The sequence below is a fragment of the Enterobacter cloacae complex sp. SYL003 genome, assembly GCF_049236925.1.
Lineage (GTDB): Bacteria > Pseudomonadota > Gammaproteobacteria > Enterobacterales > Enterobacteriaceae > Enterobacter > Enterobacter intestinihominis.
Genome location: NZ_JBMKJK010000007.1, coordinates 171407 through 262213, shown reverse-complemented (window position 1 = coordinate 262213; position 90807 = coordinate 171407). Strand labels below are relative to the sequence as shown.

Sequence of the window (90807 nt, the reverse complement as noted above, 5' to 3'; positions counted from 1 at the left end):
GGGCATCGCTGACAGCCCTCAGTCATTTAGAAAGCAACTTTATTGCTTCTGCATAAAAAAATTACTGGGGATCCCTCAGCCCCATGGGAGAAGGTCGGGGTGAGGGAAATTAGCGCACACGGATCCCTTCGATAATCATCCGCTGCACGTTTTCCAGGGTGCTCTGGAAAAACGCCTCGTCCTGGAGCGTTTTACCGGTTACCGCCTCGACCTGGGCCGCGAAGTCAGCGTAGTGCTGGGTTGAGGCCCAAATCATAAAGATCAGGTGATGCGGATCGACCGGGGCCAGTTTTCCGCTGGCGATCCATCCGGCAATAATCGCCGATTTTTCGTCCACCAGCTGCTTTAGATCTCCCGTCAGCTCCGCCTGCAACAGCGGCGCGCCCTGTAACATCTCCAGACAAAACAGCCTCGATGCCTGGGGATAATCACGCGATACCTCCAGCTTCAGGCGTATGTACTCCTCTATCGCAACCAGCGGGGCCAGCTCTTCGCGAAATGCTTTAAGCGGTGCGAGCCAGATATCCAGGATCTGCTGCATCACCGCCACATATAGCGCCTCTTTCGACGGGTAGTAGTAGAGCAGATTGGTCTTGGACACCCCGGCCTGCTCCGCCACCTGCTCAAGGCGTGTACCGTGAATACCAAACTGCGAAAATGTCTCCAGCGCGGCGCTGAGGATCGCCTGTTTCTTGGCGCTCACCGCCTGCGAACGTTTACCGGGTGTTTTCACTGCGCCTTGTGTCATTTTCGCTCTCCATTTTCTGTCCTGCGCTCAGCATAGCAAAACCCCCGTCTCGCCACGACCTTCTGCACCCTCAGCGCGCATGAGTGCCTGTTTTCTGTGCAATGATTTTGACCACTTAGTCCACATTTTCGCTGTTAAATTTAACAGCCACCAGTTAACACCCTAATAACAAAGTATTTTTCAAAACTGGCACTCCCTTTGCAAAAACGTCGTGACACCTGCGACGTAATGAAGAGAGGTTCGTGATGAAAATTGGCGTATTTGTACCGATCGGCAACAACGGCTGGCTTATCTCGACCACGGCCCCGCAATACATGCCGACCTTTGAGCTGAATAAAGCCATCGTGCAGAAAGCGGAGCATTACCACTTCGACTTTGCGCTCTCGATGATCAAGCTGCGCGGTTTCGGCGGTAAGACCGAATTCTGGGACCACAACCTGGAGTCCTTTACCCTGATGGCGGGCCTGGCGGCGGTAACCTCGCGCATCCAGATTTACGCCACCGCCGCTACCCTTACCCTTCCCCCGGCAATCGTGGCGCGGATGGCCTCCACCATCGACTCCATCTCCGGCGGGCGCTTTGGCGTCAACCTTGTCACCGGCTGGCAAAAGCCGGAGTACGAGCAGATGGGGATCTGGCCGGGTGACGATTACTTCTCCCGTCGCTACGACTACCTGACTGAATACGTGCAGGTGCTGCGCGATCTGTGGGGCACCGGCAAAAGCGATTTCAAAGGCGACTTCTTCACCATGAACGACTGCCGTGTCAGCCCCCAGCCGTCGGTGCCGATGAAGGTGATTTGCGCCGGGCAGAGCGACGCGGGGATGGAATTCTCCGCCAAATACGCCGACTTCAACTTCTGCTTCGGCAAAGGCGTTAACACCCCTGCTGCCTTCGCGCCCACCGCGGCACGCATGAAAGCGGCCGCCGACAAAATCGGGCGCGACGTGGGCTCCTACGTGCTGTTTATGGTGATTGCCGACGAAACCGACGACGCCGCGCGCGCCAAATGGGAACGATACAAGGACGGCGCCGACGAGGAAGCCCTGAGCTGGCTGACCGAGCAGAGCCAGAAGGATACCCGCTCCGGCGCGGACACCAACGTTCGCCAGATGGCCGACCCGACGTCTGCCGTCAATATCAACATGGGCACCCTGGTTGGCTCGTATGCCAGCGTCGCCAGAATGCTCGACGAAGTGGCTGCCGTGCCCGGCGCCGAAGGCGTGCTGCTGACCTTCGATGATTTTCTCACCGGCGTGGAAACCTTCGGCGAGCGTATTCAGCCGCTGATGCAGTGCCGTGCCCACATCCCTGCCGTGACGAAGGAGGTGGCGTAATGACGACCCTCAACGCTCGCCCGGAGGCCATCACCTTTGACGCGCAGCAGAGCGCGCTGATCGTGGTGGATATGCAAAACGCCTATGCCAGTAAAGGCGGGTATCTGGATCTGGCCGGGTTCGACGTCTCGGCCACGCAGCCGGTGATTGAGAATATCAAAACCGCCGTGAGCGCCGCGCGTGCTGCGGGCATGCTGATCGTCTGGTTCCAGAACGGCTGGGACGACCAGTACGTCGAAGCTGGCGGTCCCGGCTCACCCAACTTTCACAAATCCAACGCCCTGAAAACCATGCGCCAACGGCCTGAACTCCAGGGCACGCTGCTGGCGAAAGGCGGCTGGGATTATCAGCTGGTGGATGAGCTGGTACCGGAAGCTGGCGATATCGTACTGCCGAAACCGCGCTACAGCGGCTTTTTCAATACCCCGCTCGACAGCCTGCTGCGCAGCCGGGGCATTCGTCATCTGGTCTTTACGGGCATTGCCACCAACGTCTGCGTGGAGTCCACCCTGCGCGACGGCTTCTTCCTCGAGTATTTTGGCGTGGTGCTGGAAGACGCTACCCATCAGGCCGGGCCGGATTTCGCCCAGAAAGCCGCCCTGTTCAATATCGAAACCTTTTTTGGCTGGGTCAGTAACGTCAATGATTTCTGCGACGCGCTGGATCCCCCGCTCGCCCGCATCGCCTGAGGAGAACCGCTATGCCGAAATCCGTGATTATTCCGCCGGGCACCAGCACCCCTATAGCCCCGTTTGTCCCCGGTACCCTCGCCGACGGCGTGGTGTATGTCTCAGGCACGCTGCCGTTTGATAAAGACAACAATGTAGTGTTTATCGATGACCCAAAGGCGCAAACCCGCCACGTGCTGGAGACGATCAAAACCGTGATCGAAACGGCGGGTGGCACGATGGAGGACGTGACCTTCAACAGCATCTTTATCACCGACTGGAAAAACTACGCCGCGATTAACGAGATCTACGCGGAGTTTTTCCCCGGCGATAAACCGGCGCGATTTTGCATCCAGTGCGGGCTGGTAAAGCCTGAAGCGCTGGTTGAAATTGCCACCGTTGCGCACATCGCGAAGTGAGGCCGCCATGAAACTGTCCATTTCCCCGCCCCCCTTTGCGGGCGCGCCCGTGGTGGTGCTGATTGCCGGGCTCGGAGGCAGCGGGAGCTACTGGCTGCCTCAGCTCGCCGTGCTGGGGCAGGAGTATCAGGTGGTGTGCTACGACCAGCGGGGCACGGGGAATAACCCGGATACCCTGCCGGAAGACTACACCCTCGCACACATGGCCGACGAGCTCGCGCTGGCGTTAGCCGGGGCCGGGATCGCCCGTTACTGCGTGGTCGGCCACGCGCTGGGGGCGCTGGTCGGCCTGCGGCTGGCTATCGATAAGCCTGACGCACTCACCGCGCTGGTTTGTGTCAACGGCTGGCTGACCCTCAATGCCCATACCCGACGCTGTTTTGACGTTCGCGAACGTCTGCTGCATGCGGGCGGGGCTCAGGCGTGGGTAGAGGCACAGCCGCTGTTTCTTTACCCGGCAGACTGGATGGCTGCCCGCGCTCCGCGGCTGGAGGCCGAGGAAGCGCTGGCGCTGGCCCATTTCCAGGGCAAAGCCAATCTGCTGCGCAGGCTGCATGCGCTGAAACAGGCCGATTTCAGCCGCCACGCTGCACGCGTTCGCTGCCCCGTGCAGATTATTTGTTCCACCGACGATCTGCTGGTGCCGTCCGTCTGCTCCGCGGAACTGCACGCCGCCCTCCCGCACGCCCGCAAAACGGTCATGCGCCAGGGCGGGCATGCCTGCAACGTGACCGCGCCGGACATCTTTAACACGCTGCTGCTGAACGGGCTTGCCAGCCTGCTGCACAGCCCTGAACCCGCTTTGTAAGGAGCCTGAATGAGCGAAGCCATCACGCCCGCCGCGCTGGAAACGCTGTTTACCGGCGCACGTACCCATAACGGCTGGCTGGATATACCGGTCAGTGACGAGACGCTGCGCGAGATTTATGACCTGATGAAATGGGGGCCGACGTCCGCCAACTGCTCCCCGGCGCGCATTGTCTTTGTGCGAAGCCCGGAAGGAAAAGAGAAGCTGCGCCCGGCGCTCTCCAGCGGCAACCTTGAGAAAACGCTCACCGCCCCGGTCACGGCAATTGTCGCCTGGGACAGCGAGTTTTATGAGCGCCTGCCTGTACTGTTCCCGCACGGCGATGCCAGAAGCTGGTTTACCTCCAGCCCCGCACTGGCGGAAGAGACCGCCTTTCGCAACAGCTCGATGGAGGCCGCGTACCTGATCTTCGCCTGCCGCGCGCTCGGGCTCGACACCGGGCCGATGTCCGGCTTTGACCGGGAAAAAGTGGACGCGGCCTTTTTCACGGGCACGCTGCTTAAAAGCAATCTGCTGATTAACATCGGTTATGGCGATATGAGCAAAGTCTATGGGCGCTTACCGCGTCTGACCTTCGAAGACGCCTGCGGGCTGGCGTAAGGAGCCATCATGACGACACCCGATCAACAAACCTTCCGTGATGCCATGGCCTGCGTCGGTGCGGCGGTCAATATCATCACCACCGACGGCCCTGCGGGAATGGCGGGCTTTACCGCCAGCGCGGTATGCAGCGTGACCGATTCCCCGCCCACTCTGCTGGTTTGCCTCAACCGTGGCGCGTCCGTCTGGCCGATTTTCAGCGAGAACCGCACCCTGTGCGTTAACACGCTGAGTGCCGGACAGGAGCCATTATCCAACCTGTTTGGCGGTAAAACGCCGATGGCGGAACGCTTTGCCGCTGCCCGCTGGCAGACAGGCGACACGGGCTGTCCACGTCTGGAAAATGCCCTGGCCTCGTTCGACTGCCGCATCAGCCAGGTGGTTAGCGTCGGCACCCACGACATTCTGTTTTGCGACATCGTATCCATCGTTCGCCACCCGGCACCGCAAGGGCTGGTGTGGTTCGACCGCGGCTATCACGCACTTATGCGACCCGCCTGTTAATCCGCATTCAGGAGACAGAACATGTTCGGACTTCCCCACTGGCAGTTGAAATCGACCTCCACAGAAGCAGGCGTGGTCGCGCCGGATGAAAGGCTCCCGCTCGGGCAGACAATGGTGATGGGCGTGCAGCATGCGGTCGCGATGTTTGGTGCGACGGTGCTAATGCCCATGCTGATGGGGCTGGATCCTAACCTCGCCATTTTGATGTCGGGTATGGGTACCCTGCTGTTCTTTTTTGTCACCGGCGGGCGCGTGCCCAGCTATCTGGGCTCCAGCGCCGCCTTTGTGGGAGTCGTTATTGCAGCGACCGGGTTTAACGGTCAGGGCATTAACCCCAACCTGAGCGTGGCCCTCGGCGGCATTATCGCCTGTGGGCTGGTCTACACCCTGACCGGTCTGGTGGTGATGAAAGTCGGCACGCGCTGGATCGAGCGGATGATGCCCCCCGTCGTCACCGGGGCGGTGGTGATGGCGATAGGCCTGAACCTCGCGCCGATTGCGGTGAAGAGCGTATCCGGCTCGCCGTTTGAAAGCTGGATGGCGGTGATTACGGTGCTGTGCATCGGCGTGGTGGCGGTCTTTACGCGCGGGATGATCCAGCGGCTGCTGATCCTGGTCGGGCTGATTGCGGCCTGTCTGATCTACGCGCTGCTGGCGAACGTGTTTGGTCTCGGCAAGCCGGTTGATTTCACACTGATTCACCAGGCCGCCTGGTTCGGCATGCCGCAGGTGACCTCACCCACCTTTAACGCTCAGGCGATGATGCTCATCGCGCCTGTCGCGGTGATTCTGGTGGCTGAAAACCTGGGCCACCTGAAAGCCGTAGCGGGAATGACCGGGCGCAATATGGACCCGTATATGGGGCGGGCATTTGTGGGAGACGGTCTGGCGACCATGCTCTCCGGCTCGGTCGGCGGCAGCGGCGTGACGACCTACGCGGAAAACATCGGCGTGATGGCAGTGACCAAAGTCTACTCGACGCTGGTCTTCGTGGCGGCGGCGGTGATGGCGATACTGCTCGGCTTTTCCCCAAAATTCGGCGCATTGATCCACACCATCCCGGCACCCGTGATTGGCGGCGCCTCGATTGTTGTATTTGGTCTGATTGCCGTCGCGGGGGCACGCATCTGGGTGCAGAATCATGTTGATCTGAGCCAGAACGGTAACCTGATCATGGTGGCGGTCACGTTGGTGCTGGGCGCAGGCGACTTCGCCCTGACGCTGGGCGGGTTTACGGTGGGCGGGATTGGCACGGCGACCTTCGGCGCGATCCTGCTCAACGCCCTGCTTAGCCGCCGCAAAGGGGATGAAGCGCAAGCGGAAGCCATCACCCCCTGAACCTGAAATAGCCGGGTGACGCTACGCTTACCCGGCCTACATGCCAATTGTAGGCCCGTGCAAGCGAAGCGCCGCCGGGCAAAACGGGCAGCGTGCGCGTTGTTAGCTATCTGCCCCTTGTTCAGTGCCGAACCCGGCAGTCGCCTTACGTCGTTTTTTTAACTTTAACTCGCTCACCAGCACCCCGGCGACAATAAACGCCGCGCCCACCAGCGCCAGCAGCGGCAGACGCTCCCCGGCGAGTCGCCCGAAAATACCCGCCCACACCGGTTCACCGGTATAGATGACCGTCGCCCGTGTCGGAGATACGCTGCGCTGCGCCCAGTTCATGGTGACCTGAATAATAGCGCTAAAAATGCCCAGCCCCAGCGCCACGACGATAAGCCCGGTAGACATCGGCGGGAGGGACTCCCCTGCCGGCACCATCGTCGCGAACGCCACCAGCGACGCGGTGGCAAGCTGCACGACCGTCACCCGCTTGACGTCCACTTTTCCTGCCCAGGCGCTAATCAAAATAATTTCTGCCGCAATGGCAACGGCCCCCACCAGCGTGATGATCTCTCCCGGCCCCAGCGCCAGCAGATTATTTCCCGGCCCGGCTAATAAAATGAGGCCGATGAACGCCAGCATGATACCAATGCACGACATCAGGCCCGGTATTCTGCCCAGGCACAGCCACTGCAACAGCGGCACCAGCGGTACGTACATGGCGGTGATGAAGGCGGATTTACTGCTGGAGATAGACTGGAGCCCCCACGTCTGCAGGCTATAGCCCATGGCAATCGCCACGCCAATAGCGACACCCGCTTTAAGCTCTCTCAGGGTCAACCCGCGCAGGGTTTTCAGCGAAATAAGCGCCACGGCAACCGCCGCGGTTGCAAAACGCAGCGCTACAAAGAAAAACGGATCGCTCATCGTGACCGCGTACTGAACGGCAAGAAAGGTTCCGCCCCAGAACATGGTGATCAAAATCAGGATGGCTTCCTGAGGCTTAATGGAGAAAGTAAAACGGGAAACGGACATGGGACACCAGCACGAAGAATCAATCCTGTAGTGTGCGATGCCTTTGATTACAGTTCAATGTAGCAGACATAAAAAAACCGCCGGGAAACCCGGCGGCAGAGAGTTAACCCGGCGTACTACTTGTTGCTGCCGTGGCTATTTTTACCCCCTTTTTTGCCAGCCTCTGATGCGCGCTGAGGGTCGTTTTTAAAATTGCCCCCGCTAGACTGGCCACCTTTACGACCTGCTTCTGATGCTCTTTCACGGTCTTCAGCGAAATTACCTGAACCACCACGATGGTTTGCCATCTCTAACCTCCAGAGTGTGAAACATTAGACATCATATTGCATTCAGTAAAAGAGGATTCTTTCACCTCGCGGCTCAAGGACAGTGCCTTTATCTGTGCCGCGTGAAACTAAGCTTAGTGTAATGCGGCTATCCGGCAAGCGAGAGGTAATATTCTGCAACATGATCTCAGCCTTTCGTATGAAATATTGAGGAGGTTATCCATAAGCCATTCTTATATTTTGAAAAAACAGCGCTGCTAAAGTTGTTTCATTTTGCTACAAAGCACGTAACGAAAAGATATTGTTATATATCAAATAAATGCCGTTCATTTTTGCAGTCTGGCCGTGATGTCATATCTTTAAAGTAACGCAGCGATCCGCTGTAAGAAAAACCAACGAGGAGTGATGCAAAATGGCAAAAGTTCTGGTGCTCTATTATTCCATGTATGGACACATTGAAACCATGGCTCACGCAGTTGCAGAAGGCGCAAACAGAGTAGACGGCGTTGAGGTTGTGGTTAAACGCGTACCGGAAACCATGCAGGCGGAAGCCTTCGCCAAAGCCGGGGGAAAAACACAAAACGCCCAGGTCGCCACCCCGCAGGAGCTCGCGGACTATGATGCCATTATCTTCGGCACCCCGACCCGCTTCGGCAATATGTCCGGCCAGATGCGCACCTTCCTCGACCAGACGGGCGGGCTCTGGGCCTCCGGCGCGTTATACGGCAAGCTGGCCAGCGTGTTCAGCTCTACCGGCACAGGCGGCGGCCAGGAGCAGACGATCACCTCAACCTGGACTACCCTTGCACATCATGGGATGGTGATTGTGCCGATTGGCTACGGCGCGCAGGAACTGTTCGATGTTTCCCAGGTTCGTGGCGGGACACCGTATGGCGCGACAACCATTGCCGGTGGGGATGGTTCACGTCAGCCAAGCAATGAAGAACTTTCGATCGCCCGCTATCAGGGTGAATACGTCGCGGGTCTTGCCAAAAAACTGAACGGCTAACCCAACAGGAGGACAAGTATGCCAACTCAAGAATCCAAAGCTCACCACGTGGGCGAATGGGCAAGTTTACGCAATACCTCTCCGGAGATTGCAGAAGCCATCTTTGAAGTCGCCAGGTATGACGAAAAGCTGGCTGAGCAGATTTGGGAAGAAGGCAACGATGAAGTGCTGGTTCGCGCCTTCGAAAAAACCGACAAAGACTCGCTGTTCTGGGGCGAGCAAACCATCGAACGTAAAAACGTCTGAATGTTCCCCCCGCCCGCGCGGGGGGTTTTCTTCTATTTCGCCGCGTTGTTCATCACCGCATTGAATTTATCGATCGGACAGAAGCCGTTGCCATCTACCGGACAGCCCTTCAGCTCCAGCGTCACGCGCTGCGCAGGAGATTGCAGCGACAGCACGCTGGCATTACGCAACTGCTCAGAACTCTGGTAGACATACTCAATTTTCATCAGCTCCTGGTTAGTGTTTTTGTCATGCCAGCGCTGGAAGACAATTTTACCGCCAATCGGGGTTCGTTCCTGCTGGTCGTGCAGCTGATACGGCCTGAAATCCAGCGCGGTCAGCAGCGAGGCAATGTTGGAGTCGTGCCCCACCAGCAGGGTAATTTTTGGCGCTTTGGCCTGTTCGGTCACCAGTGCTTTATCAATGTACTTCACCAACGGTTTAGCCACGTTCTGCGCCACGTCCGTCGAGGTAAACAGCGAGTCCTGGTAGCCGTTTTTCAGCTTCGACAGCACGCGCCACTGCTGATTGGTTTTGATTTCCCCCCATGCCACCTGGTCTGCCGGGAATCCTTCGTAATACTGTAGGGTGAACGCATCCACCAGCGAGTTACCCACTTTCAGCGGCCCGGAGACGCCCGGCTCTTTTTCATAATCGGCGCTGAACGTATCTTTCGCCTCCGTCAGGGAACAGACTTTTTTCTCCTTGCAGGACGGCGAGTCGCTATAGTTTGTCAGCTGCTCCAGCAGTTTGTAGCTTTCATCCAGCTGCATTTTCTGCCGTTCTGTCTCCATCGCTTTCAGCGCTTTCTCACGAAACTCAGGGGAATTATCGGTAATGACCGGATTGAAGGTGGGGTCCATGGTGCCCATTTTTTCCTGATGATGCACAGGCACATCGCACCCCGGGAACGCGCCGGTGATAAAGAACTGCGCGGTCGCCACGGTGCGCTGGAGGCTGTTGGCGTAGGCATAGACGGTATCCGCTTGGGGGCATTCACCCGTCTTCACCATCCCCTGCTCTGCCAGCCACTCGCGTATATAGTGACCCATATACACTTCCAGTACGCCCCCTTTGGTGGTGAGCTGTCCACCCGGGACGTCCCACTCCGGCCACTGCTTCGGCGTGGACTGCTCCAGCACGCTGCCGTTATTGGCGAGCGGTGCACGCAGGTTGTGGCGGCTCATGATGAGTACCTGTTTCAGCTGATAGCCGTCCGGTGTGTCCTGCGCCTGTGCGCCAAAGGTCACGGCAAGGGTACCTGCCACGGCAACTGCGAGTAGTGCTTTTCTCATCCCTAATTCCTCACACGTTTTTTTAATGTCGCATTGAGTGTGACAGATTCGTGACAGGTTTTTCGGGAAGCATTTCTCAAACTGATGAATACGTGACTCGCTGATTCAGAGGCTGATGCCGGTGACGATGCCGACATACAGCGCCGCCCATGCGCAGGCTGAAAGCAGGCTGATGGCGTAAACCTTTATCGCGCTCAGCCTGAGCATGCCCGCCGCCAGCGGCACGATATAGCGCAGTACCGCCAGGAAACGCGAGGTGAACAACACCAGCAGGCCATTTTTATGCAGCTGGTGCTGTACCCGCAAAAACTTCCCGGCATGTTTTGCCGTGAAGCGTGACACTCGCCGGGTATGCCCCATCAGCTGGCCGATATGGTAATTCAGTACCGATCCTGCCGTAGCGCCCATCACCACCGCCAGCCACGTCAGCGCCGGATGCATACTCGACTGGCTGACGGCAATCCCCGCCAGCAGCATGACCGATGCGGGCGGGAGCACGGAAGAGATCAGTACCGTTGATTTACTCAGTGCCATAACAACGAGCAACGCGAAGAGATGCGTTGGATAATGCGCAAAATGATCCAGCAGCGTGTCCAGCCATGCCATTTTACTCTCCCCGGTAACATCAGAATTCCCCATTAGAAGTGAAAATAGTTAAATAAAACGTCAACATTCATTCAATAATATTCATTTAAACCATACTTAAACATTATTTAAATTCCTCAGCGGCCATTTTAAATAAGCGTATTATCCCTCACGTTTTACAACGATCTCGTTATGGCGAGGCTCCTGTACAAATACACGTTATCGCTCTGGTGGGTTCGAGAGAACCGGCACAGGGTAAAACAGGCACTGTCGAATCAAGGCTTTGCCAGTATAACTTCCCTTACGGGATACGGTGTACAGTGCTGAACCCAGGACGTGGGGATCTCCTTTCCGACATGCCCTGTCTTGCTCGCCCCTGAGAGATTTTATTATTCAAAGGGAAGTTACAATGTCTTACGCTATTCACAACCAAAATCTGGCTTTTAACGACAGCGCCATCGCGCAATATATGAATACCGATTTTATCGTTATTGATATTTCATTATGCGTGGCTCTGGCACGCGAGCAGTTCTTTGAAAAATTAAAAGATGATGATATTCCGTCACATATTTTTATCGAAGACAACGGTCGCCTCGCGGGTTTGATTGCCGTACGTAAATTATTGCAGGCCACGGATACCGTACAGCCCGTCAAAGGTATGATGATATCGGATTTTATCCAGCTTAAACCGGAAGATGAGCGGGCTGATGTCGCCGGGTTGCTGGCGCACGCAGGTGCGGATGTCGTACCGGTGGTGACCCACGGCAAGCTGGTGGGCTGCCTTACCGAGCGTGAAATCGCCCATCTGCTGGAAGATGACGTTACTGAAGATGCCCAGCTTCAGGGGGCAACGCTGCCGCTGGAGAAGCCCTATCTGGAAACCAGCGCCTTTAGCCTGTGGAAGAAACGCTCCGTCTGGCTGCTGCTGCTGTTTGTCGCGGAAGCGTATACCAGCTCGGTGATCCAGCATTTTGAAGAGGCGCTGGAATCCGCCATTGCGCTGGCGTTCTTTATTCCGCTGCTGATTGGCACCGGCGGAAACAGCGGGACGCAGATTACCTCGACGCTGGTGCGCGCCATGGCGCTGGGTGAAGTCCACCTTCGCGACGTGGGTCGCGTGCTGCGCAAAGAGATGAGCACCTCGTTAATGATTGCCGCCACGCTAGGCCTGGCGGGCTGCGTTCGTGCCTGGATGATGGGCATTGGGATGGAAATCACGCTTATCGTCAGCCTGACGCTGGTCTGCATTACGCTGTGGAGCGCCATTGTCTCATCGGTGATCCCGATGGTATTGAAACGCTGCAAAATCGACCCGGCGGTCGTTTCCGCGCCGTTTATCGCCACGCTGATCGACGGTACCGGGCTCATTATCTACTTCAAAATCGCACAGTATACGCTTGGGCTGGAATAACGAAAAAACCCTGCGATATTGCTATCGCAGGGTTTTCGAATTTGGCGGAAGCGTAGAGATTCGAACTCTAGAACCCTTTCGGGTCGCCGGTTTTCAAGACCGGTGCCTTCAACCGCTCGGCCACGCTTCCAAAGTGAGGCGCACTATAAACATCTCTGAGCATGATGTAAAGCAGGAAATTGCATTACGTTGAGCTTCTTGCGTCATTCCCTTCCGCTCCGATCACTTCTTCGTCATCGGCTGGCTAAAATGTAAACATTTATTTTTACATCACATAAACTTATTAGAATGAAAGTTTGTGATCTAGACTCTTTTTCATACACCGCAGCTTATCCGTGCAACATTGCCACCTCAATATGCCCTTGTAAGACCCTATTCACGCAGGTCACTGCGATAAGAGATTTTCCATGAAATTATTCGATACCGATAACTACAGACTTATTCTCTGGCGTAAATTTCTGCCGTGGCTGATCCAGAACGGTGCGCAAAAAAACAACCCGCATGACTATTTTCTGGTGTACTTAAAAGATGCCGACAATACGCGTTATATTCTGAAGAAGCACGAAAGCAGCAACGTTGTGCTCTGCCCGATGCATAAAAGCGAAGATGTCAGTATGAGCGTGGAAGATATCAGCGAAATGCAGGCTGAAATCATTCACTATAAGCGCAATGGGTTTCAGGCTTACAAAGGCATTATCCCGTTTGCCTTTGACCATTATACGAAAATCATCACCTTAAAAACGGCCCTTGCTCGTCTAAAAGGGCGCTGTATTTCTGGCCTGAAATCTGATTCAGAAACCATCAGCCGGGACCGTTACAACTTGCTCAGGCTGCTGGTGACCGACTACGTCAACCAGCGCCCTTCGCGCGTTTCGTCTGGTTTCACCCAGCGGGAAGTGATCGCCATGCTTTACGGCACACTTTGGTATAAACATATCAAAAATGAGTCGTTTAGCAGAAAAATCGCGCTCTTACTTGAGTCGCTCGTGATCACGGGCGATCTCAGCGAAGAGGGTAAGGTGTACTACGTGCAGGGCCAGGCTATTACCACCATGGTCGAGTATGAAAAAGAGGACCAGCGGGTAACCCATCAGCAAAAAATGCAGAAAAAAATTACGCGTTTTATGTTTGCGATAACGCTATCTACGCTGCTGATTATTCTGGTTCTGCTGTCGATGGCCGGGGTCGTCGACCTCGCCGCTGTCTGGCAGAAAATACTACAGATTAAGCCTCTCAGATTTTTAATGAATTTTATCTAATACCCTGCCCATTAATTATGAATTTTATTTTTATCAGCGATAACTATTACCTTTGCCACGGTGTCTCAAGCTCACTGACATCTACCCATTTGATTCGCGATGAGGAGGATATTCACCATCTTTATGGGGTCGATCCTGAGCTGGATTTTATCATTGCGATTGAACAGGATAAGTTACGCAATAAAACCATTCAGCAGGTCAAAAAAGTCAAGCGTGATTACATTGTCCTGATGCATGAGATAGAAGCCAACAGCGCGGTGAGAATTGATAATATTATCTATTCGTCGATGCATTTTACTGCTCACCCTTTTCAGCAGCTGATGCGTTTTTATCGGGCGCTCAGGACACACTCCTTTACCCGACGCGAATATGACGTGCTAAAGCTTTTCCATATGGAAAATCATGAAATCGCGAAAAAGCTGCAACTGTCACAAAAAACGACCAGCACCTACCGCGTGAGGATCCTCGAGAAATTGAATATGCGTTCAAAAAACATTCTGGCGATGACCCGTATAAAATCGGCGATTGTCGATCAGAAACTGTGATCTTTTGGCTTACCTTGGGAAAACCGGGGCCTCAGGTTTCGCCCTGAGGGGGTTTGGCGGGCGCGGTATACCAGTTCTCTTTGGCAACCATTACGCTGCCCTCTGGCTGCATAACAAAATTCGGAGACATGATCTGCACGTTAAATTCGTTAAACACATCCTGTATCTGGCTATGCAGTTCATTGCGGGCAACCGCGAGGGACTGGTCGGGCAGCAGACGAACCTGCAACTCGTAGGCGATATACCAGTCCATTAACCCTAACTGGCGCACCAGCGGCGGCTCAGAAAGATCAATCCCTTTTGCCCGTTTCGCGGCCAGCTCCAGCATGGCATGCACCTGACGCCATGGGGTGTCATAACCAATAGTGACGCTGACCGTCAGATTGAGGCTGCCATCGGGCTGTAGCGCGCTAAGGTTGGTGATCTTACCGCTCACCACCACCGCATTGGGCACGGTAACGACGTAATTTTCCCGGGTAATAATTTTGGTCGCCAGCATGCCTATTTCACTGACCTTACCTTCGTTATCCGCCACCCGAATGACATCGCCTTTACGCAGTGCGCGGGAGTAAATCAGGACCAGACCGCTCATGGCATGGTTCATCACCCCTGCCGAACCCAGCGTTAACATCAGGCCGAAGAAGACGCTAATACCTTTAAACGCCAGTGAGTTTGCGCCGGGCAGAAACGGCCAGGCAGCGGAGAGAGCAAATAGCCAGACGGCGACGGAAATGAGCTTACGGGTAGCCCCCACGGTTTCCGGATGTACGCCGGGAAGTTGCAGACGACCAGCCTCCACCTGATTCAGCACCATCCTCAGAAGCTTCAGAATAAAAGCGGTAATGAGGAAAATGATCAGAACAATCGTCAGCCCCGGCAAAGCCGAGACAATCGCCAGGGCAATTTGCTGCACCACGCGAAGCGACCAGTCTCCCAGCGACGTGCCCCACACCCGCGTCCACGGAAACAGACTGAATGCCCAGCTCAGCCAGACGTAAAAGCCAATCAAACCCAGCAGGAACATCAGCAAGGCGTAAAGCCGAATCTCAATGGCGCCAATGTACCGCCGCCAGCTTTGCGGCACCCGGCTGCGATTCTCCACAATACGCAGACGGTAGACGCGTCGAAACCAGCGCCAGGATCGCCAGGCGCCATAGCAGAGCAGCAAAAGCGCCAGCAGGCCAGCGGCAGCTTTTACCGTCGACAGCGCCAGCCAACCGGTATCGTATTGATCGCGCAGGGCCATTCTCTGCGCTTCCATGCGCGCCAGCACGCGCTGCGCGGCCTGATCGAGGGTGAGATCGTCCCCTTCGTCCAAATCCCCTTCCGTCAGCAGCATCACGGGCTTACCGTTCATCACGATCAGCCGCCCCTGCTGGTTATAGCGGGTCACGGGGACGATAGTGAGCGGCTCACGCACGTCCGCCTCGGTAAAATTGCGCAGGGTGTTGCGGATGCGTAAAACGCGCTCCTCCGGCGTGGTCAGGCCAAATTTCGCCTGAAGCATGACGATCGGCTGATGAAAAATATAGACCGTCCGGGCGCGCTCCTGCTCAGAAGGCGCCTGGCGGGGCTCAGCGGCATACGATGAGAAGGCGCTCAGGGAGGCAAAACAGAACGCAAACGCGAGCAGGATCTTTTTCATCCTCACTACCCCAGATCAGAAATCTTGTTGTTTTTCAGGCAACCCGCGAATGCCAGGTGGGTATGTTGAGAATAGTCCAGCCTTTCGTTTCTGCAACAAGCGACGGTGAGCGTGTTGCTCTCAATCACAATATATGTATTATGTTATAACATAACAATTTGGGATTATGTTCTATGTTACTTAAAAAAGGGTTATTTCTGGCTTTATTGCTCTCCACGGCGCCTGCCGCTTTCTCAGCAACCTCATGGCCCCTCACGATTGAAAATTGCGGCGTAAAGCAGACCTTTGCGCAGGCTCCTCAGCGCGTCGTGACCGTGGGACAGCATGAAACAGAATTACTGCTCGCACTGGGGCTGGAGAAAAAGATCGCCGCAACGTCGGTCTGGTTCGGCAAGCTCCCGGATCCGCTGGCAGATGCCGGGAAAAATATCCCCCGGCTTGCAGATAATTCCCCCTCATTTGAAGCCGTGGTGGGACAGAAACCTGAGCTCGTTCTCGCGCAGTATCACTGGCACATTGGTCCGCAGGGAGAAGTGGGCACCCGTGAGCAGTTTGCCTCGATGGGGATTAATACGTGGATCTCTCCTGCCGACTGCACGGATAAAGCGGTGACGGAAAAGTCAAACGCAGACGGAGCACGTAGCGCGCCGTTTTCGCTGGCCGAAATCACACGGGAAGTGACAGATCTGGCGACGATATTTGATGTTTCCGCGCGAGGTGAGCAGCTTAATCATACGCTGACGGAACGTATCAAAAAGGCCCAGGGGCGCGTCTCAGCGAAACCGCTTCGCGTCGTATTCTGGTTCTCAAGTAGCCGTCTGAATGGCGATCCCTGGGTGGCGGGGAATTACGGCGCGCCTGGCTGGATCAGCCGCACGCTGGGGTTGAAGAACATTATTGACTCTCATGACGAATGGCCGGCTGTAACCTGGGAACATATTGCCCAGTCGCAGCCGGACGTGATTGTTATCGCCGGGATGTCCCGCAGGCTCTACCCTGCCGATGACGTTGAGGTAAAAAAAGCATTCTTGCGTAATGACCCGGTGACGAAGAACATGCCTGCGGTCAGGAACAACCACATTATTGTGGTGCCGGCGATGTCGTTAAACCCTTCATTACGTAACGTCGATGCGGTTGAGCTTATCAGCGATCGGCTGGCTTCTTTCCAGGATGAACAATGAGTCATTTCGCTTTTGACCGCCGCCAGCAAGGTTTACTGGCAGCAGGCGTCATGGCGCTGCCGCTAATACTGGTTTTTGCCGCCAGTATCGGTGATATGCCGGTGTCGTATGCCAGTACCGGGAAAGCGATCCTCAACGGACTGGGTTTGACCTCTTATGCGTTGCCACAAACGGAGGAGGGTATCGTCTGGCAATATCGCATGAGCCGGGCAGTGATGGCCGCGTGCAGCGGCGGTGGCCTGGCGCTGTGCGGGCTGGTGTTACAGTCGATCCTGCGTAACCCTCTGGCTGAGCCTTATCTGCTGGGGATTTCCGCGGGCGCCTCGCAGGGGGCCGTCTGCGTGATGCTTCTCGGCATGGGGGGAAGCGTGATTGGCGTGAGCAGCGGTGCGTTTGTCGGCTCCTGCGCCGCCTTTGCGCTCATCATGGTGATTACAAACGGGATGAGTGAAAGCCCGTCGCGCATTTTGCTGGCCGGTATTGCGGGCACCCAGCTCTTCAACGCCATGACCGCGTACGTCGTCAGCACGTCCGCCAATGCCGAGCAGTCCCGTAGCGTCATGTTCTGGCTGATGGGGAGTCTGAGCGGCGTGCGCTGGCCTGACGCACTGCTGGCGCTGGCCGTTACGCTTGCGGGTTTACTGGTGGTATTGCTCTTTTCCCGGGCGCTGGACACCTTCACCTTCGGGGATGAGGTCTCCACCACGCTGGGGATCCCGGTTACCGCCGTGCGTATTGTCTTATTGCTGACCTGTGCCGTTGTCACCGCCACGTTGGTGAGCGCCACAGGCGCAGTGGGGTTTGTCGGGCTGGTCATTCCCCATGTGACGCGCATGCTATGCGGGCCGGGCCATCGCCGCTCGATCCCGCTGACGTTTCTCATCGGCGCCCACTTTATGATCCTTGCCGATATCGTCTCACGCACGCTGATCGTGCACCAGGTTCTGCCCATCGGGGTGGTGACTGCGCTGGTGGGCGCCCCCGTCTTTGTGGCGTTGCTTTATCAAAACCGAAAGGAGCATCCATGAATATAACAGTGGCCGGGTTAACCGTAACCCGACAGGCGCAGACGGTGCTTAAGGATATCGATCTCGACCTGCCATCCGGGCAGATTGTCGGCCTGTTAGGGCCAAACGGCTCAGGCAAGTCGACGCTGCTGCGCTGCCTCGCCGGGCTGTTTCCAAGACACAGCGAACGTGTTGCGCTTAATGGCACAACGCTTGGCTTGATGCCGCTGAAAATACGGGCGCAGCACATGGCGTTTGTCCCGCAACATGCTGAGGTCGACGGGGAACTGACCGTTGAGGATATGGTCAGGCTGGGGCGTACGCCCTACCGGAAAACATTCCAGAGAACCACGCGCGACGATGAGGCTGCGGTTGAACAGGCGATTGGCCTGATGCAGTTATGCAGCTTACGCCAGCGGCGATGGCACTCTTTGTCAGGCGGAGAACGACAGCGAAGTCAGATAGCCCGCGCGCTGGCCCAGCAGCCGCAGGTGCTGTTGCTCGATGAACCGACAAACCACCTGGACATTCAGCACCAGCTGGAGCTGATGCGGCTCGTTTCACAGCTGCCGCTTACGGTGGTGGTTGCACTGCACGATCTCAATCTTGCGGCCAATTATTGCCAGCGTCTGATCCTCCTGAAGGCCGGGCAGATCGCAGCCACGGGTGCGCCCGAAGCGGTGCTGACGCCCTCGAACATCGCGGATACCTGGTGCGTAAAAGCTCAGGTCTGTAAGGCCGACGCCGGGATCACGATAAGCTATAACATGGGTGACATGGCGGAGAGCCAGAACAAAAGCAAAAACCCCTGCGATATTGCTATCGCAGGGGTTTCGAATTTGGCGGAAGCGTAGAGATTCGAACTCTAGAACCCTTTCGGGTCGCCGGTTTTCAAGACCGGTGCCTTCAACCGCTCGGCCACGCTTCCTAAGTGAGGCGAACTATAAACACCTCACCGCGCGCTGTAAAGGGTGCGCGCATTCGTTCGCTTTAAAAATAGCCAAAATGCGTTTAATCGGTTGAATAGACAACAGATTGGCCGTTTTACCAGCATAATATCCACCGCGGATCGTTAGTGCTTTTTGATGTACATATCTTTGGTGTAGTAGTAGCCAAGCTTATCCGGCGTGAAGCCCCCTACCCACGGTTTCACCAGGTGCGTGCGCACGTAGTGATAGACAGGGATCGCCGGCACATCGCGCCCCAGCAGATCTTCTGCCTGCTGGTAGAACTTACCGCGCTCCTCCGCCGTTTTCGCCTTCGCCGCATTCACCAGAGCCAGATCGTATTCCGGATTGCTGTACTGAGTGGTGTTTTGGCTGTCACCGGTACGGAAGTTATTCAGGAAGGTTGCGGCGTCATCGTAATCAGCAATCCAGGCGTAGCGCACCGCGTCAAAGTTATGGGTGTGCATGGTATCAAGCATGGTTTTCCACTCCTGGTTTTGCAGCTTCGCCTCTACGCCGAGGTTCTTCTTCCACATCGAGCTGGCGGCAATCGCAATACGCTGGTGCGATTCCGAGGTGTTATAGAGGAGATTAAAGCTGAGCGGATGGCTGTCGTTAAATCCGGCTTCGGCCAGCAGTTTTTTCGCCTCGGCAATGCGTTTATCCATCGGCCAGCTGGCGTAATCAGTGTTCTGTAACTTGACGCCGCCAATATCCGGCTGGCTGATGAGCCATGCCGGGCGTTGCCCCTGCCCTAAAACTTTCCCGGCGATAATATCTTTATCCAGCGCCAGATTCAGCGCCTTACGCACGCGGGCGTCGCTGAACGGCGGCCTGGTGGTGTTGAATTCGTAATAATAGGTGGCAAGCTGCGGCGATACATCCAGCTCGCTCCCCAGCGTTTTCTTCAGCTGAGCAAACTGGTTGATCGGCACCGTGTAGGCGATGTCGATTTCCCCCGCTTTGTAGCGGTTGACATCAGCGGCTTCAGAGGAAATGGGCAGATAGGTCACCTTGTTGATGACGGTATGTGCGTTATCCCAGTATTTCGGGTTTCGCACCGCCACAATGCGTTCGTTCACCACCCACTGTGACAGTTTATAGGCCCCGCTGCTGACGAAGTGCTCCGGTTTGGTCCACTTATCACCGAAACGACCTACCAGGACTTTATCTATCGGCACCAGAGACGGGTGAGCCAGCATCGCCAGGAAAGCAGCATTTGGCTGGGTGAGCGTCACTTCCAGCGTGGTGTCATTGATGGCTTTCACGCCCAGCGACTCGGGTGCTTTTTTGCCTTCTGCGATATCAGTGCCGTTGACGATACGCATACTGCCGGGATAGCTGGCATACGGAGAGACGGTTTTCGGGTCGACCAGTCGCTGCCAGCTCCAGACAATATCTTCCGCGGTGATGGGGGTGCCATCGCTCCAGGTTATGCCCGGGCGCAGATGGAAAGTCCAGACGGTGTCATCTTTATTTTCCCATTTCTCCGCCAGGCGCGGCTGGATTTCACCTGCCGGAGAGACGCTGACCAGCCCGTCGAATAAATCGCTGATAATATTGAATTCGACATCGCTTTCGACTTTATGCGGGTCGAGCGAGGCGGGTTCACTGCCGTTGTTCCTGACCAGTTCCTGCTTATCTGCCAGCTGGGTTCCTGCTGGCACGTTAGCCGCCCAGGTTGCCGTGCTGGCGCACAGGACCCCTGCGGTTAACAAAGAGAGCGTAAAGTGCATGCGTGTTTGTGGTTTCATTTCCTTCGCCTTATTGTCTGTTTTTATGACGATCCGGAAATAACTCTTAGCGGCCTTAGGGAAATAACGCAATATTTTTCAGTGACCTATAAGAGGTTGATCTGAATACGCCTTGCATACCGCACTTCATTCTGAGTACAAAGGCTTTACCAGAATAAAAAACCAGCATAATCCCAAGGGGCTGAGTAAAGATGGGTAAAACCACTTTGCGTCTGCCGCGCCGTTTCCTATTCTTTGCGCTAATTACATCTGTCATAAGAGAGTGACTCATGGATCGTATAATTACTTCTTCACGCGACCGCACATCGCTACTCAGCACCCATAAGGTGCTGCGCAATACCTATTTCATGCTCAGCCTGACGCTGGCGTTTTCGGCGATCACCGCGACGGCCAGCACCGTACTGATGCTGCCTTCTCCGGGCCTGATCCTGACGCTGGTGGGTATGTATGGTCTGATGTTCCTGACCTATAAAACCGCGGATAAACCGGTGGGTATTCTCTCCGCTTTCGCCTTCACCGGCTTCCTGGGCTACATCCTGGGGCCAATCCTGAACGCCTATCTGTCTGCCGGAATGGGCGACGTGATTGGTATGGCGCTGGGCGGTACCGCGCTGGTGTTCTTCTGCTGCTCGGCCTACGTGCTGACCACCCGTAAGGACATGTCCTTCCTCGGCGGTATGCTGATGGCGGGTATCGTGATTGTGCTGGTCGGTATGCTGGCGAACATCTTCCTGCAATTGCCTGCTCTGCATCTGGCAATCAGCGCGGTGTTTATCCTGATTTCATCCGGCGCAATCCTGTATGAAACCAGCAACATCATTCACGGCGGTGAGACGAACTATATCCGCGCCACCGTGAGCCTGTATGTGTCGCTGTACAATATTTTTGTCAGCCTGCTGAGTATCCTGGGCTTCGCCAGCCGCGATTAACTCACCGTGCTGTGAACAAAGCCCCGCTTATGCGGGGCTTTGTTTTTTTGGTAGACTGAGGCGGTTTTTGACTAACGCGTGAATGAATATGTTGAGTTTTGAAGGCAAAGAGATCGAAACCGATAACGACGGTTATCTGAAAGAGAGCAGCCAGTGGAGCGAAGCGCTGGCGGAGAAAATTGCGGAAAACGAAGGAATTACCCTCTCCCCGGAACACTGGGAAGTGGTGCGCTTTGTGCGCGAATTCTACCTCGAATTCAACACCTCTCCGGCTATCCGCATGCTGGTCAAAGCCATGGCGAATAAATTTGGCGAAGAGAAAGGCAACAGCCGTTATCTGTATCGCCTGTTTCCGAAAGGCCCGGCTAAACAGGCGACAAAAATTGCCGGCCTGCCAAAGCCGGTAAAATGCATTTAATAGCGAATACTGAAGTCAGCGTATTCCCGGCCGGGTTGATGCGGTTCCGTTAGCACCTTATCAACCCGCGCGCTGCGCGGTCCGCCCGCTTTCAGCCACGCCACCAGCTTCTCTACCCGATCCGCCTCACCGCAGGCCACAACCTCCACGCTGCCATCATCCATGTTACGCGCATACCCCGTCAGTCCGAGCTGAAGGGCTTCGCGCTGGGTGCTGTAGCGGAATCCGACGCCCTGTACAAGGCCATGGACCCAGGCAATGGTGCATACATTTGACATCATCCTTCTCCTTATCCGACTGGCGCGTTGCATTTCCTCGCTGAAGTCGGGAAAATGGCGGCCATTTCATTGGAATCGACAGAATAGCAAATTATGAGTGTACGTTTAGTGTTAGCCAAAGGGCGCGAGAAGTCATTACTGCGCCGCCATCCCTGGGTCTTTTCCGGCGCGGTTGCCCGCATGGAAGGTAAAGCCAGCCTCGGTGAAACCATCGATATTGTTGACCATCAGGGGAAATGGTTAGCACGCGGCGCATACTCGCCTGCATCTCAGATCCGCGCGCGCGTCTGGACGTTCGATAAAGAAGAAGCCATCGATATCGACTTCTTTGTCCGTCGTCTGCAACAGGCGCAGCAGTGGCGCGAGTGGCTGGCAAAGCGTGACGGGCTGGACAGCTATCGTCTGATTGCCGGTGAATCCGACGGGCTGCCGGGCGTGACCATTGACCGCTTCGGCAATTTCCTGGTGTTGCAGCTGCTGAGCGCCGGGGCGGAATACCAGCGTGCCGCGCTAATTAGCGCCCTGCAAACCCTGTTCCCGGAATGTGCCATTTACGACCGCAGCGACGTGGCGGTACGTAAAAAAGAGGGCATGGAGCTGACGCAGGGCCCGGTCACCGGCGAACTGCCGCCTGCCCTGCTGCCTATCGAGGAGCACGGCATGAAGCTGCTGGTGGACATCCAGGGCGGCCATAAGACCGGTTATTATCTCGACCAGCGTGACAGCCGTCTGGCAACGCGCCAGTACGTTGCCGATAAGCGCGTGCTGAACTGCTTCTCCTATACCGGCGGCTTTGCGGTCTCTGCCCTGATGGGCGGCTGTGCCCAGGTTGTGAGCGTCGACACCTCACAGGAAGCGCTGGATGTGGCGAAACAGAACGTTGAGCTGAACAAGCTGGATCTGAGCAAAGCGGAGTTTGTGCGCGACGACGTGTTCAAACTGCTGCGTAAATACCGCGACCAGGGCGAGAAATTTGACGTTATCGTGATGGACCCGCCGAAGTTTGTAGAAAATAAAAGCCAGCTGATGGGCGCCTGCCGTGGCTATAAAGACATCAACATGCTGGCGATCCAGCTGCTGAACCCGGGTGGCGTTCTGCTGACGTTCTCCTGCTCTGGCCTGATGACGACAGATTTATTCCAAAAAATCATCGCCGATGCCGCAATAGATGCGGGTCGTGATGTACAATTTATAGAGCAGTTCCGTCAGGCCGCCGATCACCCGGTGATCGCTACCTACCCGGAAGGGCTGTATCTGAAAGGGTTTGCCTGTCGCGTCATGTAACTTGAAAAGAGAAATATTGCCCGCACATAGTGTGTATGTAATGTTTCCCGGGAGGTGACTATGATTGCCAGCAAATTCGGTATCGGCCAGCAGGTCCGCCACACCTTGCTTGGATATTTGGGTGTGGTCGTGGATATCGACCCGGAGTATTCCCTTGATGAACCGTCAGCAGACGATCTGGCCGTTGACGCAGAGCTTCGCGCCGCGCCCTGGTATCATGTGGTTATGGAGGGCGACGATGGTCAGCCTGTCCATACCTATCTTGCCGAAGCGCAGCTGAGTGGTGAACTACAGGATGAGCATCCGGAACAACCCACTATGGACGAGCTTGCTCAGACCATCCGCAAACAGTTACAGGCGCCAAGACTGCGTAACTAAAGGTGTAAAAAAGCCCGTCAAGCGGGCTTTTTTTATTTTGCCAGCCCCAGACGGGGAATATCGATTGCCGGACAGCGATCCATCACCACCTTCAGCCCGGCATCACGCGCCAGCACGGCCGCCTGCTCATTAATCACGCCCAGCTGCATCCACAGCGTTTTCGCGCCGATGGCAATCGCCTCCTGCGCCACGCCCCAGGCTGCCTCTGAATTACGAAAAACGTCCACCATATCCACCTTTTCCGGCACGTCCGCGAGCGTCGCATAGCCCTGCTGACCCAGCAGTGTTTTCCCCGCCACCTTCGGCGAGACCGGGATCACGTGATATCCCTGGTCCAGAAGGTATTTCATGACCCGATAGCTTGGGCGATCCGGTTTATCGCTCGCGCCGACCAGCGCGATAGTGCGCGTGGACGTCAGAATCTCGACAATGTCGTTCTCTTTCATGCTGTTCCTCCTGGTTTTTTTCAAAGTGTACGTCAAAGCAGACATCTCAACCACGCATCCCATACAGAAGTATGAGGGCAAAACGGCAGAATATGTCTATATGTTAGTAAACGTGTTTATCGAAAAATTTTGATACATTCTTACCAGGTAGTTTGTCTACAGGAGTCAGCTATGAAAACCGGCATTGCCTGGGCTGTGGTTGCGTTAATCATGCCGGTTTGTGTTTTCGCAACCACCCTCAGACTCTCAACCGACATTGACCTGCTGGTGCTGGACGGGAAAAAAGTCTCCAGCTCCCTGCTGCGGGGCGCAGACAGCATCGAGCTGGATAATGGCCCGCATCAGGTGGTTTTTCGGGTTGAAAAGACGATTCGCCTCGCCTACAACGAACAGCAGGTGTACATTTCGCCTCCGCTGGTGGTCAGCTTTAATACCCAACGCATCAGCCAGGTCAATTTTCGTCTCCCGCACCTTGAAACAGAAAAAGAGTCACTGGCATTTGATGCCTCACCGCGCATTGAGCTGGTGGACGGGGATTCTATGCCCATCCCGGTAAAGCTGGATATCCTGGCGCTGACAAAAAGGCCAAAAGGAACAGATTACGAAGCGGACACGGAGATCTATAACAGAGCCAGCAGGCGCGCCTCCCTGCCCCAGTTCGCCACCATGATGGCGGATGACAGTACCCTGCTTTCGGGCGTATCGGAGCTGGATGTACTCCCTCCTCAGTCGCAGACCCTTACTGAGCAACGCCTCAAATTCTGGTTCCAGAATGCCGATCCGGACACGCGCGCCCGTTTTCTGCAATGGGCGAAACGACAACCTTCGTCGTAAGCCACATTTTTTCGTCCTTTCTCTTGCAGCATCAGTCAGTTCCCGTCATCGTGTAGCGAGGTAACCTCACGGATAAGATTATGGAACTGACAACACGCACACTTCCGGCGCGCAAGCACATTGCTCTGGTTGCGCACGATCACTGTAAACAAATGCTGCTTAACTGGGTTCGTCGCCATCAGCCTCTTTTACAGCATCATGCCCTTTCTGCCACGGGAACAACCGGCAACCTGATCCACCGCGAAACCGGTCTGGAAGTGAATGCCATGCTGAGCGGCCCGATGGGAGGTGACCAGCAGGTCGGCGCTCAGATTTCGGAAGGTAAAATTGACGTTCTGATATTCTTCTGGGATCCGCTGAACGCGGTTCCGCATGATCCGGACGTTAAAGCGCTGCTGCGTCTGGCGACGGTATGGAACATTCCGGTAGCCACCAATCTTTCAACGGCAGATTTCATCATTGAATCGCCGCAGTTTAACGATCCGGTGGAGATTTTGATCCCGGATTATCAGCGTTATCTTGCGGAGAGACTGAAGTAGTTTTTTGCCCGGTGGCGCTGCGCTTACCGGGCCTACAGAATTTGCCCGGCGCGTTACGGCTTTCTCGCCACCGGCACGTCAATACTTTTCAAAATATCGACAAACACCGACGGCTCCTCTTTGTTGAACAAGAGCCACACGCGATGGCGCGCGCGGGTTATCGCCACGTACAGTAAGCGCCGCTCCTCTGCATCCGGGAAATCTTCCGGAACAGGCAATAACGCCTCTTCCATCACGGATTCCCGCGCCGGTGCCGGGAAACCGTCGCTCCCCTCTTTCAGCCCCACCACAATTACGTAGTCGGCCTGCTGCCCTTTACTGGCGTGAATGGTCATAAAATCGAGCTGTAGTTTTGGCCAGCGCGTTGCCGCTTTTTCCAGCGCCGTCGGCTTGAGGTGGTGATAACGCGCCAGGACCAGAATCCGTTCATCCGGTTTCGCATAGCCGCTCAGTTTATCCAGCAGCGGTTCCAGCTGATCGTCCGCCAGCAGCGTGACGGCCTTTTTATCCCCCGACGTCAGGCTGTTAAGCGGCTTCGACAGCTGATGTGGGTTCTGCTGAATAAAACGGTTGGCAATTTCACCAATCCGCGAGTTGAAGCGGTAGGTGGTGTCCAGATCGCTGCGATCGCCTTCCCCAAAATAGTGATGGAAGGCCGTCGTGAGGGAAAGTTGCGCCCCGCTGAAGCGGTAGATAGCCTGCCAGTCATCGCCCACGGCAAACAGCGACGTGTGTTTATTCTGCGCCCGCAGCGCCGAAAGCAGCGCAGCGCGCTGCGGCGAAATATCCTGAAACTCATCCACCAGAATGTGTTTCCACGGGCTGACGAAGCTCCCTTTCTCCAGAATGATAATGGCCTGATGGATTAGCCCGGAAAAATCGACCGCGTTTTCGTCTTTCAGCGCGGTTTTCCACGCTTTCAGCATCGGCGCCATCAGTTTAACCCGCTTAGAAAACACGGCGCGGATCGACTCCGGTGCGCTTTCTATCATCTCCGCCTGAGAGCCGCCGTGCATGCGCATCAGGCTTACCCACCGGTCGAGACGAGAGCCCAGCCGGCGCGCCAGCTTTTCATCCTGCCAGAAACTGCCCTCCGGCACCTCCCAGTTGAGTTCCTCTTCAAGCCACTGACGCCAACCTTTCGCCTGCGCCTTTTTTTCACTGCACTGCTGACGCCATGCCTTGATAAACAGCGCCTGGCGAGCCTGAGCATCATTCTCCAGCTTGCTGACAACAGGGACTTTTTTGCTGCCCTGTTGAATGATGTGTAAAGCGAGGGAGTGGAACGTGCGCGCCGAGATATCCTGGGTATGCAAACGCGCCTGAATGCGCTCATCCATCTCCTGCGCCGCCTTGCGACCAAAAGCCAGCAGCAAAATCTGGTCGGCAACTGCCTCGCCCGTTGTCAGAAGCCAGCCCGCGCGCGCCACCAGCACCGACGTTTTGCCGCTCCCTGCGCCTGCCAGCACCAGTAAAGAGTGCTCGCCATTCACCACTGCGCGCGCCTGAGCAGGATTGAGAGGCGATGATTCCACCGTACTGAAGAAATCGGCATATTGCGTAAGCATCGCCTCAGTCCAGGCCTGGTTATGCGCCAGACGGCTTTTCTCGATATCGCTAAGCCAGGCCTGACACTTCCGCCACGCATCGCGACAGTTATCAAATTCCTCAAGCCGCGCCACCGGTAAAGGCAATGCCGTCAGCGCCTGGGTGATTTTTTGCTGAAGCCCGGCGGTTTGCTGGCGCGTCAGCCACTTCTGCTGCGTATTGCTTAGCGCGATATCGTCCAGCACCTGATGCAGCACCTGTGCGGCAATCACGCTCATCTCCTGGCTCCACTGGTGCCAGCGCATGTTCAGATGATGGTGGAAGCGTTGGGTTTCCGCCCACTCGGTCCCGTGGAGTCGCACCACTTTCTCTGCCGGTAAAACGAACTCCAGCTCCCCCCATACCAGCCCTCGTTTACAGTGAATGGCCAGTAGCTGATTAAACGGAATAAGGTATTCGTGGCGTTCACCGGAGACTTTCACTCCCGCATTAAGAAGCACAACCTTGTCGTAAGGGTGCTGCGCCAGGCGTTTGCCCATTGAAGTTGCTTTCAGTTCCATATCCTGCCGGATCCACGAGGTCATAATTTGTCAGACAGTTTAACTGCCAGTTTTAAGGTGCTCCAGCCCAAAAAAACGTTACAATCACCGGGCGTTAATCATATCGAAGGAAATGAGGGTTTATGCGTACCGTTCTGAATGTGTTGAATTTTGTCCTTGGCGGTTTTGCCACCACCCTTTCCTGGCTTTTTGCCACCCTGGTGAGCATCGTGCTTATCTTCACCCTTCCGCTGACGCGCTCCTGCTGGGAAATCACCAAACTGTCCCTCGTTCCTTATGGAAATGAAGCGATACACGTGGATGAACTGGAGCCGGAAAGAAAAAATGCCCTGATGAATACCGGCGGCACGCTGCTGAATATTTTATGGCTAATCTTCTTTGGCTGGTGGCTGTGTCTGATGCATATCTTCGCCGGTATCGCCCAGTGCATTACGATTATTGGCATTCCGGTTGGCCTCGCTAATTTCAAAATTGCCACCATCGCCCTGTGGCCGGTAGGACGCCGAGTTGTTCCGGTCGAAGTCGCGCAAGCCGCGCGTGAAGCCAATGCCCGTCGTCGTTTTCAGTAATAAGGACTGGCCGCTCTCATGCTAAGCCCCCTGCTTCGTCGCTATACATGGAACAGTAACTGGCTGTATAACGTCAGGATATTTATCGCCCTCTGCGGCACCGTCGCTCTGCCGTGGTGGCTGAATGATGTGAAGCTCACCATCCCCCTCACGCTTGGGGTGGTGGCCGGCGCGCTGGCGGATCTCGACGACCGCCTGGCCGGTCGTTTGCGTAATCTGGTCATCACGCTGGTCTGCTTCTTTATTGCTTCCGCCTCCGTTGAGCTGCTTTTCCCGTGGCCCTGGCTGTTTGCCTTAGGGCTGACGGTGTCCACCAGCGGCTTCATTTTGCTCGGCGGCCTCGGGCAACGCTACGCCACTATCGCGTTTGGCGCCCTGCTGATTGCCATTTACACCATGCTGGGCGTCTCTCTTTACGATCAGTGGTATCAGCAACCGGTCCTGCTGCTATTGGGCGCTATCTGGTATAACCTGCTGACCTTAACCGGGCATCTTATTTTTCCGGTTCGTGCCTTACAGGACAACATTGCCCGCAGTTACGAACGGCTGGCCCACTATCTTGAGCTGAAATCCCGGCTGTTTGATCCGGATATCGAAGAGGACAGCCAGGCGCCCCTGTACGATCTGGCGCTGGCAAATGGCCAACTGGTCGCCACGCTGAATCAGACCAAAGCGTCTCTGCTCACCCGTCTGCGCGGCGATCGCGGTCAGCGCGGTACCCGGCGCACCCTGCACTACTACTTTGTTGCCCAGGATATTCACGAGCGCGCCAGCTCCTCGCATGTGCAATACGCTGACCTGCGCGAGAAATTCCGCTACAGCGACGTGATGTTCCGTTTCCAGCGTCTGCTGTCGATGCAGTCTCAGGCCTGCCAGCAACTTGCACGCTCAATACTGCTGCGCACGCCCTATCAGCACGATCCTCGCTTTGAACGTGCATTCAGCCACCTGGATGCGGCGCTCGATCGCGTTCAGGCCAGTGGAACTTCGCCGGAACAGTTCAAAGCCCTGGGATTCCTGCTCAACAACCTGAGAGCCATCGATGCTCAGCTCGCCACCATTGAGTCTGAACAGGCGATGGCGATGCCGGGCAATGACGCTGACAACCAGCTTGCCGACGACAGTCTCAACGGTTTCAGCGATATATGGCTGCGCCTGAGCCGTCATTTTACGCCGGAATCCGCCCTCTTTCGCCATGCGGTAAGGATGTCGTTGGTACTGTGCGTCGGCTACGCGTTTATCCAGATAACAGGATTGCACCACGGCTACTGGATCCTGCTGACCAGCCTGTTCGTCTGCCAGCCGAACTATAACGCTACCCGCCATCGACTCGCGCTGCGTATTGTCGGGACGTTAGTCGGGGTCGCCATCGGGCTGCCGGTGCTCTATTTTGTGCCTTCAGTAGAAGGGCAACTGATCCTGATTGTGATTACCGGGGTACTGTTCTTCGCCTTCCGCAATGTGCAGTATGCCCACGCCACGATGTTCATCACGCTGCTGGTTCTGCTCTGCTTCAATCTGCTGGGTGAAGGCTTTGAAGTGGCCCTCCCCCGCGTGATCGACACGCTTATCGGCTGCGCCATCGCCTGGGCGGCGGTGAGCTTTATCTGGCCGGACTGGCGTTTCCGAAATTTACCGCGCGTGTCCGACAGAGCAATGAACGCCAACTGCCGCTATCTGGACGCCATACTTGAGCAATACCATCAGGGTCGCGATAACCGTCTGGCCTATCGGATTGCCCGTCGCGATGCGCATAACACTGACGCAGAGCTGGCTTCCGTTGTCTCGAATATGTCAACTGAGCCGCGCGCCACGGCAGAAATCCGGGAGATAGCCTTCCGCCTGCTGTGTCTGAACCACACGTTCACCAGCTATATCTCTACCCTTGGCGCCCACCGAGAGAAACTGACGAATCCGAGCATCCTGGCACTGCTGGACGATGCCGTTTGCTACGTTGATGATGCGCTTCATCATCAACCTGCGGACGAGCCACGGGTTCACCAGGCACTGGATGAACTGGTGCAACGTATCGCACACCTTGATCCAGGCACCGACAACAAAGCTCCGCTGGTCCTTCAGCAAATTGGCCTGCTTATCGCTTTGCTGCCGGAAATTTGTCGGCTGCGACAGCAGATCGCTACCTGGCGGAATGATGGCCCTGCGACTCAGGCAGCGCATTAAACCACTCCGTAAGCTCCCGGCGAATATCCGCCGGGAGTGCCGCTTCATGTAACCCTTCAATCGCGCCTTCAAGCGCGAACAATACCCGGATACTCAGCGCTTTATTCTTAGAGCGCATTTTCAGCCAGCTCGTCTTCGCCCCCAACTGTCGTAGCGTCTCTTCATTGGTAATGCCCGCCTCCATAAGCAGGACCTCAATCTGAAAGGTCAGGTTCGGCAGATCTTTAAGCCGGTTACGCTGATGGCGCTGGTAGCGCTCTTTCCTGGCGGCATCGAGCGCAAACGAGGAGAGCTGAAGCAGTTTTTCCCTGTTTTGCCACAGACCTTCATCCACACGGTAGTAATTAAGCAGCACAGGACGTCCTCGTTTCATCAGGGTCAGAAAAGAGGACGCGTTTTTTACACAGTATTTTGCACTTTGCTCACAGGCGCGAAGGTAAAGCTCACCGTCAGACACCATCGCGAACACCGCTTCATCCACGGCCAGGGTATAACCGCCAAACAGGGCGCGATGATGAATTTCGCCCAGCGGAGAGAGGTATTCTTGAGATTGATAAATCCGATCATAAGATATCTTTTTCATGATAATTCCATTAAAAATCATACAGTAACCACGATATTTCTTACTAACGGATCCGTTAGCAGGAAAATAGGCAACTTATTGCCGTTGGGCAAGATGATTTTTTCAGGTTCACCAGGAATGGATGAAATTTGCGAGTCGCTTTCCGAAAATGAGGTTGATCTTTATGCATACAGGGGTTACTGTATATCCATACAGTAACTACAGGGCTGGAATGAATATGTACACTTCAGGCTATGCAAATCACTTAACACCTTCTACTTCTGCCGCAGGCAATGCTGCGCAGAATTCTATCGGGCGTGAATCGACAGGGCTTATCAGTGAAGTGGTTTACCGTGAAGACCAGCCGCTGTTGACACAACTCTTACTCCTGCCGCTTTTGCAGCAGCTCGGGCAACAGTCTCGCTGGCAGCTCTGGCTGACGCCACAGCAAAAATTAAGTCGCGAATGGGTTCAGTCGGCTGGCCTGCCGTTAGCGAAGGTGATGCAGATTAATCAACTCTCCCCTTGCGATACGGTCGAGTCGATGGTCCGGGCATTACGTACCGGGAACTATAGCGTCGTGATTGGGTGGTTGCCTGAGGATCTGTCGCAAGAGGAACATTTGCGTCTGACTGAAGCGGCTGAAGAAGGTAACGCGATGGGTTTCATCATGCGGCCAGTTCGTGGAGATTCCTATCGCAGAGGACAACATCCCGGGCTAAAAATTCACTCAAATGTGTACCATTGAGTCATTTTAAGAGTTTTCCTGGAATTTTTTTCGACCGCAGTATGCAAAAAAAGTTCAACGCGCCAAAACTGCGGCAAGGCTTGTCTGACGCGGTTCTCGTTAATTTTACTGCACAAAATTCGTTCAAAAATTGTTAAATATTAGGTATACGGAACTTTTTTTTTCATATGCCTGACGGACTTCACACTTGTAAGTTTTCAGCTACGTTGTAGACTTTACATCGCCAGGGGTGCTCGGCCTAAGCCGAAGATATCGGTAGGTTTATATTTGACCACGCCCCCCGGTGAAGGATTTAACCGTGATTCCTCCGATGGAGATATTCATGGCAAATTTTGGATGATAACGAGGCGCAAAAAATGAAAAAGACAGCTATCGCGATTGCAGTGGCACTGGCTGGCTTCGCTACCGTAGCGCAGGCCGCTCCGAAAGATAATACCTGGTATGCAGGTGGTAAACTGGGCTGGTCTCAGTTCCATGACACCGGTTGGTACAACAGCAGCCTGAACAACGATGGCCCTACTCACGAGAGCCAGCTGGGTGCAGGTGCGTTCGGTGGCTATCAGGTTAACCCGTATGTTGGCTTTGAAATGGGTTACGACTGGTTAGGTCGTATGCCTTACAAAGGCGACAACGTAAATGGCGCTTTCAAAGCTCAAGGCGTACAGCTGACCGCTAAACTGGGTTACCCAGTAACTGACGATCTGGACGTGTACACCCGTCTGGGCGGCATGGTATGGCGTGCAGACTCCAGCAACAGCATCGCTGGTGACGACCACGACACTGGTGTTTCCCCAGTATTCGCTGGTGGCGTTGAGTGGGCAATGACCCGTGACATCGCTACCCGTCTGGAATACCAGTGGGTTAACAACATCGGTGACGGTGCTACCGTTGGTGTTCGTCCAGACAACGGCATGCTGAGCGTTGGTGTTTCTTACCGTTTCGGTCAGCAGGAAGATGCGCCAGTCGTAGCTCCAGCTCCGGCTCCAGCGCCAGAAGTACAGACCAAGCACTTCACTCTGAAGTCTGACGTTCTGTTCAACTTCAACAAAGCTACCCTGAAACCAGAAGGTCAGCAGGCACTGGATCAGCTGTACACCCAGCTGAGCAACCTGGATCCTAAAGACGGTTCTGTAGTGGTTCTGGGCTTCACCGACCGTATCGGTTCTGACGCTTACAACCAGGGTCTGTCTGAGAAACGTGCTCAGTCTGTAGTTGATTACCTGGTATCTAAAGGTATCCCAGCTAACAAGATCTCCCCACGTGGTATGGGCGAATCTAACCCAGTTACCGGTTCTACCTGTGACAACGTGAAACCACGCGCTGTACTGATCGACTGCCTGGCACCAGATCGTCGCGTAGAGATCGAAGTTAAAGGTATCAAAGACGTTGTAACTCAGCCTGCGGCATAAGTTATCGTCTTATAAAAAAACCCCGCCATGCGGGGTTTTTTATTATCTGAAGAAAAGTAAAAAGCTTATTTTTTACCTAACAGTGCCTGTAGATCGTTTTTCAACGTCGACATCTGGCTGGCATACTTCTCTTTGTGCTCGGCATCTTCAATCAGCTGCACCACCGTTTCCGACAGGGTTTTCCCGCGCCGTTGCGCAAGCCCGGCCAGACGCTGCCAGACCATGAATTCCAGGTCGATGGATTTCTTACGGGTGTGCTGATGCTCGGCATTGAAATGCCGTTTACGACGAGCACGGATAGTTTGCTTCATCCGGTTTAACAAGGCCGGATTAATGTGTTTCTCAATCCAGCCGTTGACCTGTACCGGTTCGTTTTCGAGGGTCAGCAACATATCCACAGCTTCTTGTGCCGCGCTGGCTTCGATGTAGCAGGTGATCAGCTCCCCTTCACGGTGCTTTTTGACCAGGTACTTCCATTTCCAGCCGCTTTCGAGGTTTTCCAGTTGTTGATATTTCATTGCGATCTCAGTGTTACCGTGTAACTCTGTTCAGAATATCAGTTTTTTGGCAATCTGCTGAAAAGAAATCATATCCTGTGAAACGTCGCAGGCGATCCGCATGACGAAAACCCGAATCCTGATTGGGCAGAGTGCGCCGCTTACGGTATACTCCACGGTTTTACTTCTGACTAAAAAACATCAACTTTGACCATTACGAAACTTGCATGGCGTGACCTGGTTCCGGATACCGAGAGCTATCAGGAGCTGTTTGCACAGCCAGACCTCACAAAAGAACACAAATTCATACTTAGCGAGACACAACCGCGTTTGCATTACGCGCTGGAGCAGATGTCATCCCCATGGGCTACATCTCCTTTCATGCTGCTCAAAGCCCCGGAAGAAGCCGAGTATCTGACGCTTCTCGGTGATGCCATGCGCCAGTTGCAGCCAAAAACGAATGCCGTTTTTGGTGGTCAGTATCATATTGCCGGTCGCGACGTGACATTCGAACCTGCCACGCAGGCAGATGGATTGTTCGCTGCAAAAGGCGAGGTGATCACCGCCAACTGGGTGGAAGCAGAACAGTTGTTCGGCTGCCTTCGTCAGTTCAATGGCGATGTTTCACTGCAACCCGGGCTGGTACACCGCGCGAATGGCGGCGTATTGCTCATCTCCCTTCGCACACTGCTTGCGCAGCCGCTGCTGTGGATGCGCCTGAAAACGGTGGTGACGCAGCAACGTTTTGACTGGGTAGGCTTCGACGATTCACGTCCTCTGCCTGTTTCCATTCCGTCTATGCCGCTGTCGCTGACCGTCGTGCTGACGGGTGACCGTGAATCACTGGCTGACTTCCAGGAAATGGAGCCAGAACTCGCGGAGCAGGCGGTTTACAGCGAATTTGAAGACAATATTCAGATTGCAGATGCCGATGACATGGCGCAGTGGTGTCAGTGGGTTATGGCCGTGGCGGAACGTTCCGCGCTGCCCTCACCTGCCGAGGATGCGTGGCCGGGCTTAATCCGAGAGGCCGTACGCTACACCGGCGATCAGGAAACCCTGCCGCTCTGTCCGCTCTGGATCGGCAAACAGCTGCGTGAAGTGGGCGTTATCAGCGGCAATGGTACGTTCAACGGTGAGCAACTGAGCCAGATGCTGGCCCAGCGTGAATGGCGCGAAGGCTATCTTGCTGACCGTATGCAGGATGAAATTCTGCTTGAACAGATTCTGGTGGAGACCGAAGGCGAACGTATCGGGCAAATCAATGCCTTGTCCGTCATCGAGTTCCCCGGGCACCCACGCGCCTTTGGTGAGCCTTCCCGTATCAGCTGTGTCGTACACATTGGTGACGGCGAATTTACCGATATCGAACGCAAGGCCGAACTGGGCGGAAACATTCATGCCAAAGGCATGATGATCATGCAGGCATTCCTGATGTCTGAACTTCAGCTCGAGCAGCAGATCCCCTTCTCTGCCTCGTTGACCTTTGAGCAGTCCTACAGTGAAGTCGACGGCGACAGCGCCTCAATGGCGGAGCTGTGCGCCGTGATCAGCGCGCTTGCAGACGTGCCGATTAACCAGAATATTGCGATTACCGGGTCCGTGGATCAGTTTGGCCGTGCCCAACCGGTGGGCGGACTGAATGAGAAAATCGAAGGCTTCTTCGCAATCTGCCAGCAGCGCGGTTTAAACGGCAAACAGGGCGTGATAATTCCGGCACCTAACGCTCGCCATTTGAGCCTGAGCCAGGCGATTCTGGATGCGGTAGAGCAGGAACAATTCACCGTCTGGGCCATCGAAGGGGTTGAGGATGCACTACCCTTACTGACAAACCTGGTCTGGGACGGCGAAGGCCAGACAACCCTGATGCAGACCATTCAGGAACGTATAGCTCAGGCGACACAACAGGATGCTCGTCATCGTTATCCGTGGCCGTTACGCTGGTTAAGTTGGTTTAGTGCGAACTGATCGGACTTGTTCAGCGTACACGTGTTAGCTATCCTGCGTCCTTCACTAAAATAAGGCTTACTGAGAACATGGTAGATAAACGCGAATCCTATACTAAAGAAGACCTTCTTGCCTCTGGTCGCGGTGAACTGTTTGGCGCGAAAGGCCCGCAGTTACCAGCCCCAAATATGCTGATGATGGACCGTGTCGTGAAAATGACCGAAACCGGCGGCAACTTTGATAAGGGTTACGTAGAAGCAGAACTCGATATCAACCCGGACCTGTGGTTCTTCGGTTGCCACTTTATTGGCGATCCGGTAATGCCTGGCTGCCTGGGCCTCGATGCCATGTGGCAGTTGGTTGGCTTCTATCTGGGCTGGCTTGGCGGTGAAGGCAAAGGCCGTGCGCTGGGCGTAGGCGAAGTGAAATTCACCGGTCAGGTTCTGCCTACCGCGAAGAAAGTCACCTACCGTATCCATTTCAAACGCATCGTTAACCGCCGTCTGATTATGGGCCTGGCGGACGGTGAAGTGTTGGTTGATGGTCGTCTGATCTATACCGCGAACGACCTGAAAGTGGGTCTGTTCCAGGATACCTCCGCTTTCTGATAACGGCTTTTAGCCCCTTCCAGAAAGGCGAAACCTCCGCATTGCGGAGGTTTCTTTTTAAAGAGACGGTATCAAGCAAGTACTGCCCTGTCTCCGATGGCTTCTCGCCAGCCCCCTAGCCATTGGGACCTTTGATTCAGGGCCTGATAGGGACACATTTCTTTAGAACGTCCGGCGATGCCAGCCTGATAACCACGTTGATGAGCCCTTTCCAGGCGATCTCGTTTCTGTCTCTTCATGCCTCGTTTCCCTCATTCTTTTGTCTGGTGGAAAGAAAACAGTGGTTGCAATATGTGCAAGCACAGTTAACGAATACCCCGAATCTGCGTCAGCGTCAACGTTCAAAATTCATACGGGTGTCATATTTGTGAGCTACATGGAAGATCGTTTGTACAAAAAGTGTGATGCGGGACAAGTAACAACCTGAACGTAAAACGAAAAAAAAGCCGCAATCAGCAAGAAGCTGAGTGCGGCTTTCGTCGATGAATTTTACTTATGGCAGGCGGGAAATCTCTCTTGCTATAGTAGCCGACTCCTGTGCCCATCCCTGCGCAAGTACTTTCACCATTTCGTCATAGCCATCTTTCTGCTGCTTGAGTTCCAGATGGAAAGGACGCTTAATCAGCTGACCCTGGTGATTCAGCAGCCACTCCCCGCTGATAACAACGGCACCATCATAGCGGCCATGGAATCCTGTCACGTTAACATTCAGAGTGTCCTGATCGCTTCCCAGAGGCTGCGAGGCAACGACCCAACCGGGGAGCTGGCTGCTCAGATTCGCCACCAGCGTATTGCGTAGCTGCTGATCCAGCGGGCTGGCCCACAGGTTGTTGTTGGCGATTACATACTGCACATCGCTGGTCTGGTAGACCACCCCGTTGCCCGCCAGGTAATCTGGCACGGCAACCTGCTCAACCCACAGCAGACGGCTGCCCTGCGAGGCACTGCTCTGCGCCCCCGACTGCGCGCTTAACGGCAGCTGGTAGTAGCTTTTGTTATCGCTTCCAGAGCTACAGGCCGTTAATACCAGTGCGCCTGCGATGATTAGCCATTTTTTCATTGTTTCGCCCTCTTAGGCTCAGGATCCTTTTTATCTTTCGCTTCAAACACCAGCGCGTTGCTCTTTTCATTGAGCGTTTTCAGAACGGGCTGTAGCTCGCGTAAAACCTGATCAAGACGTTGCATATCCGCCACCATCTTGTTGTAGGCCGCTGAGCCCGGCTGGAAGCCCTGCATACTGCGATTCAGTTCACGCAACGTTTTCTGCATATCCTGCGGCAGTTGCTGCATGGACTGGTTGGCCGTGATCTTGTTGATATTATCCAGGGTAGTTTGTAGACGTTGCATCGTCGCCTGGCTCTGATGCAGTGATCCCGTCGCAGCCTCAAGCATTGGATTCAGCGGCAGATTGTTGATCTTATCCAGCGTTTCCATCAGACGCTGTTGGATCTGCGCCAGGCCACTGCTAACCGTAGGAATGATTTTGTAGCCGCCAAATCCACGGACTCCCGTCATAGGTGGCGCTTTTGGATAGAAGTCCATATCGACATACAACGCCCCTGTCACCAGGTTGCCGGTTTTCAGCGAGCCACGCAGACCGCGATTCATCAGGTCGCTGATATGCTCCCCAATATCCTGATCCTCACCAATCTGGTTAATTAAACGCTCAGGCTCAATGCGTATCAGCACCGGAATACGATAATCATCATCAAGCATTTGCTTGAGTCCCGGAACAAAGTAAGGCACTTGCCCTACTGTACCCAGACGGATACCGCGGAACTCAACTGGCGCTCCTGGCTGCAAGCCGCGTACAGAGTCCTTAAAGAACATCAGATAATCGATGTGATCGGTATAGAGCGCATCCTGAATGCTTTTTTGATCGTCAAACAATCTGAAGGCGGTTTTTTCCGCCACCGGTTGTCCCAGATCTATACCTTCCGGCACGTCAAAACTGACGCCCCCACCAAACAGCGTGGTGAGTGAACCCATCTCAACGCGCATCCCCGCAGAGGTGAGATCCACAGCGATCCCACTGTCTTTCCAGAAACGAACGTTACTGGTCACCAGTCGGTCATTAGGCGCATTGATAAATAGCTGATAGCTGATGGTCCGTTTTTGCGGATCGAAGGTGCTCGTTTCAACCGAACCGACACGATACCCACGGAACAGCACCGGATCGCCCGGCGAGAGCTGGCCCGCTTTTTTGCTGTCCAGAATGACGCGGATCCCTTTTGCATCCGGTGGCGCAAGCGGCGGTGAATCCAGCAACTGATAGTTTGCTGGCTGGGCGCCTTTATTGCCGGGCTGGAGTTCAATGTAAGCCCCTGACAATAGCGTCCCTAAGCCGCTGATCCCTTCTCTTCCGACCTGCGGTTTCACCACCCAAAAAACGGAATCTTCATGGAGCAGTTTTTCCATGCCAGCATTCAGGCGGGCCTTAATTTCAACATGGGTTAAATCATCCGTCAGGGTCGCGCTTTCCACGACACCCACATCCACGCTGCGGCTCTTGATGGTGGTTTTTCCGCCCTCAATTCCCTCTGCATTGGTGGTAATTAGCGTGACTTCCGGTCCCTGATGGCTGTAATGATAAAACAGGATCCATGCACCGATCAGCGCGGTCACGATGGGGAAAATCCACACCGGCGACCAGTTTCTGACCTTCTGCACTTTAGCCTCTCCACTCTTATTTTCCATGCTCTTACTCTTCCTCATGGCTTGAATCGGGCTCACGATCCCACGATAAACGAGGGTCGAAGGTCATGGCCGCAAACATGGTCATAATGACGACCAAAGCAAACATCAGCGCTCCCATAGCGGGATAAATACTCATCAGCCCACCCATACGCACCAGCGCTGAGAGAACCGCAATCACGAACACGTCAATCATCGACCAACGGCCAACAAATTCCACGACCTCATAAATCAGATGCATGCGCTCACTGTCACGCTTACCGTGCCCTTTTGCATCCCAGCAAAGCCAGGCAATGGCAATCATCTTTAAGGTCGGAACCATAATGCTGGCGATAAATATGACGCCTGCAACAGGGTATGACCCTTCGCTCCACAGCAAAATCACCCCGGCAAGGATGGTCGAGGGCATTCTGTCGCCGAGCAGATCGGTGATCATGATCGGCAAAATATTGGCGGGCAGATAAAGCATGACAGAGGTCACCAGCAGCGCCATGGTCCATTGCAGGCTATTTTTGCGTCGGACGTGACCTTTTGTTTCACAGCGGGGACACACCTCGACATCCGCGGGCAGCACGGCGGTGCAGCAGGAGCAGGAGCGCAGCCCCTGACGGATACCCGGTACGCCCACCTTTACCGTCTGCGAGAGCGTCGGTGCCGGGGCAATATCGTCCCAGGTCCAGCGTCGGTCCACGCACTGGAAAGCGCGCAGTTGCAGCACGCAATACAGACACCACGGAATAAAGCTACTGCCAATCCCCACATCGCCGTAGGCCATCAGCTTCACGAAGCTGACCAGGATACCCGCCAGAAAAATTTCCGCCATCCCCCAGCTTTTCAGCTGGAACAGGATCCGCGCGAGTTTGATTTTAAGGGCGGTGGGCATCCTGACGCGATTGACCAGTAGCAGAATGACGACCAGGCAAAAAGCCGGGACTATCTGCACGAACAGAAGAAAGAAGGTGCCAAGGCTGGCGTAATCTTCCGAGAACATCACGCCTGGAATTTCCAGTAACTCCACCTGGCTTACCATCCCACCCACTTTCATAGAGATGAAAGGGAAGAGATTGGAGAGCAGTAACATGAACAGGGCTGCCAGTGCGTAAGCCGTAGGACGCTGCCTTGGCGCGTCCCACTCGGTCGTCAGCGTAGCTCCGCAGCGCGGGCAGGCAGCCTTATGTCCGTGACCAAGCTCTGGCAACGCCACGAGCATATCGCATTGCGAGCATAAAATATGCCGATCGGCATGGTGCTGGTCACACATAGATTATCCCTGTTTATGCGCCGTTTTTCAGAGACTCAAGGTACTCCCAGCGCTCAAATGCCTCATCCAGCGCCTGCTCGGCCTGGGAGAGTTCAGCCAATACTTTCTGAGTATAGTCGTGAGGCTGCGTAAAGAATGACGCATCAGCGACCTGAATTTGCAGTGCTTCCAGTGCCGCTTCCAGCTCTTCCAGACGCTGCGGCAGCCCTTCCAGCTCGCGCTGCAAGTTATAGCTCATTTTAGCAGGAGACTTTTTGACAGTTTCTGCTTTCACAACAACAGGTTCAGCGACATTTTTGGTCTTCGCCTGTTTTTGCGCCAGCGACTGCGATTGCTGTCCACGCGCGTCATGATAGCCGCCCACATATTGACCGATGCGTCCTTCGCCTTCGAAGATCCAGCACTCGGTCACGGTGTTATCGACAAATTGACGATCGTGGCTGACCAGCATCACGGTTCCCTGATAGCCATCAATCAACTCTTCCAGCAGTTCCAGCGTTTCGACATCCAGATCGTTCGTCGGTTCATCGAGAATCAGTAAGTTACTGGGTTTCAGGAACAGGCGCGCCAGTAAAAGACGGTTACGCTCACCGCCGGACAGCGCGCGCACAGGCGTCAGGGCGCGTTTTGGGTGGAACAGGAAGTCCTGAAGGTAGCCCAGCACGTGACGCGGCTTGCCGTTAACCATTACCTCCTGTTTGCCCTCAGCGAGGTTGTCCATCACCGTACGGTCCGGATCCAGCTCTGCGCGATGCTGGTCAAAGTACGCTACTTCCAGCTTGGTACCACAGTGAATACGACCGCTGTCGGCCTGCAACTGGCCCAGCATCAGTTTCAACAGCGTGGTTTTGCCGCAGCCGTTTGGACCAATAAGCGCAATTTTGTCGCCGCGCTGAACCTGTGCGGAGAAATCGTTCACCAGCACTTTGCCGTCAACCGAATAACTCACGTTCTCCATTTCGAAGACAATTTTGCCCGAGCGGGACGCCTCTTCCACCTGCATTTTGGCGCTACCCAAGACTTCGCGGCGTTCGCTACGTTCGCGGCGCATCGCCTTCAGGGCGCGAACGCGGCCTTCATTACGGGTACGACGCGCCTTGATGCCCTGACGGATCCATACCTCTTCCTGCGCCAGCTTGCGGTCGAACTCGGCGTTTTGCAGCTCTTCCACGCGCAGGTTCTCTTCTTTCTCCAGCAGATAGGTATCGTAATCGCCCGGATAGGTCACCAGCTTGCCGCGGTCGAGGTCGACAATGCGCGTGGCCATGTTGCGGATGAACGAACGGTCGTGGGAGATGAAGATAATGGTGCCATTGAAAGTTTTCAGGAACCCTTCCAGCCAGTCAATCGCTTCGATATCCAGGTGGTTCGTTGGTTCGTCCAGCAGCAGTACCCTGGGCCCGCTCACCAGGGCACGGCCCAGCGCGGCTTTACGCAGCCAGCCGCCGGAGAGCGCCGACAGCTCCATATCCGCTTCCAGGCCAAGCTGAGCCAGCACTTCGTTAATGCGGTTTTCCAGCTGCCACAGGCCGTGGTGATCGAGCATCTCCTGCACTTTTGCCAGCTCGTTGAGATTTTTGTCGCTCGGGTCGGTCATGACCAGATGCGAAATCTCGTGGTAGCGCTTGAGGTATTCCGCCTGCTCTGAAATTCCTTCGGCAACAAAATCGTACACGCTGCCGGTAACGTTACGCGGCGGATCCTGTTGCAGACGAGAGACGACCAGATCCTGCTCGTAAACAATACGGCCGTCGTCCAGCCCCTGCTCACGGTTGAGGATTTTCATCAGCGTCGATTTACCTGCGCCGTTACGGCCGACCAGACAGACGCGCTCGTTATCTTCGATATGCAGCTCTGCATTATCGAGAAGCGGTGAGTCGCTGAAAGAGAGCCACGCGCCGTGCATACTAATTAAAGACATTTATTTTTCCTTTCAGACCGCGGAGATCAGCCAGCAGTTGTGGATTTGACGGTTACGGGCAAAGTCCTGAGACAGCGTTTTTTGGCTGATTTCTTGTGCTTTCAGTCCCAGTTCGGCCAGGCCGTCGTGATCCATGCGGAATCCGCGCTTGTTATTCGAGAACATAATGGTGCCGCCTTTACGCAGCAGACGCTTCAGGTCGGTCATCAGGCGCAGGTGATCGCGTTGAACGTCAAAGCTATCCTCCATACGCTTGGAGTTAGAGAAGGTCGGCGGATCGATAAAGATCAGATCAAACTGCTCGTCGGTATCGCGCAGCCAGCCCAGCACGTCGGCCTGTAACAGGCGATGCTGACGACCGGTTAAGCCGTTAAGACGCAGGTTGCGCTCTGCCCACTCCAGATAAGTACGGGACATATCGACCGTGGTGGTACTACGCGCCCCACCAAGCCCTGCATGAACGCTGGCGCTGCCGGTATAGGAGAACAGGTTCAGGAAGTCTTTGCCCTTGCTCATCTGTCCCAGCATGCGGCGGGCGATGCGGTGATCGAGGAACAGGCCGGTATCAAGGTAATCGGTCAGGTTAACCCACAGGCGCGCATTATATTCGCCCACTTCGATGAAGTCGCCCTTCTCGCCCATCTTCTGATACTGGTTTTTGCCTTTCTGACGCTCACGGGTTTTCAGCACCAGCTTGTTTGGCGAAATGCCGAGTACGGCGATGGTGGCCGCAATCACATCCAGCATACGCTGACGCGCTTTTTGCGCATCAATGGTTTTCGGCGGGGCGTATTCCTGAACCACCACCCAGTCTGCATAGCGGTCAACCGCCACGTTGTATTCCGGCAGGTCAGCGTCGTAAAGGCGATAACATTCGATGCCTTCCTGCTTCGCCCACTTCTCAAATTTCTTCAGGTTTTTGCGCAGACGGTTGGCATAATCTTCCGCCACGCCAGACGGTTTGCTGTCCGCTGCTATCTCTGCCAGATGGTAGTTTTTCTGCACGCAGTCCAGCGGGCCGTTTTTCGCCTTGAACTGGCGATCGGCACGTAATTGCAGGCAGCTCAGCAGCTCCGGCGAGGCGCTAAACAGGGAGAGGTTCCAGCCGCCGAAATGCGCTTTCATGTTGCGGCCCAGCAGGCTGTGTAGCGCAATCAGCGCTGGCTCGCTGCCAAGACGCTCACCATACGGCGGGTTGCTGATCACCGTACCGTACGGGCCTTTTGGCAGCGGATTGGTCAGGTTCGCCACATCTTTGACGTCGAAGGTCACCAGCTCACCGATACCGGCTCGACGGGCGTTGCTGCGCGCGCGTTCAATCACCCGTGGGTCGTTGTCCGAACCGTAAAAGTGAGAGGTGTACTCCGCCAGCCCTTTACGGGCACGGGTCTGCGCGTCGTCTTTGACCTCTTTCCAGAGGTCTTCATCGTGCTGCGCCCAGCCTTTGAAGCCCCACTGTCCACGATGCAGCCCTGGCGCGCGGTCGGTGGCCAGCATCGCGGCTTCAATCAGCAGCGTACCGGAACCGCACATTGGATCGAGCAGCGGCGTACCCGGCTGCCAGCCGGAGCGCATCACGATAGCGGCGGCCAGTGTCTCTTTGATTGGGGCCATGCCGGTGCGATCGCGATAGCCGCGCAGATGCAGGCCTGCGCCGCTCAGATCCAGGGAAATACTGGCAGTGTCGCCGTTCAGCCAGACGTTGATACGCAGATCCGGGTTTTCACGATCTACGTTCGGACGTTCTCTATTACGACGCGTGAAGCAGTCCACAATGGCGTCTTTGACGCGCAGGGCGCCGTACTGGCTGTTGCGGATCTCATCGTTGACACCGTTGAAATGCACCGCAAAGGTGGCGTCCGGGGTGAAGATCTCTGTCCAGTCGATCATCTGTACACCGGTGTAGAGATCAAGATCGCTGTAGACCTTGCACTCTTTCATCGGCAGCATGATGCGCGACGCCAGACGGCTCCACATCAGGCTCTGGTAAATAAGCCGCGTGTCGCCCTCAAAATGGACACCACCCTGAACCACCTGGCACTCTTTCGCGCCCAGGGTTTCCAGTTCAGTTTTTAACAGCTCTTCCAGCCCACGGGCCGTACTGGCAAACAGAGAATTCATATCGTCACTTTTACTCATAGAAAATTGTCGCGCATTATAGCTAATATGGCGTGTATGTCATAAAGTTGAAGGCTTATTTTATTTAGCGGGAGTGTGCAGTGGCGACGTTATCCAGGCTTTTTATTCATCCGGTGAAATCCATGCGTGGTATCGGCGTGACGCACGCGCTGGCCGATATGAGCGGATTCGCCTTCGATCGTATTTTTATGATCACCGAGCCTGACGGTACGTTCATCACCGCACGTCAGTTCCCGCAGATGGTTCGCTTTACGCCTTCCCCGCTTCATGACGGATTGCATTTGACCGCGCCAGACGGTTCAAGCGTCGTGATCCGCTTTGCTGATTTTGCGCCGGTTGAAGCGCCAACGGAAGTGTGGGGCAATCATTTTACCGCGCGTATCGCGCCGGATAACATTAACCAGTGGCTGAGCGGCTTTTTCTCACGTGACGTTCAGCTGCGCTGGGTTGGGCCTACGCTGACTCGTCGCGTGAAACGCCACGACGCGGTTCCCCTCTCCTTTGCGGATGGTTTTCCCTTCCTGCTGACCAGCGAGGCCTCGCTGCGTGATTTACAAACCCGTTGCAAAGCCAGCGTGCAGATGGAGCAGTTTCGCCCGAATCTGGTGGTGACCGGAGCGGATGCCTGGGATGAAGATACCTGGAAAGTGATCCGCATCGGCAGCGTAATCTTTGATGTCGTGAAGCCGTGCAGCCGCTGTATTTTTACCACCGTCAGCCCGGAGAAAGGCCAGAAACACCCTTCCGGCGAACCGCTGAAAACCTTGCAGTCATTTCGTACCGCGCAGGATAACGGTGATGTCGACTTCGGCCAGAACCTGATCCCCCGCTCCAGCGGCGTAATCCGCGTGGGCGACGAGGTCGAAATTCTTACCCGCGGGCCTGCAAGAGTGTACGGCGCAGGCCAGGAAGAAGAAATGGTTGACGTTGTCACCAACGTCGCTTCCGCGGTGGATATTCACTGGGAAGGCAAAGTTATTCGTGGTAACAATCAGCAGGTGCTACTGGAACAGCTGGAGCAGGCGGGTATCCGCGTACCTTATTCCTGTCGCGCGGGGATTTGCGGATGCTGTCGCATTAAACTGGTCGATGGTGAAGTGAGTGCCCTGAAGAAATCTGCGATTGGCAGTGACGGCACGATCCTGTGCTGTAGCTGTGTACCGAAAACATCCGTACAGCTGGAAGCTTAAACCGCCTGTTCGAGGCTGAAGGAATCGACGCGCAGCTGAGGCTTCAGCCTGTCATTCATCACTTTGATGGCATCACCTAACTGCATGACTCGCCCGGCAATGGTCACGCCGGGTTGGGCCAGCAAACAGAGCGCAGCGTTTTCACCGGGTTCAACCACCAGCAAATTCACCTCTTCTTCGGTATCGCTCAGATTGACGCTGGCCGCATCGCCGATAGCCGGGGTCCAGCTCATACCGTGCGCGAGGAAATGCCAGCTTTTCGGCATTTGTGGTTTCAGGAAACGGATCGCCACCAGCGCATTTAGTACCAGTTCAGCGCGCTGTTCTTTGGAGAGATTGAAGTCGCGGCATTTTTCTTCAAAAGAGAAATAGAGTGCAGCGTCGTCAACGCAAAAGCCTGAGGGAGCAAACGCGTCTGGCGTTAACATTCGGCGCGCAAAACGAGAGCGAAACAACATGCCATTGGCTAAGTCGAGCATCATACGGTCATGCTCGTCACAAAAATACCAGCACCAGTTATCGTCAGGTTTAATTCGCATGTTTCTCTCCCGTCCCCAAAACGTCCTGTACTAAAAATGTCCTGTTTGCCGCTTCGCTTATAACACTAGTAATAAAAGACTATAATGTCTAAATAAGCAACAATGACGGAATATAAAACAACCAGGGCTGGAAATAAAGCCCTGGTTGTCTGATTAAGAGAAAAGATTAGATATGCGTGACAATTTCTTTAATCAATGGCGGCCCTTTAAAAATAAAGCCGGAATAAATTTGCACCAGTGAAGCCCCTGCCGCCATCTTCTCACGTGCAGCGATGACGGAATCAATGCCACCCACGCCAATAATCGGCAGCTGGCCTTTTAATTCCGCGGAGAGTGCGCGAATAATTTCGGTGCTTTTTAATTGTACCGGACGGCCACTTAATCCACCCGCTTCGTCACAGTTTTTCATTCCCTGGACGAGGGAGCGATCGAGCGTTGTATTGGTCGCAATCACACCATCAATATTATGGCGAACTAAACTGTCGGCAACCTGGATCAATTCCTCTGCCGAAAGATCCGGGGCGATCTTAACCGCGACCGGAACATATTTATGGTGGATCGCCTGTAGTGCCGTTTGTTTATTTTTAATGGCGCTAAGAAGATCGTCAAGCGCTTCGCCATATTGTAATGAACGCAGCCCTGGGGTGTTAGGCGAGGATATATTCACCGCGATATAACCGGCATAGGCATAGACTTTTTCCATACAAATCAGATAGTCATCTTTACCCTGCTCGACTGGCGTGTCTTTATTTTTGCCAATATTAATACCCAGCACACCATCAAAATGGGCTTTCTTAACGTTCTCAACCAGATGATCGACGCCAAGGTTATTAAAGCCCATGCGGTTGATCAGCCCCTCGGCTTCAACCAGGCGGAACAGACGTGGCTTGTCATTTCCCGGCTGCGGACGCGGCGTCACCGTCCCGATTTCGATCGAGCCAAAGCCCATCGCGCCGAGTGCATCAATGCATTCGCCATTTTTGTCCAGACCGGCCGCAAGGCCCAGTGGATTTTTGAACGTCAGGCCCATGCATTGGACGGGTTTTTCCGGCACGTTTTGACGCACCAGCGCGGCCAGAGGCGTTCCTGTAATACGACGTAACTGCTGAAATGTAAATTCATGAGCGCGCTCAGGATCGAGCTGGAAAAGGGCTTTACGAACGAAGGGGTAGTACATGAACTCTCCTGGATTCCCGGTGTGCAAACCGGGAGGGGATTATGTGCGATCCCGCCCGGAAAGGGAATTGACCTGTGGCAAAAAAAGCCATGTAAAACGCAATCGTTTACTTATCGGTTCGCTTCTTATGCTTTTTTCTGCATTCATCCTGAGGATAAATCATTTAGTGGAATAACCACGCAATGTCACACTCCTGAAAATTGTTATGAATGTTAGATAAAAGCAAACAATTAGTTATAAGGAGCAACCATGCGCGTCATTACCCTGGCCGGAAGCCCCCGCTTCCCCTCTCGATCCAGCGCACTGCTGGAATACGCTCGCGAAAAGCTTAATGCTCTGGATGTCGAAGTGTGTCACTGGAATTTGCACAATTTCGCGCCTGAAGATCTGCTCTACGCACGTTTCGACAGCCCGGCGCTGAAAACCCTGATCGAACAACTTAAGCGTGCTGACGGGCTGGTCGTCGCGACACCAATTTATAAAGCCTCTTTTTCCGGTGCACTGAAAACGCTGCTCGATCTGCTGCCCGAACGCGCGCTGGACGGTAAGGTCGTCCTGCCGCTGGCCACAGGCGGTACGGTAGCCCATTTACTGGCGGTGGATTATGCCCTCAAGCCAGTTCTGAACGCGCTGAAAGCGCAGGAGATCCTGCATGGCGTCTTCGCTGACGACTCACAGGTAATCGACTACCAGCATAAACCGCATTTCACGCCGAATCTGCAAACCCGCCTCGACAGCGCGCTTGAAACCTTCTGGCACGCCCTTAATCGCCGGGATCGCCACGCGGCGGCATTTCATCAATCACAAGGAGTGGCGCATGTTTAAAACAGTTACCCGTATCGGGCTGGCAGGTCTGCTGGCAGTGGCATCGCTGGCTCAGGCGGCGGAGAAAACGCCGGAGAGCCTGCGTATCGGTTATCAGAAAGGCAGCGTCAGCATGGTGCTGGCGAAAAGCCATGCGTTGCTGGAGAAACGTTTCCCGCAGACCAAATTCTCATGGGTCGAGTTCCCTGCCGGACCGCAGATGCTGGAGGCGCTGAACGTCGGGAGTATTGATTTAGGCAGCACCGGCGATATCCCGCCGATCTTTGCCCAGGCGGCCGGGGCGGATCTGGTTTACGTTGGCGTTGAACCCGCCAAGCCGAAGGCAGAGGTTATTTTGGTGCCGGAAAACAGCGAGATCAAAAGCGTCGCCGATCTCAAAGGTCATAAGGTTGCTTTCCAGAAAGGTTCCAGCTCGCATAACCTGCTGCTGCGCGCGTTGCAGGAGGCCAGCCTTAAATTCACCGATATCCAGCCCGTTTACCTGACGCCTGCCGATGCGCGCGCGGCGTTTCAGCAAAAAAATGTTGATGCCTGGGCTATCTGGGATCCGTACTACTCCGCCGCACTGTTGCAAGGCGGTGTGCGGGTGCTGAAAGACGGCACCACCCTGAAACAAACCGGTTCGTTCTACCTGGCGGCACGTCCTTACGCTGAAAAAAATGGCGCATTTATTCAGCAGGTGCTGGATACCTTCTCTCAGGCCGATGCGCTGACCCAAAGCCAGCGTCAGCAGAGCATCACGCTGCTGGCAAAAACCATGGGCCTGCCTGAACCGGTGATCGCCACCTATCTTGACCACCGTCCTCCCACCACCATAGCGCCGGTTGACGCCCACGTTGCCGCCCTCCAGCAGCAAACGGCAGACCTCTTTTATCAAAACCGCCTGGTTCCAAAGCAGGTGAATATTCGCGAACGCATCTGGCAACCCGCTGGCATTGAAGGAAAAAAATCATGAGTCTGAATCTTTTCTGGTTTTTACCCACCCACGGTGATGGACACTATCTTGGCACAGAAGAAGGCGCCCGCCCGGTCGATCACGGCTATCTACAGCAGATCGCCCAGGCGGCAGACCGCATCGGTTTTACCGGGGTGCTGATCCCGACGGGCCGTTCATGTGAGGATGCGTGGCTGGTTGCCGCGTCGATGATCCCCGTCACCCAGCGCCTGAAATTCCTGGTAGCCTTGCGCCCGAGCGTGGTGTCGCCCACCGTCGCGGCACGCCAGGCGGCAACGCTGGACAGGCTCTCCAACGGCCGCGCGCTGTTCAATCTGGTGACGGGCAGCGATCCGCAGGAGCTGGCGGGCGATGGCGTTTTTCTCGATCATACCGAGCGCTATGAAGCCTCCGCAGAGTTCACCCGCGTCTGGCGACGTCTGCTGGAAGGGGAAACCGTCACCTTCGAAGGAAAACATATCCACGTTCGCGATGCGCAACTCTACTTCCCGCCGGTACAACAGCCGCGCCCTCCCCTTTATTTCGGCGGATCGTCGGACGTGGCGCAGGAGCTGGCGGCTGAGCAGGTCGATCTCTATCTGACCTGGGGCGAGCCACCGGAGCTGGTTAAAGAGAAAATTGCTCAGGTACGCGCCAAAGCCGCAGAACATGGCCGTACGGTGCGCTTCGGCATTCGCCTGCACGTGATCGTACGCGAAACCAACGACGAGGCCTGGCAAGCTGCCGACCGTCTGATCGCTCATCTGGACGACGACACTATCGCCAAAGCACAGGCGGCGTTTGCCAAAACCGACTCAGTGGGCCAACACCGAATGGCCTCCCTGCACAACGGCAAGCGTGAAAATCTTGAGATCAGCCCGAACCTGTGGGCCGGGGTGGGTCTGGTGCGTGGCGGCGCCGGTACGGCGCTGGTCGGCGACGGTCCAACCGTAGCGGCACGCATTAATGAATACGCGGCGCTGGGGATCGACAGCTTTATCCTGTCTGGCTACCCGCATCTGGAGGAGGCCTACAAGGTGGGTGAACTGCTCTTCCCGCACCTGGATGTCGCTATCCCGGAGATTCCGCAGCCACGTCAGCTTCAGTTGCAGGGCGAAGCCGTGGCGAATGCGTTTATCCCGAGAAAAGTCGCGCAAAGTTAAGGAGCCACCATGTCTTCAACCGCACAAAAATGGCTGCTGCGCGCCGCACCGTGGTTTCTGCCCGTCGGCATTGTCCTCGTCTGGCAACTGGCGTCTTCAACTGGCTGGCTGTCGAGCCGTATTTTGCCCTCTCCGGAGGGCGTTGTGGAAGCGTTCTGGTCGCTAAGCGCCAGCGGTGAGCTGTGGCAACATCTTGCCATCAGCTCCTGGCGCGCGGTAATCGGCTTTTCGATTGGCGGGAGCATCGGCCTGACGCTGGGGCTGATCAGCGGCCTGTCCCGCTGGGGTGAGCGGCTGCTGGATACCTCCGTTCAAATGCTGCGTAACGTGCCGCATCTGGCGCTTATTCCGCTGGTTATCCTGTGGTTCGGCATTGATGAGAGCGCCAAAATTTTCCTCGTGGCGCTGGGAACATTATTCCCGATTTATATCAATACCTGGCATGGGATCCGCAATATCGATCGCGGTCTGGTTGAGATGGCCCGCAGCTATGGCCTGTCAGGTTTTGCCCTGTTTACCCATGTGATCCTGCCGGGCGCCCTGCCCTCCATTATGGTTGGGGTGCGTTTTGCGCTCGGCCTGATGTGGCTAACCCTGATCGTGGCGGAAACCATTTCGGCCAACTCCGGCATTGGTTATCTGGCGATGAACGCCCGCGAGTTCCTGCAAACGGACGTGGTGGTGGTTGCCATTATCCTTTATGCCCTGCTTGGCAAACTTGCGGACGTCAGCGCCCAGTGGCTGGAACGTAGCTGGCTGCGCTGGAACCCGGCCTACACCGCTCAGGAGGCGAAAGCATGAATACTGCACGACTGAACCAGGGAACACCGTTACTGCTGAACGGCGTGACCAAACGCTACGGCGACAACACCATTCTGAATGCACTGGATCTGCATATTCCTGCCGGACAGTTTGTGGCCGTTGTTGGCCGCAGCGGTGGCGGCAAGAGTACCCTGCTGCGTCTTTTAGCCGGGCTGGAGGCGCCAAACAGTGGTGACATTCTGGCGGGCACGACGCCGCTGTCCACGATTCAGGATGATACGCGCATGATGTTTCAGGACGCGCGTCTGCTGCCGTGGAAAACGGTGATGGATAACGTCGGGCTGGGCCTGAAGGGCAGCTGGCGGGAGGACGCCCGGCAGGCACTCGCCGCGGTAGGGCTGGAGAATCGCGCGGGAGAGTGGCCTGCGGCCCTGTCGGGTGGACAAAAGCAGCGCGTGGCCCTGGCACGCGCGCTGATTCATCGTCCCGGCCTGCTGCTGCTTGATGAACCGCTCGGCGCGCTTGATGCCCTGACGCGGATCGAGATGCAGGATCTGATTGAAACCCTCTGGCAGACGCACGGCTTTACGGTGCTGCTGGTGACGCATGACGTAAGCGAAGCTGTGGCAATGGCAGACAGGGTGCTGTTAATAGAAGAGGGTAAAATTGGTCTGGATCTGACGGTGGATATTCCACGTCCTCGCCGGGTGGGATCGGCCAGACTGGCGGAGCTGGAGGCGGAAGTGCTGGATAGAGTGATGAAACGTGGAGAAGCGGAGATTCAGCGGATAAAGGCTAATGCCTGATGCCCTCACCCCGGCCCTCTTCAACAGGGAGCACGGCGCAAGGGCAAATCGTAGGCCCGGTAAGCGAAGCGCCACCGGGCTTTTTTACATCAGGCCAGCGCCTTTGTAATCTTCTCGTACAGATCGCCAGACAAATTTTCCAGCCCTTTCAGCTGCTCAAGTGCGGCACGCATTTTCGCCTGACGCTGCGCATCGTAGCGTTTCAGGCGGATCAGTGGCTCAATCAGACGAGACGCCACCTGCGGGTTACGGCTGTTCAGCTCGGTCAGCATTTCAACCATGAACTGATATCCGCTGCCGTCTTCAGCATGGAACGCGGCCGGGTTGCTGCTGGCAAACGCGCCAATCAGGGAGCGGACGCGGTTCGGGTTGCTCATGGTGAACGAACGGTGCTTCAGCAGGCTGCGGACCTTGCTGAGTACATCGACTGCCGGGCTGGTGGCCTGAAGAATGAACCACTTGTCCATCACCAGACCATCCTGATGCCACCTGTCGTCGTACTCCTGCATAAGCGCATCGCGGCACGGCAGTTCGGCGGCAACGCTTGCGGCCAGCGCGGCCAGCGCATCCGTCATGTTATCGGCTTCGTGGTACTGCTTGCTGACCAGCGTGTTCGCCAGCTCTGCCTCACCAAATGCCAGATAGCGCAGGCAGGTATTGCGCAGGGAACGTTTACCGATATCCGCATGTTCCACCCGATACGCGTCCAGCTTGTTGGCGTTGTAAATTGCGAGGAACTCATCTGCCAGTTCGGTCGCCAGCGTGCGGGTCAGCGCTTCACGCACGGCGACGATCGCAATGGGGTCTATGATGTCAAACAGCTCGGCGATTTCAGTCGCAGACGGCAGCGTTAAAATTTCAGCCGCCAGCGCCGGATCAATATTCTCATCCAGCAGGATGGCACGGAACGCGTCTGCCACATGAACCGGCAGCGTCAGCGGCTGGCCCTGCTGGTAACGGTTCACGTTCAGCTTGATGTAGGTCGCCAGCAGGCTTTGTGCCGCATCCCAGCGCGAGAAATCGTTGCGCGCGTGACGCATCAGGAACGTCAGCTGCTGATCGCTCCACTTGTATTCGAGTTTCACCGGCGCGGAGAACTCGCACAGCAGGGCAGGAACGGGCTGGAAATAGACGTTATCGAAGATAAAGGTCTGCTCTGCCTGGGTCACGTTCAGCACATGATGCACCGGGTGGCCGCCCTTCTGTAACGGGATCACGTTGCCTTCGTTGTCGTACAGCTCAACGCTGAACGGAATGTGCAGCGGATGTTTCTCTTCCTGCTCCGCCGTTGGCGGCGTGCGCTGGCTGATGGTCAGCGTGTACTGCTCGGTTTCCGGGTTGTAGTCGTCTTTGACCGTCACAATCGGCGTACCGGCCTGGCTGTACCAGCGGCGGAAATGAGACAGATCGACGTTAGAGGCGTCTTCCATCGCCTGAACAAAATCGTCGCAGGTGGCCGCACTGCCGTCGTGACGCTCAAAGTAAAGCTGCATCCCTTTCTGGAAATTCTCTTCGCCCAGCAGGGTGTGGATCATGCGGATAATTTCAGCGCCTTTTTCATACACCGTCAGGGTGTAGAAGTTATTCATCTCAATGACTTTATCCGGGCGGATCGGGTGCGCCATTGGGCTGGCATCTTCTGCAAATTGCAGACCACGCATGGTGCGCACGTTGCTGATGCGGTTTACCGCCCGCGATCCCAGATCGGAGCTGAACTCCTGATCGCGGAAGACGGTTAAGCCCTCTTTCAGGCTCAACTGGAACCAGTCGCGGCAGGTGACGCGGTTCCCGGTCCAGTTATGGAAATATTCGTGGCCGATAACGCGTTCGATATCGAGGTAATCTTTATCCGTTGCGGTATCGGTACGCGCCAGCACGTATTTAGAGTTAAAGATGTTAAGACCTTTATTCTCCATCGCGCCCATATTGAAGAAATCGACAGCAACGATCATATAGATGTCGAGGTCATATTCGAGGCCAAAGCGCGTTTCATCCCACTTCATGGAGTTGATGAGGGAAGTCATGGCCCACGGGGCGCGGTCAAGGTTACCACGGTCCACGAACAGCTCCAGCGCGACTTCACGGCCAGAGCGCGTTTTAAAGGTGTCGCGCAGAACATCGAAATCGCCCGCCACCAGCGCAAACAGGTAGCAGGGTTTCGGGAACGGATCCTGCCACTGTACCCAGTGACGGCCATTCTCCAGTTCCCCTTCACCAATCCGGTTGCCGTTGGAAAGCAGGTACGGGTACAGCGTTTTGTCGGCAATAATTTTGGTGGTAAAGCGCGCCAGGACGTCCGGGCGATCCAGATACCAGGTAATGTGGCGGAACCCTTCGGCTTCACATTGGGTGCACAGGGCTACGCCTGACTGGTAAAGCCCTTCCAGCGCGGTATTGGCGGCAGGGCTGATTTCATTCACGATGCGCAGGGTAAAGCGTTCCGGCAGGTTGTCGATGACCAGCTGGTTGCCTTCTTCTTTATAGTCTGACCAGGCTTCATCATTAATATGCAGGGAAACCAGCGTCAGGTCTTCACCATCCAGACGCAGCGGCACGGCTGTCGCGCTCTGGCGCGTCACCTGGCTTACCGCCGTCACGACGGTTTTTGTGGCATCCAGGTCGAAGGTCAGATCGATATCGCTTATCAGGTAATCCGGCGCACGGTAGTCGTGGCGGTATTTAGCTTGTGGCTGTTGTGTCATAGAAAACCTTATGCATCGTTTGTCGAGTAACGATTCAATATATTCCGGTTGTGTAAAACGCGCTATGCAGAATGTTCATCTTTTCAGGCACAACGCCGTTTTTGCTACATTTTTATAACACGGGGCACGAAATGCGCTCGACCATAAAGTGTGCTTATGTTGTGATCGGGGTTCAATAAATCACTAAACAGGGTATACTCCGGAGTTGTTTATTGTACTAAACGCTCCCGTGAGAGGATGCTACAGCGCACCTATGACTCAATTCGCTTCTCCGGTTCTGCATACGTTGCTGGATACCGACGCGTACAAGCTGCATATGCAGCAAGCCGTGTTTCACCACTATCATGATGTTCATGTTGCGGCGGAATTTCGCTGCCGGGGTGACGACTTGCTGGGTATCTACGCAGATTCCATTCGTGAACAGGTCGATGCCATGCAGCATCTGGCGCTCACCGATGACGAATATCAGTGGCTTTCAGGCCTGCCTTTCTTTAAAGCGGACTATCTGAACTGGCTGCGTGAGTTCCGCTATAAGCCGGAACAGGTCACCGTCACCAATGATAACGGCAAGCTGGACATTCGTCTGACCGGCCCGTGGCGCGAAGTGATCATGTGGGAAGTGCCGCTTCTGGCCGTGATCAGCGAGCTGGCCCACCGTTATCGCTCCCCTGAAACTGGTGTAACGCAGGCGGTTGCCGCTCTGGAGAATAAACTCGTTGAGTTTTCCAGACTGACAGAAGGGCTGGATATGTCCCGCTTCCGTCTGATGGACTTTGGCACGCGCCGCCGCTTCTCTCGCGAGGTTCAGGAAGCCATTGTCAGACGTCTGCAACAGGAGCCGTGGTTCGTTGGCACCAGTAACTACGATCTGGCGCGTCGCCTTGATTTAACGCCGATGGGTACCCAGGCGCACGAATGGTTCCAGGCGCACCAGCAGATCAGCCCTGACCTTGCCAACAGCCAGCGCGCCGCCCTCGCCGCGTGGCTTGAGGAATACCCGGATCGGCTGGGTATTGCCCTTACCGACTGCATTACCATGGACGCGTTCCTGCGCGACTTTGGCCCTGAGTTTGCCGAACGCTACCAGGGTTTGCGCCATGATTCCGGGGACCCGGTTGAATGGGGTGAGAAAGCCATCGCCCATTACGAAAAACTGGGTATCGATCCCATGAGTAAGGTGCTGGTCTTCTCCGATAACCTTGACCTGGCGAAAGCCGTCGACCTTTATCGCCACTTCTCATCGCGGGTGAACCTGAGTTTCGGAATTGGTACGCGCTTAACCTGTGATATCCCCCAGGTGAAACCGCTGAACATCGTCATAAAGCTAGTGGAATGTAACGGTAAGCCGGTCGCGAAGCTCTCCGACAGCCCGGGCAAAACCATCTGCCATGACAAAGCGTTTGTCCGCGCATTACGTAAAGCCTTCGATCTGCCTCAGGTTAAAAAAGCCAGTTAACGGCTTCGGGGGAGCCTTCATGGCTCCCCTTCTCTTATTAATTTCTTATTTCTTCTCTTAAGACGGTGAAATTTACTTGTCTGATAGCGGATGGCAGGTAACATAGATATCCCCCCTATCAGGGCGGACAAGTGTTTATTTTTTCCGACTATTAACAGAGAGAATATTATGAGCGTTGTGCCTGTAGCCGACGTACTCCAGGGCCGTGTCGCCGTTGACCAGGAGGTCACCGTGCGCGGATGGGTGCGTACTCGCCGAGATTCTAAAGCTGGCATCTCCTTCCTCGCCGTCTATGACGGTTCCTGCTTTGATCCTGTACAGGCCGTCATTAATAATTCTCTGCCCAATTACAATGATGACGTTCTGCACCTGACAACCGGCTGTTCCGTGATCGTCACCGGTGTTGTGGTGGCCTCTCCGGGCCAGGGTCAGAGCTACGAAATTCAGGCGACCTCGGTGGAAGTGACCGGCTGGGTTGAAGATCCGGACACCTATCCGATGGCTGCAAAGCGTCACAGCATCGAATATCTGCGTGAAGTTGCGCACCTGCGTCCGCGCACCAACCTTATTGGTGCAGTGGCGCGCGTGCGTCATACGCTGGCGCAGGCGCTGCATCGATTCTTTGACGAGCAGGGTTACTTCTGGGTGTCTACTCCGCTGATCACGGCATCCGATACCGAAGGCGCAGGTGAAATGTTCCGCGTTTCAACGCTGGATATGGAAAACCTGCCACGTACGCCGGAAGGAAAAGTCGATTACGACAAAGACTTCTTTGGTAAAGAAGCCTTCCTGACGGTTTCCGGCCAGCTCAACGGCGAAACCTACGCCTGTGCGCTGTCTAAGATCTACACCTTCGGCCCAACCTTCCGTGCGGAAAACTCTAACACCAGCCGTCACCTGGCGGAATTCTGGATGCTGGAGCCGGAAGTCGCCTTTGCCGATCTGAATGACGTGGCTGGCCTGGCAGAAGCGATGCTGAAATACGTGTTCAAAGCCGTTCTCGAAGAACGCGCAGACGACATGAAATTCTTCGCTGAGCGTGTCGATAACGACGCCATCGCCCGTCTTGAACGCTTCGTCTCCGCAGACTTCGCGCAGGTGGATTACACCGACGCGGTCGCTATCCTGGAAAAATGCGGTGAGAAATTCGAAAACCCGGTTTACTGGGGCGTGGATCTCTCCTCCGAGCATGAACGTTATCTGGCAGAGAAGCACTTCAAAGCACCGGTTGTGGTGAAAAACTATCCGAAAGACATTAAGGCGTTCTATATGCGCCTTAACGAAGATGGTAAAACCGTTGCCGCGATGGATGTTCTGGCGCCGGGCATCGGTGAGATCATCGGTGGCTCCCAGCGTGAAGAGCGCCTGGATGTGCTGGACGCGCGTATGCAGGAGATGGGCCTGAACCCGGCGGACTACAGCTGGTATCGCGATCTCCGTCGTTACGGCACCGTTCCGCACTCTGGCTTTGGCCTGGGCTTCGAACGTCTGATTGCTTACGTAACAGGTGTTCAGAACGTACGTGATGTGATTCCGTTCCCACGTACACCGCGTAACGCAAGTTTCTAACCGACCAAATCATTAATGGCCAGCAAATGCTGGCCATTATTTTATCCTGCAATGTCAGTTTTCGTCAGTCAAAAGTAAGCGTCTATAAACCACAACCCCGCAATTCCCTCTACCTGTTACGTTTTGTTTCCACGAAATATCCTTAGACAAAAAAATAACCCTATTCTTATTGCGCTTAATACAATCCTTACGTAATAGCACAAAAAACAACCACTTTCACAGCCATCTGGATGGCTTTTGTCGATTATAAGAAAAAATGAGCCGTTTAACTTCTGTTTATACGAAAGGCCTTTAGCTAAATTAAACATAAGGAAATCATATATATAAGAATAAAGTGGAGGTTTAATTCACCAGAACGCGCTGAAGTTTGAGGTGCTTCACAAAGTTCCCAAAAATACATATTTAGTTACACATATTTTCTTTTGGTAACTGAATCTTGAAGATTGTAGCACTTTCAATGTAGCGAAACGGTTCTATGAATGGAAAGATGCCTGTCAGACACATAAAGACACCTAACTCTCATCAATAGTTCCGGAAATATTTATTGACAGAATTTATTGACGGCAGTGGCGAGTGTCATAAAAAAACCAATGAGGGTAATAAATAATGATGAAGCGCAATATCCTGGCAGTGGTAGTCCCTGCCCTGCTGGTAGCCGGTGCAGCAAACGCTGCTGAAATCTATAACAAAGACGGCAACAAATTAGATCTTTACGGGAAAGCAGTTGGCCTGCATTACTTCTCTGATTACGCGGGCAACGATGGCGACAACACTTACGCGCGTCTGGGCTTCAAAGGTGAAACTCAGATCAACGATCAGCTGACTGGCTACGGTCAGTGGGAATACAACTTCCAGGGTAACAACTCTGAAGGCGGCGATGCGCAGAACGGCAACAAAACCCGTCTGGCATTCGCAGGTCTGAAATTCGGTGACGCAGGCTCCTTCGACTACGGTCGTAACTACGGTCTGGTCTATGACGCAATCGGCATCACCGATATGCTGCCTGAGTTTGGCGGCGACACCGGCGCGAGCGATAACTTCTTCGCAGGCCGTACGGGTGGTCTGGCGACTTACCGTAACAGCAACTTCTTCGGCCTGGTTGACGGTCTGAACTTTGGTGTTCAGTACCTGGGCAAAAATGAACGTGATGACGCGGTACGTTCCAACGGCGACGGCTGGGCGACCTCTCTGAGCTATGACTACGAAGGCTTCGGCATTGTCGGTGCTTATGGCGCCGCTGACCGTACCAACAACCAGCAGACTCTGGAATGGGGTGAAGGCGACAAAGCTGAACAGTGGGCAACCGGCCTGAAATACGACGCGAACAACATCTACCTGGCAGCCATTTATGGCGAAATGCGTAACGCAGCGCGCCTGGGCAGCCGTGGTTTCGCTAACAAGTCTCAGGACTTCTCTGTTGTCGCTCAGTACCAGTTCGATTTCGGCCTGCGTCCATCCATCGCTTACTACAAATCTAAAGCGAAAGACGTAGAAGGTATCGGTGACGAAGACTACATCAACTACGTTGATATCGGTGCGACCTACTACTTCAACAAAAACATGTCTACCTATGTTGACTATCAGATCAACCAGCTGAAAGACGACAACAAGCTGGGCATCAACAACGACGACATCGTGGCTCTGGGTCTGGTTTACCAGTTCTAATCAGCACACCTCGTTGCTATATGCTTAATGAACAGGGCTTCGGCCCTGTTTTTTTATTCCCGAGAGAAAATAATAGCGACTTTTGAAAAGCCGCACGCTTTTCGTCGCAAACGGTTGGCATTTTGTAAATCTACCGTTAACCTGATAGCGGATTTCACTTCTGTAATCACAATGGAACTTCGTCATGTTTGAGAACATTACTGCCGCTCCTGCCGACCCAATTCTGGGCCTGGCCGATCTGTTTCGTGCCGACGACCGCCCTGGCAAAATCAACCTGGGTATTGGTGTATATAAAGATGAAACCGGCAAAACTCCGGTACTGACCAGCGTCAAAAAAGCTGAGCAGTATCTGCTGGAAAACGAAACCACCAAAAACTACCTCGGTATTGATGGTATCCCTGAATTTGGTCGCTGCACCCAGGAGCTGCTGTTCGGCAAAGGCAGCACCATTGTGAGCGAAAAACGCGCCCGCACGGCGCAGACCCCAGGCGGTACCGGCGCACTGCGCGTGGCGGCAGATTTCCTGGCGAAAAACACCTCTGTGAAGCGTGTCTGGGTAAGCAATCCAAGCTGGCCGAACCACAAGAGCGTGTTTAATTCTGCGGGTCTGGAAGTCCGTGAATACGCCTACTATGACGCGGCAAACCATGCGCTGGACTTCGATGGTTTGCTGGCCAGCCTGAGCGAAGCCCAGGCGGGCGATGTGGTGCTGTTCCATGGCTGCTGCCATAACCCAACTGGTATCGATCCTACGCTTGAACAGTGGGAACAGCTGGCTAAGCTGTCCGTTGAAAAAGGCTGGCTGCCGCTGTTCGACTTCGCTTACCAGGGCTTTGCCCGTGGTCTGGAAGAAGATGCTGAAGGTCTGCGCGCATTCGCCGCCGTCCATCAGGAGCTGATTGTCGCAAGCTCCTATTCCAAGAACTTTGGTCTGTATAACGAGCGTGTCGGCGCCTGTACGCTGGTGGCCGCTGACGATCAAACTGTCGATCGCGCATTCAGCCAGATGAAGTCCGTGATCCGCGCTAACTACTCCAACCCACCGGCACACGGTGCGTCTGTAGTTGCGACGATCCTGAGCAACGATGCGCTGCGCGCAATCTGGGAACAAGAGCTGAACGATATGCGTCAGCGCATTCAACGCATGCGTCTGCTGTTTGTGAACACGCTGGCTGAGAAAGGCGCCGACCGTGACTTCAGCTTCATCATCAAGCAGAACGGCATGTTCTCCTTCAGCGGCCTGACCAAAGAGCAGGTGCTGCGCCTGCGTGAAGAGTTTGGCGTCTATGCCGTTGCCTCTGGCCGCGTGAACGTTGCAGGTATGACGCCTGACAACATGGCACCACTGTGCGAAGCCATTGTCGCGGTGCTGTAACCTGCACCCATAAAAAAAGCCTGCATCGCGCAGGCTTTTTTATTGAAAGGGTTTACCAGACAGGCATTTCATCCTGAAGGAACGGGTTATGCAACCGCTCATCGCTCAGCGTTGACATTGGTCCGTGTCCAGGGATAAACGTCACATCATCACCTAACGGTAATAACTTCTGCTTAATCGACTGAATCAGCTGACCGTGATCGCCGCGTGGGAAATCGCTGCGTCCTACGCCCCCTTTGAAAATCACGTCACCGGAAATCAGCAGACGCGACGCGTCATCAAAGAAGACAATATGGCCAGGCGTATGCCCGGGGCAATGCAACACCTGTAAAGTTACATTCCCTACGTTAACGCGATCGCCTTCGTTCAGCCAGCGGTCCGGTGTCAGTGGCTGACAGTCATCCAGACCAAACATGCGGCTTTGGGCAGGCAGCCCCTGAAGCCAGAACTCATCTTCTTTTTCCGGGCCGATAATCGGCACACCGTAGTGTTCAGCCAGTTCAGCCGCTGCACCCACATGGTCAAGATGGCCATGGGTCAGTAAAATCTGCATCAGCGTTACACCGCTGGCAGCAACTTCCTGCTTGATTGTCTCAGCGTCGCCACCGGGATCAACAAGCGCGGCCAGTTTAGTTTGTTCACACCAGATCAATGAACAGTTCTGTGAGAACGCGGTAACCGGAATAATACGATAGTTCATACTGCTCCTGTGTTTCGTTATTACCAGTGCCGAACCGGCCCGGTATCAATATGCACAAAGTTGCTACGTGGGTAGTATCCTACACCACCTGCGCGCATAGATAACGCCGCTTTGCGAATATTGGCTAACGAAACGCCTTCAATATGGAAATCCATCGCCTGCCCTTTGGTGTGATAGCTTTTTTTCGCTACCCCACGGCTGTGGGCGCGCAGTTCATTGTTGGTATCCAGAGAGCGATAGCCAGAAATGAGTTGCACCGGCCTTTTGGTCCCCAGCAGTCCCTGCAAGCGGTAAAGCTGATCGAATAATCCAGGGTCGATGGCTTTGATTTTGTTCGCGCGGAAATCACGGAAAAAATGGTTGAGTCGTGCTAATTCATCCTGAATATAGCCTCTGCCATCGAAAAATTCCGCTTTAAGTGTCTCACCAGTATGCAGATTGTTGAGCGTTAAAATACGCGGACGAGGTGTCGAGAGGGTGGCAAATGCTGGCGTCGGAAGGATGGCTGCTGCGCCCAGCGCAACGCCACCTAACGCCAGCAATTTGCGGCGATTAGCGTCAAATTTGTCCATGATAATCAGGTCTACAGGTAAAAGAAATTGTCAATATGCTTAGCGCACGAAGGGCACCATAACTGGCAAAGCCTGCTACGTCAAGGCGCCCAACCCCAGTGAATACGCGGCTTGCAACCAGATCGCCTCATATTCACCATAACTTACGACAATCATTTTTACCGAACTACTTCATTTACCTGATTAATTGTTCCGCTTTTGGCAAGATTTGTGCGCCGGATCGCGCTGTCAGATCATAATTGTAAATATCTGTACGATACTGGGTACGTCCGTCCGCGCCCACAAACGCCGTCAGATAGTAAAGATTGACCGGAATATTGTGGCGGATATTGACGTAACGCGTATCCCCCTGCTTCAGGGCATCTGATATCCGCGTATCGTTCCAGCCTGCATCCTGCAACAGCATATTCGCCAGTTCGGAGGCCTTATTCACGCGAACGCAGCCAGAACTAAGCGCGCGTGCGTCTTTCTGGAACAGATTATGGTTCGGGGTATCATGCAGATAGATTGCGTCCGAACTTGGCATATTGAATTTGTAACGTCCGAGCGAGTTATGCGCACCCGGTGCCTGCTGGAAACGGAACGGCAGGTTCGAAGGCGTAATCGTTGACCAGTCGACCATCCAGGGGTCAATCGCTTCTTTGCTGTTCCAGCCACGCATCACCGTATAGTTATGTCGCTCCAGATAGCCCGGGTCATTCCAGACCTTAGGCAGGATATCTTTGCGCGCCAGCGTCGGCGGCACGTTCCACGGCGGGTTAACCACCACGTTATTCAGCGCGCTGCTCATCATCGGCGTTTTGCGGTCAGGTCGACCCACAATCACGCGGGACGCCAGCACTTCGCTACCGTCCTGATAGTAGACCAGAGAGTACGCCGGAATGTTGACCATAATGCCGGTGGATAACGTGCCCGGCAGCAAGCGCAAGCGCTGGATATTCAACGCCAGCACCCCTGCCCGCTGGGCCGGAGAGACGTTCAGCCAGTCGCGAGTCGATGGACCAATCACGCCGTCGGCGCCCAGCCCCTGCGCGGCCTGGAACTGCTTCACTGCCGCGACCAGCTCGCGATCGTAAGCGGCGGGCTTATTGCTCAGCGCAACGGCAGTTTTCTCTTTTACCGGCGCCGACGGGCTGACGACTGCGTTTTGCGTCTCGTCGCCGGGCAGCGCAATTTTAGGGCCGCTGTCAAGCATGCCGGACCGTTTCATAATTTCGCGAATCGCAGGCACATCGCTGCTCCATTGTCCCGGACGCAGCGTTGCTGTTCCACGCAACTGAGGCCACGGGCGGGAATCCGCGACCAGCTCAAGAAGCGACTGATGCATCGTGGCATACTGCGGGTGGGCGGGCGCAAGGCTTGCGATAAAGCGCGGCAGTTCACCGTTGTCCAGCGACAGCTGCCACTGATTAATGACGGACAGCGCGGGCGTCGCCAGCTTGTACGGTTTACTGCTGTATAACCAGCGGTTGCCGTTCACCGAAATCCCCGCCACAAACTGCAAGTAGCCCATCATGGCATCAGACAGCACCACGTCACGCGCCTGTCCGGTTACGGCAGGGTCGGTCAGGAGTTCAACCCAGGTCGTGAACTGTGGCTGAAAACCTGCAATCGCCACTTCAGCCAGCTGCTGCTGGAAAGCACGTACCGCCTCGCGATTTTCCCACATCGGTTTCATATCGCGCGCAGCGTAAAGCAGCGTGAGCTGGTTAATATAAGCGGGGGTATAGCCCGAGGGCAGCCCGGTCATAAGCTGCTGGCGTAATGATTCAGTATCGATGCCTTCCGGCAGCGGTTTAATGCCGGCCATGATGGCCGTCGCCGGAGACTGATCCAGCGGTTGTGACAGCGACGTCGGCTGCGCGCCCATCGTCGCGGAGCTGTCAGTCGGTACAATTTCAGGCTCATCGGCCTGAGCGGTAAACAGTGGAGCAAACATCACTGTCAGGCACAAACTCAGCGCAGACAGCTGACGACCACGATCTTTCTTAAGCAACATCCCTTGCCCCCTGTTTTTCACGACATGCCCAGTATTCTGGAGCTTTCCTTCAGTATAGAAAGGCATACACGCTGCTGCCTTGCCTTATGTAAAGAAGTTTAAAGATAACGCAGCCCTGAACACAAGTTAAGTGAATAAAAAAAGCGACGCCTGAGCGCCGCCTTTTATCATACCCCGGGTTAAGAGGCGTCAGCCGTGCCCGGTAAAGACTCCGGAGGCTGCGGCGCAAAGCCACGCAGACCTACGACGTGTACATGTTCACTGTTCTGGAACACTTTACGCACCAGCTTATAGGTTGTCCCTTTTTCCGGACTGATGTTTTCCGGCGCCGCGATGATGAGCTGCATATCGAGTCGCTCGCAAAGCTCAAACAGCGTGGCGATGGAGCGGGCGTCGAGACGCGCGGCTTCATCGAGGAACAGCAGACGGCATGGAGAGATGTCCTTGCCACGCAGACGACGCGCTTCATCTTCCCAGCTCTGCACCACCATCACCAGAATCGACATACCGGTACCGATGGCTTCACCGGTAGAGAGCGCACCGGATTCCGCGCGCAGCCAGCCGTCTGAGCCACGGTTAACCTCAACTTCCATTTCCAGATAGTTGCGGTAGTCCAGCAACTCCTCGCCGATGGTTTGCGGCGTACGCTGGCCCATGTCAATCTGCGGATTCAGACGCTGATACAGCTTCGCCAGCGCTTCGGAGAAGGTCAGGCGGTTACTGTTGAACAGATCCTGATGCTGCTCATGCTGTTCAGACAACACGTCAAGCAGCGTGGAGTGCGCCTCACGCACGTTCACGTTCAGCCGCACGCTGTTGACCTGGCCAAACGACACGCTTTGCAGGCCCTGGTTCAGCTGACGGATACGGTTCTGCTCGCGCTGAATGGTTTTACGAATAATATTCGCCACGCTGCGGGAGCTGATTGCCAGCTTCTGCTCGCGGGAGGTCAGCTCCTCCGTCAGACGGCCCAGCTCGATCTCCATCTGTTCGATCGCTTCAACCGGATCGTCGGTACGGATGATGTCCTGACGAATACGCTCGCGTAAGTGCTGATAAACCGCCACGAAGAACTGAATTTTGCGCTCAGGACGCTTCGGATCTTCGGACATGCGCAGCACGTCGCGCAGGTGTTCATTGTCCGCCACGGCCAGACGCAGCGCACCCAGCGCCTTATCCGACATAGAGCGCAGTTCATCGGCTGACAGGTACGCCAGCTCGCGACGGTGCAGACGACGCTCCACGTTGTTGTCCTTCACCATGCGCATCACCGCGCACCAGCCCGCCTTCGCAGTTACAACCTGTTCACGCATCTCAAAATAGTCGCGCTCCAGCTTGCGCAGACGACGCGTCAGGTTGTCCATCTCCGCTTCACAGAAGGTCAGCGCTTTTTCGAGCTGATTACGACGCGCACGGTTGTTGCTGAGCTGAGCATGCAGCTCATCGCGGCGAATACGCGCCCGCTCTTCTGCGCCGCTGTCGGCGCGCACGCCAATGTCCTGCAACTCTTTATGCAGGTCATTTAACAGCTCTTTCTTGGTGTCAAAGGAGCTTTTCAGCGACGCCATGACCTGGCTGTACTGGCTCAGCTGTGCAGCGTGAGTACGCATCGCTTCACGGGCGCGCGTTCGTTCCGCTTCGGCCTGCTCAAGACGCTGGCGCAGCTTTTCATTCAGATCGCTGTTCCCGCTCAGCATTTCTGCTGAATCGGAGTAGCCGAAGTGTGCGCGACGTTGCACCACTTCCGTGAGGGCAAACGCCTGCTGACGCGCTTCGCGCTGCACCTGCTGTGACCAGGCGTAATCTTCTTTTAACTGCTCAAACTGTTCCGGGTCGCTCTGGAGAACGGAAACCATCGGCTCCAGTTTTGCCAGCTGATTGCCGTGTTGCTGCACAAAGCGCGCCGCTTCCTGCGCTTCGTCCAGACGCTCCTGAATCTCATCCACGCGGTCGGCGAGCGTATCGTCCGCCAGCAGGTTCAGGCGCGGCAGGATGCGGTTAAGGGCCGCAACGCCTTCTTTCGCCTGCTCAAACTGCACGCGGCTTTGCTGGTTGTCATTTTCATGGCTGGCAAGCGCACGCTCCAGCTCACCGCGGCGGGTGTTGAGCTTACGAATTTCGGCTTCCGGATCGGGCTGGAAGGCAACGCCCAGATGGCTGCCGATAAAGCGGCTGAACGCCTGATGCAGACGCTGGGTTTTCTGCACGTCAAACGACAGGGTCGCAAAACGCTCTGAAAGCGTTTCACGCTCGGCGTGCAGGCTTTCAATACGGTTTTCACGCGCGGCGCGGCCAAACAGCGGCAGTTCCGGGAAGCGCGAATAGCGCCACTGGCGATCGGCGATTTTAACCACCACCGCTTTTTCCAGCTCGTCGACGCTGAATACGCTGTCATCAAACGACTGCGGATCCCCTTCGATGAGGTAGAGATCTTCCGGGCAGTCTTCCAGCCCTGCAAGCTGGTCAGAAATCAGCGACAGATCCGGCACTACAATCGCGTTACGGGACGGACCGTACAGCGCGGAGAAGTACGGCGCATCGTCCAGGCCGACGTCGTCGTAAATTTCAGACAGCAGCACGCCGCCGAAACGCTCGGCTAACGCATTCAGGCGCGGATCTTCTGAGCCGCCAGGCTGGCTTAAACGCTCGATTTCTTCATCGACGTCACGCTTGCGCGCGCCCACTTCGTCACGCTCAACAATCGCTTCGCGTTCGCGCTCCAGCAGCTGTTGCATGTATTCGGTGACGTCCTGGCTGGAGGCAAACTCCTGACCACACTGCTCGCTGAGCTGGTTCAGGCTGCTTTGTGCGGCCAGCCAGATCGGCGCACGCTGTAAGAGCGTCTTCGAACGGGACTGAAGCTGTTCCAGCTCCTGACGCAGCGTCATGCGCTGTTCGCTGGCGTTCGATACGGTATCGGACAGGGCCGCAATACGCGCTTCCAGCTCCTGATGCAGAGCCTCAAGCTCGTCGAAATCGTAATTTTTACCCTGACGTTTGCAGAATTCCGCCAGCAGACGCTCAGCTTCCTGCTGTTCACGCAGACGCTGTTCCAGCTCGTTCAGGCGCATGCGCAGCGGCTGCACCTGCTCGGCCAGATGGCGTTGATTGACGCCGTCGCGCAGTAGCTCACGGGCAACGTCCCATGCTTCGTTACGCGCCAGCGGACCGTTGATCGCCACCACCAGCTGGTACGCCTGCTCAAACTGGCTGTGTGCCGTTTGCGCCACGCTCATTTTCTGATCGAGAGAAAGCAGTTTCTCAGTGGCTTCCTGCTCTTTGGCCTGGAAGGTATCCAGCCATTCGTCAGCGCTTTCAGGGGTCAGGTCCGGCAGGTGGCACAGCTCTTTGGCACGCTGCAACGCCTGCAGCGCCTGGTTGTATTGGATCGCGCGGGTCTGCTGCACGTCCAGCGCCTGCTGGTAGTCTGCGAGCTGGCTTTTCAGCTCATCCACTTCCAGCTCGGCGGCTTCCGCGCGGGCTTCGTTCTCTTCCTGCAAATCGGCGGCTTCTGCCACCACTTCATTTTGCTCTTCAAGACGAATTTGCAGCTCATCGAGATCGGCTTCATAGCGCTCGATTTTTTCCTGCTGACGCAGCGCGGTTTGCACCAGGTTCAGATGATCGCTGGCCGCCTGGTAATCGGCTTCCAGATCCCCTTCGGCACCGTTGTGCTCGCCCAGTTCGCGCGCCATTTCGACATGCTTATACTGCTCGGCGACCAGCTGTTTGCGGGAGGTAAACAGCTCGCGGCGGTATTCCAGCGCCTGATCGAGATGAATACGGCGCTCGTTGGCGTGACGCATATAGTCTGCCGCCACGTAGTTGGTGGCTTCGCTGATCAGGTGCTTAAACAGATCGCGGTCAGATTGCGTAACGCGAATCGCTTCCAGCGTCATGCGGTTTTCACGCAGCGCGGCTTCCATATCCTGGAAGGCCTTACGCACGCCGCTGTTTTCCGGCAGCAGGTAGTCGCGCAGGGAGCGGGTAATGGCGCTTGAGATACCGCCGTACAGGGAGGCTTCAATCAGACGGTAGTATTTACTACGATCTGACGCGCTGCGCAGACGACGGGCCACCACGCCGAGATCGAACATCAGAGAGTGGTAGTCGGTAATGGAGTTAAACTGCTTAAACTGCACGCCTTCGATGGCTTCCAGCTTGTCCTTCAGCTCCTGGAGCGTCAGAACGCGCGCCTGACGTTCATTCAGGGTTTCCGTCAGCAGCGCGGTCGGCTGCACGGAGGTTGGCAACCCCTGGATCGCAAACGGTTTGATATCTACTTTACGGTCGCGGCCGGCAACCTGCTGCAGGCGCACGCCTACAACCACGCGCTGATGACGGGAGTTGATCACGTCCAGCACCGAATAACAGACGCCCGCTTTCAGCTTACCGTGCAGCCCTTTATCTCGGGAGCCGCTCGTTGCACCCGCTTCAGTGGTGTTACGGAAGTGCAGCAGGGTCAGGTCAGGGATCAGCGCCGTCACGAAGGCCGCCATGGTGGTGGATTTACCTGCCCCGTTACCGCCGGAGAGCGTTGTCACCAGCTCATCCAGATCGAAGGTTCGGGCAAAGAAGCCGTTCCAGTTAATCAGCGTTAGTGAGCGAAATTTACCGCGTTCAATCATTACTCTTCCTCCCCGCTATCCGGCTGATTCTCTTCGTGCTCGTCATTGAGCTGCAAATGGTTTTCCACCGGCATCGCTTCACCGTCACGGATCATGCGCAGCTGTGCTTCACGCGCATCGTCACCCGCACGCACGTCGGCACCAAAGCGGAAGACCGATTCGGTAATGCGGAACTTGCTGCTGTCGTGACCCATGAACCAGACCATTCCCAGACGGCGCAGACGGTTCAGGGAAGAGCGAACTTTTTCCTGTAATTTCTGACGGTCCAGATCGGACCCCGTCGAGCGGTTATTTACCAGCTTGAGCAGCTTGCTTTCATCCGCCAGCGACAGCAGCTCATCGTAAAGCTCCTGCTGGGTGAAGATCCCTTCATTCGCCAGACGTTCCGGGCTGAGGTAGAGGTAGCAGAGAATTTTGCCGACCATCATATCCAGTTCGGAAAGCACCGAGCGCGGAATAAGCGTAGTAGAGCGCGGACGCAGGTAGAAAAACCCTTCCGGCGCGCGGATCAGCTCAACGTTATAGCGAGCGTAAAACTCTTCCAGATACTCCTGAAAGTCCATCAAAAAGGCGTGATTATCCAGCTCGTCAAGGCCAATGTGACGACCGGCACGCAGCTGGCTGTCCAGCGCCGGAAACAACGGATTCGCCAGCGCCTGTGCCAGCTTAACTGGCATCACTTGTTCAATATTTGTCAATGACATGCGCCTGTACCTTGGCTCCGTAATCGTTAATCGGCTGCCACTTCGGCGGCAGTCCGGTGAAATCGGCTTGTGCGATGCCCAGGCGCACCGCCTGGTCTACAACAATGCGGGCAACATCGAAGTGGCGCGCGCGCGGATACTGCGCCAGATAGTCGCGTACCACGAGGCCAAGATCCAGCGGTGCTTGTCTGGCTTTATAGACAGCGAGCTGTTCTTCGATCATCGCCGCAAGCTGCTCGCGAATTTCGTTAAATTCTTCGTATTCCAGATCCGGCGGCAGTTCACCGGTGACCTCTTCATCACGCAGCGCCATCTCTTCGTCGCGCATATCCAGAAGACGATCGGCGTTGGCGTAGGTCAGCGCCCACGGCGCATCAAAGTAGGTCTGTACCGACTGGCGCAGACGCTGAGCAAAGACGCGGTTCTTATCCATATCGATGGCGGTACGGATAAATTTATGCACGTGGCGGTCGTAACCGATCCACAGGTCGATCGACTGCTGGCCCCAGCTGATAATGCGGTCAAGCTTACTCTGCAAATCAAACACCAGACGGTCGATAAAATGCAGATCGTCGTGCGCCATCGTCGCGTCCTGGATGCGCAGCAGGTTGGCCTGTAGCTTATCCCCAGCCGCCTCCAGCGTATCCTGCAACTCACGTAGCGTACCGGACGTTTCTGACAGTAAAAGTTCACAGCTGGAGATGGCCGCACGCCAGTCTTTATTCAGCAGTTGAGCGATATCGTCTTTGACCTGCTGCTGCTGTTCGTCCATCAGACGTTGAGTCAGATCGATACTGTCGAAAATCTCGGCGACCGAGTATTTTAGCGGCGCGTAAACGTTGCGATGCCAGTGGAATTCGTCACCGTTTTCATCAGCCGCGTCGGCGGCACGCTTCAGCTCGCCTGCAACAATGGAGAGCTGCATGGAGAGACGCAGCGTGGAAAATTCGCGCTGGCGGATGTAATAGTCGGTAATGCCAATGCCCAGTGGCGTAAGACGATAGATGGCGTTTCCTTCCGCCTGCTCGCTGGTAAAGCGGTTCAGCAGACGTTGACGCACCATATCATTGATTGCGTTGTTGGCACGCACGCTAATGGTTTCGCTGGTTTGCTCAAACGCATCACTGACGTGGCGGAACGCATCCACCAGTTCGCCTTCACTCATTTCGCCATCCAGGCGTTCGCCGTTTAGCGTCGCAACCGCCAGCAGGAATGAGAGTCTGTCTACCGGCAGCGAGATGGAGAAATCGTTTTTCCTGGCCCAGGCAACCAGTTCGGGGACTGTCTGGGAAAATTCACTCATAGATTATCCTTGCATCTGCGGCTTGCGCGCGGTGACGTGGATATAGCGGCCAAGGCTCAGATAAGGCTCCTGGCGGCAGTACCGCGTCTCTATTTCTGTTAAGGCGTCTAAACAGTCATCCTGTTTTTGTTTATCACGCAGATAATCATGAAACACCCTCACGCCGGTTTTGCCGGTAATTTCCCAACCGATCTCCTCCAGCCAGCCATAGACCTGCTGCGGTTCACGGGGGAAATCCGGTGAAAGCGTGCGTCGTTTCTTTTTATACATGCCCTGCTGTACATAGCCAAAATTGCCGACCAGCACGTTTCGCATCAGCAGGCCGTTGGCATTGTAAAACATCAGCGATAACGCACCGCCCGGGCGCAACATCGACCACAGCGTTTTTAACATCGCTTGTGGTTCGGCGACCCATTCGAGCACAGCATGAAACAATATCAGATCAACCTGCGTTTCCAAATGCTGCGGAATGTCCTGAGCGGCGCAATGTATAAAATGCATGTTGTCGCTCACACCTTTCTCTTCTGCCGCTCGCCCGGCGCGCGCAACCATCTCGGCAGAAAGATCGCAAAGCGTGACGTGATGTCCCCGCTGCGCCATCAGAATTGCAGTCTGCCCTTCCCCACCGCCGGCATCCAGTACGCGCAACGGTCGGTCACCAAATTCAGCCAGCAGCTTATCCAGATCCTGCCAGAGGATCGTCTGACGAAGCTGACCTTTGGTGGTGCCATAAATGTTGCGCGAAAACTTTTCCGCGATGTCATCAAAATTGCGATCCCGCATTGGGAGGGTTCCACTCACTGCAAAACCGCTATTTTGTCACACCCGCGCGGAGAATGAACCACTCTGGTGTAATATCACGGGCAATCGCCTGCTGTATGGTTAAAAAAGGAACCAAAAAGGATGCTTTTTACCCTAAAAAAATATATCGGAGGCATGATGCTTCCCCTTCCCCTGCTGTTGCTTCTCATCGCGCTGGGGCTGGCATTGATATGGTTTAGCCGCTTTCAGAAAAGCGGTAAATCCCTCGTCACCGTGGGCTGGCTGGCGCTGCTATTACTCAGCCTGCAACCGGTCGCTGACGGTTTGTTACGCCCGATTGAAAACACCTACCCTACATGGCAGGGAAAACAGAAGGTGGGCTATATCGTGGTGCTGGGCGGCGGGTATACCTGGGATCCGAACTGGGCGCCCAGCTCGAACCTGATCAACAACAGTCTGCCGCGTCTGAACGAGGGGATCCGCCTGTGGCTGGCCAATCCGGGATCGAAGATGATCTTCACGGGCGCTGCGGCAAAAACCAACCCGGTAAGTACCGCTGAAGCAGGGGCAAGAGTGGCTGAATCGCTTGGCGTACCACGTTCCGCCATCATCACGCTGGATAGCCCAAAAGATACCGAAGAAGAAGCTGCTGCGGTGAAACAAGCCATCGGTGATGTGCCGTTCCTGCTGGTGACCTCTGCTTCTCACCTGCCGCGCGCAATGATTTTCTTTGAGAATCAGGGCCTGCATCCGCTTCCTGCTCCGGCAAACCAGCTGGCCATTGACGCCCCGCTCAACCCGTGGGAACGGATAATCCCGTCCCCGGTATGGCTGATGCACAGCGACCGCGTCGGTTACGAGACGCTTGGCCGCCTGTGGCAGTGGCTTAAGGGTTCGTCAGGCAAGCCAGGGCAGGAGTGATTTTGCGGCCAGATCGAAACTGGCCCGATTAAAGCGCCCGGTGTTGACCAGTTGCGCCACCTCATCCCAGAGAAGATAGAGCCAGCGTCGCCAGAGAAAGGCCTCCGCAACGGGGGCGCGCTGAAGATAGTGCCAGAGCAAATCTTCCGCCGCCCCGCCCTCGCTCAGCCTGAACAGTTCGTACTCGCGCGGCGCCCAGAGCATGATCCCCGGCCCGACCATTGCCAGAAGCTGATCGCTGCGCGAGTCTTTAAGCATACTGCGCAGCGTGAAGTTGCCGTGAACCAGCACGCAGTTGTCGTTAAAGCCCTCAAACAGCGTCGGCAGACACTCCCGGGTGCGGAACAGAATACGTTTGTCCTGCATCGTTAAACCGGTGTTGTTGAACTGGTTCAGCGTGCCCCACAGCACTTCAACACGCTGGCGATACCACAGCGGCCACAGGTTTTCCTGGGTGCTGTCTACCGCGCCAACAAGACCCCGGCTGTCCTGCCGATGCCAGGCAAGCAGAGCCTCGACAATCTGATCTTTCAGCTGTTCCCAGCGCTCCGGTGTACGCGTCGGGGCTTCAACAGAAACCCCGCGTAAACGTTCAATAAGCAGAACATCCGGGCCGGGATGCTCCTCATGGGTCATCACGCCGTAGACCGTCGGCATACGGACAGTCCCTTCCCGCGCCAGCATCGACATTTTCCAGGCCAGCTGTCTGGCGACGCCCGGCGAGGTAAAACTTCTGGCCATCAGCGGCATGGGGTTTCCCTGACTGTCGTACAACGACCAGAGTGCGGTATCGGCCTTTTCATTCACGCATTCCACCCGGCTTAGCTTTTCGCCAAGGAGATGGCTGAGTTCAGCACGCAGCTGTTCCATATGAGATTACCCCCATTAAGACTACTGCTTTTATAATGAGCGCGCGAACCCCGGATGTCACCCGGTCGAGATCAATAATGAAAAAGAAAAGGAAGAGAACATCCCCCCAGAACGAGGGGATGGCAGCGAATTAACGCAATTCGACGCGTACGCGATCGAGATCTTCAGGCGTATCCACGCCGGTGCCAGGGACTTCCTGGGCAACCGCAACGTGAATTTTCTCGCCGTACCACAGCACGCGAAGCTGTTCGAGCATTTCGATATGCTCAAGCGGGCTTGGTGCCCAGGCGACATAGCGACGAATAAAGCCGGCGCGGTAGCCGTAAATACCGATGTGGCGCAGGAAGGTTTCGCCGATCGTCTCTTTCGATTGCGCGAAACGATCGCGATCCCACGGAATGGTGGCGCGGGAGAAATAGAGCGCGTAGCCCTCTGCGTCCATGACCACTTTCACCGCATTCGGATTGAACGCCTCTTCAGCGTGGTGAATCGGCACCGCGAGGGTCGCCATGCCAACCTTACGCTGGGCCAGGTTGTCGGCCACCTGACGGATAATAGCCGCCGGGATCATCGGCTCATCGCCCTGCACGTTCACAATCACCGTCTCGTCACTGAAACCGCATTTTTCGACGACTTCCGCCAGGCGCTCGGTGCCTGACTGGTGGTCGGCACGGGTCATGCACACTTCCCCACCCGCGGCCTCAACCGCTCGCGCGACATCCGGGTGATCGGTGGCGACGATGACGCGTCCGGCGCCCGATTCGCGTGCCCGTTCAAGGACATGCACAATCATCGGTTTACCGTTGATATCCACCAGCGGTTTACCTGGCAGGCGCGTTGAAGCATAACGCGCAGGGATAATGACAACAAAACTCATGGTTTGATCTCTTCTGCCACCAGAGAACGGGCTTCATTTTCCAGCAGGACCGGAATACCGTCACGCAGCGGGAACGCCAGGCTGTCCAGTTTGCAAATCAGCTCTTGTTTATCCTGGCTGTAATACAGTTTGCCGTTGCACACCGGGCAGGCAATAATTTCAAGTAAACGGTGATCCATAGTTCCTCCGTATGGGTAATTGCTAAAGCTTACCACATTCTTTTTTCAGGGAGTGCCTGTTTCCCAGCCACCTCGACAGGTCGTAAACAGCCCCGCAGGCACGCGACCGAGTACAATTTCATACGCCCCCTGCCAGCGCGCAAATTCACTGAGCGCAGACGTTAGCCCTTTTTCCAGGCCAGCCGTGACTTTTATGCCCTCTTCCAGCCAGAGCGCGATAATTTCAAGCGTGCCGGTTTTACGGTGCATTTTAGCGTCCATGCGCCCGACAAGCTGCCCTTTATGAAGCAACGGCAAAACAAAATAACCGTACTGACGTTTTTGCGCCGGGGTGTAGCATTCCAGACGGTAGCTGAAATCAAACAGCTGTTCGGCCCGCTTTCTATCCCAGACAACGGGGTCGAACGGCGAGAGTACGGCACTGTGGGTCGCCTGGAGTTTGCCCTCTTGCGCCTGCGCCAGCAGAGGGAACAAATCCGCATGCAGCCACATTTCACCTAACGACTCAACCGAGACCGGCATCACGCGCTGTTCACGCTGCCACGTTTCCAGCAGCGGTTTTAGCTGCGGCTGACGCAGGCGATAATAATCCGCCAGCCACTGTGGGCGGAATATGCCCAGGCTGCGGGCGCTGTTCCCGAGCATGATGGCTTCGGCTGCGTCCTGAGACAGCAGGTCACGCGTATCGTCCCAGTGAGGCATAACGCGGTGCGTGAGGTCATAGACGCGCTGAAAGTTGCGGCGCTCGACCACCATCACTTTGCCCGACGTAAACAGCCCTTCAAGATGGCGTTTGTGCGGTTTCCACTCCCACCATCCGCTTGCGCCTTTTCGCGGGTGTTCAAAATCCGCAGAGCGTACCGGACCGTTTTCCTGAATATGGGCAATCAGTTGTTCTATTTCATCCGCGTGTTCCGCCATCCACTCCTTGCGGTATTTCCAGCCCATTTTGTCCGGGGCGAGCATTCGGTGACGCACCAGTGCAAAATCGCTGCGCGGGAGAAAACAGGCTTCATGCGCCCAGTATTCCATCAGTTCGCCCTGACTTAGCGCATTATCCAGCCACTGCGGAGGATAGTTTCCCAGGCGGCTAAACAGGACCAGATACGGGCTACGCGCCACGATGTTAATGGTGTCGATTTGCAGCAACGACATGCGTTGCACGGTAGAGAGGATATCCGCTGGCTGCGCGCGGCGGCGGGGCTTTTTCAGAAGCCCCTGGGCGGCAAGATGCAGGTTGCGTGCGGCTGCAAGTGAGAGTTGCGGTAGAGACATGCGTTTTCCTGTCAGTCAAAGCGCCACCGGAACCGCGTAGAAGTTACTGCACTAACGCGAGCAGTTCCTTGAGCAAATGTTCCGGCTGTTCGCCGCTGAGTTCAGCATCAACCGGCAGATACCACCAGTTTTCTTTCGCAAAGGCCCGGCATTTTACCGCGTCTTTTTCCGTCATGATCAGCGTCTGGCCCGTTGCGGCCAGCCTCTCAATCTCTTCGGCAACCAGCGCCTGGTGATCGGCCAGCGGTACCCGTTTCTCCAGCCGCGCGCCGCACTGCTCCAGCGTCGCGAAGAAACGCGGCGGATGACCAATCCCGGCCATCGCAATCAGATGATCCAGTAACGCGACGTCTTTACGCTCGCCGGTCAGCATATTCACTGCCTTTCCGGGACGAAGATGCATCGGGATCTCACCCGCTCTGGCTTCACCACCGTTTACAATCACGGCATCGACGCTCTTCAGGCGCGACGCACGCTCACGCATTGGACCGGCTGGCAGCCACCAGCCGTTGCCAAAACGCCGCACGCCGTCAATAACCACGATCTCTTTGTCACGCGCCAGCGCGTAATGCTGCAAACCATCATCGGTAATTATGATTTGTACGTCATGCTCTGCAAGCAGTGCCTTTACGGCATCACTGCGCACCGGCGATACCGCAACCGGCGCGCCAGTACGTTGGTAAATCAGTACCGGCTCATCACCGGCTTCAGCGGTTGTCGTAGCTGGGCTCAGCACCAGTGGATACTGCGCCGCTTTACCACCGTAACCGCGTGAGACAACTCCCGGGCGGATACCGCGCTTCTGAAGCTGTTCTACCAGCCAGATCACCACCGGCGTTTTGCCGTTTCCACCCGCCGTCAGGTTGCCGACCACCACGACCGGTACCGGTGCGCGCCAGGCGCGCTTGATCCCGAGGCGATAAAGCAGACGAATAGCACCGCTCACCAGGCCATACAGCCAGGAGAGCGGGAGAAGCAGCACCCACAGAGGGGATTCACCCGACCAGATGCGTGCAATCATTGACCGAACTGCATTTTATGAAGCTGCGCGTATACACCACGTTGTTCCAGCAGGTCCGCATGGCTGCCGCGTTCAACGATAACGCCGTCTTCCACCACCACGATTTCGTCAGCCTGTTCGATGGTCGACAGACGGTGCGCGATAACCAGCGAGGTACGGTTTTTCTGTAATTCATCCAGAGCCGACTGGATAGCGCGTTCAGATTCCGTATCCAGTGCGGACGTTGCTTCATCGAGGATCAGAATCGGGCTGTTGCGCAGCAGCGCTCGGGCAATCGCGATACGTTGACGCTGACCACCGGAGAGCAGCACCCCGTTTTCGCCAATGATCGTATCCAGACCGTTATCCATTTTGTTAATGAAGTCCATCGCATAGGCCATACGCGCCGCATTCTCGATCTCTTCACGGCTGTACTCTTCGGTACGGGCATACGCAATGTTGTTCGCCACCGTATCGTTGAACAGATGCACGTTCTGCGAAACCAGAGCGACCTGGTTACGCAACGACTGTAGGGTATATTCCCGCAGGTCGTGACCATCAAGCAGGATTTCGCCCTGGTCGATATCGTAGAAACGGGTAATCAGGCTGGCAATAGTCGACTTGCCCGAACCGGAACGACCGACCAGTGCAACGGTCTTACCCGCCGGGATGGACAGGCTGATATCACGCAGCGCCGGCACTTCACGGCCTGGATAGGTAAAGGTCACGTTGCGGAATTCCAGGTCACCTTTAGCGCGCTCTATCACGCGTGTACCTTCATCTTTTTCTTGTTCGGAATCGAGGATGCTGAACAGCGTCTGACAGGCTGCCATCCCGCGCTGGAACTGGGCGTTGACGTTAGTCAGCGATTTCAGCGGACGCATCAGCGCAATCATGGATGAGAACACCACGGTAATGGTACCCGCAGTCAGGGTTTCCATGACGCTCGGGAAGCTTGCTGCATACAGGACGAAGGCCAGGGCCAAAGAGGCAATCAGCTGAATGATCGGATCGGAAATCGACGAGGCCGATACCATTTTCATCCCTTGCAGGCGCATTTTGTTGCTGACCTTGTCAAAGCGTTTGGTTTCGACTTCCTGACCGCCGAAGATCAACACTTCCTTATGGCCTTTCAGCATCTGCTCGGCGCTGGTAGTCACCTGCCCCATCGTATTCTGCATATTTTTACTGATGTTGCGAAAACGCTTTGATACCACGCGGATCGCGATGGAGACAATCGGCGCCAGCACAATAAGGATCAGCGACAGTTGCCAGCTGTAATAGAACATCATCGCAAAAAGACCGATGATGGATGCGCCTTCACGCACAACGGTAATCAGTGCGCTGGAAGAGGACGACGCCACCTGCTCTGAATCGTAGGTAATACGCGACAGCAGGGTACCGGTTGACTGTTTGTCAAAGAATGAGACTGGCATCCCCATCATATGGCTGAATAACCGACGGCGCATGGTCATCACCACTTTACCGGATACCCAGGAGATGCAGTAGCTGGATACATAGCTGGAGATTCCGCGTAAGATCATCAGCCCAATAACCACCAGCGGCATCCATAGCAGCACTGAACGATCCGTTTTACCAAAACCGTCATCCAGTAACGGTTTGAGAAGCGATAACATAAACGTATCGCTGGCTGCGTTGAGGATTAACGCTACGCCCGCCACGATCAAGCCTGCTTTGAAAGGTGCAATCATCGGCCAGAGCCGGCGGAACGTTTGCCACGTGGAGAGATCTTTGTCGTTATGCATTCAAAAAACCAGCATTTGTTGAAATAGCCGCATATTCTACCCGTTATCTACGGGCGCGCCAAACCACTGATGATACCAACGCGGTAAATAGTGTTCACGTAAGCGGCGAATTTGCCGACTTTGGTGCGAAAACGTCACAGTTATCTGTCCGGACTGCGGGGTATCAAGCCAGAGATATCCCTCAGTTCGATAGCGCCTGACTACTTTGATGGAAGGGAAACGCCACGCGTTATAGCGGGCCATCGAGGCCAGCGAAACCTGCCCCTCCACGCGCTGTAGCAGCGGTGTTGAAGATGACGTGTTACTCCCATGATGCGGCACCTGAATCAGTGTAGCCGCAAGTTGACGCCAGCGGTGGCTCAACATTGCCAGTTCTGCCTGCGCTTCAATATCTCCGGTCAGTAAAACGCTCTGTTCGCCGTCATCGATTTTTACCACGCAGGAGCGGTTGTTACCTTTCGCCGGGGTGTTTTCGGGTGGCCAATGCACGGAGAACGTTAACCCATGCCACTGCCATCGCTGTCCACGAAAGCATGGAAGATGTCCGGCCCAGGCTAAGGGGCTTCTGATCCACATTGCAGGCCAGGCAGCTTTTAGCGATGCCAGTCCCCCCGCGTGGTCGAGATGTTCATGGCTCAGGATCACCCCTTCCGGCCTCAGATGATGCCAGCGTAGCCAGGGGATAATCAGCTGCTGCGCGCTGTCCCCACCGGGCCATGCCAGCCCGGTGTCATACAGAATGGCCTTCCCGTGACGCTCAATGACCATCGCCAGCCCTTGCCCTACATCCAGCATATGCAGGGACCAGCTGTCAGTTTTAATCCTGTGCCAGAGGGGAAATGCCATCACCACGCTGCCTGCCAGACAGACTGCGGGTACTGCGCTGAAGGCCCTGAATCGCCAGCCAATGATCAGCAGCCATGGCAGTAACGTCAGGTATTGCCAGCGTTCATCCACGTCCTGCCAGCCATTCGGTAAACGCATCAATAGCCAGAAAAGTCCTGCCAGAGACTTATCGGCAGCCAGCCAGACGATACTTTCCAGCGTCGCCACCGGAAACAGATGCAGAAACATGCCGAGCAGGATCAGTGGAACTGAGATAAACGTTACCAGAGGAACAGCAAACAGATTCGCCACCAGCGAGGAGAGACTGAAACCATGGAAAATCAGTACCTGAAGCGGCAACAGAAGCAGCAGCATTCCAACCTGCAAATACAACAGCGTAACCAGCGGCCGCAGGCACCGGCCACGTTGCCAGTGCGGGAGAGGCAACCACTGATACCAAAAAATAAGCGCGGCGACCGCAAACGCGGATAACGCCAGGCTTTGTGACAGTACCGCCAGCGGATCGAAAAACAGGATCGCCGCCACGCAGGTAAGCCATACCTGCCAGGGCGACCACTGGCGACCACTCATTTTTAATGCAGCCAGTACCACAAGCGCCATAACCGTACGCAGCGCGGGCGGCTGCAATCCCGTTAGCCATGCGTAAAACGCGGCAAAAAGCAGACCTGCCAGTAAGGGCACTTGCCAGATAATCCAGCGGCCCGGCAGGAAAAACTGGATGCCCCGAGCCAGTAGCCAGACAGCAGAAGCGGCCAGCGCAATATGCAATCCCGAGATTGCCATCAGATGCATCGTTCCGGTCTCACGCATCAGGTTTTTTATCTCCCGCGAGACCGACAACCGCTCCCCCATCCCCAGCCCCAGGATCACGGGCCCCCACTGATATGCTGAAAGCGTATTCTGTAGTGATGTCAGGTATTGCGAACGCAGGCTACAGCGTGCGTCGACAATCTCCGCATGGGTAAACCGTCCGCTCAGCGTCTGGTGTCGGGCAAAGGCGTTTTTCTGCGAATCATAGCCGCCATCGTTGAGTTCTCCGTGTACCGCCCTGAGCCGCAGGGTCATCGCCCAGCGTTGACCCACGCAGACATTTTGAGGCAGGTAGTTGCCGTAGAGTGACACGCCCATGGCAGCCCATACACGTTCTCCATTGAGGCTGATAATCCTTCCCTGATGCATCGTTGCGCCGTCCGTTGCGGTAATGACCACCTCGGCCTGCTGCGGTGCTTTCGTTAAATGGTTCATCGGCCACACGCTTTCCTGAGCGGCCAGGATCCCCCAGCACATAAAAAGCAATGCGAGGCCTGAAAACCTGAGCCATTTTCTCTGCTGTACGGATAACGCAATTCCTGCGGCAATCAGCAACCAGACAATATGCAAATCTGGCAAAACGGGTAACCAATAGAGCGGGATTATGGCCAGAATGGCGCACATACTGATAACGTGGATCCCCATCTTCACCTCCATATTTCAGGCGATTATGCGGCGGGAGTGATGCGTCGTCAGACAGAAAAGGCGTGATTTACAGCGGGCGCTGCAACGTTTTTAAGCGTTTACAGCAAGGAGAAAATGAGAATGCGGCGCGTATTCAGAAATGCAGGGGCGGGATACAAAAAAAGCACCCTAAGGTGCTTTCTTTAAACTCAGTTTAACCCTGATGATTAAACTCAGTTACCGTAAATATTGGCGCGATCGCGCAGTTCTTTACCCGGCTTAAAGTGCGGAACATACTTTCCTTCCAGCTCCACTTTATCGCCAGTCTTCGGGTTACGCCCGGTACGTGGTGCACGATAGTGCAGGGAAAAACTACCGAAACCGCGGATTTCAATGCGCTCGCCCTGGGCAAGAGTGGTAGCCATATGCTCCAGCATCTCTTTAACGGCATCTTCCACAGCCTTGGCAGGGATATGCGGTTGCTGACTGGCAAGTCTTTCAATCAATTCTGACTTGGTCATGATTCCTCCGGTTCCTTTCAAACCCATTAGCTGAACAGCTTATTAAACAAGGGCGGCCGTAGCCGCCCTTTGTTATTGATTACAGGACGAATCCTGCAATCTGTCAAGTCTGCTCTCCATCCTTCGCGCTGTAAATGCGTTACAGCTCAAATGATGGTGCGAACCTGAACTTACTCGCCTTTAGCTGCTTTGAAAGCTTCAGCCATTGCGTTGTTAGAGAAGTTTGCATCTTCCTGTTTGTTCACAGTTGCGATTGCATCTTTCTCATCAGCTTCGTCTTTAGCACGAACAGACAGGCTGATTGCACGGTTCTTACGGTCAACACCGGTGAACTTAGCTTCAACGTCGTCACCAACGCTCAGAACCAGAGTTGCATCTTCAACGCGGTCACGTGAAGCTTCGGAAGCGCGCAGGTAACCTTCAACGCCGTCAGCCAGTTCTACGGTTGCGCCTTTAGCGTCAACAGCAGTCACTTTACCGTTTACGATTGCGCCTTTCTTGTTCAGTGCAACCCAGTTGTTGAACGGATCTTCTGCGAGCTGTTTAACGCCCAGGGAGATACGTTCACGCTCTGCGTCAACCTGCAGAACAACTGCTGCGATTTCGTCGCCTTTTTTGTATTCACGAACTGCTTCTTCGCCTGCAACGTTCCAGGAGATGTCAGACAGGTGAACCAGGCCATCGATGCCGCCGTCCAGGCCGATGAAGATACCGAAGTCAGTGATAGACTTGATTTTACCTTCAACACGGTCGCCCTTGTTGTGGGTTTCCGCGAACTGCTGCCATGGGTTGTTTTTGCACTGCTTCAGGCCCAGGGAGATACGACGACGTTCTTCGTCGATATCCAGAACCATCACTTCCACTACATCACCAACGTTAACAACTTTGGATGGGTGGATGTTTTTGTTGGTCCAGTCCATTTCGGAAACGTGCACCAGGCCTTCAACGCCTTCTTCGATTTCAACGAAGCAGCCGTAGTCGGTCAGGTTGGTAACGCGACCAGTCAGTTTAGTACCTTCTGGGTAACGCTTAGCGATAGCTACCCATGGATCTTCGCCCAGCTGTTTCAGGCCGAGGGATACACGAGTACGCTCGCGGTCGAACTTCAGCACTTTAACAGTGATTTCGTCGCCCACGTTCACGATTTCGCTTGGGTGCTTAACGCGTTTCCACGCCATGTCGGTGATGTGCAGCAGGCCATCAACGCCGCCCAGGTCAACGAATGCGCCGTAGTCAGTGAGGTTCTTAACGATACCTTTGACTTCCATGCCTTCCTGCAGGTTTTCCAGGAGCTGATCGCGTTCTGCGCTGTTTTCGGATTCGATAACGGCACGACGGGAAACAACAACGTTGTTACGCTTCTGGTCCAGCTTGATTACTTTGAACTCAAGCTCTTTGCCTTCGAGGTGCAGGGTGTCACGGACTGGACGAACGTCTACCAGAGAACCTGGCAGGAACGCACGAATACCATTCAGCTCAACAGTGAAGCCACCTTTAACTTTGCCGTTGATAACACCGACCACAGTTTCAGCTTCTTCGTAAGCTTTTTCCAGCGTGATCCATGCTTCGTGACGTTTAGCTTTCTCACGAGACAGCAGGGTTTCGCCGAAGCCGTCTTCTACTGCGTCCAGAGCAACGTCAACTTCGTCACCTACCTGGATTTCCAGCTCGCCCTGGGCGTTTTTGAACTGCTCAGCCGGGATGGCGGACTCAGATTTCAGACCGGCGTCAACCAGTACTACGTCTTTGTCGATAGCAACAACAACACCGCGAACGATGGAACCCGGACGGGTTTCGATTTCTTTTAAGGATTCTTCAAACAGTTGAGCAAAAGATTCAGTCATGTTTAATCTTCAGGTTAATATTAACGTCCACCTGGCTCCGTGCCGGATGGGGTTGTTTCACATACCCGCCGTCAATCCATTGCAGCGGGGGTACTGCTAAATCGGTCGCGATTACGCGAGTGCCAGTTTTTGGCGCGCATATTGTAGCGCTTTTTCAATCACTTGCTCAATAGTTAAACTGGTTGAATCCAGCACTAATGCGTCTTGCGCGGGAACAAGTGGTGCGACGGCGCGGTTACGATCGCGGTCATCGCGCTCTTTTATCTCGGATAAAAGGCGATCAAAGTTAACACTAAACCCCTTTTCCTGCAACTGAAGCATGCGGCGTTGAGCACGTTCTTCCGAAGAGGCGTCAAGGAAAATTTTCACTGGCGCATCAGGGAATACCACGGTTCCCATGTCGCGGCCGTCGGCGATCAGCCCCGGCGCTTCGCGGAAACCGCGCTGGCGACGTAACAGCGCTTCACGAACGCGTGGGAAAGCCGCCACCTGAGAGGCCGCATTGGCCACTTCCTGCGTACGGATTTCACCGCTGACATCTTCCCCTTCCAGGATCACTTCAAGGTTGCCATCAGTAGAGACAAAGCGCACATCCAGATGTGCAGCCAGCGGTACCAGCGCTTCTTCAGACGCAACATCTACATGATGATGCAGCGCAGCCAGCGCCAGCACGCGATAGATTGCTCCCGAATCTAAAAGATGCCATTGCAATGCTTCCGCCATCGCTTTGCACAGAGTACCTTTCCCTGCGCCACTTGGCCCATCAATGGTGATTACCGGGGCAATTGCCGTCATCTTTTTCTCCTTAATTAAGGCATACCGTTTACATGAACGCCGCGCATTATACGCGCCAACGTGCGCAACTGTTACCTTTGCGTGCAAATTACGGAATGATTGAAGCAGAGTGTAGAAGAAATGAAAGAGGATGACTGTCAGAAAGCGTAAGGAAATGCCGCATCAGGAGATGCGGCATACGATCGTCAGGCCAGGGTGCTAATGCGCGCCAGCTGTTCGAAGTAGTCCGGGAAGGTTTTCGCCGTGCACTTCGGGTCAAGGATGGTGACTGGCGTATCTGACAGCGCCACCAGCGAGAAACACATCGCCATGCGGTGATCGTTGTAGGTGCCAATTTCTGCAAATTGCAGTTTTGCCGGCGGCGTGACGCGAATGTAGTCTTCGCCCTCTTCTACCACCGCCCCCACTTTACGCAGCTCGGTTGCCATTGCGAACAGGCGGTCAGTCTCTTTTACGCGCCAGTTATAGATGTTACGCAGCGTGGTGGTGCCTTTCGCAAACAGCGCAGCGGTGGCGATGGTCATTGCCGCGTCAGGAATATGGTTCATGTCCATGTCGATGGCGTTCAGCTCACCGTGCGTACAGGAGATGAAGTCATCGCCCCAGGTCACAACCGCGCCCATTTTTTCCAGCACGTCGGCAAAACGAATGTCGCCCTGCACGCTGTTGCGACCAATACCCGTCACTTTTACCGTACCGCCTTTAATCGCACCCGCGGCCAGGAAGTAGGACGCGGATGAAGCATCGCCTTCAACCAGGTAGTGACCCGGAGACTGATACTGTTGGCCTCCGCGAACCACGAAGCGTTGGTATGACTGGTTTTCCACCTCAACACCAAAGGTTTTCATCAGGTGCAGCGTGATATCAATGTACGGTTTAGAAACCAGATCGCCTTTAATCGCGATCACCGTATCCTGCGGTGCCAGCGGTGCGGTCATCAGCAGTGCCGTCAGGAACTGGCTGGAGACGCTACCGTCAACCTCAACGTTACCGCCAGTGAAACCACCGCGCAGACGCAGTGGCGGGTAATTTTCTTGCTCAAGATAATCAATCTGCGCGCCGCCCTGACGCAGGGCATCGACCAGGTGGCCGATCGGACGCTCTTTCATGCGCGGCTCGCCGGTCAGCACAATATCGTTGCTCCCAAGACACAGCGCAGCGGCCAGAGGACGCATCGCCGTACCGGCGTTACCCAGGAAAAGCTCCAGCGCTTCAGCGGAATGTAATGCGCCGCCGTTACCGGTGACTTCACAACGGGTACGATCGTCTGACAGCGCGTACTGAACGCCCAACGCTTTCAGTGCATTGAGCATATGGCGCACGTCATCGCTGTCCAGCAGGTTGGAAAGGACGGTGGTGCCGTTTGCCAGAGCTGCCAGCAGCAGAGCGCGGTTCGAGACACTTTTTGAACCAGGCAGATTAATGGTGCCATCTACCCGCGCGATAGGTTGTAACGTCAGGGATTCCATGAAACTTAACTCTCAACTCAACATAATAAAAACCCCGCAGGAACGCTGCGGGGGTGAAAAACAGCCAATTAACCGTGACGACGTTCGAAGTCGATCATGAAATCAGTCAGGGCTTTAACGCCTTCCAGCGGCATCGCGTTATAGATAGAGGCACGCATACCGCCTACCACACGGTGACCTTTCAGCGCATGCAGACCCGCCGCGAAGGACTCTTCCAGGAACACGTTATCCAGGTTGTTGTCCGCCAGCTGGAACGGCACGTTCATGCGCGAACGGTTAGTTTTGGCGACATCGTTACGGTAGAAATCGCTCTTGTCGATCACGCCGTACAGCAGTTCAGCTTTTTGCTGATTGATCTTGTCCATCTGCGCCACGCCGCCTTTTTGCTTCAGCCATTTGAAGACCAGGCCGGAGAGATACCAGGCGAACGTTGGTGGAGTGTTGAACATGGAATCGTTGTCGTTCAGGACGGTGTAATCCAGAATTGACGGGCAAGACTTATGGGCTTTCCCCAGCAGGTCTTCACGCACGATAACGATAGTCAGACCCGCAGGACCGATGTTTTTCTGGGCACCCGCGTAGATGACGCCGTAGCGGCTGACGTCCAGCGGCGTGGACAGAATGGTGGAGGAGAAGTCCGCCGTCACAATGACATTTTCGCCAAAGTCTGGCTCTTCGTGAATAGCGATACCGTCGATGGTTTCGTTCGGGCAGTAATGAAGATACGCGGCGTTGTCAGAAAGCTGCCACTCACTCATCGGCTTCACGGCGCGCATACCGTCAACGGTCACTTTGGCATCGATAACGTTCGGCGTGCAATATTTGTGCGCTTCTTTTACCGCACTGGCCGCCCAGTAGCCGGCATCAACGTAATCAGCGGTGGATTTGTCGCCCAGCAGATTGAGCGGAATACCCGCAAACTGACCGCGTCCACCGCCGTGACAGAACAATACTTTGTAGTTCGAGGGAATGTTCAGCAGATCGCGAAAATCCTTTTCTGCCTCTTCCGCCACCTGAATAAACGCTTTACCCCGGTGGCTAACTTCCATCACCGACGTACCCAGACCGTTCCAGTCACACAGCTCCTGTTGAGCCTGTTTGAGCACGTCTGCCGGTAACATTGCCGGACCTGAACTGAAATTAAAGACTTGAGCCATTTCCCCTCACCACGCTAAAAGCCATAAGTTATAACTGTGGATATCGGTTTTATCATTCAGTGACACGCGCCGCAATGTCTAAAACTTATGCCCGAAGAAATGTGCCCCTCGTCACACAAAACAATCTGCCGTACCGTTGTCGCAAAACCGACAAAATCGCTGTCAGGTAATGCGTTTAGCCCGGCTAACCTTCGTCCATTCTGGATTTGTACAGCGAGGGCATAATTGATGATCGCCCGCCTGCATGACCACCACATGGCTGCATTTTATGCAGGCATACTGGCCCGCATCAGGGACGGTTTTGTATCGCTCGATAAGCATATCCGGCAGTATGCACAGGCCGGGCTTGACCTCATCGTCAGGATAGTAATAAACGCTGATTTGACCGTTCGTTTCCATAATCGCCAGACGCACCTGCCCCAGCTGTTCAACGCTGCTTATACGTAGCTCCATAAAGAACTCAAACTCCGTCATATTGGCGCTTTGCACATTCTCCCAGGCAAGTTGACCATCTTCGACAATCACCACCGGTTTTCCTTCGAACAGATCTTCCAGTTTTTCACTTTTCGACATCAGCCACATGACCAGCCGGTACAGCAGCGCAAGCGTCACGAAGACGATAAAAACCGGCACCATCGGCACATCGTCATAAAAGGCAACGTCCCCTGCCGCCGAACCCAGCGTCAGGATAATAAGCACTTCAAACAGTGACATCTGCCGCACGCCGCGACGTCCGGTGATTTTCAGAAACAGGAAGACGAGTACAAAGGTGTACAGGCTACGCAACGCCACTTCGCCTAAAAACTCAGGTGGGACTTTATCAAACGCCATCCGCTGGAGATCAAATGCTTTCATTTTTTTATGCCTTAACAGTAGGTTACTGCTTATAAGCATAGCCCAGCCATTTATTTTCGCCGGAGATAGCACCCGTCACGCAAAACCCGTATCATTGCGCGCTTTACGTACGATAAAAGTGAACGCCATGACTCAAACGTTTATCCCCGGCAAAGACGCCGCTCTGGAAGATTCCATCGCTCGCTTCCAGCAGAAACTGACCGACCTGGGCTTTAATATCGAAGAAGCCTCCTGGCTGAATCCGGTGCCTCACGTCTGGTCCGTGCATATTCGCGACAAAGACTGTGCGCTGTGCTTTACCAACGGCAAAGGCGCGACCAAAAAAGCGGCACTGGCCTCTGCGCTGGGTGAGTATTTTGAGCGTCTGTCCACCAACTATTTCTTCGCCGACTTCTGGCTGGGTGAAACGATTGCCAACGGCCCGTTCGTTCACTACCCGAACGAAAAATGGTTCCCGCTACCCGAAGACGACGAACTGCCGGAAGGCATTCTTGATGCCCGCCTGCGCGCGTTCTACGATCCGGAAAACGAACTGACCGCCAGCATGCTGATCGACCTGCAATCCGGCAATGAGGATCGTGGTATCTGCGCCCTGCCGTTCACCCGTCAGTCTGACGAGCAGACCGTTTACATTCCAATGAACATCGTTGGCAATCTGTATGTGTCTAACGGTATGTCTGCCGGTAACACCCGTAACGAAGCGCGTGTACAGGGGTTGTCTGAAGTTTTCGAGCGTCACATCAAAAACCGTATTATTGCTGAATCCATCAGCCTGCCGGAGATCCCGGCTGACGTGCTGGCGCGCTACCCGGGCGTGGTGGAATCCATCGCCAAACTGGAAGCAGAAGGTTTCCCAATCTTTGCTTATGACGGCTCTCTGGGCGGCAAATATCCGGTTATCTGCGTGGTACTGTTTAACCCGGCAAATGGCACCTGCTTCGCCTCTTTCGGCGCGCACCCGGACTTCGGCGTGGCGCTGGAGCGTACCGTGACCGAACTGCTGCAAGGTCGTAGCCTGAAAGATCTCGACGTATTCACCCCGCCAACCTTTGATGACGAAGAAGTCGCCGAGCACACCAACCTCGAAACGCACTTCATCGACTCCAGCGGTTTGATCTCCTGGGATATGTTCAAACAGGACGCAGACTATCCGTTCGTGGACTGGAGCTTTGCCGGTACGACGGAAGAAGAGTTCGCCACCCTGATGGCGATCTTCAACGCGGAAGATCAGGAAGTCTATATTGCCGACTATGAACACCTCGGCGTTTATGCGTGCCGTATTATTGTGCCGGGTATGTCGGACATCTATCCGGCAGAAGATCTGTGGCTGGCGAACAACAGCATGGGCGCGCATCTGCGTGAAACCCTGCTGGCCCTGCCGGGCAGCGAGTGGGATAAAGAAGATTATCTGAACCTGATCGCCCAACTGGACGAAGAAGGACACGATGATTTCACCCGCGTACGCGAACTGCTGGGTCTGGCAACCGGAAAAGATAACGGCTGGTACACGCTGCGCATCGGCGAGCTAAAAGCGATGCTGGCGCTGGCGGGCGGCGATCTGGATCAGGCTTTGGCCTGGACCGAGTGGACGATGGAGTTTAACCAGTCCGTCTTCTCCGCCGAGCGCACTAACTATTACCGTTGCCTGCAAACGCTGCTCCTGCTTTCTCAGGAAGACGACCGCGAGCCATTGCAGTATCTGAACGCCTTCGTCCGCATGTACGGTGCAGATGCCGTTGAAGCTGCCAGCGCTGCGCTGAGCGGTGAAGAACCGTTCTATGGCCTACAAGCGGTTGACAGCGATCTGAAAGCCTTCCCGGCGCATCAGTCGCTGCTGAATGCGTATGAAAAATTGCAGAAGGCTAAAGCCGCTTACTGGTCAAAATAAGCGCATATAACATTAATGGCTGTAGGCGTATTCAATCGCCTGAGCTATATTACGGGGCAATTTCATTGCCCCTTTTTTTATTTTTCCGCAATGACGTTTAATTGTAATAATTAAGTTAACCACGGGTAAATATAAAAACGCTTACCTGGGCTTTACTGTTACTAATTCTAATAAATACTCCATTTTAATTAACTGTTCCACGGGAGGCTGAAGGAAAAAATTCAACTCTTTTCATAACTTTTAAAATTTATTTTTATACGGATAATCAAATACTTACTCCGCTTTTGCTGTAAAACCATACACACTGCGGGCCTATAAGCCAGGCGAGATATGATCTATATCAATTTCTCTTCTATAATGCTTTGTTAGTATCTCGTCGCCGACTTAATAAAGAGAGAGTTAGTGTGAAAGCTGACAACCCTTTTGATCTATTACTCCCCGCTGCGATGGCGAAAGTTGCCGAAGAAGCGGGTGTCTACAAAGCAACGAAACATCCGATGACGACGTTCTTTCTGGCCATTACGGCTGGGGTGTTCATCTCCATCGCTTTCGTCTTCTATATCACAGCCACCACCGGCACTGCCGGGATGCCTTTCGGCATAGCGAAACTGATTGGTGGTATTTGCTTCTCACTGGGCCTGATCCTCTGCGTCATCTGCGGCGCCGACCTCTTCACCTCAACGGTGCTGATTGTTGTGGCAAAAGCCAGCGGAAGAATTACCTGGGGTCAACTGGGGCGCAACTGGCTCAACGTCTACGTTGGCAACCTGATTGGCTGTCTGCTCTTTGTTCTGTTGATGTGGCTTTCTGGCGAGTACATGACCGCCAACGGCGGCTGGGGGCTTAACGTCCTGCAAACCGCCGACCACAAAATGCACCATACATTTATCGAAGCCGTTGCTCTCGGCATCCTTGCAAACCTGATGGTCTGCCTGGCGGTCTGGATGAGCTACTCTGGTCGTAGCCTGATGGATAAAGCCATGATTATGGTTCTGCCGGTTGCGATGTTTGTTGCCAGCGGCTTTGAGCACAGTATTGCGAATATGTTCATGATCCCGATGGGGATTGTTATCCGCAACTTTGCAAGCCCGGAGTTCTGGACTGCTGTTGGTTCAACCCCGGAAAGTTTTTCACACCTGACTATTATGAATTTCATTACTGATAACCTGATCCCCGTCACTATCGGGAACATTATCGGTGGGGGTCTGTTAGTTGGGTTGACATACTGGGTCATTTACCTGCGTGGCGGCGATCATCATTAATGGTTGTCTCAGGCAGTAAATAAAAAATCCACTTAAGAAGGTAGGTGTTACATGTCCGAGCTTAATGAAAAGTTAGCCACAGCCTGGGAAGGTTTTACGAAAGGTGACTGGCAGAATGAAGTCAACGTCCGTGACTTCATTCAGAAAAACTATACCCCGTATGAAGGTGACGAATCCTTCCTGGCTGGTGCGACTGATGCAACCACCAAGCTGTGGGACAGCGTAATGGAAGGCGTTAAACTGGAAAACCGCACTCACGCGCCAGTTGATTTTGACACCTCCGTTGCTTCTACCATCACTTCTCACGATGCTGGCTACATCAACAAAGCCCTTGAGAAAATCGTTGGTCTCCAGACTGAAGCACCACTGAAACGCGCAATCATCCCGTTCGGTGGCATTAAAATGGTTGAAGGTTCCTGCAAAGCGTATAACCGCGAGCTGGACCCAATGCTGAAAAAAATCTTCACCGAATACCGTAAAACCCATAACCAGGGTGTATTCGATGTTTACACCAAAGACATTCTGAACTGCCGTAAATCTGGCGTTCTGACCGGTCTGCCAGATGCCTATGGCCGTGGCCGTATCATCGGTGACTACCGTCGCGTTGCGCTGTACGGTATCGACTTCCTGATGAAAGACAAATACGCGCAGTTCGTCTCTCTCCAGTCTGACCTGGAAAACGGCGTAAACCTG

General features: G+C 55.0%; 82 protein-coding genes, 2 tRNA genes and 1 riboswitch (1 of these 85 running past the window's edge). Of the genes, 41 read left to right on the top strand and 43 right to left on the bottom strand.

The features are described from left to right. Positions 1-109 precede the first annotated feature (109 nt). Positions 110-748, bottom strand: coding sequence for an HTH-type transcriptional regulator RutR (rutR, locus tag ACOT1A_RS11780; protein ID WP_276170358.1), 639 nt, complete (start codon positions 746-748; stop codon positions 110-112). Between the two features lie 245 nt (positions 749-993). Between rutR and rutA the strand changes: the two genes are divergently transcribed. The 7 genes from rutA to rutG are packed head-to-tail and all read left to right on the top strand — an operon-like array spanning position 994 to position 6422. Continuing rightward, positions 994-2085 (top strand): pyrimidine utilization protein A, encoded by a 1092-nt coding sequence (gene rutA / locus ACOT1A_RS11775; protein WP_023305836.1) that lies wholly within the window; start codon positions 994-996, stop codon positions 2083-2085. Next, the gene (gene rutB, locus ACOT1A_RS11770; RefSeq protein ID WP_022647681.1) at positions 2085-2774 is read left to right on the top strand and encodes a pyrimidine utilization protein B; all 690 of its coding nucleotides are present in this window, start codon (positions 2085-2087) and stop codon (positions 2772-2774) included. Before rutA ends, rutB begins: the two co-directional genes overlap by 1 nt. Before the next feature lie 11 nt (positions 2775-2785). Continuing rightward, positions 2786-3172 (top strand): pyrimidine utilization protein C, encoded by a 387-nt coding sequence (rutC, locus tag ACOT1A_RS11765; protein ID WP_015570870.1) that lies wholly within the window; start codon positions 2786-2788, stop codon positions 3170-3172. 7 nt (positions 3173-3179) lie between these two features. After that, positions 3180-3980 carry a pyrimidine utilization protein D gene (rutD, locus tag ACOT1A_RS11760; RefSeq protein ID WP_022647680.1) on the top strand — a complete coding sequence of 267 codons (801 nt, stop codon included), beginning with the start codon at positions 3180-3182 and terminating at the stop codon, positions 3978-3980. Positions 3981-3989: 9 nt separating this feature from the next. Then, positions 3990-4580 carry a malonic semialdehyde reductase gene (locus tag ACOT1A_RS11755; protein ID WP_368958450.1) on the top strand — a complete coding sequence of 197 codons (591 nt, stop codon included), beginning with the start codon at positions 3990-3992 and terminating at the stop codon, positions 4578-4580. A 9-nt stretch (positions 4581-4589) separates the two neighbouring features. After that, complete coding sequence (gene rutF / locus ACOT1A_RS11750) at positions 4590-5084, top strand: NADH-dependent FMN reductase RutF (RefSeq protein ID WP_023299762.1); 495 nt, start codon at positions 4590-4592, stop codon at positions 5082-5084. A gap of 21 nt (positions 5085-5105) precedes the next feature. Further along, positions 5106-6422 (top strand): pyrimidine utilization transport protein G, encoded by a 1317-nt coding sequence (gene rutG / locus ACOT1A_RS11745; protein WP_108367757.1) that lies wholly within the window; start codon positions 5106-5108, stop codon positions 6420-6422. A gap of 102 nt (positions 6423-6524) precedes the next feature. Here the strand turns inward: rutG and ACOT1A_RS11740 are convergent, their stop codons facing one another. Together ACOT1A_RS11740 and ACOT1A_RS11735 are read right to left on the bottom strand one after the other, a co-directional pair. Continuing rightward, the gene (locus ACOT1A_RS11740) at positions 6525-7445 is read right to left on the bottom strand and encodes a DMT family transporter (RefSeq protein WP_276170357.1); all 921 of its coding nucleotides are present in this window, start codon (positions 7443-7445) and stop codon (positions 6525-6527) included. A 116-nt stretch (positions 7446-7561) separates the two neighbouring features. Beyond that, positions 7562-7732, bottom strand: coding sequence for a general stress protein (locus tag ACOT1A_RS11735; protein WP_001273664.1), 171 nt, complete (start codon positions 7730-7732; stop codon positions 7562-7564). Between the two features lie 391 nt (positions 7733-8123). Here ACOT1A_RS11735 and wrbA point away from each other — a divergent pair, with 391 nt between their 5' ends. Both wrbA and ACOT1A_RS11725 read left to right on the top strand, forming a co-directional pair. Next, the gene (gene wrbA / locus ACOT1A_RS11730; RefSeq protein ID WP_022647675.1) at positions 8124-8720 is read left to right on the top strand and encodes an NAD(P)H:quinone oxidoreductase; all 597 of its coding nucleotides are present in this window, start codon (positions 8124-8126) and stop codon (positions 8718-8720) included. A gap of 18 nt (positions 8721-8738) precedes the next feature. Then, a complete protein-coding gene (locus ACOT1A_RS11725; protein WP_022647674.1) occupies positions 8739-8966 on the top strand; it encodes a YccJ family protein in 228 nt (75 codons plus the stop codon). A 32-nt stretch (positions 8967-8998) separates the two neighbouring features. Here the strand turns inward: ACOT1A_RS11725 and agp are convergent, their stop codons facing one another. Further along, positions 8999-10240: a bifunctional glucose-1-phosphatase/inositol phosphatase gene (agp, locus tag ACOT1A_RS11720; protein WP_171936130.1), complete on the bottom strand. Its 1242-nt coding sequence runs from the start codon at positions 10238-10240 to the stop codon at positions 8999-9001. A 105-nt stretch (positions 10241-10345) separates the two neighbouring features. Next, complete coding sequence (locus ACOT1A_RS11715; protein WP_045308873.1) at positions 10346-10846, bottom strand: DedA family protein; 501 nt, start codon at positions 10844-10846, stop codon at positions 10346-10348. A 158-nt stretch (positions 10847-11004) separates the two neighbouring features. Beyond that, a riboswitch (M-box (ykoK) riboswitch) is annotated at positions 11005-11174 on the top strand. A 60-nt stretch (positions 11175-11234) separates the two neighbouring features. On the opposite strand from ACOT1A_RS11715, the gene ACOT1A_RS11710 reads away from it, so the two are divergent. Then, the gene (locus ACOT1A_RS11710; protein WP_105322616.1) at positions 11235-12236 is read left to right on the top strand and encodes a magnesium transporter; all 1002 of its coding nucleotides are present in this window, start codon (positions 11235-11237) and stop codon (positions 12234-12236) included. Positions 12237-12278: 42 nt separating this feature from the next. Here the strand turns inward: ACOT1A_RS11710 and ACOT1A_RS11705 are convergent. After that, positions 12279-12366 (bottom strand) — tRNA-Ser (locus ACOT1A_RS11705). Positions 12367-12643: 277 nt separating this feature from the next. On the opposite strand from ACOT1A_RS11705, the gene ACOT1A_RS11700 reads away from it, so the two are divergent. Together ACOT1A_RS11700 and ACOT1A_RS11695 are read left to right on the top strand one after the other, a co-directional pair. Then, on the top strand, positions 12644-13495 hold the full coding sequence (locus tag ACOT1A_RS11700) for a hypothetical protein (protein WP_023299756.1): 852 nt from the start codon (positions 12644-12646) through the stop codon (positions 13493-13495). Between the two features lie 17 nt (positions 13496-13512). Beyond that, positions 13513-14040: a helix-turn-helix domain-containing protein gene (locus ACOT1A_RS11695; protein ID WP_105322615.1), complete on the top strand. Its 528-nt coding sequence runs from the start codon at positions 13513-13515 to the stop codon at positions 14038-14040. A 31-nt stretch (positions 14041-14071) separates the two neighbouring features. Here ACOT1A_RS11695 and ACOT1A_RS11690 read toward each other — a convergent pair whose 3' ends face one another. Next, a complete protein-coding gene (locus ACOT1A_RS11690; protein WP_023299754.1) occupies positions 14072-15685 on the bottom strand; it encodes a mechanosensitive ion channel family protein in 1614 nt (537 codons plus the stop codon). A gap of 173 nt (positions 15686-15858) precedes the next feature. Here ACOT1A_RS11690 and ACOT1A_RS11685 point away from each other — a divergent pair, with 173 nt between their 5' ends. Genes ACOT1A_RS11685 through ACOT1A_RS11675 form a run of 3 tightly spaced genes read left to right on the top strand, consistent with a single transcriptional unit; the run spans position 15859 to position 18727 of the window. Beyond that, the gene (locus tag ACOT1A_RS11685; protein WP_154051640.1) at positions 15859-16866 is read left to right on the top strand and encodes an ABC transporter substrate-binding protein; all 1008 of its coding nucleotides are present in this window, start codon (positions 15859-15861) and stop codon (positions 16864-16866) included. Next, entirely contained in the window at positions 16863-17894 is a 1032-nt protein-coding gene (locus ACOT1A_RS11680; RefSeq protein WP_368958449.1) for a FecCD family ABC transporter permease, read from the top strand. The genes ACOT1A_RS11685 and ACOT1A_RS11680 overlap by 4 nt, the downstream gene beginning before the upstream one ends. Beyond that, on the top strand, positions 17891-18727 hold the full coding sequence (locus tag ACOT1A_RS11675; RefSeq protein ID WP_233154553.1) for an ABC transporter ATP-binding protein: 837 nt from the start codon (positions 17891-17893) through the stop codon (positions 18725-18727). Before ACOT1A_RS11680 ends, ACOT1A_RS11675 begins: the two co-directional genes overlap by 4 nt. Here ACOT1A_RS11675 and ACOT1A_RS11670 read toward each other — a convergent pair. Both ACOT1A_RS11670 and ACOT1A_RS11665 read right to left on the bottom strand, forming a co-directional pair. After that, positions 18714-18801: transfer RNA gene (locus ACOT1A_RS11670), tRNA-Ser, on the bottom strand. The genes ACOT1A_RS11675 and ACOT1A_RS11670 overlap by 14 nt on opposite strands. Before the next feature lie 144 nt (positions 18802-18945). Further along, positions 18946-20574 (bottom strand): ABC transporter substrate-binding protein, encoded by a 1629-nt coding sequence (locus tag ACOT1A_RS11665; protein ID WP_276170356.1) that lies wholly within the window; start codon positions 20572-20574, stop codon positions 18946-18948. Between the two features lie 269 nt (positions 20575-20843). Between ACOT1A_RS11665 and yccA the strand changes: the two genes are divergently transcribed. Together yccA and tusE are read left to right on the top strand one after the other, a co-directional pair. Beyond that, positions 20844-21503, top strand: coding sequence for an FtsH protease modulator YccA (gene yccA, locus ACOT1A_RS11660; RefSeq protein ID WP_003858127.1), 660 nt, complete (start codon positions 20844-20846; stop codon positions 21501-21503). 88 nt (positions 21504-21591) lie between these two features. Continuing rightward, complete coding sequence (tusE, locus tag ACOT1A_RS11655) at positions 21592-21921, top strand: sulfurtransferase TusE (protein ID WP_003858129.1); 330 nt, start codon at positions 21592-21594, stop codon at positions 21919-21921. Here the strand turns inward: tusE and yccX are convergent. Continuing rightward, positions 21918-22199: an acylphosphatase gene (yccX, locus tag ACOT1A_RS11650; protein WP_003858131.1), complete on the bottom strand. Its 282-nt coding sequence runs from the start codon at positions 22197-22199 to the stop codon at positions 21918-21920. The genes tusE and yccX overlap by 4 nt on opposite strands. 93 nt (positions 22200-22292) lie before the next feature. Between yccX and rlmI the strand changes: the two genes are divergently transcribed. Beyond that, a complete protein-coding gene (gene rlmI, locus ACOT1A_RS11645) occupies positions 22293-23483 on the top strand; it encodes a 23S rRNA (cytosine(1962)-C(5))-methyltransferase RlmI (protein WP_023299749.1) in 1191 nt (396 codons plus the stop codon). 60 nt (positions 23484-23543) lie between these two features. Beyond that, the gene (gene hspQ, locus ACOT1A_RS11640) at positions 23544-23861 is read left to right on the top strand and encodes a heat shock protein HspQ (RefSeq protein ID WP_003858136.1); all 318 of its coding nucleotides are present in this window, start codon (positions 23544-23546) and stop codon (positions 23859-23861) included. A gap of 32 nt (positions 23862-23893) precedes the next feature. Here the strand turns inward: hspQ and ACOT1A_RS11635 are convergent, their stop codons facing one another. Next, positions 23894-24307 carry a CoA-binding protein gene (locus tag ACOT1A_RS11635; protein ID WP_006809337.1) on the bottom strand — a complete coding sequence of 138 codons (414 nt, stop codon included), beginning with the start codon at positions 24305-24307 and terminating at the stop codon, positions 23894-23896. 171 nt (positions 24308-24478) lie between these two features. Between ACOT1A_RS11635 and csgI the strand changes: the two genes are divergently transcribed. Further along, positions 24479-25141, top strand: coding sequence for a curli synthesis inhibitor (gene csgI, locus ACOT1A_RS11630; protein WP_276170355.1), 663 nt, complete (start codon positions 24479-24481; stop codon positions 25139-25141). Between the two features lie 80 nt (positions 25142-25221). Continuing rightward, the gene (mgsA, locus tag ACOT1A_RS11625) at positions 25222-25680 is read left to right on the top strand and encodes a methylglyoxal synthase (protein WP_003858146.1); all 459 of its coding nucleotides are present in this window, start codon (positions 25222-25224) and stop codon (positions 25678-25680) included. Between the two features lie 53 nt (positions 25681-25733). On the opposite strand, the gene helD is transcribed toward mgsA, so the two are convergent. Next, positions 25734-27788: a DNA helicase IV gene (gene helD / locus ACOT1A_RS11620; RefSeq protein ID WP_276170354.1), complete on the bottom strand. Its 2055-nt coding sequence runs from the start codon at positions 27786-27788 to the stop codon at positions 25734-25736. A gap of 122 nt (positions 27789-27910) precedes the next feature. On the opposite strand from helD, the gene ACOT1A_RS11615 reads away from it, so the two are divergent. Then, on the top strand, positions 27911-28357 hold the full coding sequence (locus tag ACOT1A_RS11615) for a YccF domain-containing protein (RefSeq protein ID WP_023299745.1): 447 nt from the start codon (positions 27911-27913) through the stop codon (positions 28355-28357). Positions 28358-28375: 18 nt separating this feature from the next. Further along, complete coding sequence (gene yccS / locus ACOT1A_RS11610; protein ID WP_105322613.1) at positions 28376-30538, top strand: YccS family putative transporter; 2163 nt, start codon at positions 28376-28378, stop codon at positions 30536-30538. On the opposite strand, the gene ACOT1A_RS11605 is transcribed toward yccS, so the two are convergent. Next, on the bottom strand, positions 30495-31121 hold the full coding sequence (locus ACOT1A_RS11605) for a TfoX/Sxy family DNA transformation protein (protein WP_023299743.1): 627 nt from the start codon (positions 31119-31121) through the stop codon (positions 30495-30497). The two genes, yccS and ACOT1A_RS11605, sit on opposite strands and share 44 nt — an antisense overlap. Before the next feature lie 217 nt (positions 31122-31338). Here ACOT1A_RS11605 and sulA point away from each other — a divergent pair, with 217 nt between their 5' ends. Together sulA and ompA are read left to right on the top strand one after the other, a co-directional pair. Beyond that, the gene (sulA, locus tag ACOT1A_RS11600; protein ID WP_032610196.1) at positions 31339-31848 is read left to right on the top strand and encodes an SOS-induced cell division inhibitor SulA; all 510 of its coding nucleotides are present in this window, start codon (positions 31339-31341) and stop codon (positions 31846-31848) included. A 356-nt stretch (positions 31849-32204) separates the two neighbouring features. Further along, positions 32205-33257, top strand: coding sequence for a porin OmpA (gene ompA, locus ACOT1A_RS11595; RefSeq protein ID WP_276170353.1), 1053 nt, complete (start codon positions 32205-32207; stop codon positions 33255-33257). Between the two features lie 65 nt (positions 33258-33322). Here ompA and matP read toward each other — a convergent pair whose 3' ends face one another. Beyond that, positions 33323-33775, bottom strand: a complete 453-nt coding sequence (gene matP / locus ACOT1A_RS11590) for a macrodomain Ter protein MatP (protein ID WP_006809347.1) — start codon at positions 33773-33775, stop codon at positions 33323-33325. Between the two features lie 186 nt (positions 33776-33961). Here matP and ACOT1A_RS11585 point away from each other — a divergent pair, with 186 nt between their 5' ends. Both ACOT1A_RS11585 and fabA read left to right on the top strand, forming a co-directional pair. Further along, a complete protein-coding gene (locus tag ACOT1A_RS11585) occupies positions 33962-35722 on the top strand; it encodes a Lon protease family protein (protein ID WP_276170352.1) in 1761 nt (586 codons plus the stop codon). Between the two features lie 68 nt (positions 35723-35790). Further along, complete coding sequence (fabA, locus tag ACOT1A_RS11580; protein WP_000227926.1) at positions 35791-36309, top strand: bifunctional 3-hydroxydecanoyl-ACP dehydratase/trans-2-decenoyl-ACP isomerase; 519 nt, start codon at positions 35791-35793, stop codon at positions 36307-36309. Positions 36310-36380: 71 nt separating this feature from the next. Here fabA and rmf read toward each other — a convergent pair whose 3' ends face one another. The 6 genes from rmf to rlmKL all read right to left on the bottom strand — a co-directional run bounded on the left by rmf (position 36381) and on the right by rlmKL (position 44306). Beyond that, a complete protein-coding gene (gene rmf / locus ACOT1A_RS11575; RefSeq protein ID WP_003858162.1) occupies positions 36381-36548 on the bottom strand; it encodes a ribosome modulation factor in 168 nt (55 codons plus the stop codon). Between the two features lie 254 nt (positions 36549-36802). Further along, entirely contained in the window at positions 36803-37369 is a 567-nt protein-coding gene (gene pqiC, locus ACOT1A_RS11570) for a membrane integrity-associated transporter subunit PqiC (RefSeq protein WP_022647654.1), read from the bottom strand. Next, positions 37366-39006: an intermembrane transport protein PqiB gene (gene pqiB / locus ACOT1A_RS11565; protein ID WP_276170351.1), complete on the bottom strand. Its 1641-nt coding sequence runs from the start codon at positions 39004-39006 to the stop codon at positions 37366-37368. The genes pqiC and pqiB overlap by 4 nt, the downstream gene beginning before the upstream one ends. Before the next feature lie 4 nt (positions 39007-39010). Beyond that, positions 39011-40264 carry a membrane integrity-associated transporter subunit PqiA gene (gene pqiA, locus ACOT1A_RS11560; protein WP_063137582.1) on the bottom strand — a complete coding sequence of 418 codons (1254 nt, stop codon included), beginning with the start codon at positions 40262-40264 and terminating at the stop codon, positions 39011-39013. A 13-nt stretch (positions 40265-40277) separates the two neighbouring features. Next, positions 40278-42185, bottom strand: a complete 1908-nt coding sequence (locus ACOT1A_RS11555; protein WP_276170350.1) for an ABC transporter ATP-binding protein — start codon at positions 42183-42185, stop codon at positions 40278-40280. A gap of 12 nt (positions 42186-42197) precedes the next feature. Continuing rightward, entirely contained in the window at positions 42198-44306 is a 2109-nt protein-coding gene (gene rlmKL, locus ACOT1A_RS11550; RefSeq protein WP_276170349.1) for a bifunctional 23S rRNA (guanine(2069)-N(7))-methyltransferase RlmK/23S rRNA (guanine(2445)-N(2))-methyltransferase RlmL, read from the bottom strand. Positions 44307-44404: 98 nt separating this feature from the next. Here rlmKL and ACOT1A_RS11545 point away from each other — a divergent pair, with 98 nt between their 5' ends. Continuing rightward, positions 44405-45514: a YcbX family protein gene (locus tag ACOT1A_RS11545; protein WP_276170348.1), complete on the top strand. Its 1110-nt coding sequence runs from the start codon at positions 44405-44407 to the stop codon at positions 45512-45514. Here the strand turns inward: ACOT1A_RS11545 and zapC are convergent. Beyond that, on the bottom strand, positions 45511-46053 hold the full coding sequence (zapC, locus tag ACOT1A_RS11540) for a cell division protein ZapC (RefSeq protein ID WP_022647648.1): 543 nt from the start codon (positions 46051-46053) through the stop codon (positions 45511-45513). The genes ACOT1A_RS11545 and zapC overlap by 4 nt on opposite strands. 166 nt (positions 46054-46219) lie before the next feature. Beyond that, on the bottom strand, positions 46220-47230 hold the full coding sequence (gene pyrD, locus ACOT1A_RS11535; RefSeq protein WP_015570907.1) for a quinone-dependent dihydroorotate dehydrogenase: 1011 nt from the start codon (positions 47228-47230) through the stop codon (positions 46220-46222). Between the two features lie 249 nt (positions 47231-47479). On the opposite strand from pyrD, the gene ssuE reads away from it, so the two are divergent. From ssuE to ssuB, 5 genes are read left to right on the top strand one after another with little or no spacing between them, the layout of a single operon-like run. Further along, complete coding sequence (ssuE, locus tag ACOT1A_RS11530) at positions 47480-48055, top strand: NADPH-dependent FMN reductase (RefSeq protein WP_022647647.1); 576 nt, start codon at positions 47480-47482, stop codon at positions 48053-48055. Then, complete coding sequence (locus ACOT1A_RS11525; RefSeq protein ID WP_048965566.1) at positions 48048-49010, top strand: sulfonate ABC transporter substrate-binding protein; 963 nt, start codon at positions 48048-48050, stop codon at positions 49008-49010. Before ssuE ends, ACOT1A_RS11525 begins: the two co-directional genes overlap by 8 nt. After that, a complete protein-coding gene (gene ssuD, locus ACOT1A_RS11520) occupies positions 49007-50152 on the top strand; it encodes an FMNH2-dependent alkanesulfonate monooxygenase (protein ID WP_017384817.1) in 1146 nt (381 codons plus the stop codon). The genes ACOT1A_RS11525 and ssuD overlap by 4 nt, the downstream gene beginning before the upstream one ends. Before the next feature lie 9 nt (positions 50153-50161). Beyond that, the gene (ssuC, locus tag ACOT1A_RS11515; RefSeq protein WP_023299738.1) at positions 50162-50953 is read left to right on the top strand and encodes an aliphatic sulfonate ABC transporter permease SsuC; all 792 of its coding nucleotides are present in this window, start codon (positions 50162-50164) and stop codon (positions 50951-50953) included. After that, positions 50950-51720, top strand: a complete 771-nt coding sequence (gene ssuB / locus ACOT1A_RS11510; RefSeq protein WP_022647644.1) for an aliphatic sulfonates ABC transporter ATP-binding protein — start codon at positions 50950-50952, stop codon at positions 51718-51720. The genes ssuC and ssuB overlap by 4 nt, the downstream gene beginning before the upstream one ends. A gap of 89 nt (positions 51721-51809) precedes the next feature. Here ssuB and pepN read toward each other — a convergent pair whose 3' ends face one another. Continuing rightward, the gene (gene pepN / locus ACOT1A_RS11505) at positions 51810-54422 is read right to left on the bottom strand and encodes an aminopeptidase N (protein WP_105322610.1); all 2613 of its coding nucleotides are present in this window, start codon (positions 54420-54422) and stop codon (positions 51810-51812) included. 253 nt (positions 54423-54675) lie between these two features. On the opposite strand from pepN, the gene pncB reads away from it, so the two are divergent. The 4 genes from pncB (at position 54676) to ACOT1A_RS11485 (ending at position 60487) form a co-directional block, all read left to right on the top strand. Continuing rightward, positions 54676-55878, top strand: coding sequence for a nicotinate phosphoribosyltransferase (gene pncB, locus ACOT1A_RS11500; protein WP_023299736.1), 1203 nt, complete (start codon positions 54676-54678; stop codon positions 55876-55878). 168 nt (positions 55879-56046) lie between these two features. Next, complete coding sequence (gene asnS, locus ACOT1A_RS11495) at positions 56047-57447, top strand: asparagine--tRNA ligase (protein ID WP_003858191.1); 1401 nt, start codon at positions 56047-56049, stop codon at positions 57445-57447. Positions 57448-58053: 606 nt separating this feature from the next. Further along, on the top strand, positions 58054-59112 hold the full coding sequence (gene ompF, locus ACOT1A_RS11490; RefSeq protein WP_022647640.1) for a porin OmpF: 1059 nt from the start codon (positions 58054-58056) through the stop codon (positions 59110-59112). 184 nt (positions 59113-59296) lie between these two features. Beyond that, positions 59297-60487 carry an amino acid aminotransferase gene (locus ACOT1A_RS11485; protein ID WP_023299734.1) on the top strand — a complete coding sequence of 397 codons (1191 nt, stop codon included), beginning with the start codon at positions 59297-59299 and terminating at the stop codon, positions 60485-60487. A 52-nt stretch (positions 60488-60539) separates the two neighbouring features. Here the strand turns inward: ACOT1A_RS11485 and ACOT1A_RS11480 are convergent, their stop codons facing one another. From ACOT1A_RS11480 to cmoM, 7 genes are all read right to left on the bottom strand, one after another. After that, positions 60540-61187 (bottom strand): MBL fold metallo-hydrolase, encoded by a 648-nt coding sequence (locus ACOT1A_RS11480; protein WP_105322609.1) that lies wholly within the window; start codon positions 61185-61187, stop codon positions 60540-60542. 20 nt (positions 61188-61207) lie between these two features. After that, positions 61208-61759: a YcbK family protein gene (locus ACOT1A_RS11475; protein ID WP_003858202.1), complete on the bottom strand. Its 552-nt coding sequence runs from the start codon at positions 61757-61759 to the stop codon at positions 61208-61210. 175 nt (positions 61760-61934) lie between these two features. Continuing rightward, positions 61935-63758 carry a L,D-transpeptidase gene (gene ldtD, locus ACOT1A_RS11470; RefSeq protein ID WP_063137584.1) on the bottom strand — a complete coding sequence of 608 codons (1824 nt, stop codon included), beginning with the start codon at positions 63756-63758 and terminating at the stop codon, positions 61935-61937. Between the two features lie 179 nt (positions 63759-63937). Then, positions 63938-68386 carry a chromosome partition protein MukB gene (mukB, locus tag ACOT1A_RS11465; protein WP_023299731.1) on the bottom strand — a complete coding sequence of 1483 codons (4449 nt, stop codon included), beginning with the start codon at positions 68384-68386 and terminating at the stop codon, positions 63938-63940. Beyond that, on the bottom strand, positions 68386-69090 hold the full coding sequence (gene mukE, locus ACOT1A_RS11460) for a chromosome partition protein MukE (RefSeq protein WP_003858208.1): 705 nt from the start codon (positions 69088-69090) through the stop codon (positions 68386-68388). Before mukE ends, mukB begins: the two co-directional genes overlap by 1 nt. Beyond that, positions 69071-70393 (bottom strand): chromosome partition protein MukF, encoded by a 1323-nt coding sequence (gene mukF / locus ACOT1A_RS11455; RefSeq protein WP_022647635.1) that lies wholly within the window; start codon positions 70391-70393, stop codon positions 69071-69073. The genes mukE and mukF overlap by 20 nt, the downstream gene beginning before the upstream one ends. Positions 70394-70396: 3 nt before the next feature. Continuing rightward, on the bottom strand, positions 70397-71176 hold the full coding sequence (cmoM, locus tag ACOT1A_RS11450) for a tRNA uridine 5-oxyacetic acid(34) methyltransferase CmoM (protein ID WP_006809373.1): 780 nt from the start codon (positions 71174-71176) through the stop codon (positions 70397-70399). A gap of 120 nt (positions 71177-71296) precedes the next feature. Between cmoM and elyC the strand changes: the two genes are divergently transcribed. Beyond that, a complete protein-coding gene (gene elyC, locus ACOT1A_RS11445) occupies positions 71297-72076 on the top strand; it encodes an envelope biogenesis factor ElyC (RefSeq protein WP_022647634.1) in 780 nt (259 codons plus the stop codon). Here elyC and ACOT1A_RS11440 read toward each other — a convergent pair. The 13 genes from ACOT1A_RS11440 to ACOT1A_RS11380 all read right to left on the bottom strand — a co-directional run bounded on the left by ACOT1A_RS11440 (position 72053) and on the right by ACOT1A_RS11380 (position 86964). Then, positions 72053-72946, bottom strand: coding sequence for a YcbJ family phosphotransferase (locus ACOT1A_RS11440; protein ID WP_003858216.1), 894 nt, complete (start codon positions 72944-72946; stop codon positions 72053-72055). The two genes, elyC and ACOT1A_RS11440, sit on opposite strands and share 24 nt — an antisense overlap. Positions 72947-73076: 130 nt before the next feature. Next, positions 73077-73823 carry a 3-deoxy-manno-octulosonate cytidylyltransferase gene (gene kdsB, locus ACOT1A_RS11435; RefSeq protein WP_023299728.1) on the bottom strand — a complete coding sequence of 249 codons (747 nt, stop codon included), beginning with the start codon at positions 73821-73823 and terminating at the stop codon, positions 73077-73079. After that, positions 73820-74002: a protein YcaR gene (gene ycaR / locus ACOT1A_RS11430; protein WP_003858220.1), complete on the bottom strand. Its 183-nt coding sequence runs from the start codon at positions 74000-74002 to the stop codon at positions 73820-73822. Before ycaR ends, kdsB begins: the two co-directional genes overlap by 4 nt. A 45-nt stretch (positions 74003-74047) precedes the next feature. Next, positions 74048-75277 carry a winged helix-turn-helix domain-containing protein gene (locus ACOT1A_RS11425; RefSeq protein ID WP_276170244.1) on the bottom strand — a complete coding sequence of 410 codons (1230 nt, stop codon included), beginning with the start codon at positions 75275-75277 and terminating at the stop codon, positions 74048-74050. Positions 75278-75320: 43 nt separating this feature from the next. Beyond that, entirely contained in the window at positions 75321-76298 is a 978-nt protein-coding gene (lpxK, locus tag ACOT1A_RS11420) for a tetraacyldisaccharide 4'-kinase (protein WP_105322606.1), read from the bottom strand. Continuing rightward, positions 76295-78043, bottom strand: coding sequence for a lipid A ABC transporter ATP-binding protein/permease MsbA (gene msbA / locus ACOT1A_RS11415; protein ID WP_023299725.1), 1749 nt, complete (start codon positions 78041-78043; stop codon positions 76295-76297). The genes lpxK and msbA overlap by 4 nt, the downstream gene beginning before the upstream one ends. 36 nt (positions 78044-78079) lie before the next feature. Further along, complete coding sequence (locus tag ACOT1A_RS11410) at positions 78080-80344, bottom strand: ComEC family protein (RefSeq protein WP_105322605.1); 2265 nt, start codon at positions 80342-80344, stop codon at positions 78080-78082. Positions 80345-80556: 212 nt separating this feature from the next. Continuing rightward, a complete protein-coding gene (gene ihfB / locus ACOT1A_RS11405; protein WP_003858233.1) occupies positions 80557-80844 on the bottom strand; it encodes an integration host factor subunit beta in 288 nt (95 codons plus the stop codon). Positions 80845-81014: 170 nt separating this feature from the next. Next, positions 81015-82688 carry a 30S ribosomal protein S1 gene (gene rpsA / locus ACOT1A_RS11400; RefSeq protein ID WP_003858235.1) on the bottom strand — a complete coding sequence of 558 codons (1674 nt, stop codon included), beginning with the start codon at positions 82686-82688 and terminating at the stop codon, positions 81015-81017. 111 nt (positions 82689-82799) lie between these two features. Further along, a complete protein-coding gene (cmk, locus tag ACOT1A_RS11395) occupies positions 82800-83483 on the bottom strand; it encodes a (d)CMP kinase (RefSeq protein WP_015570968.1) in 684 nt (227 codons plus the stop codon). 185 nt (positions 83484-83668) lie between these two features. After that, positions 83669-84952: a 3-phosphoshikimate 1-carboxyvinyltransferase gene (gene aroA / locus ACOT1A_RS11390; RefSeq protein WP_105322604.1), complete on the bottom strand. Its 1284-nt coding sequence runs from the start codon at positions 84950-84952 to the stop codon at positions 83669-83671. 68 nt (positions 84953-85020) lie between these two features. Further along, a complete protein-coding gene (gene serC, locus ACOT1A_RS11385; protein WP_022647627.1) occupies positions 85021-86109 on the bottom strand; it encodes a 3-phosphoserine/phosphohydroxythreonine transaminase in 1089 nt (362 codons plus the stop codon). Positions 86110-86271: 162 nt separating this feature from the next. Then, positions 86272-86964, bottom strand: coding sequence for a DUF421 domain-containing protein (locus ACOT1A_RS11380; protein WP_023299721.1), 693 nt, complete (start codon positions 86962-86964; stop codon positions 86272-86274). Between the two features lie 127 nt (positions 86965-87091). On the opposite strand from ACOT1A_RS11380, the gene ycaO reads away from it, so the two are divergent. The 3 genes from ycaO to pflB form a co-directional block, all read left to right on the top strand. Beyond that, entirely contained in the window at positions 87092-88852 is a 1761-nt protein-coding gene (ycaO, locus tag ACOT1A_RS11375; RefSeq protein WP_022647625.1) for a 30S ribosomal protein S12 methylthiotransferase accessory factor YcaO, read from the top strand. A gap of 404 nt (positions 88853-89256) precedes the next feature. Next, on the top strand, positions 89257-90114 hold the full coding sequence (focA, locus tag ACOT1A_RS11370; RefSeq protein WP_017384832.1) for a formate transporter FocA: 858 nt from the start codon (positions 89257-89259) through the stop codon (positions 90112-90114). Positions 90115-90165: 51 nt separating this feature from the next. Further along, on the top strand, positions 90166-90807 hold the 5' end (the start) of the coding sequence (gene pflB / locus ACOT1A_RS11365) for a formate C-acetyltransferase (RefSeq protein WP_022647624.1). It continues 1641 nt past the right edge of the window; the window shows 642 of its 2283 coding nt (coding positions 1-642); it begins with the start codon at positions 90166-90168; the stop codon falls past the right edge of the window.

Coding starts and splice junctions, on each gene's coding strand:
- yccX (WP_003858131.1), bottom strand. CDS start 22,199: ATGTCAAATGTATGCACCATTGCCTGGGTCCATGGCCTTGTACAGGGC.
- ACOT1A_RS11700 (WP_023299756.1), top strand. CDS start 12,644: ATGAAATTATTCGATACCGATAACTACAGACTTATTCTCTGGCGTAAA.
- ACOT1A_RS11425 (WP_276170244.1), bottom strand. CDS start 75,277: ATGTCTCTACCGCAACTCTCACTTGCAGCCGCACGCAACCTGCATCTT.
- rutD (WP_022647680.1), top strand. CDS start 3,180: ATGAAACTGTCCATTTCCCCGCCCCCCTTTGCGGGCGCGCCCGTGGTG.
- elyC (WP_022647634.1), top strand. CDS start 71,297: ATGCTTTTTACCCTAAAAAAATATATCGGAGGCATGATGCTTCCCCTT.
- yccS (WP_105322613.1), top strand. CDS start 28,376: ATGCTAAGCCCCCTGCTTCGTCGCTATACATGGAACAGTAACTGGCTG.
- tusE (WP_003858129.1), top strand. CDS start 21,592: ATGTTGAGTTTTGAAGGCAAAGAGATCGAAACCGATAACGACGGTTAT.
- rmf (WP_003858162.1), bottom strand. CDS start 36,548: ATGAAGAGACAGAAACGAGATCGCCTGGAAAGGGCTCATCAACGTGGT.
- mgsA (WP_003858146.1), top strand. CDS start 25,222: ATGGAACTGACAACACGCACACTTCCGGCGCGCAAGCACATTGCTCTG.
- mukB (WP_023299731.1), bottom strand. CDS start 68,386: ATGATTGAACGCGGTAAATTTCGCTCACTAACGCTGATTAACTGGAAC.
- ihfB (WP_003858233.1), bottom strand. CDS start 80,844: ATGACCAAGTCAGAATTGATTGAAAGACTTGCCAGTCAGCAACCGCAT.
- ACOT1A_RS11715 (WP_045308873.1), bottom strand. CDS start 10,846: ATGGCATGGCTGGACACGCTGCTGGATCATTTTGCGCATTATCCAACG.
- ACOT1A_RS11380 (WP_023299721.1), bottom strand. CDS start 86,964: ATGAAAGCATTTGATCTCCAGCGGATGGCGTTTGATAAAGTCCCACCT.
- aroA (WP_105322604.1), bottom strand. CDS start 84,952: ATGGAATCCCTGACGTTACAACCTATCGCGCGGGTAGATGGCACCATT.
- wrbA (WP_022647675.1), top strand. CDS start 8,124: ATGGCAAAAGTTCTGGTGCTCTATTATTCCATGTATGGACACATTGAA.
- ACOT1A_RS11755 (WP_368958450.1), top strand. CDS start 3,990: ATGAGCGAAGCCATCACGCCCGCCGCGCTGGAAACGCTGTTTACCGGC.
- ACOT1A_RS11740 (WP_276170357.1), bottom strand. CDS start 7,445: ATGTCCGTTTCCCGTTTTACTTTCTCCATTAAGCCTCAGGAAGCCATC.
- ACOT1A_RS11475 (WP_003858202.1), bottom strand. CDS start 61,759: ATGGACAAATTTGACGCTAATCGCCGCAAATTGCTGGCGTTAGGTGGC.
- helD (WP_276170354.1), bottom strand. CDS start 27,788: ATGGAACTGAAAGCAACTTCAATGGGCAAACGCCTGGCGCAGCACCCT.
- mukE (WP_003858208.1), bottom strand. CDS start 69,090: ATGTCATTGACAAATATTGAACAAGTGATGCCAGTTAAGCTGGCACAG.
- rutR (WP_276170358.1), bottom strand. CDS start 748: ATGACACAAGGCGCAGTGAAAACACCCGGTAAACGTTCGCAGGCGGTG.
- ACOT1A_RS11680 (WP_368958449.1), top strand. CDS start 16,863: ATGAGTCATTTCGCTTTTGACCGCCGCCAGCAAGGTTTACTGGCAGCA.
- rutF (WP_023299762.1), top strand. CDS start 4,590: ATGACGACACCCGATCAACAAACCTTCCGTGATGCCATGGCCTGCGTC.
- ACOT1A_RS11605 (WP_023299743.1), bottom strand. CDS start 31,121: ATGAAAAAGATATCTTATGATCGGATTTATCAATCTCAAGAATACCTC.
- ACOT1A_RS11615 (WP_023299745.1), top strand. CDS start 27,911: ATGCGTACCGTTCTGAATGTGTTGAATTTTGTCCTTGGCGGTTTTGCC.
- ACOT1A_RS11695 (WP_105322615.1), top strand. CDS start 13,513: ATGAATTTTATTTTTATCAGCGATAACTATTACCTTTGCCACGGTGTC.
- ACOT1A_RS11675 (WP_233154553.1), top strand. CDS start 17,891: ATGAATATAACAGTGGCCGGGTTAACCGTAACCCGACAGGCGCAGACG.
- ssuD (WP_017384817.1), top strand. CDS start 49,007: ATGAGTCTGAATCTTTTCTGGTTTTTACCCACCCACGGTGATGGACAC.
- ompA (WP_276170353.1), top strand. CDS start 32,205: ATGAAAAAGACAGCTATCGCGATTGCAGTGGCACTGGCTGGCTTCGCT.
- pqiA (WP_063137582.1), bottom strand. CDS start 40,264: ATGTGTGACCAGCACCATGCCGATCGGCATATTTTATGCTCGCAATGC.
- serC (WP_022647627.1), bottom strand. CDS start 86,109: ATGGCTCAAGTCTTTAATTTCAGTTCAGGTCCGGCAATGTTACCGGCA.
- kdsB (WP_023299728.1), bottom strand. CDS start 73,823: ATGAGTTTTGTTGTCATTATCCCTGCGCGTTATGCTTCAACGCGCCTG.
- lpxK (WP_105322606.1), bottom strand. CDS start 76,298: ATGATTGCACGCATCTGGTCGGGTGAATCCCCTCTGTGGGTGCTGCTT.
- ACOT1A_RS11555 (WP_276170350.1), bottom strand. CDS start 42,185: ATGTCTTTAATTAGTATGCACGGCGCGTGGCTCTCTTTCAGCGACTCA.
- sulA (WP_032610196.1), top strand. CDS start 31,339: ATGTACACTTCAGGCTATGCAAATCACTTAACACCTTCTACTTCTGCC.
- pepN (WP_105322610.1), bottom strand. CDS start 54,422: ATGACACAACAGCCACAAGCTAAATACCGCCACGACTACCGTGCGCCG.
- rutA (WP_023305836.1), top strand. CDS start 994: ATGAAAATTGGCGTATTTGTACCGATCGGCAACAACGGCTGGCTTATC.
- matP (WP_006809347.1), bottom strand. CDS start 33,775: ATGAAATATCAACAACTGGAAAACCTCGAAAGCGGCTGGAAATGGAAG.
- msbA (WP_023299725.1), bottom strand. CDS start 78,043: ATGCATAACGACAAAGATCTCTCCACGTGGCAAACGTTCCGCCGGCTC.
- ACOT1A_RS11485 (WP_023299734.1), top strand. CDS start 59,297: ATGTTTGAGAACATTACTGCCGCTCCTGCCGACCCAATTCTGGGCCTG.
- ACOT1A_RS11525 (WP_048965566.1), top strand. CDS start 48,048: ATGTTTAAAACAGTTACCCGTATCGGGCTGGCAGGTCTGCTGGCAGTG.
- pyrD (WP_015570907.1), bottom strand. CDS start 47,230: ATGTACTACCCCTTCGTTCGTAAAGCCCTTTTCCAGCTCGATCCTGAG.
- zapC (WP_022647648.1), bottom strand. CDS start 46,053: ATGCGAATTAAACCTGACGATAACTGGTGCTGGTATTTTTGTGACGAG.
- rlmI (WP_023299749.1), top strand. CDS start 22,293: ATGAGTGTACGTTTAGTGTTAGCCAAAGGGCGCGAGAAGTCATTACTG.
- ACOT1A_RS11690 (WP_023299754.1), bottom strand. CDS start 15,685: ATGAAAAAGATCCTGCTCGCGTTTGCGTTCTGTTTTGCCTCCCTGAGC.
- ACOT1A_RS11685 (WP_154051640.1), top strand. CDS start 15,859: ATGTTACTTAAAAAAGGGTTATTTCTGGCTTTATTGCTCTCCACGGCG.
- rutC (WP_015570870.1), top strand. CDS start 2,786: ATGCCGAAATCCGTGATTATTCCGCCGGGCACCAGCACCCCTATAGCC.
- ACOT1A_RS11735 (WP_001273664.1), bottom strand. CDS start 7,732: ATGGCAAACCATCGTGGTGGTTCAGGTAATTTCGCTGAAGACCGTGAA.
- ldtD (WP_063137584.1), bottom strand. CDS start 63,758: ATGTTGCTTAAGAAAGATCGTGGTCGTCAGCTGTCTGCGCTGAGTTTG.
- cmk (WP_015570968.1), bottom strand. CDS start 83,483: ATGACGGCAATTGCCCCGGTAATCACCATTGATGGGCCAAGTGGCGCA.
- yccA (WP_003858127.1), top strand. CDS start 20,844: ATGGATCGTATAATTACTTCTTCACGCGACCGCACATCGCTACTCAGC.
- rlmKL (WP_276170349.1), bottom strand. CDS start 44,306: ATGAATTCTCTGTTTGCCAGTACGGCCCGTGGGCTGGAAGAGCTGTTA.
- cmoM (WP_006809373.1), bottom strand. CDS start 71,176: ATGCGGGATCGCAATTTTGATGACATCGCGGAAAAGTTTTCGCGCAAC.
- rutB (WP_022647681.1), top strand. CDS start 2,085: ATGACGACCCTCAACGCTCGCCCGGAGGCCATCACCTTTGACGCGCAG.
- rutG (WP_108367757.1), top strand. CDS start 5,106: ATGTTCGGACTTCCCCACTGGCAGTTGAAATCGACCTCCACAGAAGCA.
- ACOT1A_RS11665 (WP_276170356.1), bottom strand. CDS start 20,574: ATGAAACCACAAACACGCATGCACTTTACGCTCTCTTTGTTAACCGCA.
- ycaR (WP_003858220.1), bottom strand. CDS start 74,002: ATGGATCACCGTTTACTTGAAATTATTGCCTGCCCGGTGTGCAACGGC.
- csgI (WP_276170355.1), top strand. CDS start 24,479: ATGAAAACCGGCATTGCCTGGGCTGTGGTTGCGTTAATCATGCCGGTT.
- ssuC (WP_023299738.1), top strand. CDS start 50,162: ATGTCTTCAACCGCACAAAAATGGCTGCTGCGCGCCGCACCGTGGTTT.
- ACOT1A_RS11710 (WP_105322616.1), top strand. CDS start 11,235: ATGTCTTACGCTATTCACAACCAAAATCTGGCTTTTAACGACAGCGCC.
- ACOT1A_RS11480 (WP_105322609.1), bottom strand. CDS start 61,187: ATGAACTATCGTATTATTCCGGTTACCGCGTTCTCACAGAACTGTTCA.
- ssuB (WP_022647644.1), top strand. CDS start 50,950: ATGAATACTGCACGACTGAACCAGGGAACACCGTTACTGCTGAACGGC.
- agp (WP_171936130.1), bottom strand. CDS start 10,240: ATGAGAAAAGCACTACTCGCAGTTGCCGTGGCAGGTACCCTTGCCGTG.
- ompF (WP_022647640.1), top strand. CDS start 58,054: ATGATGAAGCGCAATATCCTGGCAGTGGTAGTCCCTGCCCTGCTGGTA.
- mukF (WP_022647635.1), bottom strand. CDS start 70,393: ATGAGTGAATTTTCCCAGACAGTCCCCGAACTGGTTGCCTGGGCCAGG.
- fabA (WP_000227926.1), top strand. CDS start 35,791: ATGGTAGATAAACGCGAATCCTATACTAAAGAAGACCTTCTTGCCTCT.
- pqiB (WP_276170351.1), bottom strand. CDS start 39,006: ATGGAAAATAAGAGTGGAGAGGCTAAAGTGCAGAAGGTCAGAAACTGG.
- ACOT1A_RS11635 (WP_006809337.1), bottom strand. CDS start 24,307: ATGAAAGAGAACGACATTGTCGAGATTCTGACGTCCACGCGCACTATC.
- pqiC (WP_022647654.1), bottom strand. CDS start 37,369: ATGAAAAAATGGCTAATCATCGCAGGCGCACTGGTATTAACGGCCTGT.
- asnS (WP_003858191.1), top strand. CDS start 56,047: ATGAGCGTTGTGCCTGTAGCCGACGTACTCCAGGGCCGTGTCGCCGTT.
- hspQ (WP_003858136.1), top strand. CDS start 23,544: ATGATTGCCAGCAAATTCGGTATCGGCCAGCAGGTCCGCCACACCTTG.
- ssuE (WP_022647647.1), top strand. CDS start 47,480: ATGCGCGTCATTACCCTGGCCGGAAGCCCCCGCTTCCCCTCTCGATCC.
- ycaO (WP_022647625.1), top strand. CDS start 87,092: ATGACTCAAACGTTTATCCCCGGCAAAGACGCCGCTCTGGAAGATTCC.
- ACOT1A_RS11725 (WP_022647674.1), top strand. CDS start 8,739: ATGCCAACTCAAGAATCCAAAGCTCACCACGTGGGCGAATGGGCAAGT.
- ACOT1A_RS11410 (WP_105322605.1), bottom strand. CDS start 80,344: ATGGGGATCCACGTTATCAGTATGTGCGCCATTCTGGCCATAATCCCG.
- pncB (WP_023299736.1), top strand. CDS start 54,676: ATGACTCAATTCGCTTCTCCGGTTCTGCATACGTTGCTGGATACCGAC.
- rpsA (WP_003858235.1), bottom strand. CDS start 82,688: ATGACTGAATCTTTTGCTCAACTGTTTGAAGAATCCTTAAAAGAAATC.
- ACOT1A_RS11440 (WP_003858216.1), bottom strand. CDS start 72,946: ATGGAACAGCTGCGTGCTGAACTCAGCCATCTCCTTGGCGAAAAGCTA.